Source organism: Haematobacter genomosp. 1, assembly GCF_002196855.1.
Taxonomy (GTDB): domain Bacteria; phylum Pseudomonadota; class Alphaproteobacteria; order Rhodobacterales; family Rhodobacteraceae; genus Haematobacter.
The window spans coordinates 1-111879 of sequence record NZ_NIPW01000004.1 but is presented as its reverse complement, the minus strand read 5'-3'; the positions used below and the strand labels follow the sequence as shown (position 1 = coordinate 111879).

112 protein-coding genes, 1 tRNA gene and 2 pseudogenes (1 of these 115 only partly in view) are annotated in these 111879 nt (G+C 64.3%); 58 read left to right on the top strand and 57 right to left on the bottom strand.

Features of this window, described 5'->3' with window-relative positions; all coding sequences use genetic code 11:
* Both CDV49_RS01385 and CDV49_RS01380 read right to left on the bottom strand, forming a co-directional pair.
* A protein-coding gene (locus CDV49_RS01385) for an HD domain-containing protein (RefSeq protein WP_088213787.1) crosses the window boundary here: on the bottom strand, positions 1-199 show its 5' portion. 410 nt of this gene lie to the left of the window's left edge; the window shows 199 of its 609 coding nt (coding positions 1-199); its start codon is at positions 197-199; its stop codon lies beyond the left edge, outside the window.
* Positions 200-262: 63 nt separating this feature from the next.
* A complete protein-coding gene (locus tag CDV49_RS01380; RefSeq protein WP_088213786.1) occupies positions 263-916 on the bottom strand; it encodes an alpha/beta hydrolase in 654 nt (217 codons plus the stop codon).
* 163 nt (positions 917-1079) lie between these two features.
* On the opposite strand from CDV49_RS01380, the gene CDV49_RS01375 reads away from it, so the two are divergent.
* Genes CDV49_RS01375 through CDV49_RS01340 form a run of 8 tightly spaced genes read left to right on the top strand, consistent with a single transcriptional unit; the run spans position 1080 to position 8639 of the window.
* Positions 1080-1589, top strand: coding sequence for an Rrf2 family transcriptional regulator (locus CDV49_RS01375; RefSeq protein WP_088213785.1), 510 nt, complete (start codon positions 1080-1082; stop codon positions 1587-1589).
* Complete coding sequence (locus tag CDV49_RS01370) at positions 1586-2641, top strand: cysteine desulfurase family protein (RefSeq protein WP_088213784.1); 1056 nt, start codon at positions 1586-1588, stop codon at positions 2639-2641. Before CDV49_RS01375 ends, CDV49_RS01370 begins: the two co-directional genes overlap by 4 nt.
* A 49-nt stretch (positions 2642-2690) precedes the next feature.
* Positions 2691-4241 carry a Fe-S cluster assembly protein SufB gene (sufB, locus tag CDV49_RS01365; protein WP_088213928.1) on the top strand — a complete coding sequence of 517 codons (1551 nt, stop codon included), beginning with the start codon at positions 2691-2693 and terminating at the stop codon, positions 4239-4241.
* A 45-nt stretch (positions 4242-4286) separates the two neighbouring features.
* Positions 4287-5042 carry a Fe-S cluster assembly ATPase SufC gene (gene sufC, locus CDV49_RS01360; RefSeq protein ID WP_088213783.1) on the top strand — a complete coding sequence of 252 codons (756 nt, stop codon included), beginning with the start codon at positions 4287-4289 and terminating at the stop codon, positions 5040-5042.
* Positions 5042-6328, top strand: coding sequence for a SufB/SufD family protein (locus CDV49_RS01355; protein ID WP_088213782.1), 1287 nt, complete (start codon positions 5042-5044; stop codon positions 6326-6328). Before sufC ends, CDV49_RS01355 begins: the two co-directional genes overlap by 1 nt.
* A 6-nt stretch (positions 6329-6334) precedes the next feature.
* The gene (locus tag CDV49_RS01350) at positions 6335-6832 is read left to right on the top strand and encodes a YIP1 family protein (protein WP_088213781.1); all 498 of its coding nucleotides are present in this window, start codon (positions 6335-6337) and stop codon (positions 6830-6832) included.
* A 6-nt stretch (positions 6833-6838) separates the two neighbouring features.
* Positions 6839-7417, top strand: a complete 579-nt coding sequence (locus CDV49_RS01345) for a Yip1 family protein (RefSeq protein ID WP_088213780.1) — start codon at positions 6839-6841, stop codon at positions 7415-7417.
* A 1-nt stretch (position 7418) separates the two neighbouring features.
* Positions 7419-8639 (top strand): cysteine desulfurase, encoded by a 1221-nt coding sequence (locus CDV49_RS01340; protein ID WP_088213779.1) that lies wholly within the window; start codon positions 7419-7421, stop codon positions 8637-8639.
* 6 nt (positions 8640-8645) lie between these two features.
* On the opposite strand, the gene CDV49_RS01335 is transcribed toward CDV49_RS01340, so the two are convergent.
* Positions 8646-9938, bottom strand: coding sequence for a malonyl-CoA decarboxylase domain-containing protein (locus CDV49_RS01335; protein ID WP_088213778.1), 1293 nt, complete (start codon positions 9936-9938; stop codon positions 8646-8648).
* Positions 9939-10046: 108 nt separating this feature from the next.
* Between CDV49_RS01335 and CDV49_RS01330 the strand changes: the two genes are divergently transcribed.
* The 5 genes from CDV49_RS01330 (at position 10047) to CDV49_RS20765 (ending at position 17069) form a co-directional block, all read left to right on the top strand.
* Positions 10047-11501, top strand: coding sequence for a cobyric acid synthase (locus CDV49_RS01330; RefSeq protein ID WP_088213777.1), 1455 nt, complete (start codon positions 10047-10049; stop codon positions 11499-11501).
* Positions 11498-12268 carry a squalene/phytoene synthase family protein gene (locus CDV49_RS01325; protein WP_088213776.1) on the top strand — a complete coding sequence of 257 codons (771 nt, stop codon included), beginning with the start codon at positions 11498-11500 and terminating at the stop codon, positions 12266-12268. Before CDV49_RS01330 ends, CDV49_RS01325 begins: the two co-directional genes overlap by 4 nt.
* An 80-nt stretch (positions 12269-12348) precedes the next feature.
* Entirely contained in the window at positions 12349-14601 is a 2253-nt protein-coding gene (ligA, locus tag CDV49_RS01320) for an NAD-dependent DNA ligase LigA (RefSeq protein ID WP_088213775.1), read from the top strand.
* Entirely contained in the window at positions 14601-16688 is a 2088-nt protein-coding gene (recG, locus tag CDV49_RS01315) for an ATP-dependent DNA helicase RecG (protein ID WP_088213774.1), read from the top strand. The genes ligA and recG overlap by 1 nt, the downstream gene beginning before the upstream one ends.
* 258 nt (positions 16689-16946) lie before the next feature.
* The gene (locus CDV49_RS20765; protein WP_088213773.1) at positions 16947-17069 is read left to right on the top strand and encodes a hypothetical protein; all 123 of its coding nucleotides are present in this window, start codon (positions 16947-16949) and stop codon (positions 17067-17069) included.
* Between the two features lie 92 nt (positions 17070-17161).
* Here the strand turns inward: CDV49_RS20765 and CDV49_RS01305 are convergent, their stop codons facing one another.
* Positions 17162-17626 (bottom strand): iron-sulfur cluster assembly scaffold protein, encoded by a 465-nt coding sequence (locus CDV49_RS01305; RefSeq protein ID WP_088213772.1) that lies wholly within the window; start codon positions 17624-17626, stop codon positions 17162-17164.
* Between the two features lie 36 nt (positions 17627-17662).
* On the opposite strand from CDV49_RS01305, the gene hisI reads away from it, so the two are divergent.
* Positions 17663-18019, top strand: coding sequence for a phosphoribosyl-AMP cyclohydrolase (gene hisI, locus CDV49_RS01300; RefSeq protein WP_088213771.1), 357 nt, complete (start codon positions 17663-17665; stop codon positions 18017-18019).
* Positions 18020-18022: 3 nt separating this feature from the next.
* On the opposite strand, the gene gluQRS is transcribed toward hisI, so the two are convergent.
* The 6 genes from gluQRS to CDV49_RS01270 all read right to left on the bottom strand — a co-directional run bounded on the left by gluQRS (position 18023) and on the right by CDV49_RS01270 (position 25661).
* Positions 18023-18946, bottom strand: a complete 924-nt coding sequence (gluQRS, locus tag CDV49_RS01295; protein ID WP_088213770.1) for a tRNA glutamyl-Q(34) synthetase GluQRS — start codon at positions 18944-18946, stop codon at positions 18023-18025.
* A complete protein-coding gene (gene trmFO / locus CDV49_RS01290) occupies positions 18927-20297 on the bottom strand; it encodes a methylenetetrahydrofolate--tRNA-(uracil(54)-C(5))-methyltransferase (FADH(2)-oxidizing) TrmFO (protein WP_088213769.1) in 1371 nt (456 codons plus the stop codon). Before trmFO ends, gluQRS begins: the two co-directional genes overlap by 20 nt.
* A 372-nt stretch (positions 20298-20669) precedes the next feature.
* Positions 20670-23393 carry a DNA gyrase subunit A gene (gene gyrA / locus CDV49_RS01285; protein ID WP_088213768.1) on the bottom strand — a complete coding sequence of 908 codons (2724 nt, stop codon included), beginning with the start codon at positions 23391-23393 and terminating at the stop codon, positions 20670-20672.
* Between the two features lie 83 nt (positions 23394-23476).
* The gene (locus tag CDV49_RS01280) at positions 23477-23965 is read right to left on the bottom strand and encodes a CinA family protein (protein WP_088213767.1); all 489 of its coding nucleotides are present in this window, start codon (positions 23963-23965) and stop codon (positions 23477-23479) included.
* Positions 23962-24462 (bottom strand): phosphatidylglycerophosphatase A family protein, encoded by a 501-nt coding sequence (locus CDV49_RS01275; protein WP_088213766.1) that lies wholly within the window; start codon positions 24460-24462, stop codon positions 23962-23964. The genes CDV49_RS01280 and CDV49_RS01275 overlap by 4 nt, the downstream gene beginning before the upstream one ends.
* Positions 24459-25661, bottom strand: a complete 1203-nt coding sequence (locus tag CDV49_RS01270) for a bifunctional 2-C-methyl-D-erythritol 4-phosphate cytidylyltransferase/2-C-methyl-D-erythritol 2,4-cyclodiphosphate synthase (protein WP_256947191.1) — start codon at positions 25659-25661, stop codon at positions 24459-24461. Before CDV49_RS01270 ends, CDV49_RS01275 begins: the two co-directional genes overlap by 4 nt.
* Positions 25662-25858: 197 nt before the next feature.
* On the opposite strand from CDV49_RS01270, the gene dusB reads away from it, so the two are divergent.
* From dusB to hflX, 9 genes and pseudogenes are all read left to right on the top strand, one after another.
* Positions 25859-26848 carry a tRNA dihydrouridine synthase DusB gene (gene dusB / locus CDV49_RS01265; protein ID WP_088213765.1) on the top strand — a complete coding sequence of 330 codons (990 nt, stop codon included), beginning with the start codon at positions 25859-25861 and terminating at the stop codon, positions 26846-26848.
* Positions 26845-27951: a two-component system sensor histidine kinase NtrB gene (locus CDV49_RS01260; protein ID WP_088213764.1), complete on the top strand. Its 1107-nt coding sequence runs from the start codon at positions 26845-26847 to the stop codon at positions 27949-27951. Before dusB ends, CDV49_RS01260 begins: the two co-directional genes overlap by 4 nt.
* A 3-nt stretch (positions 27952-27954) precedes the next feature.
* Complete coding sequence (locus CDV49_RS01255) at positions 27955-29319, top strand: response regulator (RefSeq protein WP_088213763.1); 1365 nt, start codon at positions 27955-27957, stop codon at positions 29317-29319.
* 93 nt (positions 29320-29412) lie between these two features.
* Positions 29413-31697, top strand: a pseudogene (locus CDV49_RS01250) (ATP-binding protein).
* A 14-nt stretch (positions 31698-31711) separates the two neighbouring features.
* Complete coding sequence (ntrX, locus tag CDV49_RS01245) at positions 31712-33127, top strand: nitrogen assimilation response regulator NtrX (RefSeq protein ID WP_088213762.1); 1416 nt, start codon at positions 31712-31714, stop codon at positions 33125-33127.
* Between the two features lie 104 nt (positions 33128-33231).
* Complete coding sequence (gene trkA, locus CDV49_RS01240) at positions 33232-34608, top strand: Trk system potassium transporter TrkA (RefSeq protein WP_088213761.1); 1377 nt, start codon at positions 33232-33234, stop codon at positions 34606-34608.
* A complete protein-coding gene (locus CDV49_RS01235) occupies positions 34608-36122 on the top strand; it encodes a potassium transporter TrkG (RefSeq protein WP_088213760.1) in 1515 nt (504 codons plus the stop codon). The genes trkA and CDV49_RS01235 overlap by 1 nt, the downstream gene beginning before the upstream one ends.
* Positions 36123-36232: 110 nt before the next feature.
* A complete protein-coding gene (gene hfq / locus CDV49_RS01230; RefSeq protein WP_035705913.1) occupies positions 36233-36466 on the top strand; it encodes an RNA chaperone Hfq in 234 nt (77 codons plus the stop codon).
* Positions 36466-37764, top strand: coding sequence for a GTPase HflX (gene hflX / locus CDV49_RS01225; protein WP_088213759.1), 1299 nt, complete (start codon positions 36466-36468; stop codon positions 37762-37764). The genes hfq and hflX overlap by 1 nt, the downstream gene beginning before the upstream one ends.
* A gap of 939 nt (positions 37765-38703) precedes the next feature.
* On the opposite strand, the gene CDV49_RS01220 is transcribed toward hflX, so the two are convergent.
* Positions 38704-39294, bottom strand: a complete 591-nt coding sequence (locus CDV49_RS01220) for a histidine phosphotransferase family protein (RefSeq protein WP_088213758.1) — start codon at positions 39292-39294, stop codon at positions 38704-38706.
* A gap of 38 nt (positions 39295-39332) precedes the next feature.
* Between CDV49_RS01220 and CDV49_RS01215 the strand changes: the two genes are divergently transcribed.
* The 4 genes from CDV49_RS01215 (at position 39333) to CDV49_RS01200 (ending at position 41934) form a co-directional block, all read left to right on the top strand.
* On the top strand, positions 39333-39512 hold the full coding sequence (locus tag CDV49_RS01215; protein WP_088213757.1) for a DUF3553 domain-containing protein: 180 nt from the start codon (positions 39333-39335) through the stop codon (positions 39510-39512).
* A 128-nt stretch (positions 39513-39640) separates the two neighbouring features.
* Positions 39641-40426, top strand: coding sequence for a GNAT family N-acetyltransferase (locus CDV49_RS01210; RefSeq protein WP_088213756.1), 786 nt, complete (start codon positions 39641-39643; stop codon positions 40424-40426).
* Positions 40423-41250, top strand: a complete 828-nt coding sequence (locus CDV49_RS01205) for a lysophospholipid acyltransferase family protein (RefSeq protein WP_256947190.1) — start codon at positions 40423-40425, stop codon at positions 41248-41250. The genes CDV49_RS01210 and CDV49_RS01205 overlap by 4 nt, the downstream gene beginning before the upstream one ends.
* 57 nt (positions 41251-41307) lie before the next feature.
* Positions 41308-41934 (top strand): thiamine phosphate synthase, encoded by a 627-nt coding sequence (locus tag CDV49_RS01200; protein WP_088213755.1) that lies wholly within the window; start codon positions 41308-41310, stop codon positions 41932-41934.
* Here CDV49_RS01200 and CDV49_RS01195 read toward each other — a convergent pair whose 3' ends face one another.
* Positions 41935-42267, bottom strand: a complete 333-nt coding sequence (locus CDV49_RS01195) for a TfoX/Sxy family protein (protein ID WP_179209087.1) — start codon at positions 42265-42267, stop codon at positions 41935-41937.
* A gap of 63 nt (positions 42268-42330) precedes the next feature.
* On the opposite strand from CDV49_RS01195, the gene CDV49_RS01190 reads away from it, so the two are divergent.
* Positions 42331-43056: an RNA methyltransferase gene (locus CDV49_RS01190; RefSeq protein ID WP_088213753.1), complete on the top strand. Its 726-nt coding sequence runs from the start codon at positions 42331-42333 to the stop codon at positions 43054-43056.
* Between the two features lie 32 nt (positions 43057-43088).
* Here CDV49_RS01190 and CDV49_RS01185 read toward each other — a convergent pair whose 3' ends face one another.
* Entirely contained in the window at positions 43089-44459 is a 1371-nt protein-coding gene (locus CDV49_RS01185; protein WP_088213752.1) for an aspartate aminotransferase family protein, read from the bottom strand.
* Positions 44460-44800: 341 nt separating this feature from the next.
* Complete coding sequence (parE, locus tag CDV49_RS01180) at positions 44801-46765, bottom strand: DNA topoisomerase IV subunit B (protein WP_088213925.1); 1965 nt, start codon at positions 46763-46765, stop codon at positions 44801-44803.
* A gap of 157 nt (positions 46766-46922) precedes the next feature.
* Here parE and CDV49_RS01175 point away from each other — a divergent pair, with 157 nt between their 5' ends.
* Positions 46923-47480 carry a superoxide dismutase family protein gene (locus tag CDV49_RS01175; protein WP_088213751.1) on the top strand — a complete coding sequence of 186 codons (558 nt, stop codon included), beginning with the start codon at positions 46923-46925 and terminating at the stop codon, positions 47478-47480.
* Here CDV49_RS01175 and CDV49_RS01170 read toward each other — a convergent pair.
* Positions 47477-47692, bottom strand: a complete 216-nt coding sequence (locus CDV49_RS01170; RefSeq protein ID WP_088213750.1) for a hypothetical protein — start codon at positions 47690-47692, stop codon at positions 47477-47479. The genes CDV49_RS01175 and CDV49_RS01170 overlap by 4 nt on opposite strands.
* Positions 47693-47818: 126 nt before the next feature.
* On the opposite strand from CDV49_RS01170, the gene CDV49_RS01165 reads away from it, so the two are divergent.
* Complete coding sequence (locus CDV49_RS01165; protein ID WP_035705883.1) at positions 47819-48076, top strand: DUF2312 domain-containing protein; 258 nt, start codon at positions 47819-47821, stop codon at positions 48074-48076.
* 157 nt (positions 48077-48233) lie between these two features.
* Here the strand turns inward: CDV49_RS01165 and CDV49_RS01160 are convergent, their stop codons facing one another.
* The 3 genes from CDV49_RS01160 to CDV49_RS01150 all read right to left on the bottom strand — a co-directional run bounded on the left by CDV49_RS01160 (position 48234) and on the right by CDV49_RS01150 (position 51725).
* The gene (locus CDV49_RS01160; RefSeq protein ID WP_143413102.1) at positions 48234-49082 is read right to left on the bottom strand and encodes a hypothetical protein; all 849 of its coding nucleotides are present in this window, start codon (positions 49080-49082) and stop codon (positions 48234-48236) included.
* Between the two features lie 643 nt (positions 49083-49725).
* Positions 49726-51291 (bottom strand): glutamine-hydrolyzing GMP synthase, encoded by a 1566-nt coding sequence (guaA, locus tag CDV49_RS01155; protein WP_088213748.1) that lies wholly within the window; start codon positions 51289-51291, stop codon positions 49726-49728.
* Positions 51292-51341: 50 nt separating this feature from the next.
* Positions 51342-51725: a DUF6477 family protein gene (locus CDV49_RS01150; protein WP_179209086.1), complete on the bottom strand. Its 384-nt coding sequence runs from the start codon at positions 51723-51725 to the stop codon at positions 51342-51344.
* Positions 51726-51934: 209 nt separating this feature from the next.
* Here CDV49_RS01150 and CDV49_RS01145 point away from each other — a divergent pair, with 209 nt between their 5' ends.
* Positions 51935-53056 carry a DUF6456 domain-containing protein gene (locus tag CDV49_RS01145; RefSeq protein ID WP_088213747.1) on the top strand — a complete coding sequence of 374 codons (1122 nt, stop codon included), beginning with the start codon at positions 51935-51937 and terminating at the stop codon, positions 53054-53056.
* Positions 53057-53144: 88 nt separating this feature from the next.
* Complete coding sequence (lipA, locus tag CDV49_RS01140; protein ID WP_088213746.1) at positions 53145-54095, top strand: lipoyl synthase; 951 nt, start codon at positions 53145-53147, stop codon at positions 54093-54095.
* Positions 54096-54906: 811 nt separating this feature from the next.
* On the opposite strand, the gene CDV49_RS01135 is transcribed toward lipA, so the two are convergent.
* Both CDV49_RS01135 and hpt read right to left on the bottom strand, forming a co-directional pair.
* A complete protein-coding gene (locus tag CDV49_RS01135) occupies positions 54907-55803 on the bottom strand; it encodes a cytochrome c (RefSeq protein WP_179209085.1) in 897 nt (298 codons plus the stop codon).
* A 60-nt stretch (positions 55804-55863) separates the two neighbouring features.
* Positions 55864-56409 (bottom strand): hypoxanthine phosphoribosyltransferase, encoded by a 546-nt coding sequence (hpt, locus tag CDV49_RS01130; RefSeq protein WP_088213744.1) that lies wholly within the window; start codon positions 56407-56409, stop codon positions 55864-55866.
* A 78-nt stretch (positions 56410-56487) separates the two neighbouring features.
* On the opposite strand from hpt, the gene CDV49_RS01125 reads away from it, so the two are divergent.
* Both CDV49_RS01125 and CDV49_RS01120 read left to right on the top strand, forming a co-directional pair.
* Positions 56488-56949 carry a type II toxin-antitoxin system RatA family toxin gene (locus tag CDV49_RS01125; RefSeq protein WP_088213743.1) on the top strand — a complete coding sequence of 154 codons (462 nt, stop codon included), beginning with the start codon at positions 56488-56490 and terminating at the stop codon, positions 56947-56949.
* A gap of 75 nt (positions 56950-57024) precedes the next feature.
* Positions 57025-57294: an usg protein gene (locus CDV49_RS01120; protein WP_035741155.1), complete on the top strand. Its 270-nt coding sequence runs from the start codon at positions 57025-57027 to the stop codon at positions 57292-57294.
* On the opposite strand, the gene CDV49_RS01115 is transcribed toward CDV49_RS01120, so the two are convergent.
* Positions 57291-57758 carry a disulfide bond formation protein B gene (locus CDV49_RS01115; protein ID WP_088213742.1) on the bottom strand — a complete coding sequence of 156 codons (468 nt, stop codon included), beginning with the start codon at positions 57756-57758 and terminating at the stop codon, positions 57291-57293. The two genes, CDV49_RS01120 and CDV49_RS01115, sit on opposite strands and share 4 nt — an antisense overlap.
* A gap of 98 nt (positions 57759-57856) precedes the next feature.
* Here CDV49_RS01115 and ypfJ point away from each other — a divergent pair, with 98 nt between their 5' ends.
* On the top strand, positions 57857-58717 hold the full coding sequence (ypfJ, locus tag CDV49_RS01110; protein WP_088213741.1) for a KPN_02809 family neutral zinc metallopeptidase: 861 nt from the start codon (positions 57857-57859) through the stop codon (positions 58715-58717).
* 231 nt (positions 58718-58948) lie between these two features.
* On the opposite strand, the gene CDV49_RS01105 is transcribed toward ypfJ, so the two are convergent.
* The 6 genes from CDV49_RS01105 to CDV49_RS01080 form a co-directional block, all read right to left on the bottom strand.
* Positions 58949-59194: a helix-turn-helix domain-containing protein gene (locus CDV49_RS01105; protein WP_088213740.1), complete on the bottom strand. Its 246-nt coding sequence runs from the start codon at positions 59192-59194 to the stop codon at positions 58949-58951.
* Positions 59194-59829: a hypothetical protein gene (locus CDV49_RS01100; protein WP_088213739.1), complete on the bottom strand. Its 636-nt coding sequence runs from the start codon at positions 59827-59829 to the stop codon at positions 59194-59196. The genes CDV49_RS01105 and CDV49_RS01100 overlap by 1 nt, the downstream gene beginning before the upstream one ends.
* Positions 59829-60029 carry a hypothetical protein gene (locus CDV49_RS01095; RefSeq protein WP_143413101.1) on the bottom strand — a complete coding sequence of 67 codons (201 nt, stop codon included), beginning with the start codon at positions 60027-60029 and terminating at the stop codon, positions 59829-59831. Before CDV49_RS01095 ends, CDV49_RS01100 begins: the two co-directional genes overlap by 1 nt.
* A 62-nt stretch (positions 60030-60091) precedes the next feature.
* Positions 60092-60457: a hypothetical protein gene (locus CDV49_RS01090; protein WP_143413100.1), complete on the bottom strand. Its 366-nt coding sequence runs from the start codon at positions 60455-60457 to the stop codon at positions 60092-60094.
* Positions 60458-60474: 17 nt separating this feature from the next.
* Complete coding sequence (locus CDV49_RS01085) at positions 60475-60735, bottom strand: hypothetical protein (protein WP_088213736.1); 261 nt, start codon at positions 60733-60735, stop codon at positions 60475-60477.
* The gene (locus tag CDV49_RS01080) at positions 60732-62123 is read right to left on the bottom strand and encodes a hypothetical protein (RefSeq protein ID WP_143413099.1); all 1392 of its coding nucleotides are present in this window, start codon (positions 62121-62123) and stop codon (positions 60732-60734) included. Before CDV49_RS01080 ends, CDV49_RS01085 begins: the two co-directional genes overlap by 4 nt.
* Positions 62124-62318: 195 nt before the next feature.
* Between CDV49_RS01080 and CDV49_RS01075 the strand changes: the two genes are divergently transcribed.
* Both CDV49_RS01075 and CDV49_RS01070 read left to right on the top strand, forming a co-directional pair.
* Positions 62319-62507 (top strand): hypothetical protein, encoded by a 189-nt coding sequence (locus tag CDV49_RS01075; RefSeq protein ID WP_088213734.1) that lies wholly within the window; start codon positions 62319-62321, stop codon positions 62505-62507.
* Between the two features lies 1 nt (position 62508).
* A complete protein-coding gene (locus CDV49_RS01070) occupies positions 62509-64221 on the top strand; it encodes a hypothetical protein (protein ID WP_088213733.1) in 1713 nt (570 codons plus the stop codon).
* On the opposite strand, the gene CDV49_RS20050 is transcribed toward CDV49_RS01070, so the two are convergent.
* Positions 64200-64958 (bottom strand): hypothetical protein, encoded by a 759-nt coding sequence (locus CDV49_RS20050; protein ID WP_143413098.1) that lies wholly within the window; start codon positions 64956-64958, stop codon positions 64200-64202. The genes CDV49_RS01070 and CDV49_RS20050 overlap by 22 nt on opposite strands.
* A gap of 14 nt (positions 64959-64972) precedes the next feature.
* Positions 64973-65704 (bottom strand): hypothetical protein, encoded by a 732-nt coding sequence (locus CDV49_RS20045; RefSeq protein ID WP_143413097.1) that lies wholly within the window; start codon positions 65702-65704, stop codon positions 64973-64975.
* A gap of 187 nt (positions 65705-65891) precedes the next feature.
* Between CDV49_RS20045 and CDV49_RS01065 the strand changes: the two genes are divergently transcribed.
* From CDV49_RS01065 to CDV49_RS20040, 5 genes are read left to right on the top strand one after another with little or no spacing between them, the layout of a single operon-like run.
* Entirely contained in the window at positions 65892-66107 is a 216-nt protein-coding gene (locus CDV49_RS01065; RefSeq protein ID WP_143413096.1) for a hypothetical protein, read from the top strand.
* A gap of 27 nt (positions 66108-66134) precedes the next feature.
* Positions 66135-67088 (top strand): N-acetylmuramidase domain-containing protein, encoded by a 954-nt coding sequence (locus tag CDV49_RS01060; RefSeq protein ID WP_088213731.1) that lies wholly within the window; start codon positions 66135-66137, stop codon positions 67086-67088.
* The gene (locus tag CDV49_RS01055; protein ID WP_306424929.1) at positions 67088-67309 is read left to right on the top strand and encodes a glutaredoxin family protein; all 222 of its coding nucleotides are present in this window, start codon (positions 67088-67090) and stop codon (positions 67307-67309) included. Before CDV49_RS01060 ends, CDV49_RS01055 begins: the two co-directional genes overlap by 1 nt.
* Positions 67306-67536: a hypothetical protein gene (locus CDV49_RS01050; RefSeq protein WP_088213729.1), complete on the top strand. Its 231-nt coding sequence runs from the start codon at positions 67306-67308 to the stop codon at positions 67534-67536. The genes CDV49_RS01055 and CDV49_RS01050 overlap by 4 nt, the downstream gene beginning before the upstream one ends.
* Complete coding sequence (locus tag CDV49_RS20040) at positions 67469-67702, top strand: hypothetical protein (RefSeq protein ID WP_179209084.1); 234 nt, start codon at positions 67469-67471, stop codon at positions 67700-67702. The genes CDV49_RS01050 and CDV49_RS20040 overlap by 68 nt, the downstream gene beginning before the upstream one ends.
* A gap of 552 nt (positions 67703-68254) precedes the next feature.
* On the opposite strand, the gene CDV49_RS20035 is transcribed toward CDV49_RS20040, so the two are convergent.
* The 9 genes from CDV49_RS20035 to CDV49_RS01010 all read right to left on the bottom strand — a co-directional run bounded on the left by CDV49_RS20035 (position 68255) and on the right by CDV49_RS01010 (position 76492).
* Positions 68255-68629: a hypothetical protein gene (locus CDV49_RS20035; protein ID WP_143413094.1), complete on the bottom strand. Its 375-nt coding sequence runs from the start codon at positions 68627-68629 to the stop codon at positions 68255-68257.
* Between the two features lie 711 nt (positions 68630-69340).
* On the bottom strand, positions 69341-70306 hold the full coding sequence (locus tag CDV49_RS01045; RefSeq protein WP_088213728.1) for a tyrosine-type recombinase/integrase: 966 nt from the start codon (positions 70304-70306) through the stop codon (positions 69341-69343).
* Between the two features lie 150 nt (positions 70307-70456).
* Positions 70457-70540: transfer RNA gene (locus tag CDV49_RS01040), tRNA-Leu, on the bottom strand.
* Between the two features lie 379 nt (positions 70541-70919).
* The gene (locus CDV49_RS01035) at positions 70920-72224 is read right to left on the bottom strand and encodes a branched-chain amino acid ABC transporter permease (protein WP_088213727.1); all 1305 of its coding nucleotides are present in this window, start codon (positions 72222-72224) and stop codon (positions 70920-70922) included.
* A complete protein-coding gene (locus CDV49_RS01030) occupies positions 72221-73231 on the bottom strand; it encodes a branched-chain amino acid ABC transporter permease (RefSeq protein ID WP_088213726.1) in 1011 nt (336 codons plus the stop codon). The genes CDV49_RS01035 and CDV49_RS01030 overlap by 4 nt, the downstream gene beginning before the upstream one ends.
* Positions 73231-73692, bottom strand: coding sequence for a hypothetical protein (locus CDV49_RS01025; protein WP_088213725.1), 462 nt, complete (start codon positions 73690-73692; stop codon positions 73231-73233). Before CDV49_RS01025 ends, CDV49_RS01030 begins: the two co-directional genes overlap by 1 nt.
* Before the next feature lie 3 nt (positions 73693-73695).
* The gene (locus CDV49_RS01020) at positions 73696-74406 is read right to left on the bottom strand and encodes an ABC transporter ATP-binding protein (RefSeq protein ID WP_088213724.1); all 711 of its coding nucleotides are present in this window, start codon (positions 74404-74406) and stop codon (positions 73696-73698) included.
* A 31-nt stretch (positions 74407-74437) separates the two neighbouring features.
* Complete coding sequence (locus CDV49_RS01015) at positions 74438-75214, bottom strand: ABC transporter ATP-binding protein (RefSeq protein WP_088213723.1); 777 nt, start codon at positions 75212-75214, stop codon at positions 74438-74440.
* Positions 75215-75307: 93 nt separating this feature from the next.
* The gene (locus CDV49_RS01010; protein ID WP_088213722.1) at positions 75308-76492 is read right to left on the bottom strand and encodes an ABC transporter substrate-binding protein; all 1185 of its coding nucleotides are present in this window, start codon (positions 76490-76492) and stop codon (positions 75308-75310) included.
* A 162-nt stretch (positions 76493-76654) separates the two neighbouring features.
* On the opposite strand from CDV49_RS01010, the gene CDV49_RS01005 reads away from it, so the two are divergent.
* The 4 genes from CDV49_RS01005 to der all read left to right on the top strand — a co-directional run bounded on the left by CDV49_RS01005 (position 76655) and on the right by der (position 81404).
* The gene (locus tag CDV49_RS01005) at positions 76655-77782 is read left to right on the top strand and encodes a PQQ-dependent sugar dehydrogenase (protein ID WP_256947187.1); all 1128 of its coding nucleotides are present in this window, start codon (positions 76655-76657) and stop codon (positions 77780-77782) included.
* 75 nt (positions 77783-77857) lie between these two features.
* A complete protein-coding gene (locus CDV49_RS01000; protein ID WP_088213721.1) occupies positions 77858-78517 on the top strand; it encodes a tetratricopeptide repeat protein in 660 nt (219 codons plus the stop codon).
* A gap of 60 nt (positions 78518-78577) precedes the next feature.
* The gene (locus CDV49_RS00995) at positions 78578-79885 is read left to right on the top strand and encodes a PQQ-like beta-propeller repeat protein (protein WP_088213720.1); all 1308 of its coding nucleotides are present in this window, start codon (positions 78578-78580) and stop codon (positions 79883-79885) included.
* Between the two features lie 58 nt (positions 79886-79943).
* Positions 79944-81404: a ribosome biogenesis GTPase Der gene (der, locus tag CDV49_RS00990; RefSeq protein WP_088213719.1), complete on the top strand. Its 1461-nt coding sequence runs from the start codon at positions 79944-79946 to the stop codon at positions 81402-81404.
* 36 nt (positions 81405-81440) lie between these two features.
* On the opposite strand, the gene mutL is transcribed toward der, so the two are convergent.
* From mutL to CDV49_RS00975, 3 genes are read right to left on the bottom strand one after another with little or no spacing between them, the layout of a single operon-like run.
* The gene (gene mutL / locus CDV49_RS00985) at positions 81441-83285 is read right to left on the bottom strand and encodes a DNA mismatch repair endonuclease MutL (protein WP_088213718.1); all 1845 of its coding nucleotides are present in this window, start codon (positions 83283-83285) and stop codon (positions 81441-81443) included.
* 43 nt (positions 83286-83328) lie between these two features.
* A complete protein-coding gene (locus tag CDV49_RS00980) occupies positions 83329-84639 on the bottom strand; it encodes a M16 family metallopeptidase (RefSeq protein ID WP_088213717.1) in 1311 nt (436 codons plus the stop codon).
* A complete protein-coding gene (locus CDV49_RS00975; protein ID WP_088213716.1) occupies positions 84636-86045 on the bottom strand; it encodes a M16 family metallopeptidase in 1410 nt (469 codons plus the stop codon). The genes CDV49_RS00980 and CDV49_RS00975 overlap by 4 nt, the downstream gene beginning before the upstream one ends.
* Before the next feature lie 229 nt (positions 86046-86274).
* Between CDV49_RS00975 and CDV49_RS00970 the strand changes: the two genes are divergently transcribed.
* A complete protein-coding gene (locus CDV49_RS00970) occupies positions 86275-88995 on the top strand; it encodes an HAD-IC family P-type ATPase (protein WP_256947186.1) in 2721 nt (906 codons plus the stop codon).
* Here the strand turns inward: CDV49_RS00970 and CDV49_RS00965 are convergent.
* On the bottom strand, positions 88992-90785 hold the full coding sequence (locus tag CDV49_RS00965) for a sensor histidine kinase (RefSeq protein ID WP_088213715.1): 1794 nt from the start codon (positions 90783-90785) through the stop codon (positions 88992-88994). The genes CDV49_RS00970 and CDV49_RS00965 overlap by 4 nt on opposite strands.
* Positions 90786-90898: 113 nt before the next feature.
* On the opposite strand from CDV49_RS00965, the gene CDV49_RS00960 reads away from it, so the two are divergent.
* Positions 90899-91471: a histidine phosphatase family protein gene (locus CDV49_RS00960; protein WP_088213714.1), complete on the top strand. Its 573-nt coding sequence runs from the start codon at positions 90899-90901 to the stop codon at positions 91469-91471.
* Position 91472: 1 nt separating this feature from the next.
* Here the strand turns inward: CDV49_RS00960 and CDV49_RS00955 are convergent, their stop codons facing one another.
* From CDV49_RS00955 to CDV49_RS00930, 6 genes are read right to left on the bottom strand one after another with little or no spacing between them, the layout of a single operon-like run.
* The gene (locus tag CDV49_RS00955; RefSeq protein ID WP_088213713.1) at positions 91473-92375 is read right to left on the bottom strand and encodes a lysophospholipid acyltransferase family protein; all 903 of its coding nucleotides are present in this window, start codon (positions 92373-92375) and stop codon (positions 91473-91475) included.
* An 8-nt stretch (positions 92376-92383) separates the two neighbouring features.
* Positions 92384-93274 (bottom strand): DMT family transporter, encoded by an 891-nt coding sequence (locus CDV49_RS00950; RefSeq protein WP_088213712.1) that lies wholly within the window; start codon positions 93272-93274, stop codon positions 92384-92386.
* A gap of 3 nt (positions 93275-93277) precedes the next feature.
* Positions 93278-94519, bottom strand: a complete 1242-nt coding sequence (locus tag CDV49_RS00945) for a multidrug effflux MFS transporter (protein ID WP_088213711.1) — start codon at positions 94517-94519, stop codon at positions 93278-93280.
* 32 nt (positions 94520-94551) lie between these two features.
* Entirely contained in the window at positions 94552-95187 is a 636-nt protein-coding gene (locus CDV49_RS00940) for a DsbA family oxidoreductase (protein WP_088213710.1), read from the bottom strand.
* Positions 95188-95244: 57 nt separating this feature from the next.
* Positions 95245-95358 carry an entericidin EcnA/B family protein gene (locus CDV49_RS00935; RefSeq protein ID WP_084683926.1) on the bottom strand — a complete coding sequence of 38 codons (114 nt, stop codon included), beginning with the start codon at positions 95356-95358 and terminating at the stop codon, positions 95245-95247.
* 20 nt (positions 95359-95378) lie between these two features.
* The gene (locus tag CDV49_RS00930; RefSeq protein ID WP_373447776.1) at positions 95379-97217 is read right to left on the bottom strand and encodes an extracellular solute-binding protein; all 1839 of its coding nucleotides are present in this window, start codon (positions 97215-97217) and stop codon (positions 95379-95381) included.
* Between the two features lie 274 nt (positions 97218-97491).
* Here CDV49_RS00930 and CDV49_RS00925 point away from each other — a divergent pair, with 274 nt between their 5' ends.
* Positions 97492-98265 (top strand): 3-hydroxybutyrate dehydrogenase, encoded by a 774-nt coding sequence (locus CDV49_RS00925; RefSeq protein WP_088213708.1) that lies wholly within the window; start codon positions 97492-97494, stop codon positions 98263-98265.
* A 4-nt stretch (positions 98266-98269) separates the two neighbouring features.
* The gene (locus CDV49_RS00920; RefSeq protein WP_088213707.1) at positions 98270-99328 is read left to right on the top strand and encodes a patatin-like phospholipase family protein; all 1059 of its coding nucleotides are present in this window, start codon (positions 98270-98272) and stop codon (positions 99326-99328) included.
* A gap of 158 nt (positions 99329-99486) precedes the next feature.
* Here the strand turns inward: CDV49_RS00920 and CDV49_RS00915 are convergent, their stop codons facing one another.
* Positions 99487-100401 (bottom strand): pseudouridine-5'-phosphate glycosidase, encoded by a 915-nt coding sequence (locus CDV49_RS00915; RefSeq protein WP_373447777.1) that lies wholly within the window; start codon positions 100399-100401, stop codon positions 99487-99489.
* A gap of 5 nt (positions 100402-100406) precedes the next feature.
* Positions 100407-101303: a PfkB family carbohydrate kinase gene (locus CDV49_RS00910; protein WP_088213705.1), complete on the bottom strand. Its 897-nt coding sequence runs from the start codon at positions 101301-101303 to the stop codon at positions 100407-100409.
* A 196-nt stretch (positions 101304-101499) separates the two neighbouring features.
* On the opposite strand from CDV49_RS00910, the gene rpsB reads away from it, so the two are divergent.
* Positions 101500-102264 carry a 30S ribosomal protein S2 gene (rpsB, locus tag CDV49_RS00905; protein ID WP_088213704.1) on the top strand — a complete coding sequence of 255 codons (765 nt, stop codon included), beginning with the start codon at positions 101500-101502 and terminating at the stop codon, positions 102262-102264.
* A 93-nt stretch (positions 102265-102357) separates the two neighbouring features.
* Complete coding sequence (tsf, locus tag CDV49_RS00900; protein WP_088213703.1) at positions 102358-103245, top strand: translation elongation factor Ts; 888 nt, start codon at positions 102358-102360, stop codon at positions 103243-103245.
* Positions 103246-103520: 275 nt separating this feature from the next.
* Here the strand turns inward: tsf and CDV49_RS00895 are convergent, their stop codons facing one another.
* Both CDV49_RS00895 and rpe read right to left on the bottom strand, forming a co-directional pair.
* The gene (locus tag CDV49_RS00895; RefSeq protein WP_179209083.1) at positions 103521-104336 is read right to left on the bottom strand and encodes a helix-turn-helix transcriptional regulator; all 816 of its coding nucleotides are present in this window, start codon (positions 104334-104336) and stop codon (positions 103521-103523) included.
* A 131-nt stretch (positions 104337-104467) separates the two neighbouring features.
* On the bottom strand, positions 104468-105160 hold the full coding sequence (rpe, locus tag CDV49_RS00890; protein ID WP_088213701.1) for a ribulose-phosphate 3-epimerase: 693 nt from the start codon (positions 105158-105160) through the stop codon (positions 104468-104470).
* A 252-nt stretch (positions 105161-105412) separates the two neighbouring features.
* Between rpe and CDV49_RS20760 the strand changes: the two genes are divergently transcribed.
* The 5 genes from CDV49_RS20760 (at position 105413) to rutD (ending at position 108681) form a co-directional block, all read left to right on the top strand.
* Positions 105413-105541: a hypothetical protein gene (locus tag CDV49_RS20760; RefSeq protein ID WP_256947180.1), complete on the top strand. Its 129-nt coding sequence runs from the start codon at positions 105413-105415 to the stop codon at positions 105539-105541.
* Positions 105542-105684: 143 nt separating this feature from the next.
* Positions 105685-106770, top strand: a complete 1086-nt coding sequence (gene rutA / locus CDV49_RS00885) for a pyrimidine utilization protein A (protein ID WP_088213700.1) — start codon at positions 105685-105687, stop codon at positions 106768-106770.
* Positions 106767-107507, top strand: coding sequence for a pyrimidine utilization protein B (gene rutB / locus CDV49_RS00880; RefSeq protein WP_088213699.1), 741 nt, complete (start codon positions 106767-106769; stop codon positions 107505-107507). Before rutA ends, rutB begins: the two co-directional genes overlap by 4 nt.
* 12 nt (positions 107508-107519) lie before the next feature.
* The gene (rutC, locus tag CDV49_RS00875) at positions 107520-107906 is read left to right on the top strand and encodes a pyrimidine utilization protein C (RefSeq protein ID WP_088213698.1); all 387 of its coding nucleotides are present in this window, start codon (positions 107520-107522) and stop codon (positions 107904-107906) included.
* 1 nt (position 107907) lies between these two features.
* Positions 107908-108681 carry a pyrimidine utilization protein D gene (rutD, locus tag CDV49_RS00870; RefSeq protein WP_088213697.1) on the top strand — a complete coding sequence of 258 codons (774 nt, stop codon included), beginning with the start codon at positions 107908-107910 and terminating at the stop codon, positions 108679-108681.
* Here the strand turns inward: rutD and CDV49_RS00865 are convergent, their stop codons facing one another.
* The 3 genes from CDV49_RS00865 to CDV49_RS00855 are packed head-to-tail and all read right to left on the bottom strand — an operon-like array spanning position 108682 to position 110099.
* Positions 108682-109155: a periplasmic heavy metal sensor gene (locus tag CDV49_RS00865; RefSeq protein WP_088213696.1), complete on the bottom strand. Its 474-nt coding sequence runs from the start codon at positions 109153-109155 to the stop codon at positions 108682-108684. It abuts the gene before it with no gap.
* 1 nt (position 109156) lies between these two features.
* Positions 109157-109540 carry a dihydroorotate dehydrogenase gene (locus CDV49_RS00860; protein WP_088213695.1) on the bottom strand — a complete coding sequence of 128 codons (384 nt, stop codon included), beginning with the start codon at positions 109538-109540 and terminating at the stop codon, positions 109157-109159.
* Positions 109533-110099 (bottom strand): RNA polymerase sigma factor, encoded by a 567-nt coding sequence (locus CDV49_RS00855; RefSeq protein WP_088213694.1) that lies wholly within the window; start codon positions 110097-110099, stop codon positions 109533-109535. Before CDV49_RS00855 ends, CDV49_RS00860 begins: the two co-directional genes overlap by 8 nt.
* Between CDV49_RS00855 and CDV49_RS00850 the strand changes: the two are divergent.
* Positions 110092-110319, top strand: a pseudogene (locus tag CDV49_RS00850) (IS5/IS1182 family transposase); the annotation flags it as partial. The gene CDV49_RS00855 and the pseudogene CDV49_RS00850 overlap by 8 nt on opposite strands.
* Before the next feature lie 109 nt (positions 110320-110428).
* Here CDV49_RS00850 and CDV49_RS00845 read toward each other — a convergent pair.
* Positions 110429-111283, bottom strand: a complete 855-nt coding sequence (locus CDV49_RS00845; protein WP_035715284.1) for a YsnF/AvaK domain-containing protein — start codon at positions 111281-111283, stop codon at positions 110429-110431.
* Between the two features lie 36 nt (positions 111284-111319).
* Positions 111320-111703, bottom strand: coding sequence for a DUF2382 domain-containing protein (locus CDV49_RS00840; RefSeq protein ID WP_051911503.1), 384 nt, complete (start codon positions 111701-111703; stop codon positions 111320-111322).
* Positions 111704-111879: the final 176 nt, after the last annotated feature.

The following is a 111879-nucleotide window of genomic DNA, read 5'->3' as shown; positions in this document are numbered from 1 at the left end:
CTATGCTGACATCCGGGCCTGCCTGATCGGCGAGGATCAGCGCGTAAAGCGCCACGTGCCACGAATGCTCGCCGGAGTTCTCCCGCCGGGAATCATCGGTCAGGCGGCTGGCCCGAAGCACGGTCTTCAGCCGGTCGGCCTCCTGAAGGAAGGCAAGCTGCCGCTCCAGATTTGAGGGGGTATGCGCGCTGTCGGCCATTGAGGGTGTCTCCGTCCGGATCGCCGGAAGAAAACGGCCGCCGGAGGGGGCGGCCGTCGGATGTCAGCGTGTCGTTTCCGTCAGCCGGCGCTTCACATAGCCGGTGACCGTGTCGATCATCGGCTCCATATGCGGGTCTTCGAAGAAGTGCCCGGCGCCATCGACCTGCTCATGGGTGATCGTGATACCCTTCTGCTCGCGCAGCTTGCCCACCAGCGTGGACGTATCCTTCGGCGGAGCGACGCGGTCCGCGCTGCCGTTGATGATGAGTCCGGAGGACGGGCAGGGCGCGAGGAAGGAGAAGTCGTAGAGGTTCGCCTGCGGCGCCACCGACACGAATCCCGTGATCTCCGGCCGCCGCATGAGGAGCTGCATGCCGATCCACGCGCCGAAGGAGAAGCCCGCCACCCAGCAATGCTTGGAGTTCTGGTTCATCGACTGGAGGTAATCGAGCGCGGAGGCCGCGTCCGACAGCTCGCCGATGCCCTGATCGTATTCGCCCTGGCTGCGCCCGACACCGCGGAAATTGAACCGCAGCACCGTGAAGCCCATGTTGTAAAAGGCATAATGCAGGTTGTAGACGACGCGGTTGTTCATCGTCCCGCCGAACTGCGGGTGCGGATGCAGGACGATGGCGATCGGTGCGTCACGCTCTTTTTGGGGATGATAGCGACCTTCGAGCCGGCCGTCCGGCCCCTGGAAAATGACTTCGGGCATCCTGCCGCCTGTATCCTCGCTTCACTGTGACCTACCGTCCGGCGGACGGGGCGAACTTGACCGCGGGCTTCACAGCACTTAGAATAATTCCAAGTTTCCGGACGCCGGTGGACGGATGGCAATTAAGCAGCCTTCCGGCCCGCGTCAATGCTTTGGGGGTATCATGAAGCTCTCGACCAAGGGGCGCTACGCGATGGTGGCGCTTGCCGATCTTGCGATGGCGGAAGGCGACGGGATGGTTTCGCTGGCCGAAATCGCCCGCCGGCAGGATCTGTCGCTGCCCTATCTGGAGCAGCTTTTCGTCAAGCTCCGCCGCGCGGGGCTGGTTGAATCCGTGCGTGGCCCCGGTGGCGGCTACAGGCTGGCGCGCCCCGCCTCCGACATCCGGGTGTCAGATATTCTGGAAGCCGTCGATGAAACGGTGAGCGCCATGCACACCGGGGCGGGGGCGACGGGCGGGGTTTCCGGCACGCGGGCGCAGTCGCTGACCAACCGGCTCTGGGAAGGCCTCTCCGCCCATGTCTATGTCTTTCTGCATCAGACGCGGCTGTCGGAAGTCATCGGCAACCAGCTTCGCCCCTGTCCCGCGGTTCCCTCGATCTTTCGCATCGTGGATGAGGAGGAGGCTTCCGCGCCGCTGAACGCGGCGCCCGCTCCGGCGGCGGTGAAATGAACGGCGATACTGCGCGGGTCTATCTGGACTGGAATGCCACGACCCCGCTCCGGCCCGATGCGCGCCAGGCGATGATCGCGGCAATGGAGGCGGTGGGCAACCCGTCCTCCGTCCATGCCGAGGGACGCGCGGCCAAGGCCATCGTCGAAAGGGCGCGCGCGCAGATCGCCGCGGCGCTCGGGGCGGACGGGGCGGATATCGTCTTTACCTCGGGGGCGACGGAGGCAGCGGCGCTGACGCTCGGGGGCCGTGATTTTGCCGGGGCGGAGATCGAGCATGACGCGGTGGGCGCCTGGATCAGCCCTGTTCTGACGACCGGCCGGAACGGGCAGGTCAGCGTCCCGGACCCCGCGCATTCCACGCTGCAACTCGCCAACAGCGAAACGGGTATCCTTCAGACCCTGCCGGAAGGGCTTGCGGTCTCCGATCTCACGCAGGGGTTCGGCAAGGTGCCTTTTGCCTTCAACTGGCTCGGTCTCGACATGGGGCTGGTATCGGCACACAAGCTCGGCGGTCCCAAGGGGATCGGCGCCGTGGTCCTGCGGCGCGGGCTGGACCTTGCCGCCCAGATACGCGGCGGCGGTCAGGAGATGGGGCGCCGGTCGGGAACGGAGAACATCGTCGGGATCGCCGGATTCGGGGCAGCCGCAGAAGCGGCGGCGCGGGATTTGGCAGAGGGCGTCTGGGATCGCGTCGCGGAACTTAGAAATAGTCTAGAACTAAACTTGGCATCCGCCGCTGAAGGGACTATTTTTGTCGGGAAAGACGGTCCGCGGCTGCCAAACACCTCCTGCATCGTGACGCCCGGCTGGAAGGGCGAGACGCAGGTGATGCAGCTTGATCTGGCCGGTTTCGCGGTTTCGGCCGGTTCTGCCTGCTCCAGCGGCAAGGTCAGGGCAAGCCGGACGCTCCGTGCGATGGGCTTTGATGACATCGCGGCCGCATCGGCGATCCGGGTGTCGATCGGGCCCGGAACGCGGGAAGAGGATTTGTCGCGCTTCGCCGAAGCGTGGCTCTCGCGGCGCGCGAAGGCGCGGCTGCGGGTCGCTTGAATGGCCGGTAACCGCCGGCGGAAGGATGAGGAAGATGGCAGCACGCGAGATGAGCGAAGCCGAACGGCTGGAACTCGCCGCAGCAGATGCGGTGACCGAGGTCCGTGACGGCGTCGACCGCGAGACGGTCGAAACCGTCCAGGCGATGGCCGGCAAGTATAAATACGGCTGGGAAACCGAGATCGAGACCGAATACGCGCCGAAGGGTCTGAACGAGGACATCGTGCGCCTGATCTCTGAAAAGAACGGCGAACCGGAGTGGATGCTGGACTGGCGTCTGGCCGCGTATCGCCGCTGGGTGAAAATGGAGGAGCCCCGCTGGGCCATGCTCCACTACCCAGAGATCGCCTATCAGGACCAGTACTACTACGCCAAACCGAAGAGCATGACGGAGAAGCCGAAGTCGCTTGACGACGTGGATCCGGCCCTGCTCGCGACCTATGCAAAGCTCGGTATCCCGCTGAAGGAACAGATGATCCTCGCGGGCGTCGAGGGCGCAGGCGACACTCCGGCGGAGGCCCGCAAGGTCGCCGTCGATGCGGTGTTCGACAGCGTCTCCGTCGGCACGACCTTCAAGGAAGAGCTGGCGAAGGCGGGCGTGATCTTCTGCTCCATCTCCGAAGCGGTCCGGGAACATCCCGAACTGGTGAAGAAATACCTGGGCTCGGTCGTGCCGCAATCCGACAACTTCTTCGCCACGCTGAACTCCGCCGTGTTCTCCGACGGATCCTTCGTCTACGTGCCGCCGGGCGTGCGCTGCCCGATGGAACTGTCGACCTATTTCCGCATCAACGCGGAGAACACCGGGCAGTTCGAACGCACCCTGATCATCGCTGACAAGGGCGCCTACGTCAGCTACCTCGAAGGCTGCACCGCGCCGAAACGCGAGACGCACCAGCTTCACGCCGCCGTGGTGGAAATCGTGCTGCTCGACGATGCGGAGGTGAAATACTCCACCGTCCAGAACTGGTATCCGGGCGACGAGGAAGGCCGGGGCGGCATCTACAACTTCGTCACCAAGCGGGCGGACTGCCGCGGGGCGCGCTCCAAGGTCATGTGGACGCAGGTGGAAACCGGATCGGCGATCACCTGGAAATACCCGTCCTGCATCCTGCGGGGTGATGACAGCCAGGGCGAGTTCTACTCGATCGCCATCGCCAACAACATGCAGCAAGCTGACACCGGCACCAAGATGATCCACCTCGGCCGGAACACCAAGTCCCGGATCGTGTCGAAGGGCATCTCGGCGGGCAAGGCGCAGAATACCTATCGCGGGCTGGTTTCCATGCATCCGCGCGCGCAGAACAGCCGCAACTACACGCAGTGCGACAGCCTGCTGATCGGCGATCAGTGCGGGGCGCATACCGTGCCCTACATCGAGATCCGCAACAACTCGAGCCGGACGGAGCATGAGGCCACCACCTCCAAGGTCGATGACGATCAGCTCTTCTACTGCCGCCAGCGCGGCATGGATGAGGAGGAGGCCGTGGCGCTTGTGGTGAACGGTTTCTGCCGGGAGGTGCTTCAGGCGCTGCCGATGGAATTCGCCATGGAAGCGCAGCAGCTTGTCGCCATTTCGCTGGAAGGCTCGGTCGGCTGAGCCGCCGCCAATTATCAGGGACGGCGCCACGGCGTCGGAATAAACATGTTGAACATCAAGAACCTGCACGTCAAACTTGAAGAAGAGGACAAGCAAATCCTCAAGGGCGTCGATCTGACGGTCGAAGCCGGCAAGGTGCATGCGATCATGGGGCCGAACGGCTCGGGCAAATCGACCCTCTCCTATGTGCTCTCGGGCCGCGACGGCTACGAAGTCACCGAAGGTTCCGCCACGCTGGATGGCGAGGAGCTCTTGGAGATGGAGCCGGAGGAGCGTGCCGCCGCCGGCCTGTTCCTTGCCTTCCAGTATCCGGTGGAAATTCCCGGCGTCGGCAACATGACCTTCCTGCGCACCGCCGTGAATGCACAGCGCAAGGCGCGGGGCGAGGAGGAGATGTCCTCCACCGAATTCCTGAAGGTCGTGCGGGAAAAGGCCAAGGCGCTGAAGATCGACGCGGACATGCTGAAGCGTCCTGTCAACGTGGGCTTCTCCGGCGGGGAGAAAAAGCGTAACGAAATCCTCCAGATGGCCATGCTGGAGCCGCGGATGTGCATTCTGGACGAGACGGATTCCGGTCTCGACGTCGATGCGATGAAGCTGGTGGCCGACGGGGTGAATGCGCTCCGTTCGCCGGATCGTTCCTTCCTTGTGATCACCCACTACCAGCGCCTGCTGGACCATATCAAACCCGATGTGGTGCATATCATGGCGAACGGCCGGATCGTGAAGACCGGCGGGCCGGAACTGGCGCTGGAGGTCGAGAACAACGGTTACGCCGATATCCTGGGGGAGACGGCCTGATGGCGATCCCGCAAGCGAAGATCGACGTGACGGAGGCGCGGCTTTCCGCGCTGACCGCCCCGGAAGGGAGCGGCTGGGGAGAGGGCGCGCGCGCCAGGGCGCTCCAGCGTCTGCGCGACATGGGCCTGCCCACCCGCCGCGACGAATACTGGAAGTATACCGATCCTGCATCTCTGACGCAGGCGGAGGCGCCTGCCGCCGCGCTTAATTCCCACGCGGAGGAGGCTTTTGCCGATATCGACCGCGTGAAGATCGTCTTTACGGACGGGCGCTTCGACAGCGCGGCGTCGGACGATCTCGGTCTCTCCGGGATCGAGGTGGAGCAGCTGGCCGATGCGCTGGCGCGTGACATCCACTGGGGGCGTGAGATTTACGGTGTGCTGGAGGCCGCGGGCCAGAATCCGGTGCAGCGCTCGCTGGCAACGCTGAACACGGCCTATGCCGAAGCGGGTGTCATGATCCGCGTCAAGGGCGCTGTCGCCAGGCCCGTTCATCTGATTTATCGTTCTGGATCAGAGAATAATGACGTTATTCTTCACCATTGCGTAAAGATGGAAGAAGGCTCCGATCTTACGCTGCTGGAGAGCGGTACGGCGGCGGGGCGTCTGAACAGCGTGCTGGAGGTCGATGTCGCCGATGGCGCGCGCTTTCACCACGTTCGCATTCAGGGCCGCGATCATGAGCGCCGGGTGAACACGCATGTCTTTGCCCGTATCGGCGAGGAAAGCCTGTTCAAGAGCTTCACGCTTGCCATGAACGGCGTGCTGACGCGCAATGAAGTGGTGATGGATATCGTCGGGCACAGCGCGAATGCGCATGTCGCCGGTGCCTGCGTTGGCGACGGCACGGATTTCCACCACGACGACACGGTGTTCATCACCCATGCCGGCGTGGGCTGCGAAAGCCGTCAGGTGTTCAAGAAGGTGCTCCGCAACGGCGCGACCGGCGTTTTCCAGGGCAAGATCCTTGTCAAGCAGAGCGCGCAGAAAACGGATGGCTATCAGATCAGCCAATCGCTTCTGCTCGATGGCGACAGTCAGTTCCTGACGAAGCCGGAGCTTGAGATCTACGCCGACGATGTGAAATGCTCCCACGGCTCCACCTCCGGTGCCATCGATGAGGAGGCGCTGTTCTACCTGCGCTCCCGCGGGGTGGATCTCCACACGGCGCAGACGCTGCTCGTGCTCTCCTTCCTCGCCGATGCTGTGGCGGAGATCGAGGATGAGGGCATCGCGGGCGATATCCTGACCCGGCTTGAGGGCTGGCTTGTCCGTCACCGGCACTGAAGCGGCATGGCGATCACGACCGAGATCCTGCGCAGCTATCGCACGCCGGGGGCGGTCGTGCGCCGTCGCTTGTCGGATGGGGTGAGAGAGGACAGGGCGCTTGCGGTTCTGATGGCGGCCTGTCTGGTGATCTTCGTGGCTCAATGGCCCCGGCTGGCACGGGAGGCGCATCTTGACCCGACCGTCCCGCTTGACGCACGGCTGGGGGGTGCGCTGCTCGGCTGGCTGTTTCTGGCGCCGCTGTTCTTTTATCTGCTGGCGGGCCTGTCTCATCTTGTCGCACGGGTTCTGGGCGGGCGAGGCAGCTATCATACCGCACGTGTTGCGCTTTTCTGGTCTTTGCTGGCCTCGGCGCCGCTTTTTCTGCTCAATGGGCTGGTCGCCGGTCTGGTCGGCCCGTCCCCCGCGGCGACCGTCACGGGCATCGTGGTGCTTGCGGTCTTTCTGACGATCTGGTTTCTCTCGCTTGCCGAAGCGGAGCGGCCGCAGCCGGCGACGCCGTGAGGACATATGGCCATCTTCAGTCTCCGTGAGCTGATCCTGACACCGCGCGCTGCCCTGCGCCGTATTCTGGATCTCAACCTGCCCATGTCAGCACGCTGGCAGGTTTTCCTGATCGTGGCGGTGGCGAGCGCGCTTTTCTCCCACCTGTTCCTGTGGCTCGTCGGAGGCACGGCCTTGATGGGGGCGAGCCTCAGCCCGATTCTGACCGGCGCGATCCAAGCGCTGCTTTTGCTGATTGTTGTGGGGGCGGTGCAGCTTTTCGGGCGCGCGTTCGGGGGAACGGCACGGTTTGCCGATACGCTGCTTGGCGTCTCCGTTCTGCAGGGGGTGATGGTCATTGCGCAATGCGCGCAGCTTCTTCTCTATTTCGCCCTTCCCGTTCTGGGCGAGGTCGCCGGTTTCGCCGCCGTCATCCTGTTCTTCTGGTTGCTGACCAACTTCGTCACGGAGTTGCATGGCTTCCGCAGCCGGATGCGGGTGTTTCTGGGGGTGATCTTTGCCGTGTTCTGCGTGGCTTCGGTTCTTGCCCTGCTGTTTGGCAGCCTTGCCACGATGCCGCCCGGGCTGACCCCGGCTGGAGGCTGACATGTACGATGTCGAAAAAATCCGCCGCGACTTTCCCATCCTCTCGCGGGAGGTGAACGGGAAGCCGCTGGTCTATCTCGATAACGGTGCCTCTGCGCAGAAGCCGCAGGTGGTGATCGATGCGGTGACCCGCGCCTATTCCCACGAATATGCCAATGTCCATCGGGGTTTGCACTACCTCTCCAACCTTGCCACCGACCATTATGAGGCGGTGCGGGGCAAGATCGCCCGTTTTCTGAACGCCCCGTCGGAGGAGGAGATCGTCTTTACCTCCGGGACGACGGAGGGGATAAACCTCGTCTCCTACGCCTGGGCCGCGCCACGGCTGGAAGCCGGGGATGAGATCGTCCTGACGGTCATGGAGCACCATGCCAATATCGTCCCGTGGCACTTCCTGCGGGAGCGTCAGGGGGTGGTGCTGAAATGGATTGCGCCCGAGGCAGACGGCTCGCTCGACCCCCAGAAGGTAATCGCGGCGATCGGTCCGCGCACGCGTCTGGTCGCGGTGACGCAGATGTCCAATGTCCTTGGGACGCGTGTGGATGTGGGGGCCATCTGTTCCGCCGCGCGTGCCAAGGGCGTGCCGGTGCTCGTCGATGGGTCGCAGGCGGCCGTTCACGGGCCGGTGGACGTTGACGAGATGGGCTGCGATTTTTACGCCATAACCGGGCATAAGCTATACGGGCCAAGCGGTTCTGGCGCAATCTTCATGCGTCGCGAGAGGATGGCCGAGATGCGGCCCTTCCTCGGCGGTGGGGACATGATCCGCACCGTCACGCAGGATGCCGTTACCTATGCCGATCCACCGATGAAGTTCGAGGCCGGAACGCCCGGTATCGTCCAGCAGATCGGTTTGGGTGCGGCGCTCGATTATCTGATGGACCTCGGCATGGAGAATGTCGCGGCGCATGAGCGGGATTTGCGCGATTATGCGCGCCAGCGGCTCTCCGGTCTCAACTGGTTGCAGGTGCAGGGGGACGCGCCGGACAAGGGGGCGATCTTCTCGTTCACGCTTTCCGGCGGTGCTCATCCCCATGACATCTCCACCGTGCTGGACAAGAAAGGCGTCGCGGTCCGGGCCGGCCATCATTGCGCGCAGCCGTTGATGTCCCATCTCGGGCTGACGGCGACCTGCCGCGCCTCCTTCGGGCTTTACAACACGGAGGCGGAGGTCGATGCGCTGGTGGAAGCGCTGGAGCTGTGCCACGAGTTGTTCGGCTGACGGCGGTCACCGCCGGGGCTTTGCCTTCGGCTTCAGCAGGGCGCGCATTGGCTTGGACGCGACGACGACGCGGCGAGAGGCGAAACTCTCGTGGTTCTCCTCCACCGTGTCGCGTTCGTAAAGATAGTTGACCATCACCCCGCAGGACTGGGCGAGACCGTTCCGCGCGGTATCTGCCAGCGCATGCACGTCATGCACCAGTGCTCCGTTGCCCAGATGGAACCGGGCGACCGGGTCCAGCGGCAATCCGTCGGCCCGCCGCGCCTCCAGCAGATAGACCGCGGCGAAATGTCGAAGATCGTCGCCCGCCTCTGCCAGAGCGGCAAGGTCTCCCGCCTCCGCCGCTTCCAGTGCCGCTGCGGCTTCCGGCCTGTCGCGGAGCCAGCGGGCAAGGCCGGGGATGGGAGAGAGGGTGACGAAATGCTGAAGATGGGGCAGTTCGTGGCTCAACTCCTCCACCACCTGCTTGATGAGCGAGTTGCCGAAGGAAATCCCGCGAAGTCCCTGCTGACAGTTGGAGATGGAATAGAAGACGGCCGTGTTGGCCTGTGCCGGATCCATCGGCGCGCGGTCGGCGGAGAGAAGCGCCTGGATGGAGCCAGGGATTCCCGCCGCCAGCGCCACTTCGACGAAGATCAGCGGCTCCTCCGGCATGGCGGGGTGAAAGAAGGCGAAGCAGCGCCGGTCGGGCGGTTCCAGCCTGCGGCGGAGATCGCCCCAGCCGTGGATCGCATGGACCGCCTCATAGTCGATGATCTTTTCCAGCACATTCGCGGGGCTGCGCCAGTTGATCGGGCGGAGGACGAGAAACCCGCGATTGAACCATGTCTCGAAAAGTTTCACGAAGTCCAGATCGGCGCGGGCGATCTCTGGCGCGGCGGGTGTCAGGGTCAGCAGGTCGAGCCGCATCTTCACCAGCGCGTTCGTGGCATCGGGCGCCTGATTGATCCTGCGGAGCAACTCCCGTCGCCGGGGTTCCGCGGCATGGGTGACAGCAGCGAGCGTGGCCGGCGTCGGCTCGCGGCCATAAGCCGCGACCGCCTGCGCCAGCACCGTCGTGTCGAGATCCATGTCCTCCGTCAGCCAGCGGAAGAAGTCGAGCCGCTCGGCCTCCGTCATGATGCGGTAGCGGGCGAGCACTTCCTTGGCCAGCCGGACCCCGGAGACCTCGCCCCGACTCGACATCAGCGCGCCGCAAAGTTCCCGGATCGGACGGCGCACGACGCGCGCATCGGCGCTCTGCGAGCGGTCGAGCAGGGTGGACAGAAGGCCTGAGAGAAATTCGGTCGGCTGGAACATGGCGCCTCCGCGATCTGCAGGGAAGGATAGCGCGCCCCGCACCATTTTCCCTAGTTCCTTTTGCGCCCGGCCTCGCCTTCCGCTGCGGTATTGCGTAGAGAGCGGGGCATGACGCGCGCCTTGATGATCCAGGGAACCGGTTCCAACGTGGGGAAGTCCCTTCTCGTGGCAGGGCTATGCCGCGCGGCGCTTCGGCGCGGGCTTTCAGTCGCGCCTTTCAAGCCGCAGAACATGTCCAACAACGCCGCCGTGACACGCGATGGCGGCGAAATCGGTCGCGCGCAGGCTCTGCAGGCGCTGGCGGCCGGGCGGGAGCCTGTCTGCGACATGAATCCCGTTCTCCTGAAGCCCGAAACGGATCGCCGTGCCCAGGTGGTGGTGCAGGGACAGGCGCGCGCGACACTCCCTGCTGCCGGTTACGGAGCCCTAAAGGGGACGTTGCTGCCCGCCGTTCTTGAGAGCTTTCAGCGCCTGTCGCGTGACGCCGATCTGATCGTCGTGGAGGGGGCTGGCAGTCCCGCAGAGGTAAACCTGCGGGCGCGCGATATCGCGAATATGGGCTTTGCCCGTGCGGCTGGCGTTCCGGTCATTCTCGCGGGAGACATCGACCGGGGGGGCGTCATCGCCCAGCTCGTCGGCACCGCGGAAATTCTGGACCCCGCCGACCGCGCGATGATTCGCGGCTTTCTGGTCAATCGCTTCCGCGGTGATCCGCGGCTGTTCGACGACGGGTACTCCCTGGTTGCGGAGCGGACGGGCTGGCAGGGCTACGGCGTTCTTCCCTGGTTCGCCGGTGCCGCGAGATTGCCCGCCGAGGACAGTCTTGACCTTGCACCCGGTGGGCTTCAGGGCACATTCCGCATCGTCTGCCCCGCGCTCTCGCGTATCGCGAATTTCGACGATCTCGATCCGCTGAAGCTTGAGCCGTCCATCCGGCTCGACATAGTGCCGCCTGGGCGCGCCTTGCCGGGGGATGCAGATCTCGTGCTGCTGCCGGGAACCAAATCGACGCGCGGCGACCTTGCCTTCCTGCGCGCGCAGGGCTGGGACATCGACATCCAAGCCCATGTACGACGGGGCGGCGCGGTGCTGGGGATTTGCGGCGGGTATCAGATGCTGGGCAGGCAGGTCGCCGATCCAGACGGCATTGACGGCGAGCCGGGTGTATCGGAGGGGCTTGGCCTTCTGGATGTGGAGACGGTGATGGCTCCGGAGAAGCGGCTTGCCCAGATGGAGGCGCGGGATGACCTGACCGGGGAGCGTCTCTCCGGTTATGAGATCCACGCAGGCCGGACCGAGGGGCCGGATCGCATGCGGCCCTTCGTGCGGCCCGGCGGGCGGGACGAGGGCGCACGCTCCGCGGATGGGCGGATCGCCGGAACCTATCTCCACGGTCTGTTCGCCGCCGACGGGTTCCGCCGCGCCTGGCTTGCCCAGCGGGGCCTGACCAGCGGGCTGAGTTACGGAGGAGAGGTGGAGCGCGTGTTGAACGACCTCGCCGATCACATGGAGGCACATCTGGACGTGGACGGTATCCTCGGCGTGGCGGAGACGGTGGCATGAGCCTCGACGCCTGCGCGAGACTGGTGGAGAAGGGCGACCCGGACAGGTTTCTGGCCACCATGTCGGCCAGCCCGGCGGCGCGTGACAGGCTCTGGCCGCTCTACGCCTATAATCTGGAGATCGCCCGCGCCCCTTGGGCCAGCCGGGAGCCGATGATCGCGGAGATGCGCCTTCAATGGTGGGTCGATACGCTGGACGCCATCGCCGCGGGCAAGACGCACCAGGCGCATGAGGTTGCAGGCCCGCTCTCCACGCTCATCCAGGAGCACGGACTGGACACAGGGGCGCTCCGCGCCATGGCGGAGGCACGGTTCTGGGATGTCTGGCAGGAGCCTTTCGCCGATACCCCGGCGCTCGTCGCCTATCTCGATGCCACCTCCGGCAATCTCATGATGGAGGCTGCGAGGGCTTTGGGCGCCGATGGGGCGGGCGAGCCGGCGATCCGTGATCTGGCGCTTGCCTCGGGGATCGCGTCATGGCTTCGGGCGGTACCGGTGCTCGTGGCGCGGGGGCGGTATCCGCTTCCTGCCGACAGCGAGCCCGTGGACCTTGCCCGGCGCGGCATGGAGGCTCTGGCCCGTGCGCGTCAGGGGCGTGCGACTGTACCCCGTGCCGCCGCACCGGCAATGCTCGCCGCGTGGCAAGCGGGCCCGACGCTCCGCGCGGCGCTCCACGCGCCGGAAAAGGTCTGGACGGGGCTGCCCGTGCCAGCGGAATTCACCCGCCGCGGCGCCTTGGTGCTGCGCAGCATGACCGGCCTCTGGTGATGCTGGACGCGCGATGCCCCGCGTCCTATTCAGGGCCAACCTGACAGGGGCGGCCCGGCCCGATCGTGACGGATACTCACATGCCCGATTTCAAACCCGTCGAGACACTGACCCCCGGAGAGGCCGCGCAGGAGCTGGCGTCGCTGTCCGATGCGCTCGCCCGCGCCAACCGTGCCTACCATACGGAGGACGCGCCCGAGATCAGCGATGCTGAATACGACGCGCTGAAGCGGCGCAACGCGGATATCGAGGACCATTTTCCCGACCTCAAGCGGCCCGACAGCCCCTCCGAACAGGTCGGCGGTGCGCTGGCGGAGGGTTTCTCCAAGGTCCGTCACGAAATCCGCATGCTGTCCCTTGAGAATGCCTTTTCGGACAGCGAGTTGCGCGATTTCGACGACCGGGTGCGGCGGTATCTCGGCCTGACCTCTGGCGCATCGCTGCTTTACACGGCGGAGCCGAAGATCGACGGGCTGTCGCTGTCGCTCCGCTATGAAAACGGCGTTCTGGTTCAGGCCGCGACGCGCGGCGACGGCGCGGTGGGCGAGAATGTCACCCAGAACGCGATGACGGTCGCAGATATTCCCCGCACATTGAGCGGCGCGCCGGAGGTGCTGGAGATCCGGGGCGAGGTCTATATGAGCCACGCCGATTTCGCCGCGCTGAACGAGCGGCAGGCCGCGGCGGGGGATCGCGTCTTTGCCAACCCCCGCAACGCCGCCGCCGGATCGCTCCGCCAGCTTGACGCGACGATCACGCGCTCCCGCCCGCTCCGGTTCTTTGCCTATGCCTGGGGCGTGGTGAGCGAGCCGCTGGCCGCCACACAGTTCGAGGCCATCGCCCGGATCGCGGCGCTTGGCTTTCAGACCAATCCGCTCACCCGCCTGTGCAACGGGCCGCAGGAGATGCTGGCCACCTACCGGGACATAGAGGAAAACCGGGCGCGGCTCGGATATGACATCGACGGGGTGGTCTATAAGGTCAACGATCTGGACTACCAGCGGCGTCTTGGTTTCCGGTCCACCACGCCCCGGTGGGCGCTGGCACACAAGTTCCCGGCGGAGCTTGCCTGGACGATGCTGGAAGCCATCGACATCCAGGTGGGACGAACGGGCGCTCTTTCCCCCGTCGCGCGGCTGACGCCGGTGACGGTGGGCGGCGTCGTCGTCTCCAATGCCACGCTGCACAACGAGGATTACATCGCCGGACTGGATTCCGCGGGCAACCCGATCCGGGACGGCAAGGACATCCGCATCGGCGATACGGTGCAGGTCTATCGCGCGGGCGACGTGATCCCCAAGGTGGCGGACGTGGACCTTGCCCGCCGCCCGGAAGGCACGGAACCCTATCGCTTCCCGGAAACCTGCCCGCAATGCGGCAGCCCCGCCATCCGCGAGCCGGGGGATTCGGTGCGCCGCTGCACGGGCGGGCTGATCTGCCCCGCGCAGGCGACGGAAAAGCTGAAGCATTTCGTCAGCCGGGGCGCTTTCGACATAGAGGGGCTGGGCGTCAAGCAGATCGAGATGTTCTTTGCCGACGGCATGTTGCCGGTAAAGACCCCTGCCGACATCTTCACGCTGGAGGCGCGTGACAAGGCCCAGATCGCCAAGCTCGCCAATCGCGACGGCTTCGGAAAGCGCAGTGCGGAGAAGCTGTTCTCAGCCATCGACGAACGGCGGGTGATCCCGTTCGAGCGGTTTCTGTTCGCCCTGGGCATCCGGCATCTGGGGGAGGTGGCGGCAAAGGATCTTGCCCACCACTATCACGGCTGGCCCGCGCTGCGCGCCGCGATAGATGCCGCGCAGCCGGCCGCCATCGCAAGCATCGCGGCCGATGAGGCCGAGGCGGAGGAGCGTGCCGCCGCCGCGCAGGCGGGGCGGCGCGCCGAGATCTCGCGGGCCCGTGCGGCCGCGCGGGAGAGTGTTCCCCCAGAGGCGGAGGCGGCCTGGCAGGAACTCCTCTCCATCGACGGGGTGGGGACGACGCTTGCCACCTCCGTCGTCACGACGCTGGCGGAGGGCGGGCATGAGCGGGCGGCGGTGGACGATCTCGTCGCGCAGCTGCGCGAGATCGTGCCCCCCGAAAGCCGCGCCACGGAAAGCCCGGTTGTCGGTCTGACGGTCGTCTTCACCGGCTCGCTGGAGAAGATGACCCGGGCGGAGGCCAAGGCGCGGGCGGAATCGCTGGGTGCCAAGGTCGCGGGCTCCGTCTCTGCCAAAACCGACCTGCTGGTGGCGGGGCCGGGCGCAGGGTCAAAGGCCACGAAGGCCGCGGAACTCGGCATCCGGGTGATCGACGAGGACGGCTGGCTCGACCTCATCGGCGGGGCGTGATGGCGGATCGTCCGTCCCTCCTGCTGCCGCTCTTCGCCCAACTCGACACGCTGGAAGGCGTCGGCCCGAAGACGGCGAAGCATTTCGCGGGGCTGGCGGTGGAGCGCCCCCGTGACCTGCTGTTCACGCTGCCGCATTCGGTCATCGACCGGCGGCGGCGGGAGACGATCCGGGACGCGCAACTGCCCGGCGTCGTCACGGCGGAGGTGGAGGTGCTGGGGCACAGCGCGCCTGTCGCCCGCGGCCGCCCGCATCGGGTGACGGTGCGGGACGCGGCGGTGGAGTTCCAGCTCGTCTTCTTTCACGCCAAGGGCGATTATCTCCAGCGGCAGTTGCCGGTCGGCGCACGCCGCATCGTGTCGGGCCGGGTCGAACTGTTCGACGGCATGGCCCAGATGGTCCACCCCGACCACATCCTGATGCCGGAGGAGGCGCAGCGCCTGCCGGAGTTCGAGCCGGTCTATCCGCTGACGGCGGGGTTGGGGCAGCGGACTGTCTTCCGCGCGGCGGAAGGTGCGCTCGCCCGTGCGCCCGATCTGCCGGAATGGATCGACCCCGCGCTGTGTGCCCGCGAAGGCTGGCCCTCCTGGCGGGAAGCGCTGAGCGCGGCCCATGCCCCGGACGGGCCGGATGCCGTTTCGCCCAACCATCCCGCGCGGCGGCGGCTCGCCTATGACGAATTCTTCGCGCATCAGTTGACGCTTGCCCTGTCCCGTGCGCGGGCGCGGCGGCAGCGGGGGCGGGAGACGACCGGAAACGGCGTTCTGCAAGGGCGCGTCCTCTCCGCGCTGCCCTATCAACCCACGGGGGCGCAGAGACGGGCGGTGACGGAGATCGCCGCCGACATGGCGCTTCCCCAACGGATGAGCCGGCTGCTGCAGGGTGATGTCGGCTCCGGCAAGACGCTGGTGGCGTTCCTCGCCCTTACCATAGCGGTGGAGGCAGGCGGGCAGGGTGTGCTGATGGCGCCGACGGAGATCCTCGCGCGCCAGCATCTCGACAGCCTTCGCCCGCTGGCGGAGAGCGCGGGAATAGCGCTGGAGTTACTGACCGGGCGCGACAAGGGGGCGGAGCGCGCCGCCAAGCTCGCCCGGCTTGCCTCCGGGGAGACGCGGATCCTTGTCGGCACCCATGCGGTCTTTCAGCAGGATGTGGTTTTTCATGATCTGCGGCTCGCGGTCGTGGATGAGCAGCATCGCTTCGGCGTCGCGCAGCGGATGGAGCTGGGGGCCAAGGGGCAGGCGGTCGATGTGCTGGTGATGACGGCCACGCCGATCCCGCGGAGCCTCGCGCGCGCGCAATACGGCGACATGGACCTTTCGGTGCTGGACGAAAAGCCGCCGGGCCGGACGCCCGTCCGCACCGCGCTGGTGTCCGCCGCGCGGCGGGAGGAAGTCATCGCCCATCTGGGCCGCGCGCTCCATGAAGGCAGGCAGGCCTACTGGGTCTGCCCGCTGGTGGAGGAAAGCGAGACATCGGACCTTACCGCCGCAACGGAGCGGTTCAGGGAACTGCGCGCCCTGTTCGGGGAGCACGTCGCGCTGGTCCACGGCCAGCTTCCCCCGGCGGAGAAGGACGCTGCCATGGCCCGCTTTGCCGGGGGGGAGGCGCGTATCCTTGTCGCGACCACGGTGATCGAGGTCGGCGTGAACGTGCCCAACGCGTCGATCATGGTGATCGAACGGGCGGAGACCTTCGGCCTCGCGCAGCTTCATCAGCTTCGCGGCAGGGTCGGGCGCGGGGCCGCTGTCTCCACCTGCCTGCTGCTTTACCAGCAGCCGCTGGGAGAGACGGCGGAACGGCGGCTGAAGCTGCTCCGCGATACGGAGGACGGCTTCCGCATTGCGGAGGAGGATCTGGCGATCCGTGGCGCGGGCGATGTCATCGGAACGGCGCAATCCGGCCTGCCGAAGTTCCGCGTTGCCGACCTGGAGCGGCAGGGCGCGCTGATGGCTCTGGCCCAATCGGATGCACGCGCACTCCTCACGATGGATCCAGAACTGACCTCGCCGCGGGGAGAGGCCGCGCGCCTGCTGCTGTGGCTGATGGAGAAGGACCGCTCCATCCGTCTGGGGCGCATCGGTTAACAGGCTACTGAAAGAGGTCTCCAGTTCCGCGCCAGAGCGGAACTGGGTCGCAATCCGAAAAATCCGCGCGGAAATCTGCATATGTCGGGTCAGTCGGGGGTCAGATTTCCTGATTTACACAGCGCATCGGCCCATACTTCCAAGCTTTTCAGCAGCAGGTCAGAGGGCGAATCCCACAGGCTGACAGAATGTTCCTAAAAAGTTCTTTACAGAATGCAGAGAATCAGGAACAAATAGGGAACGCAACGGAGGTTCAAGATGCTGACCCAACTGAAGTCCGTCGTTTCCCGTCACGCCGATACGCTGGTGGAAGATATGCTTGGCATGGCGGCGATCACGCTGCTGTTCGTCGTGCTGCTTCACCTGCCGATCCTGCTCTGAGTCTGCCTGCCGCCTGCGGCCCTGTCCCTCCGCAGACGTGCCACTGGCGCCGCCATCCGCAGGGATGTGCGGCGTCTTTTTCATCGGCGGGATCAGGTTTTCGCGGCGATTTCCTCAAGCGCTGCGACGGTCGCGTCGAGCGACAGCAGGATGGAGGCATGGCGATTGGGAAAGTCGCGCGCCGCCATCAGCGCTTCCAGCCCCTCAAAGGGTGCCGCCGGGATCGGCCCGCCGGCGGCAAGCATCGCGCGAAGCTCATCGCGGGCGCGGCGGACCTCGGGTTCGGACCGCCCGAGGATGACCTGACCGACCACGGATGCGGCAGCCTGACCCAGCGCACAGGCCCGGACGTCCTGCCGGAACTCCGCGATCCTGCCGTCCTTTGTCGTCACATCCACCGTCACCTGCGAGCCGCAGAGCGGGGACCGGCGCATGACGCTTGCCTCCGGGGCGGCAAGCCGTCCGGTGAGTGGAATGTCGGCAGCCAGTGCCAGCAGCCGCGCGGAGTAGAGCCTGACGAGATCGTCCACGGGTTTCCTCTTTCGCTTCCACCCCATATATGCGGCGCGATGCCCGATGAACAGGAGCCTGTCATGTTCGACCCCTCGACCCTTCGCTACGACGACCGCGGCCTCATCCCCGCCGTGGCGCAGGACCATCGCACGGGCGAGGTGCTGATGGTCGCGTGGATGACGCAGGCTGCGGTGGAGCGGACGTTGGCAACCGGGGAGGTGACCTACTGGTCACGCTCCCGGCAGGAGTTATGGATCAAGGGCGCGACGTCCGGCCACGTGCAGAAGCTGGTCGATTTCCGTTTCGACTGCGACAGGGATTGCGTGCTCGTGCTCATCGAACAGACGGGACCGGCCTGCCACACCAACCGGCGGAGCTGCTTCTATACCGCTGTCCGGAAGGGGGACGAAGTGGAGCTGATGCAGCCCGAAGGCTGAGCTTCACTTCTCCAGCATCGCCCGGATGTCGTCCGGCGTGGCACCCGCCGCCCGATAATGGCGGATCGCGCGGTCATCGTCCCGCTTGGCGAGCCGTTTGCCGTTTTCATCACGGATGAGGCGGTGGTGGTGGTAGTCGGGCGTGGGCAGGTCCAGCAGCAGTTGCAGCAGGCGGTGAATGAAGGTCGCCTCGAACAGATCCTCTCCGCGCACGACCTCGGTGATCTGCTGAAACGCATCGTCCACCACGACGGCGAGGTGATAGGCCACGCCGATATCTCCCCGTGCCAGTACGATGTCGCCGATAGTGCGAAGCATCGTCTCGGCGTCCAGCAGATGCAGGCCGGGATGCTCCGGGCCGGTTTCCAGAAAACCGGTGCCGGGCGGGATCAGCGTCACGGCCCGCTGCATGTCGAGGCGGATGGCGTCTCCCGGCCCGGCCTCGGCGATCGTGCGCGCCCGGCAGGTGCCGGGATACACAGGACCGTCCGGCTCGATCAGCGGCATGCCCTCCTGCGGGGCGGACAGGGCCGCGCGGATGTCGGCCCGCGTGCAGCGGCAGGGATAGAGAAGATCCATCTCTGCCAGCCGGGCAAGAGCGGTGTCATAGGCGTCGCGCCGCTCCGATTGCCGGAGCGTCGGTTCCGGCCAGGAAAGGCCCAGCCAGTGCAGGTCTTCCTTCAGGGCCGTTTCGTAGTCGGGGCGGGAGCGGGCGGTGTCGATATCCTCGATCCTGAGCAGGAACTGCCCCGGGGTCGCACGGGCGCTGGCCGTCAGCGCGGAGAAGGCATGCCCGAGGTGGAGCAGCCCCGTGGGCGAGGGCGCGAACCGGGTGCGGCGTGTCGGGGGGAGCGCACTCCCCCCGATCCCCCCGGCCCGAGGGGCAGCGCCCCCCGGAGCCCCCCGCTCAGACAGCGGTTCCGGCATGGGCTGACACGGAGGAGGCATCTTGAAGCCAGTGCGAGAAGGCCTCTTTCGCCCGGTCGGTATAGGCTTTGTAGCGGTCCTTCCGTCCGCGCCGGCCACCATTTGCGTCGATGGGCGGGAACAGGCCGAAGTTCACATTCATCGGCTGGAAGGTCGCGGCTTCCGCATCGCCGGTGATATGGGCGATGAGCGCGCCCATTGCGGTTTCCCGCGGCGGCGGCGACACGTTGCGGCCCAGAAGCTCCGCCGCAGCGAGGCGTCCGGCGACCAGCCCCATGGCGGCGGATTCCACATAGCCCTCCACCCCCGTCACCTGACCCGCAAAGCGGATATTGGGCCGCGAGAGCAAACGCATCCGCGGATCGAGCAGGGTGGGTGAGTTCAGGAAGGTATTGCGATGAATACCGCCCAGCCGGGCGAAGCGCGCGTCCTGAAGGCCGGGGATCAGGCGGAACACCTCCGTCTGCGCGGCGTATTTCATCTTCGTCTGGAAACCCACGATATTGTAGAGCGTGCCGAGCGCGTTGTCTCGGCGGAGCTGCACCACGGCATAGGGCTTCACGGCGGGATCATGGGCGTTGGTCAGGCCCACGGGTTTCATCGGGCCGAAGCGCAGCGTCTCCCGCCCGCGTTCGGCCATCACCTCGATGGGCAGACAGCCATCGAAATATTTCGCTGTCTCCCCCTCCCGGAACTCCGTCTTGTCGGCGGCGATCAGGGCGTCGATGAAGGTCTCATACTGCTCCCGCGTCATGGGGCAGTTGATATAGGCGGTCCGCTCCTCCTCCGTCTCGCCCTTGTCGTAGCGGGACTGGCGCCATGCCATGTGCATATCGATCGTCTCGGCATAGACGATGGGGGCGATGGCGTCGAAGAAGGCAAGCGCGTCCGCCCCCGTTTCCGCCCGGATGGCCTCGGCCAGTGCGCCGGAGGTGAGCGGGCCGGTCGCGATGATCCAGTGGCCTTCCCGCGGCAGCTCGGTGATCTCTCCGGCAACCGTTTCGATCAGCGGATGGGCGCGGAGCCGCGCCGTCACATCGGCGGAGAAGGCATCCCTGTCCACCGCCAGCGCGCCACCCGCAGGCAGGGAGTGCCGGTCGGCGGTGGTCATGATGAGCCCGCCCGCCGCCCGCATCTCCCAGTGCAGCAGGCCCACGGCGTTCTGCTCGTCGTCATCCGAGCGGAACGAGTTGGAACAGACCATCTCGGCGAAGTCGCCGGTGCGATGGGCGAAGGTGCCCACCTGGGGGCGCATCTCGTGCAGGACGACGGGAACCCCGGCCTCGGCCGCCTGCCAGGCGGCTTCCGATCCGGCCATGCCGCCGCCGATGATATGGAGCTTTTCGGTCATGCGCCGCACTTAATCCCGTAAAGCGCATTTGGGAAGGGCCGAGACAGCGGCAGGACTCGCGCGCCCCGGTCGCATCAGGAAATGACTTCTGCCGGTCGGGCGGTTTCGCCGCCTTCCGGCAGCGGTATCCCGCATATTGTGACCTGTGGGGCGGAAGTCATTCCCTATACGAAGCGCAGGGGAACTTCTTCAGGCAGCCGCGACGGGTCTGGAGTCCCGCGCGAAACCCGTCACGAAGCGGCCTGCAGCGCGCAAAGCTCGATGCTGTTGATATATTTCCGCCCGGCATACATCGCGACCCAACCGCTTCCTGCACCCCTACGTGCCTCCGCCGTCAAATGAAAAGGGCCGGCATTTCGCCAGCCCCTTCGCTCATTCCTCGCCGTCTTCCGCCTGTTCGGCGATCCGGGCGACGGAGACGACCTGCTCATCCCCGCCCGTATCGAAGATGCGCACGCCCCCGGCGCTGCGCGAGCGGAAGGAAATGCCATCGACCGGGCAGCGGATCGACTGGCCTGTGGAGGTGGCCAGCATGATCTGATCCTCCATCGCGACGGGGAAGGAGGCGACGAGCCGCCCGCCGCGCATGCCCTTGTCCATCGCCATGACACCCTGGCCGCCCCGTCCGCGCACCGGATAGTCGTGGGAGGAGGAGAGCTTGCCGGTGCCGGAGGCCGTGACCGTCAGGATCAGGTCCTCGATGGCGGACATCTCCGCATAACGTTCGGTGGAGAGCTGCCCCCCCTCCACGGCGTCCTCATCCTCGTCGGCCTCCACCTCCTCCGTCGCCCCCGCGACGAGGCGGCGCTGCTTGAGGTAGGCGGTGCGCTCCTCCGGCGATGCCTCGAAATGCCGGATGACGGACATGGAGACGACCTCGTCCTCCTCCGCCAGACGGATGCCGCGCACGCCGGTGGAATCGCGGCCCTTGAACACGCGCACATCCGTCGTCGGGAAGCGGATCGCCCGCCCGAGCGCGGTGACGAGCATCATGTCGTCCTGCTCGTTGGCGATGCGGACACCGACGAGGCTGACGCCCTCGGGCAACTTCATCGCGATCTTGCCGTTCGACTTCACGTTGGTGAAATCGGAAAGGGCGTTGCGCCGCACGTCACCGTCGGAGGTGGCGAAGACGATCTGCAGCATATCCCATTCCACCTCCGGCTCGTCGATGGCCATGATCGCGGCGATGGAGACACCGGCCCCGATCGGCAGGATGTTGACGATGGCCTTGCCGCGGGCATTTCGGCCCGCCAGCGGCAGGCGCCATGTCTTGAGCTTGTAGACCATGCCGTCGGTGGTGAAGAACAGCAGCTGCGTATGGGTGTTGGCGACGAAGAGCGTCGTCACCACATCGTCCTCCTTGGTGGACATGGAGGACAGGCCCTTGCCGCCCCGCCGCTGGGAACGGAATTCCGCCAGGGGGGTGCGCTTGATGTAGCCGCCGGAGGTCACGGTCACGACCATGTCCTCCCGTTCGATCAGATCCTCGTCCTCCATGTCGCCGGACCAGTCGGCGATCTCCGTGCGGCGGGGAACCGCAAAGGCGTCGCGCACCTCGCGCAGTTCGGTGGAGATGATGGACATGATCCGCTCCCGCGAGCGCAGGATGTCGAGATAGTCGCGGATCTTCGCGGCCAGTTCCTGCAGCTCGTCGGTGATCTCCTTCACCCCCATCGCGGTGAGGCGCTGAAGGCGGAGGTCGAGGATCGCGCGAGCCTGAAGCTCCGACAGGTTGTAGGTTCCGTCGTCGTTGATCGTATGGCTCGGATCGTCGATCAGGCGGATGTATTCGGCGATGTCCATGGCGGGCCAGCGGCGCGACATCAGCCGCTCCCGCGCCTCTGCCGGATCGGCGGAGGACCGGATCGTGGCCACCACCTCATCGACGTTGGAGACGGCGACGGCCAGACCGCAGAGCAGGTGGCTCCGCTCCCGCGCCTTGCGGAGTTCAAAGGCGGTGCGCCGGGCGACGACCTCCTCCCGGAAGGAGAGGAAGGCGGTCAGGAAGTCGCGCAGCGCCAGTTGTTCCGGCCGCCCGCCGTTCAGCGCGAGCATGTTGCACCCGAAGGACACCTGCATCGGCGTGAAACGGAAGAGCTGGTTCAGCACCACCTCAGGCGTCGCGTCGCGCTTCAGTTCGACGACGACGCGCACACCGATGCGGTCGCTTTCGTCCTGCACGTGGGCGATGCCTTCGATGCGCTTCTCGCGGGCCATTTCGGCGATCCGCTCGATCATCGTGGCCTTGTTGACCTGATAGGGGATCTCGTCCACCACGATGGCGTAGCGGTCCTTGCGGATTTCCTCCACCCGCGTCTTGGCCCGGATGATGACCGATCCGCGGCCCTCCAGATAGGCCTTGCGCGCGCCGGACCGCCCGAGGATCACGCCGCCCGTCGGAAAGTCGGGGGCGGGGATGTATTCCATCAGCCGTTCGGTGGAGAGGTCTGGTTCCTCGATCAGCGCCAGCGTCGCGTCGATCACTTCGCCAAGGTTGTGCGGCGGAATGTTGGTCGCCATGCCGACCGCGATACCGCCCGCGCCGTTAACCAGCATGTTCGGGAAGCGCGCCGGCAGCACCACCGGCTCCCGGTCCTTGCCGTCGTAGTTGTCCTGAAAGTCCACTGTCTCCTTGTCGATATCGGCAAGGAGGAAGGCGGCCGGCTTGTCCATCCTGACTTCGGTATAGCGCATGGCGGCGGCAGAATCCCCGTCCATGGAGCCGAAGTTGCCCTGACCGTCCAGCAGCGGCAGCGACATGGAGAAGGGCTGCGCCAGACGGACGAGCGCGTCATAGATCGCGCTGTCGCCATGGGGGTGGTATTTCCCCATCACGTCGCCCACGGGGCGGGCGGACTTGCGGTAGGGCTTGTCGTGGGTGTTGCCGGTTTCGTGCATCGCGTAGAGGATCCGCCGGTGCACGGGCTTCAGCCCGTCGCGCAGATCGGGGATCGCGCGCGCGACGATCACGCTCATCGCATAGTCGAGGTAGGAGGATTTCATCTCCTCCGCGATGGAGACGGTCGGGCCGGCGTAGGACGGGCGGTCGGGGCCGTTTTCCTCGTCCTCGGGCAATTCAGGGGTATCGTTCACGGTCTTCCGATCTCTTTCTGGCAAGCCGCGCGCAGCGCCCCGCGACTATAGTCCGGGGAGGGGGCAGGCGCAATGCAAGGGGGTCAACGAAGCGCGGCGATCAGGAGGGAAAGCGCGTGTTCTACGGTCGCGCGCCGCACGTTGGAACGCCCGATCGCGCCGAATTCCACGGTTTGCGTCCGCGTGACCCCATCGCCCGCCAACCCGAAGCAGACCCGCCCCTCCGGCTTGTGCTCGCTTCCGCCCGGTCCCGCGATGCCGGTGACGGAGACGGCGAGGGTGGCGTTGGAGCGGGCAAGCGCGCCCTCCGCCATTTCCGCCGCAATCTCCTCCGACACAGCGCCATGTGCGGCGAGCGTTTCGGGGCGGATGCCCAGCATCTCCACCTTGGCGGCGTTGGAATAGGTGATGAAGCCGCGGTCAAAGATATCGGAGGAGCCGGGCACTTCGGTGATGGCGCCGCCGATCAACCCGCCGGTGCAGCTTTCCGCCGTGGCCACGACCGCCCCCCGCGCGCGTGCTGCCGCCAGAAGCCCGGCGGCCGCTGCGGGAATGGCGTCTTCGCCGCTCATCGCATCAGAACTCCGTGCGCCAGCGCGGCGAGGATCATCACCAGAATGCCCGCGAAGATCCCGGCGAGCAGGTCGTCCAGCAGCACGCCCCATGCATCTCCCCGCCGGTCCGCGCGCCCGATCAGCCAGGGCTTCCAGATATCGAACAGCCGGAATGCAAGGAACGCTCCCAGCCAGCCGGGGTAGGGGAAGCGCCAGCTGTCGAGCCCCATCATCCAGAACCCGAAGGAAGGCGCGAGCAGGGCCAGCCATTGCCCCGCCACCTCGTCGATCACGATCTCGGACGGATCGCCGCCGCCCATCTCCGGCAAGGCGGCGCTGATGGACCACCATGCCACCGCGATAACGGCAAGGGTGGCCAGCAGCAGAAGCGGGAAGCTGCCCAACCCGTGGATCAGCACCCCCACCGCGACGGCGGCAAGCGAGGCCCATGTGCCCGGCGCCAAGGGAATGTATCCCAGCCCGAACCCGGTGGCGACGAGGCGCGCCGCGCTCATGCCTTCACCAGCGTTGCTGTGGCGAGCGCCGCGATCCCTTCGCCCCGGCCGGTGAAACCCAGCCGTTCCGAGGTGGTGGCCTTGATGCTGACCCGCTCCGCCTCCAGCCCCATGATCCGGGCCATTTCCGCCTGCATCCGCGGGGCATGAGGGCCGATCTTCGGCGCCTCGCAGACGATGGTCACGTCCGTATGGGTGAGCGCGAATCCCCGCTCCCGCGCCAAGGCGGCGGCATGGGCCAGAAAGATTTCCGAGGCCGCGCCTTTCCACTGCGGGTCGGTTGGCGGGAAGTGGCGGCCGATATCGCCCTCCGCCAGCGCGCCGTAGATCGCATCCGTCACCGCATGCATCGCCACATCGGCATCGGAGTGACCCTCCAGCGCCTGATCGAAGGGAATGCGGATACCGCAGAGGACCACGCCGTCGCCGTCGCGGAAGCGGTGGACATCGTAGCCGTTGCCGGTGCGGATGTCGGGAAAGGGTGCGGGATGTGTCACGCCTGCTGTCTCCCTCTGCGCCAGAAGGCGCGCGGCACGGGCGAAGTCGCCCGGATGGGTGATCTTGATATTGTCCTCATCGCCTTCGACGATCATCACGTCAAGGCCCGCGGCCCGCGCCACCTCCACATCATCGGCGGCGCCGCCCGGATGACGGTCATGGGCGGCACGGATCGCGGCGAAGTCGAAGGCCTGGGGGGTCTGCGCCCGGTAAAGGCCTGCCCGCGGCACCGCCTCCGCCACCCGGCCCTCCACCCCGCGCCAGAGCGCATCCGTGACGGCAAGGCCCGGCGCGGCAGCCCGCGCGCCGCTTTCCAGAGCGGCAATCAGCCGGGAGACAAGGTCAGGAGAAATCAGCGGCCGCGCCCCGTCATGGATCAGCACATGGTGCGGCGGCCGCTCCGCCAGCAGCGCCAGCCCGGCCCGGACGGAGGCGTCACGGCTCTCACCGCCCTCTACCATGGTTACCCCATCGCGGAGCAGGGTCTCGGCCAACGCCATGTCATCGCGGTGAATGACCAGCACGATCCGCGCAATTCCCGCCCGCCTGAACGCTTCCACCGTGTGCGAAAGCACCGGACGACCGTCGAGAGGCTGCCACTGTTTCGGCATCTCACCGCCTGCGCGGGTGCCGCGACCCGCCGCCACGATCAAGGCCGCGACATCTTCTCCAGCGCCTGTTGCAGCCGCATTTGCCAGCACGTTACGCCTCCATTCACTCCTCTTTGCTTACGGTGAAGGCCGTCGGGTGGCAACGGCGCGGCGTGATCGGGCAGTTAGCTTAAAAATTGTGCATAATCTCGCATTCGGCACCTCCCTCCCCAAGGTCGTTGCGGGGTGCGATTGCAAAGCGGGAAGGCGCGCTATACCTGCAAGCTTGACGCACAAGGATTAGGCAGTTGACGATTCAGGCAGCGACTCTGACGCTCCACCCCCCGGTCTTTCTGGCGCCGCTCGCCGGGATCACCGACCTGCCGTTCCGCCGAATCGTTCAGGGGTTCGGCGCGGGTCTGGTGGTATCCGAAATGGTGGCTTCGCAGGAGGTCGTGCAGGCCAAACCCTCCGCGCGTGCAAGGGCGCGGGCGGAACTGGGGATCGGCGACGGCGTGACTTCCGTGCAGCTTGCGGGGCGGGATGCCTACTGGATGGCGGAGGCCGCGCGCTACGTGGAGGACTGCGGCGCCGCGATCATCGACATCAACATGGGCTGTCCGGCGAAGCGGGTGGTGAACGGCTGGTCGGGGTCCGCGCTCATGCGCGACCCGGATCATGCGCTCCGGCTGATCGAAGCGGTGGTCGGCGCGGTGAAGGTGCCGGTGACGCTGAAAACCCGGCTCGGCTGGGATGATGCGCTGCTGAACGCACCCGATATCGCGCGGCGGGCGGAAGCCGCAGGCATCCGCATGATCACCATCCACGGTCGGACCCGATGCCAGTTCTACAAGGGGCAGGCGGACTGGGCCGCCATCCGCCGCGTGAAGGAGGCCGTTTCGATCCCGGTGATCGCGAACGGCGATATCGTGGATACGGCGACCGCTGCCGAGGCGCTGAAGCTGTCGGGGGCGGATGGCGTGATGGTCGGGCGGGGCGCGCAGGGGCGGCCCTGGCGGCTGGCGCAAATCGCTGCCGCGCGCTTCGGCACGGCGGCACCGGTTGTGCCCTGCGGGGCAGCGCTGGCCGATCTGGTCGCGGAGCATCATGAGGCCATGCTGTCGTTCTACGGCACCGAACTGGGTCTGCGCGTCGCGCGGAAGCATCTGGCCTGGTATCTGGACGAGGCCGGCGCCCCCGCTGCCCTCCGCCGCGAAATCCTGACGGCGGAGGAGGCAGGGCGCATTCCCGCGCTGCTGCGGCTCGCCTTTGTGGAGCAGGGCAGGCAGGCCGCATGATACCTGAATCGACCATTTCCCCGCCCGCCGGCCTTTGGGCCGCACTACCCATTCCCGGTCTGGTCATCGATCAGGATGACCGCATCTGCGACATGAACCCCGCAGCGGAGGAGTTTCTGAACCTCTCTGCCCGGAACAGCCGCGGCCAGCCGCTGTTCGAGCGCGTTTCCATCGACGCGCCCATGGAGGAGGCCTTCCGCCGGGTCCGGGGCGGGGAGGTCGCGATGACGCTGAACACCGTCGATGTCGGCACGGGAGAGCGTGCGCCGGTTTCGACCACGCTCTACCTCTCCGCGCTGCCCGAAGCGGGGGCGGATGCCATTCTGCTGCTGCTCTCCCCCCGTGAACTGGCTGACAGGCTGGGTCGTGCGCAATCGGTGAAGTCGGCGGCGAAATCGGCGATCGGGATGTCGGAGATGCTGGCCCATGAGATCAAGAACCCGCTCGCAGGCATCACCGGCGCGGCGCAGCTTCTATCCATGAACCTCTCGCCCGAGGATCAGGAACTGACGGACCTGATCGTGGAGGAAAGCAAGCGCATCGTGAAGCTTCTGGAGCAGGTGGAGCAGTTCGGCAACCTCCGCCCGCCGGAGCTTCAGGCCGTCAATATCCACGACCTGCTGGACCGCGCGCGGAAATCCGCGCTGGTCGGCTATGCCGCGCATATGATGATCGAGGAGGATTACGACCCCTCGCTCCCCGATACCTATGCCGATGGCGACCAGCTTCTTCAGGTATTTCTCAACCTGCTGAAGAACGCCGCCGAAGCCTCCGGCAGCCGCGCGGGCAGGATCAGGCTGCGCACCTTCTACGACGCCGCGCTGCGGATCCGCCGTGCAGACGGCACGCCCCGTCGCCTGCCATTGCAGGTGGAGATCATCGACGACGGTCCCGGTCTGCCGCCCGCCATCGCGCAGGACATCTTCGAGCCGTTCGTGAGCGGGAAGGAGAACGGCACCGGCCTTGGTCTCGCGCTCGTTTCAAAGATCGTTTCCGATCATGACGGCTGGATCGCCGTCGATTCGGTTCCCGGTCGCACCGTATTTCGCATCTCGCTTCCCATCGCGCCCCCCACCGCGCCGAAGCACCCGGAGGATGAATAACCCATGGATGGTACCGTTCTTGTCGCCGACGACGACCGCACGATCCGCACAGTCCTGACGCAGGCGCTGACGCGGGCGGGCTGCAAGGTCCACGCCACATCCTCCCTCATGACGCTGATGCGCTGGGTGGAGGAGGGGAAGGGTGATCTGGTGATCTCCGATGTCATCATGCCCGACGGCAACGGGCTGGAGGCGCTGCCGAAGATCTCAAAGGAGCGTCCCGGCCTCCCGGTCATCGTCATCTCCGCCCAGAACACCATCATGACGGCGATCCAGGCGGCGGAGGCGGAGGCGTATGACTATCTGCCGAAGCCCTTCGACCTGCCGGATCTGATGAAACGCGCCGCCCGGGCGCTGGAGACGAAACGGCGCGCCCCCGCCCGCAAGGCGGAGGAGCGGGAGCAGTCCGACGATCTGCCACTGGTCGGGCGGACGGCGGTGATGCAGGCGCTCTACCGGCTGGTGGCGCGCGTGATGAATACCGATCTGCCGGTGCTCATCACGGGTGAATCGGGCACGGGCAAGTCGCTCATCGCGCGGGCCATCCACGACTTCTCCGACCGGCGGATGCTGCCCTTCGTGGTGGCCGGGGCCGCCGAACTCGGCTCGCCGGAAGGGCCGGCCTCGATCCTCGCCCGCGCCCGCGGCGGTTCCATCGTCTTCGACGAGGTATCCGACTATGACGACGAGGCGCAGGGGCGGATCGTGCGGATGCTGGACAGTCTTGGCGAGAACGCCCCCCGCATCATGGCGACCAGCCAGGCGGACCTGATGCAGCGCATGGAGTCGGGAGCGTTCAGGCAGGATCTCTACTACCGGCTCGGCGGTGTGACGATCAACGTGCCCGCTCTGCGCGAGCGGGTGGACGACATTCCGTTGCTGGCGGAACACTTCCTGAGCCGGGGGGAGCGGGACACCGGCGCGCTGCGCCGTTTCTCTCCCGACGCCATGGAGGTGATTCGCACCTACTCATGGCCGGGTAACGTGCGGCAGCTCGAAAACACCATCCGGCGTCTGGTCGTCACCAGCACGGAGGAGGAGATCGCGCGGGGGGAGGTCGATGCCGTATTGGGTAACCAACCCTCCATGGAGCCGCTACGCGCCGGAGGTGAGGGGGAGCGGCTCTCCGCCTCCGTGGGCAAGCATCTGAAGCGGTATTTCGACCTGCACGGCGGGACGCTGCCGCCGCCCGGCCTCTATCAGCGCATCCTCAAGGAAGTCGAAATCCCGCTGATCGAGATCGCGCTCGACGCAACTGCCGGAAATCAGGCGAAATGTGCCGACCTGCTGGGCATTAACCGCAATACCTTGCGCAAGAAGATCACCGACCTTGATATTCGCGTGACACGGAGGCGGAAGCTGATGTAAAACGGCAACATAATGTGGCCCGCCGGTTTCACGCCGGGAGAAGGCCACTCATGTTGGCGGATCCGCGAGAGCGGCGAATACCGAGGGGGAACCGTGCAACGCACGGCTCGTAGCAGCGCGTCCTGGGCGGCAAGGCTTGCCCATCTGCGCCGGCAGCGCCGGGTGCAGAACCTCGCCACTCTTGGATTGGTGATCCTCGGGCCCGTGCTGGCCTGGCTCACGCTTTTTGCGTTGGGACCATTGGAGCAAGGCACGGGATCGACCGGGCTGCGGCTCGTCCTGCTCGCCGATCTTGTCTATACGCTCGTCGTGGCGGCGCTGGTCGCGCAACGCGTGGCCCAGATGGTGGCGGCGCGGCGGGCCCATTCTGCCGGGTCGCGGCTGCACCTGCGACTCACCGGCGTTTTCGTCGTCGTGGCGCTGGTCCCGACCGTGCTCGTCGCGGTCTTTGCCATGCTGACGGTCAACGTGGGGCTTGAAGGGTGGTTCTCCGACCGGGTGCGGAACGTTCTTTCCACCTCCCTCGCCGCAGCCGAAGCCTATGAAGACGAACATCGCCGCGACCTTGTGGAGGATGTGGAGGCGCTGGCGGGCTACCTGAACGATTTCCGCCGCCGGACCCTTCTTCCCTCCGACGGGACGCTCCGCGAGGTACTGACACAGGGTCAGGGCCAGATCCAGCGGGGCATCCGCGAGGCATATGTCATCGACGGTGGCGGAGAGCTGAAGGCGCGGGGCGAACGCTCCTACCTGTTCGACTATGAAAAACCCACCGACGATCAGCTGCGCCGCGCCTCGGAAGGTGAAACGGTCGTCATCGAAGACTGGAACAACAACGAATTCCGCACTCTGATCGCGCTGGACCAATACGTGGACCGCTATCTTTACGTTTCGCGGTCGGTGGACGGGCAGATCCTCAGCCTGCTCGACGATACGAAGCAGACCGTCGGCCTCTACCAGCAGCTCGAGCGGGACAGGGGGCGGCTGCTGTTCGAGTTCGGCCTGCTCTACGTGGGGTTCGCCGTCATCCTGCTGCTCGCGGCCATCTGGCTCGGGCTGTGGTTCGCGGAACGTCTGTCACGGCCGGTCGGGCGGCTGGCCGGGGCTGCGCAGCGCGTCGGGAGCGGGGATCTCGACATTCATGTGCAGGAAGAACCCGGGGACGACGAAATCGCCATGCTGGGCCGGGTGTTCAACCAGATGACCCGCCAGCTCAAGGTTCAGCGCGAGGCGCTTCTGGATGCCCACCGCAGCACCGAGGAGCAGCGGCGCCTTTTCGACTCCGTGCTCCGCTCGGTGACGCCGGGCGTGATCGGCATGGATGCGGAGGGGCGGGTGCTGTTTCTGAACCGTTCCGGTCAGCGGCTTCTGGAGCTTTCCTCCGCCCCGGAAGGGCAGGAACTCGCCCTTTCCGTGCCGGAGTTCGGCACCCTGCTGGACAGGCTGCAACAGGGCGGGGCGGAGACCGTGCAGGAGCAGATCCCCGTCAGCCGCTCCGGGCGCCTGTTCCAGCTTCTGGTCCGCATCGCGATCCGGCGGAACTCGGACGGTGCGCTCGAAGGCTATGTGGTGGCTTTCGACGATGTCTCGGATCTCGTCTCCGCGCAGCGGATGGCGGCCTGGGGGATGTCGCCCGCCGCATCGCGCATGAGATCAAGAACCCGCTCACCCCCATCCAGCTTTCCGCCGAGCGCATCCGCCGCCGCTTCGGACGGCAGATGGAGGAGGAGGATGCGGCCACGCTCACCCAATACACCGAAGTCATCATCCGGCAGACCGGAGACCTGCGGCGGATCGTGGACGAGTTCTCCAAATTCGCCCGCATGCCGGAGCCGGATCGGCGGGAGCAGGACCTGACGAAGCTCGTGCGCGACGCGGTGGTTCTGCAACAGAACGGCCAGCCCGGCGTGAACATCTCCGCGACGTTGCCCGATCATCCGGTGGCGATGGATGTGGACGCGACCATGCTCTCGCAGGCGCTTACCAATCTCATCAAGAACGCGGGCGAGGCGATAGAGACACTGGTGGAGGCGGGCGCGCCGGAGGGGTATCGGCCGGAAATCCGCGTCTCGCTTGAAGATACGGCGGAGGGCGCGGTCATCCGCATCGCCGATAACGGCGCGGGTCTGCCGGAGGACCGGGGCAGGCTCTTTGAGCCTTACGTGACGACGCGGGACAAGGGCACGGGGCTCGGCCTTCCCATCGTCAAGAAAATCGTCGAGGAGCATGGCGGCACGCTCGCCCTTCTCGACGCGCAACCCTTCTCGGAAGGGGCGCATCGCGGCGCGCTGGCGGAAATCCGGCTGCCGCGGCTCGTACGGACGGACAGCGTCCGCAGCACTCTCGTAAAAACCAAAGAACGGGCCGCAAACGGCTGAAAAGGGGTAGGACGATGGGCGACATACTTGTTGTGGACGACGAAAGGGACATCCGCGAACTGGTCGGCGACATCCTGCGGGACGATGGGTTCACCGTTCGGCTCGCCTCCAATTCGGATGAATGCATGGCGGAGCTGAACCGGGAGGCACCGGCGCTCATGATCCTCGACATCTGGCTGAAGGACAGCGGGATGGACGGGATCGACATCCTGAAGACGGTGAAGCGCAACAACCCCGACATTCCCGTCATCATCATCTCCGGTCACGGCAATATAGAGATCGCGGTGGCTGCGATCCGGCAGGGCGCCTACGACTTCATCGAGAAGCCCTTCAACATCGACCAGCTCATGGTGGTGGTGCAGCGCGGGATGGAGGCGTCGCGCCTGCGGCGGGAGAACGCGGACCTGCGGCGAAAGGAGGTGACGGGCGGTGAGATGCTGGGAAGCTCCGCCGCCTTCCGGGGGCTGAAATCGCAGCTCGACAAGGTGACGAAGTCGAATGGGCGCGTGATGCTGAGCGGCCCCGCCGGCTGCGGCAAGGAGGCGGCGGCGCGTTTCATCCATACCGGCTCGAACCGTGCCTCGGCCCCGTTCGTCACCGTATCCTCTGCCGGGATCGAACCGGAACGCATGGAGGAAGTGCTTTTCGGGCGCGAGACGGAGCGGGGAGTGGAAACCGGGCTGCTCGAACAGGCCCATGGCGGCGTGATCTATTTCGACGAAGTTGCTGACATGCCCGTCGGGACACAGTCGAAGATCCTCCGCGTGCTGACGGAGCAGCAGTTCACCCGGGTCGGCGGCGCGGCGAAGGTGCGGGTCGATCTCCGCGTCATCTCCTCCACCACGCGGAACCTGAAGGGAGAGATCGGGGCCGGGCGCTTCCGGCAGGAGCTTTTCGACCGGCTGAACGTGGTACCGATCGTCGTGCCCTCGCTGGAGGAGCGGCGCGAGGATATCCCCGAACTCGCCGCCTATTTCCTGGGCCAGCTTCACAAGACCCAAGGCCTGCCGAACCGTCCGCTGTCGGAAGATGCCGCCGCGCTGCTCCAGACGATGCCGTGGCCGGGCAACGTCCGGCAGCTGCGGAACGTGCTGGAGCGGATCCTCATCCTCTCCGAAGGCTCGGGCCCCATCGAGGCGCGCGAGGTGCCGTCGCGCAACGAGGGGCAGGGCGGTGAGGGACGTGTCGCGCTCTCCGGCGCGCTGGCCACGCTGCCGCTCCGCGAGGCGCGGGAGCTGTTCGAGCGGGAATACCTGCTGACCCAGATCAACCGCTTCGGCGGCAATATCAGCCGCACGGCCAATTTCGTGGGCATGGAGCGGTCGGCGCTGCACCGCAAGTTGAAGTCGCTCGGCGTCGTCAACACCAAGGGCGGCGGTCGCGGGGCCGATGAGGATGAGGACGATGAGGTTCTGAACGCGGCGGAGTAGCTGCGCCACGCTCTGCGACGCGGGGCGGGGCGAAAGCCTCTGCCCGGTTGACGGGCGCGGCAGGCTCTGCAACCTAGCCAATGGAATGAGCGGGAGCCAGCGCGATGAAGGTCATCATCTGCGGAGCCGGGCAGGTGGGCTGGCAGATCGCGCGGCAGCTTGCCGGTGAGCGCAACGACGTGACGGTGGTGGACAGTAACCCCCAGCTCATCGCGCGCATTTCCGACACGCTGGAAGTGCGGGGGCTGGTGGGCTACGCAAGCTATCCCGATGTGCTGGACCGCGCCGGGGCGCGCGATGCCGACATGGTGATCGCCGCGACCCATTCGGACGAGGTGAACATGGTTGCCTGCCAGGTGGCGCATTCCGTGTTCAATGTCCCGCGCAAGATCGCCCGTGTCCGGGCGCAGAGCTATCTCGACCCGGCCTATGCCGATCTCTACCGCCGTGACCAGTTGCCCATCGACGTGGTGATCTCGCCCGAGCGGGAGGTGGCGGAGGCCGCGCTACAACGGATCGCTGCGCCTTCCGCCTTCGACACCGAGAGCTTCTTCGGCGGCAAGGCTCAGCTTCTGGGCATCGCGATCAGCGAGGACTGCGCCGTGCTCAACACGCCGCTCCGCCAGCTTTCCGACCTGTTCCCGACGCTCGGTACCATCATCGTCGGGGTCCGGCGGGAGGATCGGCTCTTCGCCCCGGAGGCGGAGGATCAGCTTTTCCCCGGCGATCAGGTCTATGCCTTCACTGACACCAAGGATGTGGACCGCACGCTGGAGGTCTTCGGCAAGGTCGTCGCGCCGCAGGAACGCATCGTGATCCTCGGCGGCGGGGCTGTCGGGCTGACCGTGGCGCGCAAGCTGGAGGCGGGGGCCAACCGGGTGCGCGTCCGCATCATCGAACGGGACCGGGAGAAGGCGGAGACAGCCGCTGACATGCTGCAGCGGACAATCGTGCTGAACGGCGACGGGCTGGACGCAGAACTCATGCGCGAGGCGGGGGTGGACAAGGCCGATGCCATCGTCGCGGTGACGGATGATGACAAGACGAACCTTCTTGCCTGTGTGCGGGCGAAGGCGGAGGGCGCAAAGCTCGCCATCGCGCTCATCAACGATCCCAGCATGGCGCAGCTCATGCCCGCGCTGAACATCGACGCCTACATCAACCCGCGCGCCACCACCGTCTCCTCCATCCTGCGGCACATCCGTCACGGGCGGGTGCGGGCGCTCTATTCCATCGGCGACTCGGAGGCGGAGATCATAGAGGCGCAGGTGCTCTCCACCTCTCCGCTCGCAGGCAACATGATCCGGGAGATCGAGTTTCCGGAGGGCGTGCTGGTCGGCGGCATTCTGAGGGCCGGGCGCTACATCAAGCCCGACAGCAAGACCCGGCTGGAGGAGGGGGACGTGATCGCCATCTTTGCGCTGACCCCGGACATCCCGCAGGTGGAGCGGCTGCTCCAGGTGTCGATCGACTTCTTCTGATGGAACGGCTTTTCGCGCTGCCGCTGTTCGTCCCGCTCACGGCTTTCGGGGGGCTGGCGATGTATGTGCCCGCCGCTCACGCGCTGGCGTTTCGGAACCATGGGGTCGCGCGGGCCTTCTTCTACAGCGGCACGATGGTGCTGTTCGTTACGGGTCTGATTGCGCTGGCGCTTTCCGGGCGACGGTTCGGGACCGCGTCGCGGAGCCAGCTTCTCCAGCTTCTTCTGGCCTATACCGCCTTTCCGCTGATCCTCGCTCTGCCCTTCGTGGAGGCCGTGGGGAATACGAGTTACGCGAACGGCTGGTTTGAAATGGTGTCGAGCTTCACCACCACCGGCGCCACGCTCTATGACGCGGAGCGTCTGGCTCCCTCTCTCCATCTCTGGCGGGCGATGGTGGGCTGGATGGGCGGGTTCTTCGTCCTCGTCACGGCCTTTGCAGTGCTGGCGCCCATGAACCTTGGCGGGTTCGAGGTTCTCAACCCCGGATCGGTGGGATTTTCGGGCAAACAGGGACCGGCCGGCATCGCGGTGGCAGACCTGCCGGAGCGGCTCTTGCAGCAGATCAGACTGCTGCTCCCGGTCTATGTGGGGCTGACCGCGGCGCTCGGCCTTCTTCTGGCGGCGGCAGGGGATACGACGCTGGTCGCGATTTGCCATGCGATGTCCACCCTCTCGACCAGCGGCATCAGCCCGCTTCCCCCCGGTACGGCCACTCCCTCCGGTCGGTGGGGAGAGGCGGCGATCCTGCCGTTTCTTCTTTTCGCCCTGTCCCGCCGGACGATGCCGCTCGGCCGGGCGTCACGTCAATCCTTCCCCTTGTCGGCCGACCCGGAGTTCCGTCTCGGCGTGGCGGCAGCCATCATTGTTCCTCTGGTCATTCTGGGCGTACTCATCGCAGAGGCGGTCAGGCGGGATATGGTTCCGGGATTGGGAGAGGTTCTTTCCGCCTTATGGGGTGCCGGCTTTACCGGATTGTCCTTCCTCACCACCACCGGCTTTCGGAGCGCGGACTGGATCACGGGCCCGCTCTGGCAGGGGATGACCGCGCCCGGCTTGTTTCTCGTCGCGCTCTGCCTCATCGGCGGAGGAGTCGCCACGACAGCGGGCGGCGTGAAGATCCTGCGGATCTACGCGCTCTACCTCCACGGCCAGCGGGAGATGGAGCGGATCCTGCATCCCCATTCGCTTGGCGGCGGGGGCCCTTTCAAGCGGCATTTGCGGCGGGAGGGCGCCTTCATCGCGTGGCTGTTCTTCATGCTCGTCGCGCTCTCGCTCGCCGGGATGGTATTGATCCTGACGCTGACAGGTCTGGGGCTGGAGGAATCGATCATCTTCTCCATCGCTTCCATCACCACGACCGGCCCTTTGCTGGGGATGGGCACCCAGGCCCCGCTCAGCGTGGCGGCGGTGGATGGTTGGGCGCGGCTGGTGATGGCGGGGGGCATGGTGGCGGGCCGGATGGAGATTCTGGCTCTCATCGCGCTTGTCGCGCCGGGCACATGGCGGCAATAGTCGGAAATTGGGGCTGGAATCTCCCTCCGCCTGCCATCATAATCTTGTGAGGACGAGGGCCGGTTCCGCCGCAGGCCGCAAGACCAATAACAGAAAAACAGGGTTTACCCATGGCCGCCGATAAGCAGAACCTGCAGGACGCTTTCCTCAATCACGTCAGGAAGGCCAAGATCCCTGTGACGATCTTTCTGATCAACGGCGTGAAGTTGCAGGGCGTCATCACGTGGTTTGACAATTTCTGCGTGCTTCTGCGCCGGGACGGTCAATCGCAGCTCGTGTACAAACACGCGATTTCCACGATCATGCCCGGTCAGCCGATCAGCCTTTATGAGGGTGAGGACTGATTTCCGACGAGCAATCCACCCACAGCGCGCCAACGCGCGCCTATGTGGTTCATCCCGATATCAAGGGTTCCGCGAGCGGCCGTGAGGGCGGTGACCGGCTTCCCGAGCACAGGCTGGCGGAGGCCGTGGCACTCGCCGCGGCCCTGCCGGGACTTTATGTGGTCGGCGCGGACGTTGTCCGGCTGCCGAAGGTTGCCCCGGGCAAGCTTTTCGGCTCCGGCAAGGTCGAAGAGCTGGCCGAGTTGTTCAAGGCGGAGGAGATCGGCCTCGTCCTCATCGACGGGCCGGTCACGCCGGTGCAGCAGCGCAATCTCGAGAAGGCCTGGGGGGTAAAGCTCCTTGACCGGACGGGGCTGATTCTAGAAATCTTCGCCGATCGTGCCCGCACGCGGGAAGGGGTGTTGCAGGTCGAACTCGCCGCGCTCTCCTACCAACGCACCCGTCTGGTCCGCGCCTGGACCCACCTTGAGCGGCAACGCGGCGGGCTCGGATTCGTCGGCGGGCCGGGGGAGACGCAGATCGAGGCCGACCGCCGCGCCATCGACGAGGCCGTCACCCGCATTCGCCGCCAGCTCGCCAAGGTCGTCAAGACGCGCGAGCTCCACAGGGCCGCACGGCGCAAGGTGCCCTATCCCATCGTGGCGCTGGTAGGGTATACGAACGCAGGAAAATCCACCCTGTTCAACAGGATGACGGGCGCAGAGGTGTTGGCGAAGGACATGCTTTTCGCCACGCTGGATCCGACGATGCGGGGCGTGACGCTGCCATCCGGACGGGAGGTGATCCTTTCTGATACGGTCGGTTTCATCTCGGATTTGCCGACGCAGCTCGTCGCGGCTTTCCGTGCCACGCTGGAAGAGGTGCTGGAGGCCGATCTGATCCTCCATGTCCGCGATATTTCTCATCCCGAAACGGAGGCGCAAAAGGCCGATGTGGAAGGGATCCTCGCGGAACTCGGTGTGCGGGAGGAGGTTCCCATGCTGGAGGTCTGGAACAAGATCGACCAGCTTTCGCAGGAGCCGCGAGAAGTGGTGGAGGTGCTTGCGGCGCGCACGCCCGACGTCTTCGTTGCTTCCGCCCTGACGGGAGAGGGGCTTGGCCCGTTGCTTGCAGCCGTCTCCGAACGGTTGAGCGAGGAACGGACGGTGCGCGATCTCGTGCTTCCCTTCGAGGATGGCCGCCGCCGCGCCTGGCTTCATGAGCAGAACGTGGTGGAGAGCGAGGCGCCGGGAGAGGATGGCTGGCACGTGACAGTCCTCTGGACAGCCCGGCAGCGCGCCCGATACGACGCTCTCTGACAGGCGACCGGGACAACCGGTGGAGCGCGCTTCACGCTCCCCCACTTGCGCCATGCATGTGGCGCGGTGGCTGGTCTGGCTATCTACGTTGCCAGAACTCACCGGAGCCTGAGAGAAACGGGGCCTGACGAAAGGCCCGGCTGGTGGAAGCAGGATGACCCCTCGCTGCAGGAGCCGACCCGCCCGCGTGACCGAGCGGCGCGGTGACGTGCCAGCTACCTGCGCATATTACGATCCGATGAAGTCGCAACGGGAGGCCGGTTGGCCGTAAGGCAAATCGCCGGCGCAGAACTGGCGGGACAAGCGGTCGGCTCAGGCGGGACAAGCGGTCGGCTCAAGGGGGTGTAATGGTCAGGGGGAAGTCTGGGTATATGCCGATGTCCAACACATTGACCCTGATGCACATCAGTCGGGCGAATGTCATGTCGATAGGTCACCGCTATCTATGGATCGAGTTCGCGAGGAGGACCTTGTTGTCGCGTTTCCTCTCCTCGTTCGACAACCCCGGAGGTCTCTGGTCCCGGTTAACTTCTCAACCCCGTTGCGCCTTTGCAAGGGACCGCGCCGATTAGCAGGGTGCTGAAAGAGTATTCCGAGGCTGCTCCGGGGCGGAAATCTTACCTACATGGTTGAAGAACTGCCCGGAAACCGCAGGTTCTGGCTGGTAACCAGACCGATTTCCTGGTTTTCGCCGCGAGGCCGGGTAGACCCATGACTTTGTCAGCAGCCGATTAGATCAGCGCGCCGGGGCTGCTCACCGCGGCCCGTCTGGAGACGCCGGAACTTTCCCTTCGGGATGGCCGGATCATCTGACTGTTCATCCCATGCATATTCATCAGAACCATGCCTCACGTGACATCAGCCAGATCGACGCGCAGCCTCTGGTGCAGCGCAACCGGTGTCTTGTGAAAGCGGCGCACCCCAAAGGTAGCGATGCCGCTAGAAGCGGATCTCCAACCTGTCCCCAATGTCCACGCTGATACGCCGTTGCTGCCGGGCGGCTTCCAGCGGTGCGAGAAGGAACTGAACCTGCGCGGCGCCGAGTTCCGCGGTCTGGTCAGGATTTTGAAGGCAGACCCAGTGGCTCTCCTCTATCCGCATCCTGTCCCCTTCGGCGAGCAGAAGCCATTCTCCCTCCTGACGAACCTCGATCCGCCCGCCGCGCGGCAGGGCCGTCTCCAGGCATTGCAGGAGGAGGAGGGCAAGCTTTACTTCCTGCCGGGAGGTGCTTGCTGCCAGCCAGTCAACCTGAATGCGGCCCTGGCCCCACAGCCCCTCAACTATCTCGCGCAATTCGCCGGGGGCCACGCTCTGTTCCGCGCCCGCCATGCCATAGGCAATGCGGAAGAACCGGATCCGGGCGTTTGCGTGGGCGACACTGTCCCCGATGAGAGACATTTCCTCCCCCGCCGGATCACCGGTCATGCGCAGAAGCTCAAGCCCATTGCCGATCGCGCCCAGCGGACTGATAAGATCGTGACAGATGCGCGAGCCGATCAGCGCGCCAATATCGGGGGTGTCATGGGTCATGGTCTTTCCAATCGGCTTTGGGGGCGTCGATGAGCGGTATGGCAAGCCTTCTGGAGCCGGGCATGCTCGTCCGTCATCCGAATGCCCCGGAGTGGGGTCTGGGACAAGTGCAGTCGAATATCGGCGGCCGCGTCACCGTGAATTTCGAACATGCGGGCAAGGTTGTCATCGACGCGTCCCGTGTGGATCTCATTCCCGTATTCGACGGGGGGCACTGACGCCACTCTCCCCCATCTCCGTTAAGAAACGGTTACCGGATCGTGATTTGCAGACCATGGGCCCCTCCCTCGGACTTGTCACCTCGTGGGGCAGGCCATAGACAGTCATGAACAGGACGGAGACGCCCATGCAAAACGCGCCTCTCGCCAGGACGGGATCGCAATTCTCCGTCCGGCTGGCCAGCACGCCGCAGGATATCCGGGACGCGCAGCGGCTCCGATATGAAGTCTTCGTGGCAGAACTGGGTGCCACTGGGCCGCTGGTCGATCATGAGGACCGGCTGGAATGTGACCGCTACGATCCATTCTGCGATCACCTCCTGCTTTTCGACGATGCGAAGGGGCGCGTTGCGGCGGTCTATCGGCTACTCCCGGGGGAACGGGCGGAGCTGGCGGGCGGTTTCTACACGCAGAACGAGTATGACCTCGCGCCCCTGCTTGTCTCCGGGCGGAAGCTCCTGGAACTGGGCAGGTCCTGTGTCCATGCGGATTATCGCGGGAGCGCCGCGATGTTCGTCATGTGGAGCGCGCTTGCGGACTATGTCATGGAGCGGGGGATCGAAATTCTCTTCGGCACGGCCAGTTTCCACGGGACAGATGTGGACGCCCTCGCGCTTCCGCTCTCCTGGCTCCATGCCCATCACCTCGCACCCGAAGCCCTCCGCGTGCAGGCGTGGGGCACGCCGGCGCAGCCGATGGACCTGATCCCGGTGACGCCGGATGACAAGAACCGCGCGATTGCTGCGATGCCGCCCCTCATACGCGCCTACCTCCGGCTCGGCGGTGTTGTGGGCGAGGGCGCATGGCGGGATGCGGCCTTCAATACGACGGATGTCTGCCTCATCGTTGACACCACGCATATGTCTGCACAGCATCGCGGCTACTATACCCGCGGCCGGGGGCAGCCTGCGTGAGTCGAACCTGGCAGCCCGAGGAACCGCCGCCCGCGCTCAACCGCCCCGACATGCGCGGGTGGATCAGGGTGATCTGCCGTGTTGTGCCGATGGTAGCCATCACCTTTCCGGCGCTCTTGTTCATCCTGATGGTCCGGCTCGTGGAACGCCCCCTCGCCCGCGGGGGGCGTCCGGTGACCGCACGGATCAAGCAGGTCATCTGCCGTATCGATCTGGCGCTGCTGGGTATCTCCTTCACCCGCCGCGGACAGCCGATGACGGGTGCCGGGATCCTCGTTGCCAACCATTCCTCCTGGCTCGACATCCTCGTGCTGGGCGCGAGTGCGCCGGTGACCTTCGTCTCCAAGGATGACGTTGCGGACTGGCCCGGTATCGGCCTGCTCGCGCGGGGGACGGGCACGATGTTCATCACCCGCGATCCGAAGCTCGCCGCTCAGCAACGCGATGAGTTGGCGCATCGGCTGGCGGAGGGGGAGCTGATGCTTTTCTTCCCCGAAGGTACCAGTTCCGACGGGCGTCGCATCCTGCCCTTCAAGCCCGCGCTCTTCGAGTCGCTCTTTCTTCCCGGCCTGCGCGAGAAGTTGCAGGTGCAGCCGGTGTCGGTTCGCTACCACGCGCCGGGGGGCGAGGATCCGCGCTTTCATGCCTGGTTCGGCGACATGGATTTCGGCCCGCATGCGCTGAGCGTTCTGGCTGCTCCGCGCGGTGGCGGGGTGGAGGTGGTCCTCCATCCGCCGGTCCGGGTGCGGGATTTCGACGGGCGCAAGAGCATCGCCGCCTGGAGCGAAACCGCCGTGCGCGACGGCTCCCGCCAGCGGGCCTGAGGTGCTGGCAAAGAGCTGAAATCCCGGCTATAGCGGCTCACGTTTCAGGAGCCCGCGATGCAAGACCAAGATCAGGACCGGCCGCAGCTTTATCTCGTGACCCCCCCGGACTTCGAGGTGGAATCCTTCGGCCCGCGGCTCGCTGCCGTGCTGGACGGGGCGGAGGTCGCCTGTCTTCGGCTGGCCCTCGTCTCCCGCGACGAGGACCGCGTGGCCCGCGCGGCCGATGCGCTGCGCGAAATCGCACATGTGCGGGACGTTGCCTTGGTGGTGGACCGGCATGTCGGGCTGGTGGAGCGGCTCGGGCTTGACGGCGTGCACCTGACCGACGGGGCGCGGGGCGTGCGCAAGGCGCGCGAGACGCTGGGCGCGGACGCCATCGTCGGCGCCTTCTGCGGTGCGTCGAGGCATGACGGGATGACGGCGGGGGAGACGGGGGCGGATTACGTCGCGTTCGGCCCGGTCACTGCGGGCAGTCTTGGCGATGGCACCGTGGCGGAGCGGGAGCTTTTTGCCTGGTGGTCGGAGATGATCGAGGTTCCGGTCGTGGCGGAGGGTGGCCTGACGGTCGATCTGGTCCGCGATCTTTCCCCGGTGACCGACTTCTTTGCGGTGGGAGAGGAAATCTGGCGGGAAGAGGATGCGCTGGCGGCCCTCCGCCGTCTGCTGGCCCCCATCGGCTGATTATTTCGGCGGCAGGCTGTCCGTGAAGCGGATGGCCTGCGCCAGAAGATCCCCGCGGATCGGGTCATCCCCCGCCGCCTCATCCCCAAGCAGGACGATGCCGCCAAGCGCGCGCATCCTGCCCATCTGAAAGGGAGATACTCCGGGAAGAGCCATCGCCACTGGCGCTGCCGTCTTGCCGACGCGGTAGAAAATCCCGCGCGAGATCAGCCCTGCCACCATGTTGCCCTGCCGGAAGAATGCCAGCCCGCCGAACATCCGCCGCTCGCCGAAATGGCCGAACGGCTCCATGTCCTCGCGCAGCAACTCTTCCAGCCCCGCTTCCCACGCCATGGCCGATCCTTGCCATTCACCCATGTGAAGCGTATCAGGCCGCGTTCCCGAACGGAAAGGCCGATGACAGAAGCTCGCCCCGCATTCATCCTCGTGCGCCCGCAGATGGGTGAAAACATCGGCGCCGCGGCGCGTGCGATGCTGAACTTCGGTCTGGACCGCATGCGCCTTGTTGCGCCGCGCGATGGCTGGCCCAATCCCAAGGCTGTTGCGATGGCAAGCGGGGCGGGGCGGGTCCTGGACAATGCCACGGTATTCGACACGGTCGAGGCGGCGATCGCCGATTGCACCCATGTCTATGCCACCACGGCGCGGAGCCGCGAGCTCACCAAGCCGGTGCTGACGCCGGAGCAGGCGATGGCCGAGGCGCGCGCGATCACGGCGGCGGGCGGGCGCGTGGGCGTTCTCTTCGGGCCGGAGCGGGCGGGGCTGGAGAATGCCGATGTCGTTCATGCCAACGCGATCATCACCGTACCGGTCAACCCGGAGTTTCCGTCGCTGAACCTCGCGCAATGCGCGCTGCTGACCGGCTATGAATGGGCGCGGCACGGAGAAGCTCCCCCGCTGCGCGAAGCGATGGGCGAGCGCGCGACATCCGGGGATGTGGCGCGGCTTGGCGAGCATTTTGAAGAACGTCTGGATGCGGCGGGCTTCTTTTTCCCGGCGGACAAGGCCGCGCATATGCGGATGAACCTGCGCAACATGCTCTCCCGCCTGCCGCTCACACGGGCGGATGTGCAGACCTTCCACGGAATGCTGCGCCAGTTCGGTCGCAGGATGGGCGGGTAGGAGCGCGCCGCGAAAGGCACGCTCCCCCTTTGTCAGCCCTTCAGTTCGGCCGCGGTTTCGTCCAGCGATTTGGAGAAGCGGGCGATCATCTCATCCACCTGCGCCTCGGTGATGATGAGCGGCGGGCAGAAGCAGATCGAATCGCCGATGGCGCGGTTGATGAGGCCGTTCTCGGCGCTCTTGCGGGTGTAGATCGCGCCCGCCTTGCCCACCGGATCGAACTTCGCCTTGGTCGCTTTGTCGGCCACCAGTTCCACTGCGGCAATCAGCCCTACGCCACGCACCTCGCCGACCAGCGGGTGATCCGCGAACTCCCGCAGACGCTTCTGCATATAGGCGCCGACCTTTTCCGCATTGGCGACGAGACCGCGCTCCTCGATGATCTTCAGGTTCTCGATGGCGACCGCCATGGCGACCGGATGGCCGGACGCGGTATAGCCATGCCCGAAGGCGCCGTTCTTCTGCGAGCCGTCCGCGATGGCCTGATAGATCGCATCCGTCAGCATGATCGCCGCCAGCGGCTGGTAGGAGGAGGTGATCTGCTTGGACAGGACGAGGAAGTCCGGCTTGATCCCGTAGTATTCGCAGGCGAATGTCTTGCCGGAGCGACCGAAGCCCATGATGACCTCATCGGCCACCAGCAGGATGTCATATTTCTTCAGGACCTTCTGGACCTTCTCCCAGTAGCCCTTCGGCGGAACCAGAACACCGCCCGCGCCGATCACCGGCTCGCCGATGAAGGCGGCAACCGTTTCCGGCCCTTCCGCGAGGATCATGTCCTCGATCTCCTGCGCCAGCCGGTCGGAGAACTGCTCCTCGGTCTCGCCTTCCTCGCCGAAGCGGTAGAAATGGGGGGTCGTCACATGCTTCATCTGCGGCAGCGGCAGGTCGAAGTCCTTGTGGTTGATCGGCAACCCGGTGAGCGAGGCGGAGGCCACGGTGATCCCGTGGTAGCCGTTCTTGCGGGCGATGATCTTCTTCTTCTCCGGGCGGCCCAGCACGTTGTTGTAATACCAGATCATCTTGACAACGGTGTCGTTCGCCTCGGACCCGGAGTTGGTGTAGAACACCCGCGTCAGGTGCTCCGGCGTCATCTTCACCAGCGTTTCGGCAAGGTCGATGGCCGGCTCGTGCGACTTGGAGGAGAAGATGTGGTAATAGGGCAGAGTGGTCATCTGCCGTTGTGCGGCCTCCACCAGACGTTTTTCGCCAAAGCCCACAGCGACGGACCACAGCCCGGCCAGCGCCTCGATATATTCCTTGCCCGCGTCGTCATAGACATGGATGCCGTCGCCACGCGAAATCACCATCGGGCCGTTCTGCTCGTGCATCCGGGCGTTGGTGTTCGGATGGAGGAGGTATTTGACATCGCGCGCGGCGAGAGAATTCGGAAGCGTGTCCATGATGCGGAACCCTGTCTATGACTCACCCGCGCCGGTTGACGTGGGCTCGGCGCGAAGCGTAGCGACTTCCAGACGATCTTGCACCCCCGAAGCTCGGCGGAGGGCTGGAAAGCGGCATCGCATGTCGGGAATCCACGCCAGCTGCCGCCGCTCCGGGCCAACTGCTCCGATTGAGGCAGCGCGTGAAGATCCAGCATGCGCGCCGACCCATGCCGCCCTGCTTCAGCAGAAACCCCGGCCCGATCCCGGGCATGCGCGTCAGGCACCTGCTCCCTTGCGAGCTTCTGCGGGAGACCATCGCGCAGACAATCAGGCCGCATCCGCAGGCAGCCAGACCAGTTTCAGACGTCCAGCTCTTCCACGAAACGCGCGTTTTCCTGAATATACTGGAAGCGCATCTCCGGGCGTTTGCCCATCAACCGCTCCACCAGGTCGCCGGTCTCTCCCGGCTCGTCCTCGTCGATGGAGACGCGGATGAGCTTGCGCGTGGCCGGGTTCATCGTCGTGTCCTTCAGATCCTTGGCGTCCATCTCGCCCAGACCCTTGAAGCGCTGCACGTCGATCTTGCCCTTGCCGCCGAGCCCCTTGGCCAGCATCCGCTCTTTCTCCGCATCGTCGGCGACGTAGATGCGGTTCGCCCCCTGCGTCAGCCGGTAGAGCGGCGGGCAGGCGAGGTAGAGATGCCCCTGGTCGATCAGCGGGCGCATATGGGTGAAGAAGAACGTCATCAGCAGCGATGCGATATGCGCGCCGTCCACGTCGGCATCGGTCATGATGATGATCTTGTCGTAGCGCAGCTCGTCCACGCGGAACTTCGTGCCCATGCCGGCGCCGAGCGCCTGGCAGAGATCGTTGATCTCCTGGTTCTGCGCGAGTTTGCCCGAGGCCGCGCCCAACACGTTCAGGATCTTGCCCCGGAGCGGCAGAAGCGCCTGCATCGTGCGATCCCGCGCCATCTTGGCCGAGCCGCCCGCGCTGTCGCCCTCGACGATGAACAGTTCCGTGCCCTCGCGGTTCGTGGCGGAGCAATCCACCAGCTTGCCGGGCAGGCGGAGCCGCTTGGTCGCGGATTTACGCGCCGTTTCCTTTTCGGAACGGCGGCGGATCCGCTCCTCGGCCTTCAGCACAAGGTAGTCGAGAATGGCGCCCGCCGTCTTGGTATCGGCGGCAAGCCAATTGTCGAAATGGTCGCGCACGCCGACTTCGACCAGCCGCGCGGCCTCGACCGTTGCCAGACGGTCCTTGGTCTGACCCACGAACTCCGGGTCGCGGATGAAGCAGGACACCAGCGCCACGCCGCCCGATTGCAGATCCTCCCGCTGGATCTGTTGCGCCTTGCGGTTGCCCGCCAGCTCTCCATAGGCCCGGATCCCCTTCAGAACCGCGGCCCAGAAACCCTGCTCATGCGTGCCGCCTTCCGGTGTGGGGACCGTGTTGCAGTAGGACTGGATGGCCCCATCCCGCGCGGGAGACCAGTTGATCGCCCATTCCACAGAGCCTGGAACCCCGAATTTCTCCTGAAACCCGACCTTTCCCGCAAAGGGCCGGTCGGCATAGGTGGCGGTGCCGGACAACTGCTCCATCAGGTAATCCGCCAGCCCGCCGGGGAAATGGAACGTCGCTTCCTTCGGCGTCTCGCCATCGTCGATCACCGTTTTCCAGCGGATTTCGACGCCCGAGAACAGATAGGCCTTGGACCGCGCCATACGGAAGAGCCGCGCCGGCTTGAACCGCTGATGGCCGAAGATCTCCGCATCTGCATGGAAGATCACCGTGGTCCCGCGCCGGTTCGGGGCGGGACCCACCTTCTCCACCGGACCGAGCGGTTTTCCGCGCGAAAACTCCTGCGCGTAGAGTTCGCGGTTCCGCGCAACCTCCACCCGCATCCGGTCCGACAGCGCATTGACGACGGAGGAGCCGACCCCGTTCAACCCGCCCGAGGTCTGATAGGCCTTGCCGGAGAACTTGCCCCCCGCATGAAGCGTGCAGAGGATCACCTCCAGCGCCGATTTGCCGGGAAACTTCGGATGCGGATCGACGGGGATGCCGCGGCCGTTGTCACGGATGACGACGGTGTAGTCCTCCGTCAGCTCGACCTCGATCCGGTTGGCGAAGCCGGCGACGGCCTCGTCCATCGCATTGTCGAGGATCTCGGCCACCATGTGGTGCAGCGCCCGCTCATCCGTGCCGCCGATATACATGCCGGGACGTTTGCGGACGGGTTCCAGCCCTTCCAGCACCTCGATGGAAGAGGCGTCATAGCTTTGCGACACACTGTCGCCGGAGAGGAGATCTTCGGGAGGCATCAGGCTCATCTGGTAGGTCAGGGGTTCCGGGGCAGTAGAACATGTGTGGAGGGCGGGAACAAGCCCGCCGCAGTCCGCGTCGGTCTGATGCGCCGCAGGAACGGTCGGGCCTGCTGGGGGTTCTGATGTGGGGGTTCTGATGGAAAGGGAGAAAATCATGACCAGAACTTTTGCAACATGCCTCGCCTTCGCGGCACTCGCGTTTCCGGGGGCCGTGAGCGCCCAGACAGCACCTTCGCCGGCGCCGGCCCAGCAGACGGCAACCCAACAAGCGGCGACCACGGGCGAAACCGCCACCGCGGCCTTCGTGGATGGTTCGGGCAATCCCGCGGGGAAAGCCGAACTGCGTCAGACACCGGCAGGCGTTCTGATCCACCTGAACGTCACCGGCCTGCCGGCGGATCACTGGGTAGCGTTCCATATTCATGAAACCGGCACATGTGATGCGGCGACCCATCACGAAAGCGCTGGCGGCCACTTCAATCCGACCGGCGCGAGCCATGGCTATCTGGCGGAAGGCGGCCCCCATGCCGGTGACATGCCCAACCAGATGACCCGCGCGGATGGCACGATCGAGGCGGAGGTGCTGAATCCTTCCGTCACGTTGGCGTCCATCGTGGGCAGGTCGCTCATGATTCACGCGGGGCAGGATGATTACCGCAGCCAGCCGTCGGGTGCGGCGGGGGACAGGCTTGCCTGCGCGCCCATCCGTTAACGCAGCAGAATACCGGCGACGACCAGCGCAAGCCCAACAGCGGAAAGCCCGAGTGCTGCAAAATTGAGAAGCATGGCCTTGCGCAGCCGGGACTGCATTTCCGCCTCGTCCAGACCGCCCTTGCGGGCAGACATTGCCTGCCGGATGCAAAGGCCGAGGCCTGCGACACCGGCGAGCGTCATCACCGCGCCGATCCAGATCAATGCTTCCATGTCATCCTCCTCGCGCAGCCTGACCCGGCCCTAAAGCAGCAGGCAGTCTTCCGCAAGCGCGCGTCTCCGGGGCCTTGCGTGGGGAGGAGGCGGCGCGCTAGGAGGTTCTCCAAAAGGAGACCGCCCATGAACGCCGTTACCGACGACGCCTATAACGTCACAGCCGAGGAGCTGCGCCAGTTCATCGAACGCTACGAGCAGCTCGAAGCGGAGAAGAAGGACATCGCGGAGCAGCAGAAGGAAGTGATGGCCGAGGCCAAGGGGCGCGGCTACGACACGAAGGTTCTCCGCAAGATCGTCGCCCTGCGCAAGCGGGACAAGGACGACGTGGCGGAGGAAGAAGCCATTCTGGAGGTTTACAAATCCGCCTTGGGCATGGGGTGAGCCGTTAACAGGGTGCTGAGAAAATATTCCGAGGTTGCTTTGCGGCGGAGATCTTCCCTGAATGGTTGAAGATCTCCCCGGAAACCGCAGATTTCGGCGCGTGACCGGACCGATTTCAACGCAAGGCCGGGTAGCCCCCGACTTTTTCAGCAGCCTGTCAAGGCTGGATAAGCTCCACGTTCTCCATGGCCGCGATCCGCTCCACATCCGCGTCATAGGCGTCGGAGATCGCGGCCACGGATTCCGGCGTCCAGCCGGGCAGGTCCAGTTCCATCTCGATCGCCTCGGGCCTGCCGAACCGGGTGAGGAAGGAGGAGACGATCATGCGGCGCTGCTCCGCGTCTCTTGGCGGGTGGCTTGAGAGATAGAGCCGTAGTCGCTCCAGTCCGTCTTCCGTCAGCAATGGCGATAACCGGTCCAGAAAGCCGCTGTCGCCCGTGCCGCTGATCCCGGCCACGCGCTCCACCACCTCCGGCCAGATGAGCGGCATATCCTCGTCACACCATACGACCACCAGCGCGCGCGGTGCGGCCTGGCGGAGACGCCGGATGACATCCGCCCAGCTCAACCCGGCCATCGCACCGGGATCCCCTGCAAGCGCGGTTGCGGCAGGATCGCCTTGGCAGATCAGCGTGGGAAGCAAGGTGGCGGGGGACCGGACGGCCACGTGGAACTCGATCTCCACATCCTCCGGGAACAGCATGGCCAGCATTTCCGCCTGGGGGCCTGCCAGCGGATAGAGAAGGCCATCACCAAGGGGCTGCGAGGAAAATCCGGGTAGTTCCTGCGAACAGTTCTCGCAAACAAGAACCCGGCGCACTCCCTCGTCCCGGAACCTGCGGAGGACGCGCCCCTCCGTCACAGGCGTTCCGGCGGCTCTCAACGGCTCGCCGGGGTCTGCAATGGCAACGCTGTGGCTGGCGAGTATCTCGCGGCTCCGCTGCAGCGAGGCATAAAGCGCGTCCTGGCCGGAACAAGGGGCGCCAAGGTGAAATGCAACTTGCATCGGACTCCGGTATGCTGGCCGACGTTCCCGTGGGGAGGGAGAGGCGGGCGGAGAATTTTCACGACGAAAAGTTAACAATCTGTTGATGATCCGTCAAAGCGGTTTCGCTGCACTATGACGAAAGGAGGAGACAAGAGCGCAGCGTCACACGCTAAAATACTCGATCGTTGCCGCACTGCGGAAATCATTGTGAAGAATACGCAGTGGCCCCGCTAGCCCGACCGGCGGCCGAGGCTCTTACTGCGAAACCATTGCAAGGTTGTGTCATGTCGCGCACGCAGGTGCCCGATGTCATGCCCAAGGCCGGTGAACTGCATCAAGCCGATGGGCAATAGCTCTGTCTGCAAGACGTGACATCGGTCAAAATGGTCGGGTCGGGTATCCCCGTCGAAGAGACCTGCCCGGCAAGCCTCTGCATTTCCTCTGTGGCATAATGACAGAAAGCAGAGTGCCAACCTGCGATGAGCAGGCACCGACGGTCAGCAATGGCGTCGGATGCCGAACGTGGCATCTGTTGATATCCTGCCAAAGCCAAGGGAAGGTCTGGAAGGTAAAAATTTGCCGGAGGGGGCGTGAAAAAAGCCCGCAGTCACGTGGGCTTCACTGTTTCCAAGGCATTCTGCCGCTGTCTATGACCGCGAGATCATTCCCACTCGATCGTGCCCGGAGGCTTCGAGGTGATGTCGTAGGTCACGCGGTTGATGCCCTTCACCTCGTTGATGATCCGCGTCGCGGTCTCACCGAGGAAGGCATGGCTGAACGGATAGTAATCCGCCGTCATCCCGTCCACGCTGGTCACGGCGCGGAGCGCGCAGGCGAAGTCGTAGGTGCGCCCGTCGCCCATCACGCCCACGGTGCGGACCGGCAGAATGGCCACGAAAGCCTGCCAGATGTCGTCGTAAAGGCCATGGCGGCGGATCTGGTCGATATAGACCGCATCGGCGCGGCGCAGGATCTCCAGCTTCTCGCGCGTGATCTCTCCGGGGCAGCGGATGGCGAGACCGGGGCCGGGGAAGGGATGGCGGCCGATGAACTTGTCCGGCAGGCCGAGTTCGCGGCCAAGCGCCCTTACCTCGTCCTTGAACAGTTCACGGAGCGGCTCCACCAGCTTCAGCCCCATCTTTTCCGGCAGGCCGCCCACATTGTGGTGCGACTTGATGGTGACCGAGGGTCCGCCAGCGAAAGAAACCGATTCGATCACATCGGGATAGAGCGTCCCCTGTGCCAGAAACTTCGCACCGCCCACGGCGGCGGCGTGCTTCTGGAACACGTCAATGAAGAGCTTGCCGATGGTCTTGCGCTTCACCTCCGGGTCGGAGACCCCCTCCAGCGCGGAGAGGAACAGCTCCGATTCGTCGGCATGGACCAGCGGGATATTGTAGGTGTCCCGGAACATGGAGACGACTTCCTCCGCCTCCCCCTGCCGCAGCAGGCCGTGGTCCACGAAGACGCAGGTGAGCTGGTCGCCGATCGCCTCATGGATCAGGACGGCGGCGACGGAGCTGTCCACCCCGCCGGAGAGGCCGCAGATGACCTTTTCCTCGCCAACCTGCTCACGGATCTTGCGGATCGCCTCGTCGCGGTAGGCGCCCATGGTCCAGTCGCCGGTGAACCCTGCGAGACGCACGAAGTTCTCCAGCAGGCGCTTGCCGTTCGGGGTATGGTGCACTTCCGGGTGGAACTGCACGGCGTAGAACTGCCGCTCCGCATCACCGACGATGGCATAGGGTGCATTGGGCGACGTGCCGATCACGGTAAAGCCGGGCGCAAGCCGGGTGACACGATCACCGTGGCTCATCCAGACTTCCTCGCGCCCGCTGTCGAACAGGCCGGAGAAGATGCCCTCCCTGCCATGGCCCTCCGCTGGCTCCACATAGGCGCGGCCGAATTCGCGGTGATGGCCGCTTTCCACCTTGCCGCCCAACTGTTCCATCATCGTCTGCTGGCCGTAGCAGATGCCGAGCACGGGAATACCCATGTCGAACAGCGCCTGCGGCGCCCGGGGGCTGCCCGTCTCCGTCACGCTGGCCGGTCCCCCGGAAAGGATGACGGCCTGCGGCGCCATCGCGCGCAGGGTTTCGTCCGTCACCTTGTTGAAGGGCAGGATTTCGCTGAAGACATTCAGTTCACGAAGGCGGCGCGCGATGAGCTGCGTCACCTGGCTGCCGAAATCGATGATGAGAAGGCGTTGGTGCTCGGGCTGGGTCATGGTTCCCTCTAGGCATCCCTGCGTTTCCGCGCAAGGGGGACTGCCGCCACTTAGGCATTCGCGGCTTCGCGCTCAAGCCCCGATACGGGCACACGGGCGGCAGTGACGCGGGTGTCGGTGGCAGGGGCGGCGGTGACGCGGGTGGCGGGCGTTACGGGCGGGGGTATCAGCCGCGCCTCCGCGATGAGGGCGATCAGCACATCGATATGCCGCGCGAGGCTGTAACCCGCTTCCTCATTGCGGCGGCTGATGTCGAGACGTTCCTCCTCCTCCATCAATGTAGCGAGCGCGCGTTCGGGAGAGGGCACGGTTGTTTGCCGCGTCACGCGCGGCAGGTCGCGATCCCGGCGATAGTCGGAGAGCCCGAAATGCGCGGCGCGAATCAGCAGTCGGGGGCGGCGCATCGCGGCGAGGTTCGGCATGGCATCATACATTCTTGCTCTCCTTCAAAAAGCGGGAGGCCAAGAATACTCAACCTAAACGTGTGTTGCGCTTTCCGGCGATCCGGCGCGCGCTGCTTTCAGGGAGGTTTAGGAATTCCCGACAATTATGGGAATTCGCGCGGTTATTAACGGACAGGTAATAAATGTCACTGAAGTCTGAACCTCGAACGAAAGCGGATCTGAGGGACTGCGGCGGCATCATGAGAGCGGCAAGAACGGCGGTATCTCCGGCACCCTCGAAACTGCCGGACTGGCTGCCGGATGCGGCGCGTCTCTACCTTCTGCATACCGAGGCCGGACTGTCGCTCCGCGCGCTGGCCCGAGACAGGGGCGTGCATGCCTCGACCGTGATGAGGCTGGTCAGGCGCTATGAGAATCGCCGCGACGATCCCCTGATCGACGGCGCCCTCGCGGGGCTTGGCCGCCGCAGCGCCGCATCGACCCCCGAAACCGAGAGCGAGGATCCCCCCATGACCGCACCGACTCCGCAAGCCTGCTTCGTTCCCGACGAGGCGCTCATCCAGCGGGAGGCGCTCCGTATACTACGCCGTCTATGCGAAACCGGTTCGGTGCTCGTCGTCTCCACCGGGATGGAGCGGGCCGTGGTGCTCAGAACCGCCCCGTGCGGCGAGCAGGAACGAACGGCGGTGGTCGAACGCCAGGTCGCAGAGGCCTTTGCGCTGAAAAGCTGGATCACCTGCCGCCCGCGGGAAAATTCCTCCGAAACCCGCGCACCGCTTTCCGTATATGAAATCACACAAGGCGGTCGCTCAGCCCTGAAATCCATGCTTCGCGGCATTCCCGACCCACAGGGGTTTCGGGAGGCGCCGACCGCCTTCCGTTGGGCGGAGAGTGCGGAAGACCGGGAAACAACACGAAGAACCCGATGTAACATGGCGGAATCTCCGGTAATTGTTCTCGGCCGAAGACGTGACAAGGATGGCAGACCCTTCCTGTCACGCGAGTTGATCGCCGCGGCCGAGCGCCTGCGGGAGGATTTCGAGCTTGCACAGATGGGGCCACGTGTCGCGCAGAACTGGGATCGGTTCCTTACCGGCGGGGAGCGGAGCACAGCCGGTGCGGGTGATCCTGACAGTGCCCCCGCCCGCGCGCGGGAGCGGGTCGCGGTGGCGCTCCGCGACCTTGGTCCGGGGCTGGGGGATATGGTCCTCAGGTGCTGCTGTTATCTGGAAGGGCTGGAAACGGCGGAGCAGCGGATGGGCTGGTCGGCCCGCTCGGGCAAGATCGTCCTGCGGATCGCGTTGCAGCGGCTGAAGCGGCATTACGATGAAACCGGGCGCGGCGCCGTTCTGGTCGGGTGAGCAACGCAGGGCGGGAATGCAGGCACTGCCGTTGCTTATCCGCGCCCATCGGGCTATCTGAAAGAACCAGTATCCCGAGGGGTTTTCCGTGCGCGATCTTAAAATTCCCGCAGAGCGCCATCCCGAAAAGGCACATCGCCCCGACAGCGAGCAGCCGCGCAAACCGTCCTGGATCCGGGTGAAGGCGCCCACGTCCGAAGGCTACCGCAAGACGCGGGAGATCATGCGCGAGAACCGCCTCGTCACCGTGTGCGAGGAGGCAGGCTGCCCCAATGTCGGCGAGTGCTGGAGCCAGGGTCACGCCACCATGATGATCATGGGCGAGATCTGCACGCGGGGATGCACCTTCTGCAACGTGGCGACCGGACGGCCCGATGCGCTCGACGTGTTCGAGCCGGGACGCGTGGCGCATGCGGTGCAGAAGCTCGGGCTGAAGCATGTGGTCATCACCTCCGTGGACCGTGACGATTTGGAGGATGGCGGGGCGGATCACTTTGCCCAAACCATCCGCGCTGTCCGGCATCGCAGCCCGGAGACGACCATCGAAATCCTGACGCCCGACTTCCTGAAATGCGCGCCCTCCGTGCTGGAAAAGGTCGTTGAGGCGCGTCCCGACGTGTTCAACCACAATCTGGAGACGGTTCCGGGCCTTTATCACGAAGTGCGCCCCGGCGCGCGGTACTTCCACTCCCTGCGCCTGTTGCAACGGGTGAAGGAGCTGGATCCGACGATGTTCACCAAATCGGGCATCATGGTGGGTCTGGGTGAGGAGCGCCCGCAGGTGCTTCAGGTGATGGACGACATGCGATCTGCCGATATCGACTTCCTGACGATCGGCCAGTATCTGCAACCCACGCCGAAACATCACCGCGTGGCGGATTTCGTGACGCCCGATCAGTTCAAGGCCTATGAGAAAGCCGCCTGGGGCAAGGGTTTCCTGATGGTCTCCGCCACGCCGCTGACACGCTCCTCCTACCATGCGGGGGATGATTTCGCGCGGCTCCGGGCCGCACGGCTGGAAAAGTTCGGCAGGGCCTGACGGTTCGCGCGCGGCCCGGAAAGAGGTCTTGTACTCTCGCCTTCGCGCCGTAGCCCTTTTCAGAAGGCGGCGCGTGGGCGGGAGATTACCTCGACCGTTGGCCGGAAAGCCGCTTTTTCTCCGTACCGTTGAAAGCCGGTAACTCAGCGGGCCGCAAGATTTGCGGTTTCAGACGGGCGGCCGGATATTCCGCGCAACTGGGTGCTGAAAAGATCGGCGTTGAAGCGAGATCGTTCGCCATCTGACGAAATCCAGCCGGAAATTACCTGCCGCGGGTCTTTCCGGGGCTGGTTTTCGAAGCACCGGCATGAACCTTCAGGATTTTTTCAGCAACTTGCCAAGTCACTGACCGGCCTCTCAAAAGTCGATCATTGGCCCGGGGGTTGCGCTGACAGCCGGGAATCGGTCCGGTCGAGAGCCAAAACTAGCGGTTTTCAGGAGATTTCCCAGCAAGGGGGAACATCTCGGCCTCAGGCCAGCGCCGAGGGTACTTTTCAGCAGCCTGCTAACAGGCTGCTGAAAAAGTCCTGAAGTGTCATGCCTCTGCGCCGGAAATCGGAAGATCGGCCCGGAAACGCCCGGAAGTCTATGGATTTCCGGCTGGAATTCGTCAGATGGTGAACGATTTCCGCTCCAACACAGGCCAAAAGGCCTTTTTTAGCAGCCTGTTAGGGGCGCCAACCCGGACGGCGAAACAGTTGCAGCTTGGAGCCGGAATGTCAGGATAACCTGCCGTAACCGTTGTCTGGAAACCGTTTCCGAGAGTACGCCTCCGGTCGCAGGCGTCGCGGTTCGGCACTGGTCCCTGTGCTCATTCGACGGCCGGCACTTTCTTCAGATAGGCCGCGATCGCCAGCCGGTCCGAGGCGGGCAGCCGGGCCATCTCCTCCACGACCTGCGCCATCTCTCCCCCCGCGATGTCGAAATCCGGTGTGAAGCCGCTTTGCAGATAGTCGGCGATCTCCTCCACGCTCCAGGTGAGCTTGGCCGGGGTGATGTTGGGGATGCGCCGGTTCGGATTGGCCGGATCCGGGCCGCCGGACAGCCAGGCGTCGCGCTGCATCTGGCCCATCTCGCCGCGCGGTGTATGGCACTCGCCGCAGTGTCCGAGCGCCTCCACCAGATAACGGCCGCGCTCCTCCTCCGGGGTGAGCGCGCCCGACACCACCCAGCCCCGATCGAAGAACAACAGCTTCCACCCCCCGATCAACCAGCGCTGGGAGAAGGGGAAGTCGATGTCATGCGGCAGACTGGGCGTGGAGGAGGGCGGCAGTGTCATCATGTAGGCATGAAGGTCGGCCACGTCCTGCGGCCGCATGTGGACGTAGCTGGTATAAGGCAGCGCGGGATACAGATTCTCCCGCCCCGGCCCGATCCCCCGTTGAATGGCATTGGCGAAATCCGTCAGGCTCCAGTCACCGATGCCCTGTTGCGGATCGGGCGAGATGTTCGGCGCGTGGAAGGTGCCGAAGGGCGAGGCAAAGGCCTTGCCGCCGGAAAGGATCAGCTTGTCCTCGCCCGCAGCGCCCTCCGCTGCATGACAGGAGGCGCAGCCCGCGGCGTGGAACACCAGTTCTCCCGCAACCGGATCGCCGGTGAGCGCGACCAGCGGAGCCTCCTCCACGGGCGAGGGCCGGGTGATGACCCAGAATGCCGCGCCTCCTGCCAGAGCTGCGACGACAACAAGGGGCAGAATCCGCCGGGCCATGAAATTCCCCATGCTGGCTAGGTGCTTGCCTTTCCTAGGCTAGCGTCTTTGCCGCAGGGATCAACCCGCAGGGTCTGTAAACCGGACCTTGCCGATGTAGGGGAGGTTGCGATTCCGCTGGGCGTAGTCGATGCCGTAGCCCACCACGAATTCATCGGGGATGGAAAATCCCGTCCACGTGGCGCGCACGTCCACCTCCCGCCGGGTCGGCTTGTCGAGCAGGGCACAGACCTCCAGCCGCCGGGGCTTGCGGCTTTTCAGCAGGGCGATCACGTGCGAGAGGGTGAAGCCCGTGTCGATGATATCCTCCACCACCAGCACGTCGCGGCCCTCTATGGGCGCACGGAGATCCTTCAGGATTCGCACCTCCCGCGAGCTCTCCATGCCGTCTCCGTAGCTGGAGGCCTCAAGGAAATCGACCTCCAGCGGCAGGTCTATCTCCCGCACCAGATCGGCGATGAAGACGAAGGAACCCCGCAGCAGACCGACGACGACGAGCTTTTCCGTGTCGCGAAAGCTCTCGGTGATCTCGGCGGCGAGCGCCTCCACCCGCGCGGCAATGGCTTTGGCGGAGATGAGCTGGTCGATCACGTAGGGTTTCTGCATGGTTCCGTCCGGTTGCGCCTTCTTTTCCGTGCCAGCCTATGAAAGAACGGCGCCGAGCGACAGAGCGAACGGAAGAGAATGCCCTCCCATTCGGAAACGCGCGTCATGCCCTACACGGCGCAGCAGATGTATGACCTCGTGGCCGACGTCGGCCGCTACCCGGAGTTCCTGCCCTGGAACACCGCTGCCCGGATCCGCTCCCGGACACCTGTTGAGGGTGGGGGTGAGCTGATGGAGGCCGATCTGGTCATCTCCTTCAAGGTGTTCCGCGAGCGCTTCGGGAGCCGTGTCACCCTCTGGCCTGAGCAGAAGAAGATCGACACCGAGTACTTGGACGGCCCGTTCAAATACATGCGGAGCTGGTGGAAATTCCGGGACCGCCCCGAGGGCGGCTCCGAGGTCGAGTTCTTCGTGGATTTCGAATTCAAGAACGCGATTCTCCAGGGGATCATCGGCGTGGTCTTCAATGAGGCGATGCACCGTATCGTGCGCGCCTTCGAGAAGCGGGCGGACCAGCTTTACGGCAGCCACCCGGCCTGAGTGCCAACAGATTGTGATCGTTGATTTTTGCCGCGCGTGTGAGACGATGGAACTCTCCCACAGCGCGAGGCGGACATGGAGCGACGCGAGACCGATCTGATGCTCAAGGGCTACGGCCTGACCACTGCCGAGTTCTTCTACCGGATGCCCGATTATCGTCACGTCCTGAACACGTTCACATGGCAGGACTATGACATCGCGCCGGATTATCCTCGACTGTTTCGTTTCATCGAGTTCTGGCAGGAGGAGATAGAGGGCCCGCTCCACTCCGTCCGTTTCACCCACCGCAAGCTGATCTCTCCCGGCGAGTGGCGGAATGTCGTGGGGGAATTCCGCATCAACTAGTCCCGCTTCACCAGCGCCGCGGCCCAGATCAGAGCCAGCAGGAACGACAGGATGGCGTTCCAGCTGGCCATGGAGAGGCCCGCGAACTGCCATGCCACCGCGTCGCAGCGCACGACGGGGGAGGAGAGAATCTGGTCCAGAAGCTGGCCGGTGCTCATGCCCGACAGATCGCCGCCGCCGGTGCAGGTGGTCGGCCCCTGCCACCATCCACGCTCCACGCCCGTATGAAACACGCCGAGACCGGAGGCCGTCAGCGCGGCGACAAGGCCCAGAAACCGCCAGAATCGCACGGCAGGCATCGCAAGAGCCAGCGCTCCCGCCGCTATCGCGGCAGCATGGGGCCAGCGTTGCCACAGACAGAGATGGCAGGGCGCCAAACCACCGATATATTGAAAGGCGAAAGCGCCGAGCAGCAGGGCGACGGACCCGAGAGTGGCGAGTATGGTCAGAGTTCTGGATGTCATGGTTCTTTCTCCCGAGACGGCTCCTTGCAGCACGCGGCACAAGCGGGGTCAAGGCTACGGGCGAGGGCGGGCGGTAAGGCTTAGGTGAGGAGACGGCGATGGAATGGCGCGGGCGCAGGGGCAGCAGCAATATCGAGGATCGCCGGTCGGCAGGCGGTGGCAGGGGCTATGCACGGGTGGGCGGGATCGGTGGCTTCGGCCTGATCGCGCTGGTGTTGATCGGCTGGCTGTTCGGAGTGGATTTGTCGCCCGTGCTGAACGAGGGCGGCGGATATATACAGCAGAGCGGTCCCGTCGAACTGACGCAGGAGGATCAGGATGCCGCGCAGTTCGTCTCCGTCACGCTCGCGGATACGGAGGAGGTCTGGGATCGGGTCTTCCGCGAGCAGGTCGGGCGGCAGTACAGGCCACCGACCCTGGTGCTGTTCAAGGGCATGACGTCCTCCGCCTGCGGCGGCGCTTCGGAAGCGATGGGGCCCTTCTATTGCCCGGCGGACCAGAAGGTCTATCTGGACACCAGTTTCTTCACCACGCTTAGCCGGCAACTCGGCGCCAAGGGCGATTTCGCTGCCGCCTATGTGGTGGCCCATGAGGTCGGCCATCACGTGCAGGATGAACTGGGGATTCTGGGACAGGTCAACGATCTTCGCCAGCGGGTGAGCGAGGTGGACAGCAACCAGCTTTCCGTGCTCATCGAACTTCAGGCCGATTGTCTGTCGGGCATCTGGGCACGACAGGCGGACACCCAGTTCGGAACGCTCGATCCCGGCGATATCGACGAGGCGATGGATGCCGCCGCGCGCATCGGCGACGATACGTTGCAACGGGCCGCCGGCCGCCGCCCCGTGCCCGAGACCTTCACCCATGGAAGTTCGGCGCAACGACAGCACTGGTTCGCGCAGGGGTATAACTCCGGCCAGATCAAGGATTGCGACACCTTCGCGGGCCTGCGCCGCTGAGGTCACCCGCTCATGGCTCGAACGCCGGGGGCCCGGCCCCGAGCATCATCGCCTGCGTCATGTGACGGACGGTTGGAGCCGAGGACAAATTGAGCGTCGGTCTGGCGCCAAGTTGCCAATTTTCAATGAGGTACGTTCCGCAAGGAAAATTGTGGTGCCGGGAAGGGGACTAGAAACGACTTAATTTTCAACGCACTAGAGTTTTGAAGCGTAAAAAATGCGAGCGCCGATTCACTGGCCGGCGCGTACCATGGTGATTGCACCCTCGCGCCGCGTCTCTATCTTGCCATCACGAATCCAGTTTCGCACGGTCTTTCTCGTGCGTCCGATCTGGTCGGCATACTCCGCGATGGTAAGCCAGTTCGGCGGGGGAGTAATGCGGGAGCCTTCGATGGCGCGGCGCATCGCGGCCATTTCCTCACGCAGAGCGGCAAGCTCGCCCGCGTCCACGGCGATCATCATGCTAGGCTCACCCATCACCCATTCCCCAGCTTGTCGAGGGCGGCACGGGCGGCTTTGATGGCGTCATCCGCACCCAAATCACCCGCCTTGATTATCCAAGGGTCATAACTACTCGGCTCATCGCCGAACCAAGACAAAAGGTCCGATAGCGCCTCCTCCAGCGCCTTGATCTGCGCGCGGGCCGCGGTGAGTTCGGCGCTCTCCGCCTCTGCGTGGGCTGCGGAAGTGGCTAGCCATTTTCGTGCGGCATTGATTGCTCGCTGCGCGTCATTGCGGATCGTGTCCTCGCAATAGCGCATAGCATCTTCGCGTGTGGCGAAGCCTGCCTTCCCCTTGTAATTGCTGACGCCACTCCAAAGACCGATACCCGCTGCCGGGTCAAAGCCGGGATCGTAGGGGATTACGACATAGGCTGAGTAATCGTCGTGATGTAGCTCCATCACGCTGGGGTTCGGGCTGGCCTTTGACTTCCACCGGAAGTCAAACGGCTTCATGGTCAGCGCCACCGGCTTCTGCACCTGCGCCTGAGCGGCGGGGAGGGCGCGGATGGCTGCGGCGACAGGCCCCTTAAGCCCATCACCAAACCAAGCGTCATGCCACTCCGCTGCAACTTCAATCGCCGCTGCCCGGCTGATCAGATCGCCGGTCATCACAAAATCCTGTTGATAAAATCGTCGTCTTCCTCACGCGGCGGAAAAGGCGGCAGGCCAATCTCCCCACGCAGGTGCTTGGGCCAGCCATCCGCGAGATACGGGCGCTGCTGCACGATCCGAATATGCTCGTCCGTGAGGGGGACGCCGGGTGCGAGGCACACCTCATCGCTGCGGCTGTCGTATTCGATCTTGCCCATCTCAAGCTCGCGGAGAAGGCGGAGGTGTGTCTGCCAGCGGGAGTAAAGGCGGCGTATCCATTTCATCGGGTCATCCTCCAAACAGCGGCGGCGGAAATCAGGGCACCGAGCAGCGACAGCAGGGCCGATGGCACGGGCACGGGCGACGGGGGCGGGCGTGGCGGCTCGGGCCGGTGATGGTCTGTGCCGCCCGGCGCGGTCGGGATGACGATCGGCGGGAAAGTCTCATGCCGCGCCGGCGCATAGACGAACGTGGATTTCGGCTGCATCAGGCCGTAGATGCCGGTGCCCTCTTCAAGGCGCAGAGAGGTGCCGCACTCTGTGTCTGGGGGCAGATAGACGACCTTGAAGTCGCCCGGACCGGCAGTGTCCGCATATGCACAGGGTGCGAGCATCAAGCCCGCCAAAGCGAGTGTTAAAAATTTCATGGCGTGATCCTGTTAGATCAGGGGTTCTGGGTCGCGCCGGGCCGATCCTTCTCGGCGCGGGACAGATATTCGCGGAGCATGGCCAGCATGCTGCTCCGGTCGCCGTTGCTGATGTAGTTTACCCGGCCGTCCTCAATTCGGTTGAACTCGGATATCAGCAGGGCGAACCCGATCCGGCGCGGGACGCCCGGTTGAAAGGGGCCGTTAAGCGCTTCGTCGATGAGGTGCGCGAGGGTGTTCATCAGCGTCCGGTGTTCGGGCTGGATCGGATCGCTCATGCCGCTTCCTCCTGCGCGTCAGCCTGGTCCGATGGCGCCGGCCACTCCATTTCGGCAAGCACCCAGGCATCGATACGCTTGCAATCGTCCTTCGACAGGAACAGCGCGGACCGGAAATCGGGGTTGCGGAACAGGCGGTCGAGGTCTTTGGCCTTGAGTGCCTTTTTCATGGACAGCCAGCCGTCACCGTCCGGCCCGCCATCCGGGACCAGCTCCGCCCAGATCCTGTCCAGCCGCGCGACGGGGAGGCGGGCGAAATAGTTCTCGGCCGTCGGTGTCCAGACCTTGCGGATATCGGCGCCGGCGAGGCGGGCGACGGAGGCGGTAAAGTCGCCGGTGACCGGGGTAAAGAGGCGGGCCAGCGCGGCGGTGAGCCGCGCGTTGCGGTCCTTCTTCGGCATAGCCTGAATGTCGGTCAGATGGGTCAGAGACAGGTCTCTCCCGGTCATAGCCTTACCGTCATTGACGGCATCGGTCAGGCGCTCGTCGATCACAGTGGCGTCCGCCTTCTCCGGCGCAATCGGATTCAGCGAAGGGTCAATCGACAGCGGGCGCTGCCAGTTCCAGATCGGCGCCGTCAGCGCGACGGTCAGCAGGTCGAGCACCAGCTCGGGCTTGCCGAGCAGAGCGGTCTGGATGGCCAGACGCTGGGTGCGCCGCATGTCCTCTGTCAGGGACTGGGGCAGCGTCTCGACTTTGGCCGTCTCGACCTCGTCGCTCCCGGATGCCTGCGGCTTCTCCCGCCACGGGCCGCTGGTCTTCAGCTCGCCGTGCCTGTCCACGTGGAGGAAGATGCCGGCGACGGCCCGATCTTCGTCCGAGATGTCGCCTGCAGCGCGATCCTCGAGCTTTTCCAGGCGCGCGTATTCCTCCTCCGTCAGGTCATCGGCTTCGGTGAGGGTCTCCAGCTCCGCGGCATCGGCCTCCGGCAGTTCGACGGGGACGAGATCGACGCGAGCGAGCTTTTCGATGAGATCAAAGGGGATCCACGCATCCTTCGTGTGGATCTTCACCCAAGCATAGCCTTTGCCCCGGTTGAGCTCCGCGCATTCCTCCAGCCGATCGGTGAAGAGCTTGTCGAGCAATGCCTCGTCGAGAATACGGGTGTCGTCGGTGAACAGGTCCTCCTGAATGACGCCGCCCGCATTGCGGTAGGCTGCCAGCCCGAGCCATTTGACGCGCCGGTCGTCGAGCGAGATGCCGCGAGGCAGCAGGTTTTGCCGGATGTTAGCGGCAGAAACGCCCCACGTGCTGGTAAGAACGCGGCGCAGCTCGGCGAGCAGAGCCTCCTCCGACTGCGCGGAGGTCAGCGCGCCCGCCTGGTCAAGGGTGATCTGGTCAGTGCGCAGCGCGTCGAGCGCAGCGACCGGCAGGGTGGCCAGCGTCATCCGCTGGCGGACATGTCGCTCCGTCACCGCGAAGGCCTTGGCGATCATGGCCGGCTGCGCGCCCGAAGCGGCCATCCGCAAACGGTGCCAGCCGATGCGTGGCGATCAATTCTCCCTACCGCAATCAGGGCGTTGGCGGCGACTTCATGCTTTTTGCTCAGGCGCTGGGGATCATGCAGCCGGGGTGAGGAAGAGATGAAATCCTATGTCGTGCGCACGACGGATGGGACATACCCGGTCAACGGCGACCCCTATCCCCACATGTTTGAAGGTGCGGGTTTTGCCGAATCCAACGACGATGATCCGGCCACCACGTGGGGGCTGCGCATTTTCAACACGCTTTGGGACGACGTTCTGTCCCTCATTCCGCAGCCGGGAGCCTGACATGGCACTTATTCGCTATTACCGCGAGGCTCTGGGCGACTCTGATAGCCGCTTGACCGCCTCCACGGCGCTCGCATCCCTGCTGGCTGGAATGGACTATGTGGCAATCCCTCTGCATCCCCTTTCGGGTGAGCATGTCTCTCCGGGAGGTATCACCCCGGGTATGCTAGACCACGATCCTTATCCGTCGATCAGGGACGGCGTGCCCAATGTCGCTATGGATGGATGGGTCTATGGGCTGGTCGGGGATACGCAGATCGCCAGCAAGGCAAGGCCGGTGACATTCTCCGGCCCGGCTCACCCCACCCTTGAGGGCATGGCGGTAGAGTTCCGGCTTGTCGGCGAGGGCGGCGAGGCCGTTACCGGCTGGGTGCCCGCTGGCACGATCAGCGGCGGGGCGTGGAGCGTGACGCGGACGATCCCGGCGACGGAACACTGGTGCTGGCGCGAAGTGCGGCTGACCGCCAACCCGGGCGTCGTGGCGCGCAGCATCGGGCGCTGTGCTGTCAGCTTCAAATACATGGCGCTAGGGCCATCGAGCTTGTCTATCGCGGTAGACCTTTGGCCCAACGGCAAGGGAAATATTTACAATCCAAGCTGGCCACTGACTGCGGCGGAAAACCAGATGGCTGTGTGCGTCAATAACTTGCTCACAGGTAACGGCGGCGCTGGAGTCGGGCCTCTTCGGTATGGTCTGGTCAACAGCGCCGATAATACGCGGACTGCTTCCGACGCCGCTCAAAACCGCGCTGTATCCGGTGCGGGAGCCAGGGCAGCCATAAACCAGCTTGCCCAATTCGGTGGATATCGGTGGTGTTATATCTCCGTGGCTAAGTCAGGCCGAAACGCCAGGCTGATTTTCACTGTGCAGGAAGAATGGGATGATCTGTGCACAAAAGTGGACCTCGCGGGAAATGACGTATCCCTGTGCGTATTCAACGAGATGTCAACGACGCTGAGCTACAGTCAGGTCATGAGTGATGGGGGGCTTTCTGGTCAGCTCGGCACTCTAGACGACATTCTGTCCCCGGGCTATCGGATTGCATCGCAAAACTACGTGCGCCTGCAATTTGCTGTGCCGCAGTGCACTCAGCAGGCTCAGGCAATGTATGATCTGGGCGGCACCATGACCCCGCCCGTCGTCGGGCTCACGACGCAGGGCGGGAGAGGAGGGCCTCACCCGCGACACCTCTTTGACTCGTCCCGCTATAATACTCAATCTGGCATCACGAAAGGCGCTGTTCACGAAGCATCAGTGATGGCCCTCGGTGTGGCAAAGGCAATGGGCCTGACCTCCGTCCAGTATCCCTACTATTCCGATGTGGCCATAAGCCCGGATCGCATGGCTGTGACTCTGCATGTAAACGCGGCAAACGGCGGGGCAATATACAGCGATCAGCCCGCCGATCTGCACTGCTTCCGCATCATGACCGGCACCACTCAGATCCCGTATAGCGCAGTCCTTTCCGGCACTTCCATAACAGTGACCCGCCGTGACGGGCTACCGTGGCAGAATCCACTGACATTTACCGGACAGGCACGAAGCACCACGGCGGGATTGACGGAAGAGGAGGCATACGCCGAGGACGAGGCGATTGCCGATGGCGTGGTCAAAGAAGCCTACGCCGCTGAAACCTTTTCAGGCGGGCTGCAGGTGGCGGGCTATCGCGATGGTGAGGGCAGGTGGTGGCCTCACCTGTCGGTCACCCTCTGACGCCTACGGCTGATTGCCCAAAGCGCTGCCGTCCCGGCCAGAAGGAGCGGGGCGGCAGCGGGAAGAGGGACAGGCGCAGGGGCGATGATGGTCACCTTTTCGGGTATGATCTTCATGTGGGATATGTAATTTACCGCCCCTATGCGGGCTTCTCCCTCAAACAGATAGTGCATCTCTTGCATTAATAGGTCACCCCACCCAGGTGCTGAACTATATAGTGTTGCATTTGAAAGTAAGTCAGTCGGCCAGCGGGATTCGTTGTATCTCATAGAGGTGGTAAAAAAGAACTCTCCTGACACTTTCCCATTATACAGTGAATACAAAACGCCAGACTCATTTCTAGAATAGTAGCCATTGTATAAGGAGTCTGCTACGATCTCTTGAATGGTATTGTAGTTGTCTGGTATCATCTCTCGTGAGATGAAAACCTCGTTTCCTATTAAGAATTCCCAGTTTAGGAATCCGTTGATTGCTGAAACTTCTCCGTATTCAAAGGCTTCTTCAAACGTATATTCTTCGACATCTGAGCTTCTGTCGTAATAGATCAGGATTGAAAAATTGCGCCCGGAATATCCGTTGATGGGAAGGGTTTCACTATTAGTTGTATCGCCTACAATGGTTTCAACTGTTCTGTTATAGCTTGCGATAATACCGTCGATCTTCATCGTGACAATCGCCGCCTCAGCCTGACCAGCCATCCCAAGGCAAGCCGCAGCCCCCAGCGCAAACGCTTTCATCTCAAATCCCCCAATTAACTAACGGCTTCACGGTCGCGTAAGGGCGACGATTCGGGCAAGAGGAAAGATTGAGTTACCCTCTGACGCCTGCGGGCGATTGCCCAAAGAGATGCCGTCCCGGCCAGCAGGAGCGGGGCGGCAGCGGGGAGGGGAACTGGGGAGGGGATAGATTTCTGCCAAATCAGTCCATCTTGGCTCTTATAGTCAAAATCATACGATATAACTTCTGAATAATAGGCCATCGGATACAATTCGGAGAAATACTCCTCTCCTGATCCATACTGATCAAAGAATGCGTGAGACCGCGCCTCGCCAACATATGATCGCATAGCTATTTCTGGGAGTCCCATGCTTTCGTCGGTGTAGTAGTTCAGATCAAAATAATGGAAATCCCATGCCGAAATATTCAGTTCCGAGTCAAATTGTAACCCACCCCATAGGAACACGACGCGTGGGTAAACCTCTCCACCGTTTAGGGACACAATTACGTCTTCGATATTTTCATCGTCAACGGAATATGTTTTCTCGGGGACAATTTTGGATTGATCAACCCCCAGGGAAATTACGATAGGCTTTGTTAGCGGAGCTTCTCCGATTTTATAGCCTATTTCGCCGTTTTCATCATAATACCAAGGTTCAGATACAGCCGATACATTCACCGCCGTCGCCGTATACGTCACAATCGCCGCCTCAGCCTGCCCAGCCATCCCAAGGGACGCCGCAGCCGCTAGCGCAAACGCTCTCATCCTTAAATCCCCCGATTAACCAACGGCTTCACGGTGCCGTGAGGGCGACGATTCGGGCAAGCGTAAACTTCAATAAGATTAGGGAGACAGGTCATGTCCGGTCTGAAGTTTGGACGGAGGTATCTCCGTTGGAAACATTATCTCATGGCTGGTTGTGATTGTCGGAGTCGGCACGGCGTGGGGTGCGATGACGGTGCGTACCGACGAGACGCGGACCGACGTACTGGATATCCGCTCCGAGCTGATCGCTGTGCGTACCGCGGTCAACAAGCTGGAGATCAGCGACGCGCGCAATGGTGAGCGGTATGAGAGCCTGTCCAAGTCCATGACCGACGTGAAAAACGAGCAGCGCGAAACGAACGCGCTGCTCCGGCAATTCATCCAGCCCCGGCCGCAAAAGTAAACGCGGGCACCACCACAGGACATCATCATGACAGACCCTTGGAAGGGCGCCCCGCATCGCGCGAGCACCGACGATTTCTTGCGTGCGGCCGAGCGGATCGGCTGCGAGCTGGCGGCGATCCGCGCTGTCTGGCAGGCGGAGGCGGCAGGAGGGCCATTCCGTGCCGACGGTACGCTCGAGCGCCGCTTTGAACCGCACAAGTTGCGCGTCCCGATCGGCGACTATCGCGCGAGCCTGAAGCTGTCGGCAGCGGGCCGGGAGAGGCTCTTCCGCACCGCTTATGCCCGCGATCCTGAGGATGCGCTGCAGGCAACCAGCTGGGGCGCGCCGCAGATCATGGGCTTCAACGCGCGTGAGGCGGGCTACATCACCGCGCTCGGCATGGTGCGTGCGATGGCGGAGAGCGAGGCGGAGCAGATCGCGGCCTTCGTGACGCTGATCCTGGCCTGGGGCCTTGATGCCGCGCTGCGGGCTCATGACTGGCGGGCCTTCGCGGCGCGTTACAATGGATCGGGCAATGTCGCTGAGTACGCCGCGCGGATCGAGACCGCCTACCAGCAGCTGTCTGGCCGGGCCTCGCCGGTGGTGCTGCGCGCCGGTGCGCGGGGAGAGGCCGTCCGTCGGCTGCAAGTGGCGCTTGGGCTGGATCCCGATGGCGCATTCGGGCCGGAGACCGAGGCGGTGGTCCGCCGCTTCCAGGCGCAGTCCGGTTTGCCGATCGACGGGGTCGTAGGCGCGCGGACATGGGCGGAACTGGAGCGTCGGCGCGATGCGTCGCCGATCCGGCAGCCCGCGCGCGAGGATCGCGTGGCGCAGATCACCAAGGTAAGCGCTGCCGCAGGCGGGCTGGCGTCGGCTGTCGCCGCGATCGGCGACGCGCTGCCCGAGTCGACGCTCAACATCCTCATCGGTGGCGGGATGCTGCTGGCGCTGATCGGTGTCGCCGTCTGGGCATTTCAGAAGAGCAGGGGGGTCGCGTGATGGTGGTGATCTACGCGACGCCGGGCTGTCAGCCCTGCCGGGCCACCAAGCGGGCCCTCCAGCAGCGCGGTATTGCCTATGGGGAGATCGACCTCACACAGGACGCCGCTGCGTTGGAGCTGGTGCGCTCCTGGGGCTACCAGTCCGCGCCGGTGGTCTACCTCGGTCCCGATCACCACTGGCACGGCTATCGCCCCGACCTGATCGCGGGGCTGACATGACATGGCTGCTCTCCACTCGCATCGATCGGGCGCTCGCCGCGTTCGGCGGGCTTATCGTGGCGCTGCTGGTCGCTTTTGCCGTCGGCAAGCGGGAGGGTCGCCGTGACGCGCGCGCCGGCCGGCTGCAGGACTATCAGGACACACGCAGGAGGATCGACGATGCGGACGTATCTCGCGGCGATGCTGATGACGATCTGCGCTGGCTGCGCGACCGGTCGCAGCGGTGAGGCGGTCTGCGACGGCACGGAGGCGTCCCGGACGGCGCTTGCTGCCGCGCTGGTGGCGGACGGCGGGCCACAGAGCCGCGCGGCCGGGCGGGATTTGATCGCGCAGGTGGATGCGGGTTGTGGATACTATCGTTACTCGCCCGACTTTAGAATTGGCACGCCGTAGTTGTAGGTCGTATTTTTATCGAACATGATGAATCCGCATGCTGGGCAGATCACTTTTTCTCGCTCCGGCGCGGGCACGCGGGTCCAAGGAAGAGTGCTCTCACTCGCGCATTGCGCGCAAATTATTATGTGCTCTCCTTTAGACCAGGTTTTCGCCATATGGTTTCCTCAAGCGTCAAAGTAAGAAAATAGATTGAATATCCAGTCACAGTTTAAATGGAATGCATTATGTCGACCAACTCTAGCCGTTGTTAATTCATTAAATGTTGGCGGCGCGAGCCATACTTTTCATCCGACCAGATAGGTTGGCGCGTTCGCATGGAGACATTATAGGTTCAGAGTCCTAGCATCCAGCGCCGGATAAAAAGTAGTGATCCAAGCGCGGCGAGGAGAGAGCCTGCGGTTGCAGGCAGGGGGATTGGTGAAAGCGAGATTTCTCTGACCTGCATGTAAGTTAGATGGCATCCGTAAATGCAAGAATAGCTGTCAGGTTTGATCGTCGATGAATTCTCTGAGATAAAGTGGCTAACGAGGAAGAACGTATCAGGAAGATTTATTTTGAACTCCAGTTTGTCGACGTATTTTTTTTTTCGACAAAAACGGAATTTTCATCAACCGATTTTAGGTTAATCGAGAGTACCATATTTTCGTCCCTATAACCGTTAATTTGATAGAATGGAAAATTTAATTCACCTTCTTCTATCCAGTCAAGGTAGTCATAAGCCATTTCAGCGGTTGCTTCGCTATGTGGTATATGAGCAATTGGATTTGGTCTCGATCCAGATTTAATTATCTCGAGGCGACCATAAAGCGAAACGTTATCTACTAGAAACAATCCACCACTTTTACGATTTATTACGACCGTAGTCGGTAAGCTCCACTCCATAACAGAAGCCGCAGGAATTCCAAGTGAATTGGTGTCCTTCACTACGTAATCCGAGTGTCCCAAAGTTAGCGCGTTGACCGATCCAGAAAAAACTGATGAAAAAATCAGAAATAACGTCTTGAAAGATGTATGATTTCTGGAAATTTTACTTTTGTAAATTTTTTTGATCATGGAGAAGAACCCTAGGGATGTAGTTATCAATTTTATAAGTTTATATCTATGACAGCCGTTGTTCTCAGGTGTGTAGTGTCTCCGTAATTCAGCAGTCGTGAGATCCCTAATATACTATGCACCGAATACATCTAGTATCTAGTTTGGCAAGAGAAAAATTGTAACTTCCGGTTTATGCTCGGCCGGGTTCAAAACTACCACTCAAGATACTTCGTTGAGCGCTGCTTCGGCAGCGCACTCTTCGGGGAGATATATGGCCGAATGGCGATGATAATCTACCGCAGGTTATGGTTGTCTCCGCAAAACTTAAGGCCACGCGCGGCTTCCGGCACACTGGGACAAGTCGTTGGTAGTGATCGGGGTCTGCGACTTCGCAGAGCACTAACCTGCATCCCTTGCCACAGGCAGGAGTGCTTCAGCGACCGTTGCCCCATGTCTCACTGGTGATCGATGAGCATCCGTTCTGACTTGGACGAAAAGCCATGCGGTATCCAGCACGCAAAAAATGCGGTACACTTACGCTAGCAGATTAAGGGCGTTTTTACAGGTCTCGGTATTCCAGGGTCGCCCCATTTCTCGGGCTCAATCTAGCCGCTTCGCAAGTTCCTCTGCCGACTCGTTGTAGTAGACGGTGAGCATCTTGATGTTGGTATGGCTCACCATGCGCGCGAGGGCGAGCACGTCCAGCTTCTTCGACAGCCTGGTGATAGCCATGTGTCGGCTGTCATGGAACGTCAGCCCGTCGACTGCGGCCTTGTCCCTGATCTTCCGCCAGAGCACGTCCAGCTGTTGAGATGTCAGGCCGAACACAGGGTCCGCCTTGGGCAAATCTTCAAGAAGGCGGATTGCCTCACTGGACAGGGGTACGTCCCGCGGCCTTCCGTTCTTGGTCTGCAGCAGCTTTACCACGCGCTGCTTGGTATCGATCCTGTCGCTGGTCAGCCCGACGATTTCCCCGGCGCGCATCGCAGTCTCCACAGCGAACAGGAAAGCGTGGTAGGCCCGGGCGGTCGCATATTGCAGGTCCGTCCCGGCCGCGTGCTGTAGCCGATCCATCTCGTCAGCAGTGGCTAGCCTGTCGCGCGGCGGCGGGGCCGCTGGCCTGCGTACGTCCTCCATGGGGTTGCTCTTGATCAGGCCCCATTCCTTGCGCGCGACGTTGAGGGCCGCAGAGAGGATGTGCATCTCACGATTGACGGATGCGGGAGCGACCTCTGCCAACCGCCTGTCTCGCCAATCCGCGAGATCAGAGGCCTTGAGTGCGACTAGCTGCACCTGCGCCAGCTTGTCCTTTCTAATCTTCTCGATCCGGATCGTCTCCCATCGTGAGCCGCGCTTCTTGTCCGACACCTCGCGGCTGTAACGGTCGAGCAGGTCTCCGAAAGTCCCGGATGGCACTTCCTCGCCCCGTTCAGCGATCAGGTACTCCTGACGAGCCGCCCAATCCTTTGCCGCCATCTTGGTCGGAAAGACCTTCGAGATTCTCTTTCCTGCCCTCGCGACCTCGGCCCTGTAGCTGCCAGATGGGAGCTTCCGAATGTATGCCACGTGACCCCTCGTGCGTAATGCGTGCGGAATCCGTGCGTAAATGGTCTGGCGATTCGGGGCTACAGGTAAGGCTAAAAGAGGAACACTGTCGGGAAGTCTTTGGTTAATTTCCCTATTTTTCTGCCGCTTACGGCAAAACAGGGAAATCCGTGGTGCCGGGAAGGGGACTCGAACCCCTACACCTTGCGGCCGCGGTGTTTGAGACCGCTGCGTCTACCATTCCGCCATCCCGGCACGGATTGCGGTCTCTCAATGCGCTGTCTGGAGAGGTTTTGCAAGTCCGGTGACGGGAAAGTCGGGCCTTTGCCAAGTCCTGATATTTCGAAACAAATTGGAAGATATTCTTTTGTATATTTGGGCTGGTCGCAGGGGGCGCCTTGGCATATATCTAAGTAATCCCGATAAGGGACGTGGTCATGGGGGTGATCACGGGCGCCTGGCGCGCTGCGAGAAGAGCCAACTCATACGCTTGCTGAAGGTCCTGCGGGAAGTCTTCAGCAAGCGTTTTTATTGGCGAGGCGTGGAGAGCGACATCTCGCCAAACAGGCCGATGCGGCCTTCCTCCCTTATCGGCATTTGATCTAATTCCGGGCAGCGTGGAGCCGAAGCGGTATTACCGCTCCGGTATCAGGCCTCGGGGACTGAAACGCAGCACGAGAAGCAGGATGATCCCCATGGTCATCAACCGCATATGCTGGGCGCTGTCCTGAAGGTGGCCGCGCAGCCATGAGTTGTCCGCCATGAAATAGGTCAGCCCCTGCATGAGCAGGATCCCCAGAGGTTCCACCTGCACCCAGAAGAACCAGATCAGAAAACCGCCCAGCACCGCGCCCCAGTTGCTGCCGGACCCCCCGACGATCACCATCACCCAGACAAGGAATGTGTAGCGCAGGGGATTGTAGGTGGTGGGCGTGAGCTGGCCGTCCAGCGTGGTCATCATCGCCCCCGCAAGACCGATGACCGCGGAGCCGAGAACGAAGATTTGCAGATGGCGGCGGCGGACATCCTTGCCCATTGCCTCCGCCGCGATTTCATTGTCGCGAATTGCGCGCATCATCCTGCCCCACGGGGATTTCAGGGCGAGTTCGAGCAGCACCAGCAGCACGATGAGCACCGCGAGGAACAACCCGGCATAGCAGATGCGCACCCAGAGCGTGGAGGCCGTCACCGGGTCCAGTCCGAACGAAGCGGCCTGAGCCACGAAACCCGCGTCGTTCTGAAGGTTGATCTCATAGGGAACGGGGCGCGGGATTCCGACGACGTTCTTGACACCCCGGGCAAGCCAGTCCTCGTTCTTCATCACCGCGACGATGATCTCGGCAACCCCGAGCGTCGCGATGGCAAGATAGTCCGAACGCAGGCCCAGGGCGACCTTACCGATGCCCCAGGCGGCAGCCCCCGCCAGCGCCCCCCCAACCGGCCAGGCAAGCAGAACCGGCAGGCCAAGACCGCCGAGGTTGCCTGCAGAGGCGGGATTCACGGCCTCGATCGCGGTGACAGCCGGATCGAACAGCCAGCGATAGGCGAAGAAGCCGACGATCAGCACGCAGAGCATGGCGAGCGTCCGGCCTGCGCCGGAATGCATCCGCCGCCAGAGTTGCACGGCGAGCGTTATCGTTGCCGCGCCCATCAGCAGGGCGGCGACCAGTCGCCATCCGCCCGCCGCCCAGGCGCCCGGATTGGCAGGCATGGCGATCAGCACCGCTGCCAGTCCGCCAAGCGCGGTGAAGCCCATGATGCCGATGTTGAACAGCCCGGCATAGCCCCATTGCATGTTCGCGCCGAGCGCCATGATCGCGGACAGGATCCCCATGTTGAAGATGGTAAGAGCCAGCGTCCAGCTTTGCAGAAAGCCGGTGGAGACATACAAAAGCGCGACCAGAGCAAAGAGCAGGAAGGTGCGGAGAGGCGGGCTCATACCGATTTCCCCTTGAAAAGTCCGGTGGGCCTGAACAGCAGCACGATGATGAGGATCGTGAAGGAGACGGCGAATTTGTAGTCGGTGGACAGCAGTTGCAGCAGCCCGTCAGGCGCGAGGCCGTCGGGCAGCAGGTAGGTTGCGACCTTCTTGAACGCGTAGGTGAAGGTCACCTCCGAAAACGCGATGACGAAACCACCTGCGATGGCGCCCAGCGGATTACCGAGCCCGCCGACCACGGCAGAGGCAAAGATCGGGAGCAGAAGCTGAAAATAGGTGAAGGCCTTGAAGGACTTGTCCAGCCCGTAAAGAACGCCAGCGATGGTTGCCAGCACCGCGGTGATGGCCCATGTCACGATCACCACCCGCTCCGGATTGATGCCGGAGAGCAGGGCCAGATCCTCATTGTCCGAAAAGGCGCGCATGGATTTGCCCGTCCGCGTCCGGTAGAGGAACCAGAACAGAACGCCGACGGTGATGACAGCCGTGACCACGGTCAGCGCCTGGCTGGAGCGGATGACCACACCTTCATCGAGCCCCGTCATGTCGCGGAACTGCCGCGCCGTCATGAGAAAGCGTTCGCCGTCATCGAAACTGATTTCGTCCACGCCGATCAGGAAGCGGGTGATGCCGTTCATGATGAACATGACGCCCATGGAGACGATGACGAGGATCACCGGCGCCGCCCGCTGTCTTCGGTAGAAGCGATAGACGACCCTGTCCGTGCCAAGCAGCAGCGCGATCGTCACGGCGATGCCGACGGGAAGGGCGATGAGCGCCGTGGGCAGGGGATGGATCGCCACCCCGATGGACTGAAGATACCATGTCATCAGGATGGTCACGGCGGTGCCGAAGGCCATCGTGTCGCCATGAGCGAAGTTGGAGAAGCGCAGTATCCCGTAGATCAACGTGACCCCGAGCGCGCCGAGCGCGAGCTGGCTGCCATAGGCAAGCGCGGGGATGATGACGAAATTCGCGAGCGTGGCGAGGGCGTTCAGCAGATCCACTAGAAGTTCCTCGTCGTGCACGTTCCGGTGTATCGGGTGAGCCAGGAAATGCCGGGGCGGCCTTGCCGGAGCGATGTCACCTCCGCCTGACCATCTGCGGCGACGGAAAGGCTGTTCCCGCCGACGGCCACCTCCACGCTGCCGGTTGCGGGATCGTAGCTTTCGATCCGGCCGACGGCATAGGCATAGGTCCCAGGCTTGAACTCGAAACTCCCGAACACGCTCGACATGGCCGGGATTTCGCGTTCGCTGATCTCCATGCCCTGCATGAGCCGTTCGTTGCCCAATACGAAGACGGTCGGTTTGGCGGGGTTCGGCGTCCTGACGAAAACGACGCGCATCGCTGCGGGTTCGGAGGAGAGGCAGACGCCGCTCATACAGCGGTGGTCAAGCTTGCACTCAAGCCCGTTCGCGGTGGCGCCCAGAAGCGGGATGGCGGCAAGAAGGACAGCAGGCAACATTGCTCAGCCTCCCAGAAATGTGCGGCGGACTTCGGGATCGGCGAGAAGCTCCGCCCCGGTTCCGGTGAAACGGTTGGCACCTTGGACGAGGACGTAGCCCTTGTCGGCAATCTCCAGCGCTTGCCGGGCATTCTGCTCGACCATCAGGATGGAAATCCCCGTTCGCGCGACTTCGATGATCCGGTCGAACAGCTCATCCATGACGATGGGAGAGACACCCGCGGTGGGTTCGTCCAGCATCAGCACCTTGGGCCGGGTCATCAGCGCGCGGCCGACGGCCACCTGCTGTCGCTGCCCGCCCGAAAGCTCGCCCGCGGGCTGGCGGCGCTTTTCCCGCAGGATGGGGAACAGATCATAGACCTGCTCCATCGTCGGACGGATATCGTCGCGGCGCAGGAAGGCGCCCATCTCCAGGTTCTCCTCCACCGTCATGGAGGTGAAGATGTTATGGGTCTGGGGGACGAAGGCCATGCCCTTCGCGACACGGTCCTGCGGCGAAAGGGCGGTGATCTCCTCCCCCTCCAGCAGCACCTTGCCCCCGCGGAGCGGCAGCATGCCGAAGACCGCCTTCATCGCGGTCGACTTGCCCGCGCCGTTGGGGCCGACGATTACCGCGATACTCCCCCGCTCCACCGCGATGGTGCAGCCGTGGAGGATGTCGGCCGCGCCGTAGCCGCCGGTCATCGCATCACCGATAAGGAAGGGAGCGCTCACACGATGCTCCCGAGTGTTTCTGCGCAGATACTCACGCCGTCACCTTGTTCTTCAGACCGGTGCCGAGATAGGCCTCGATCACCGCTTCGTTCTTCATGATGTCGTCTGCCGTGCCCTGCGCGAGCACCTTGCCCTCCGCCATGACGATCACCGGATTGCAGAGCCGCCCAATGAAATCCATGTCGTGTTCGATGACGCAGAAGGTATAGCCGCGCTCCCGGTTCAGACGCACGATCGCATCGCCGATGGTATTGAGCAGGGTACGGTTCACGCCGGCGCCCACCTCGTCCAGAAAGACGATCTTGGCGTCCACCATCATGGTACGACCGAGTTCGAGCAGTTTCTTCTGCCCCCCGGAGAGATTGCCCGCTTTCTCCTCCGCCAGATGGGAGATGGTGAGAAAGTCGAGCACCTCATCGGCCTTGCGGGCAAGGGCGCGCTCCTCCTCGGCGATGCGGCCACGGGCGAACCACGTGTTCCAAAGCGTTTCGCCCTGCTGGTTGGCGGGCACCATCTTCAGATTGTCGCGCACCGTGAGGGAGGAGAACTCCTGCGCGATCTGAAACGTGCGCAAAAGGCCGCGATGAAAGAGCGTGTGCGGGGGCAGGCCGGTAATGTCCTGCCCATCCATTTCCACTCGCCCGGATGATGGCGGCAGCACGCCCGCGATCACGTTGAACAGGGTGGATTTTCCGGCGCCGTTGGGGCCGATGAGACCGGTAATGGAGCCGGTTTCGATGCGCAGCGAGACGCCGTCCACTGCGTGGAAGCCGCCGAAACGCTTCGTCAGGTCGTGGACGACAATCATCCGCGAACATGTCCTTACATGGGGAGGAAGGGTCCGCGCCGAGATGACAGCGCGAACCCGGAAGATCAGAGGCTGAGCCCTCGCGGGCGGGGGTCAGCGGTAGCCGACCACTTCCAGCTTGCCGTCGGTGAACTGCACTTCGCGGTAGGAGCCAGCGCTTTCACCCGGAGGCACCAGTTCGACGGCCGTCGCGCCGACGTAGTCCACATCCTGACCGGCCTTGATGAGTTCGAGCCCCTTGGCAAGTTCGCCCGGATAGATCTTCTCACCCGGCGCATTGGCCACTTCCATGACCTTCGTCTTCCACTGGGCCGGATCGGAGGATTTCGCCGCCTCCATGGCGAAGGCCATCAGCGCCACGGCGTCATAGGATTCCGCGGAGAAGGCGGAAGTGCCATCGAAGCCGTGTTCCTTTCCCATGGCCACATACTTGTCGCGCCCTTCGCCCGCCGCAGCGGGGTTCTGCCCGAAGGAGCCGTTTATCTCCTTGCCGAACCTGTCCTCCAGCGTCTGGCTGACCATGCCGTCGGGGAATTCGAAGGTGTCGAAGGCGCCCGAGTCGATCGCCGCGCGGAGCACGCCGCCGCCGCCCTGGTCGATATAGCCCGCGATGACCAGCACCTCTCCACCCGCAGCGGCGAGTGCGCCGACTTCGGCGGAGTAGTCGGCCTTGCCGTCTTCATGCGCGGCGACGATTGTCACGTCGCCGCCCGCTGCCTTGAACGCCGCGACGAAGCTGTCGGCAAGACCCTTGCCGTAGTCGTTGTTGGTATAGGTCACGGCGACCTTCTTGATCCCGCGCGCTGCCATGATCTCTGACATCACCTGACCCTGACGGGCGTCGGAGGGAGAGGTGCGGAAGAACAGCCCGTTGCTTTCCATGGTCGAAAGGGCCGGAGAGGTCGCGGACGGGGAGATCATCACGATGCCGTTCGGCATGGCGACGTTCTGCAGCGTAGCGATCGTCTCGCCAGAGCACATGCCGCCCATGATCGCCTTGACGCGGTCAGACGTGACGATCCGCTCGGCTGCGGCGGTTGCGGCGGCGGCGTCGATGCAGGTGGAATCGGCCCGCACCGGAACCAGCGTCGATCCCTCCAGCAGCTTGCCGGAGTCGCTGACTTCCTTCATCGCCAGTTCCGCCCCGGCTGCCATCGCGGGCGCGAGAGATTCAAGCGGGCCGGTGAAGCCGATGGAGATGCCGATCTTGACTTCTTCCGCGCTGGCGGCACCCGTCAGAATTGCCATCGCCGCAGAGGCGAGAAGCATCCGTTTCATCGTGTTACTCCCTGTAACTTAGTTTTTTCTAAGGTGAGCCTAGACCGGCTCATTTCGAAAAGAAAGCGTCCTTTGCCTGCGTCATCACGTCCCCCGCCGCGCCGGGATCGAATGTGCTGCGTGATCGTTGACAGGGAGCCACATTTGAAAAGAGGAGCGCAGATGACCCGCCTGAACCGCCCGTTTGCCATGATCGCCGCCGGCCTCGCGCTTGCGGCGGCCCCCGCTGCCATGGCGGCAACGATGCAGACTTCCGCCGGTCCTGTCAGCGTCACGGCGGTGGCGACCGGTCTCGAAGAACCATGGGGATTCGCCTTCCTGCCCGACGGTTCGTTTCTGGTGACGGAGCGGAGCGGCAGATTGACGCTCCATGACGGAAAGGGAGCGACCACCGTTGTCCGGGGAGGGCCTGACGTCGTGGCGCGGGGGCAGGGCGGACTTCTGGATGTCATGATCCCGCGCGACTTCGCCGAGAGCCGCGAGGTCTTTCTGACCTATGCGGGACGTGAAGGTTCCGGGGCCGGCACCGCGCTTGCCGCGGGTACGCTTGCAGCTGACGGAACACGGCTGGAAAACCTGCGCGTGCTGTTCCAGGCGCCGGGTGTGGACGGGAACGGTCACTTCGGCTCCCGCATGGTGGAAGCGCCGGACGGATATCTTTTTCTGACAACCGGCGACCGGCAGAAGTTCGATCCCGCGCAGGACATGTCGCGGATCGAGGGCAAGGTGCTCAGGCTCAACCGTGACGGCTCGGTGCCCGCTGACAACCCTTTCGTGGACGAGGAGGGCGCACGGCCCGAGATCTGGTCGCTGGGCCATCGCAACATCCAGGGGGCGGCGATTGATGCATCGGGGCAGCTCTGGGTCAATGAGCACGGCGCGAAAGGCGGGGATGAGGTCAACCGGGTCGAGCGCGGCGGGAACTATGGCTGGCCGGTGATCTCCTACGGCGTTCACTATGATGGGTCCAGTATCGGCGAGGGCACCAGGCAGCAGGGAATGGAGCAGCCGGTGCTGTTCTGGGATCCCTCCATGGCGCCCTCCGGCTATGCCATCCATACGGGCGAGATGTTCTCCGACTGGGAGGGGGATCACTTCATCGGTAGTCTGAAGTTCGACTATATCGCACGTCTGGACCCGCAGAACGGTTTCACCGAGGAACGTCTGAAATCCCCGGAAACCGCACGGGTGCGCGCCGTTGAGGTCGCACCCGACGGGTCGATCTGGTTCGCGTCCGTCGGGGATGGCGCGATCTATCGGATGGCCCCGCAGGGCGCGGACAGCCAGTAAGTCGGGGCGGGCGGGGTTGGCAAGCCCGCCCGCTATCGGCTAAGAGGACCTCGGTTCCGGCTGGAGGCGCCTCGAGTGAGCAATCCCGATCATTTCTTCGACGAAGTCAACGAGGAGGTGCGCCGCGAGCGCCTGAAGGGCGCCGCCTTGCGCTATGGCTGGGTGGCGGCGCTTGCCGTTCTGCTCGTCGTCGGCGGGGCGGGCGTGTGGGAATGGCGCAAGCATCAGGCGCGGGAATCGGCGGAAGCCTTCGGCGACGAGATGATCGCGGCCCTTCAGGCAGAGGATGCCACGGCGCGTCACGGCACGCTTGAAGCGATCGCCGCGCGGGAAACCGGCGGGCGCCGGGCGCTGGCGGCGATGCTGGCGGCGGATGCGGCCACGGCGGCTGGAGAACCCGCTTCGGCAGCCAATACCCTTGCTGCCGTCGCGGGGGACAGCTCGCTTGCTCCCGCATGGCGCGAGCTGGCGCGGCTTCGTCAGGTGATCGCAGCGGGCGATACCATGCCGGAAGCCGACCGCCGCGCGGCGCTTGACGAACTGTCCCGCCCGGGCGCGCCCTATAGGGCGCTGGCGCTTGAGCAGGTGGCCCTTCTGGAAATCGCCTCCGGCGACCGGGAGACGGCAATGACGACACTTCGCGCGCTCCTTCAGGAGCCGGATGTCACGCCGGGCTTGCGTCGCCGTGCAAGCCAGTTGATTGTCGCCCTCGGCGGCACGCTGGATGCGGGCTGACACATCGGCGCGGACTTCGGAACGCGACGCAAGACAGGATAAAGGGACAGGGCGCGCGACATGCTGAAACGGAGCATCGGGATACTTGCGCTGGCGGCTTTGGCGACGGCCTGCTCCAAGCCCGAGGAACGCCTTCCCGGCGAGCGGATCGACATTCGCGATACCATCTCCGGCTATCACAACCCCCGGCCGGGCAACGAATCCCGGCCCGCCTCGCTTCCTGCGCAGACGGCGAATGCGGAATGGACGCAACCCGGCGGCAATGCCGCGCACCGGCTGGCCAACCCGGCGCTGGGGCGCACGCTGACGCCGATCTGGTCGGCATCCATCGGGCAGGGCGACAGCGAGCGGCGACGCATCACCGCGGAGCCTGTGATCGCGGGTGGCCGCATCTACACGCTCGACGCCGCGATGCAGGTCGTGGCGACCTCCACCTCCGGTCAGACGCTCTGGAGCAAGAGCGTTCTGCCGCGGTCCGGCGCTGCGGGCACACGCTCCGGCGGGGGACTTGCGACGGCGGATGGCCGGCTCTACGTGACCACGGCCTACGGTGACCTCGTTGCGCTGGACGCGGCTTCGGGGGCGGAACTCTGGCGGCAGCGGTTCGATGCGCCCGCGATGGGCGCGCCAGCGGTCGCGGGAAACCGCATCTACGTCGTCGCGCGGGATTCGAGCGCCTGGGCGCTGGACACCTCGGGCAAGGTGCTCTGGACGCTGCCCGGCACGCCCTCCGTCTCCGGCGTGATGGGCGGATCGGCCCCGGCGGTGGGCGAGGGGATGGTGATCTTCCCCTTCGCCTCGGGCAACCTCATTTCGGTCACGCAAGGTTCGGGCGCGTCGCTCTGGGAGGCGGCGGTCGCGGGCAAGCGGGTGGGCCGCGCCTGGTCCGGCTTCACCGACATCACCAGCGATCCGGTGATCGTGGGCGACACGGTCTATGCGGGGAACCAGAGCGGCGGCACAGTCGCACTCGACGCCCGCACGGGAGACGCGCGGTGGACGGCACGGGAGGGATCCTATGGCCCCGTCGCCGTCAGCGGCAACGCGGTCTATCTCGTCAATGACGAGGCGAAGCTCGTCCGGCTCGACAGCGCCACCGGCGCGCCGGTCTGGGTGCGCGACCTGCCGTTCTTCGTGCCCCAGAAGGAAAAGCGGCGGGCGGAGATCTTTGTCCATTACGGGCCGCTTCTGGCGGGCGGGCGGCTCCTGCTCGTCTCCTCCGACGGGGTGATCCGCAGCTTCGACCCGGCCTCCGGCGCGCTGATCGGCTCGCAGGAACTGCCCGATGGCGCGGCTGCCGCCCCGGCCATTGCGGGCGGAACGCTCTACGTCGTCACGCGGGATGGGCAACTCCGCGCTTTCCGCTGAGCCAAAGCACGTGTAAGGAAGCCCCTCGCCGCCCCTTTGGCGGAACCGGAGTCATGTCATGTCCTTCACCCTCGCCATCGTCGGGCGGCCCAATGTCGGCAAGTCCACGCTGTTCAACCGGCTCGTCGGCAAGCGGCTCGCCCTTGTCGATGACCAGCCGGGCGTGACCCGCGACCTGCGCGAAGGCGAGGCGCGGCTGGGCGATCTCCGCTTCACCGTGATCGACACGGCGGGGCTTGAGGAGGCGACGGACGACAGTCTCCAGGGCCGGATGCGCCGCCTGACGGAGCGTGCGGTGGAAATGGCGGACATCTGCCTGTTCCTTGTCGATGGACGCGCGGGGATCACGGCGGCGGATCAGGGCTTTGCCGACATTCTGCGCCGCAAGAACGCCCATGTCATTCTCGGCGTGAACAAGGCCGAGGGGCGTGCGGGCGAAGATGGCGCGCTGGAGGCGTGGTCGCTGGGCCTTGGCGAGCCGCTGCGCCTTTCGGCCGAGCATGGCGAGGGGATGGACGATCTCTACCGCGTCCTCGTGCCGCTGTCGGACGAGTTCGAGGCACGCGCCTCCGACTATGCTCCCGTCACGGATGTCGATGTGACCGAGGGGGAGACGGACGAGGATGCCGTTCCCGTTCCCACGCGCGCAAAGCCGCTTCAGATCGCCGTCATCGGGCGGCCCAATGCCGGGAAATCGACGCTCATCAACCGGATCATCGGCGAGGATCGTCTGCTGACCGGGCCCGAGGCAGGCATCACGCGCGACGCGATCTCCGTCGCGGCCGACTGGCAGGGCACGCCCATCCGCATCTTCGATACGGCCGGGATGCGCAAGCGGGCCAAGGTGGTGGACAAGCTGGAGAAGCTCTCCGTCTCCGACGGTCTTCGCGCCGTGCGGTTCGCCGAAGTGGTGGTCGTGCTGCTCGATGTGGAAATCCCGTTCGAGCAGCAGGATCTGCGCATCGCCGACTTCGCGGAGACCGAAGGGCGCGCGGTCGTCATCGCCGTCAACAAATGGGATCTGGTGGAAGATCGGCAGGATAAGCTCCGCGAGTTGAAGGAGCAGTTCGACCGCTCCCTCCCGCAGCTTCGGGGCGCGCCGCTTGTCACCGTTTCCGCGGCGACGGGGCGCGGGCTGGACCGGCTGCATGACGCGATCATCTCCGCCTATCAGGTCTGGAACCGCCGCATCACGACCGCGAAGCTGAACCAGTGGCTCGGCGCCATGACGGAGGCGCATCCGCCGCCCGCTCCGGGGGGCCGGCGTATCCGTCTGCGCTACATGACGCAGGTCAAGACACGGCCCCCGGGCTTTGTCCTGATGTGCTCCCACCCCGATCAGTTGCCGGAGAGCTATCGCCGCTATCTGGTGAACGGGCTGCGTGATTCCTTCGACATGCCCGGAACGCCGATCCGGCTGACGCTGCGCAGCCAGTCGGACAAGAACCCCTACCGGGCAAAGAAGAAATCCACCCCCTCGCGTCTGCGCAAACACGTGGGCAAGCCGATCAAGAGCTGACGGCGGCCCGCGCTTCCGCGTTGCAGCCGATACCGGTCAGCGGCGGCCGAACAGCCGTTCGATGTCGGAAAGCTTTAGTTCCACATAGGTCGGGCGGCCATGGTTGCACTGGCCGGAGTGGGGCGTCGCTTCCATCTCCCGCAGGAGGGCGTTCATCTCCTCCGCCCGCATCCATCGCCCCGAGCGCACCGACCCGTGGCAGGCCATGCGGGAGAGCACGGCGTCCAGGCGTCCGCGGAGCGTGCGGCTCTCGCCCATATCCGCGAGTTCGTCCAGGATGTCGCGGAGGAGCGGTGCGGCCTCTGCCGTGCCCAGAAGCGCGGGAACCTCGCGCACGGCGACGGCTCCCGCCCCGAACGGCTCGATGATGAGCCCGAGGTCCGCCAGCTCCGCGGCGTTGTCCAGGAGCCGCCCCGCATCGGTGGTCGAGAGTTCCACGACCTCCGGGATCAGCAGCGCCTGCCGGGCAATGCCGTGCTCCGCCATCTGCCGCTTCAGACGCTCATAGACCAGCCGTTCATGCGCCGCATGCTGATCGACGATGACGATGCCGTCCTGTGTCTGGGCGATGATGTAGTTCTCATGCACCTGTGCCCGCGCGGCGCCGAGCGGGTGGCTGGCCTCCGGCATATCGGAAGGCGCTTCGCTGCGGGCGGAAACCGGGGCCGCTGGGCCCTCCGCAAAGCCGGGAGCCTGCGCCGCATAGGCCATGCCCAACGCTTGCGGTGAGGGGCGGAAGGGACGGCTCGGCAGGTCCATCTGGTAGATGCGCGGCTGCGCCGCGGCTTCCTCCGGACGGAAGGCGGCCAGCGTTTCCGCTCCAACGGTGGAGGAGGCACGATGCCCCGCCTCCGCCAGCGCATGACGAAGCGCCGTGACGATCAGGCTGCGGGCGAGGGCGGGTTCGCGGAATCGCACCTCCGCCTTGGCGGGATGGACATTCACATCCACCCGGTGCGGGTCGCAGTCCAGAAACAGCACGGCAGCGGGATGGCGGTCACGGCTCAGGAAATCGGCATAGGCGCCCCGAAGCGCCCCGATCAGCAGACGGTCCGCCACCGGACGTCCGTTCACGAACAGATACTGCGCCACCGCCGACCCGCGGGAATAGGTGGGGAGTGCTGCGTAACCGGAAAGCCGCAGCCCTTCCCGTTCCGCCTCTATGGGCAGGGCGTTTTCGGCGAAGTCATTGCCGATGATCCGGGCCAGCCTGCGGTGCAGCGCGTCGAACAGATCGCCCTGTTCCGCCTCCAGCCGCAGGATGATGCGATCCGCCGTCTCGTCGCGGAGGGTGAAGGCGACGGACGGCTCCGCCATGGCGAGGCGGCGGACGACCTCTCCGATCGCCTGAACCTCCGCCCGGTCCGAGCGCAGGAACTTCAGCCGCGCCGGTGTTGCATAGAACAGATCGCGGAGTTCGACGACCGTTCCGCCGCCGAGAGCCGCAGGCCGCACCCCCTCCGGCACGCCGCCCGCGACCCGAAGGGAGCCGGCCTCCTCCCCCTTTGCGCGGGAGGTGACGGTCAGCCGGCCCACCGCGCCAAGGGAGGGCAGCGCCTCTCCCCGGAAGCCGAAGGAATGGATGGCAAGCAGGTCGGACCCGTCGATCTTGGACGTTGCGTGGCGGGACAGGGCGAGCGGCAGATCCGCAGGCCGCATTCCACATCCGTCGTCCGTGACACGGATGAGCGTCTTGCCCCCGTCCGCATAGGCGATGTCGATGCGCCGCGCGCCCGCGTCCAGCGCGTTTTCCACCAGTTCCTTAACGGCGGAGGCGGGCCGCTCCACCACTTCACCTGCGGCGATCCGGTTGATGACGGAGTCGTCAAGCTGCCGGATTACCGGCGCGTCGGTCGATATGTTGTGGCGAGCGGCTTGCATGGCCCATGGTGTAGCATGCCGCCCGACGCGACTCAAAGCCCAATCAGTTCGCCGTCACGCCCTCGGGATGGCCGACCACGACGAAATGCAGCTTCTCCGGGGCTAGCCGCTTTGCCGCCACGCGCTTCACGTCCTCCAGCGTCACGGCCTCGATGAAGTCGTTGCGCCTGGTGATGTAGTCGGGGCCGTAGCCCTGTGCCTGCATGCCGACAAGGATCCGCGCGATGGTCGCGTTGCCGTCGAAACGCAGCGGGTAGGCGCCGATCAGGTAGGTCTTGGTCGCGTCCAGCTCCTCCTGCGTGATGCCGTCCGCCTGCGCCTTGGCCCATTCGTCACGGATGACGGAGAGCGTCTCACCCGCGCGCGCATTCACCGTCGCAACCGACCCCACGATATAGGAGGCGCGGTCGTAGTTGGCGATGGAGGTGTAGATGCCGTAGGTCAGGCCGCGCTTCTCCCGCACCTCCTTCATCAGCCGCGCGGTGAAACGTCCGCCGCCCAGCACCTCGTTCAGCACGAAGGCCGGGAAGAAATCGGGATCGTCGCGGTCGATCCCCGGCTGGCCGAACAGGATCACCGACTGCGGCGTATCGAAATCCACCACCGTCGTTCCGCCCGCCAGATCATAGGAGACGGCAGGCGGCATGTCCGCCCCCGTCGCGGGAAGAGGCCCGAGGATTTCATCGAGGATGCGCCCCAGTTCCCCCGCGTCGATGTCACCCACGGCGGAGACAACCACCCGGTCGCGGGCCATGACACGATCCTTCGCGGCGATCAGGTCGTCCCGGGTGAGCGCGCTGACGCTCTCCTCCGTTCCGTCGATGGCGGTTCCATAAGGGTCATCGGGGAAGGCGAGATGGGCGAAGGTATGCGCCGCGATGGCGTTCGGATCACGCGCGTCGGAAGCGATGGAGGCCAGAACCTGCCCACGGACCCTGTCTATGGCATCCTCGTCGAAGCGCGGTTCGGTAACCGCCATGCGGATCAGGTCCACCGCCTTCGCCCGGTTTTCCGTCAGGAAGCGGGCGGAGACGGAAACCGCATCGTCCGAGGCGTTGAACCGGATGCTGGCCGCCAGATCCTCCCGCGCGGCGGAGAAGGCGCGCGAATCCAGATCGCCCGCGCCTTCGTCCAGCAGGCCGGACATCAGATTGATCGCGCCGCGCTTGCCCTCGGCGTCAAGGCTGGCGCCGCCCTTGAAGCGGATCTCCAGCGCGGTGAAGGGGATGGAGTGCTCCTCCACCAGCCACGCCTTGATCCCTCCGGGAGAGGTCACTTCCTGAATATCCACCGCGGCGAGGGCAGGGAATGCGAAGGCGATGCCCGTGGCAAGGGTAAAGGCGAAGCGGATCATTGGGCGATGTCTCCCTCGGCGGGGCCGGCGATTGGGGCGTTGGGGGGCGGCTCGGGCGCATCGGCGGGGCGGGTCAGCCAGCCGGTGACGGAGCGGCGGAGGTCAAAGACATCATGTGCCGCCGCCATCACGTCGTCGGCCGTCACCGCGCGGAGCGCGTCGGGCCACGCCTGCACATCCTCCACCGTCAGCCCGACGGACAGGGCCTCTCCGTAGCGGCGGGCGATACGGTCCACGTTGTCCAGTTCATAGATGTCGGAGGCGCGGAGCTGTGTCTTGATCCGCTCAAGCTGCTGGGCATTCACCCCCTCCGTCATGAACTCCGCCAGAGCCTTGTCGAGCGCGGCTTCCGCGTCCGCCAGCCCCTCGTTCGCCGCGGGCACGATATAAAGGCCGAAGGTCGTGGGATCGACCGCCACGCCATCGTAGAATGCGCCCGTGGAAAGCGCCGCCTGCGTTTCGAACTGGAGCTTCTGCCCCAGCACGGAGGTCGCGGGGTCGCCGCCCAGCAGTTCCGCCAGCACGGTCAGCGCGGCGGCTTCCTTCTGATCCCCGGTATTCCGCTCGGGCGCGAGATAGGTGCGCATGACATAGGGACGGGCGACGCGGCCGTCTTCCAGCGTGACGCGGCGGGCGGCGATCTGCGGCGGCTCCTGCGGGCGGATGCGGGGGGGGAGGTTCTCGGACGGTTTCAGCGGGCCGTAGTTTTCCTCCGCCAGCCGTTTCACCTCTGCCGGGTCCACATCGCCGGAAACGACGAGGATCGCGTTGTTGGGCGCGTAATAGGTCCGGTAGAAGGCCAGCGCATCCTGCTGGTCGAGCTTTTCCATCTCGTGCCGCCAGCCGATCACCGGAATGCCGTAACGGTGGTTGAGATACTGCGCCGCGCGCTGCTGTTCGTTCAGCAGGGAGCCCGGATCGTTCTCCACCCGCTGGTTGCGTTCCTCCAGGATCACGGCGCGTTCGGTGGTGACCTCCTCCTCCGTCAGGTGGAGGTTCCGCATCCGGTCCGCTTCCATCTGCATCATCAGGTCGAGCCGGTTGGCGGCCACCCGCTGAAAGTAGCCGGTATAGTCATAGGAGGTGAAGGCATTGTCGTTGCCGCCCTGCGCCTCCACCACTCTGGAGAACTCGCCCGACGCCATCTTGTCCGTGCCTTTGAACATGAGGTGCTCAAGGAAATGCGCGATGCCGGAGGTGCCGGGTTTCTCGTCGGCGGACCCCACCTTGTACCAGACCATATGCACCACGACGGGCGCGCGGTGATCCTCCACCACGATGGCCTGCATGCCGTTGGGAAGGGAAAAGGTGGTGACCGCCTCTGCGGCCATCGCGGGCCGGACGAGCGGTATCGCCGCAGGGAGCGCGACAAGGGCGAGAACGAAAAGGCCGGTCAGGCGCGGCATGAAAACCTCCGCAGATTTCCGCTGGATGGCGCCCGGAAAGGCGCTTGCCCCGCGGAACCTAACGGCAGCGTGCGCCAGATCAAGACCGTATCACCTGCGGCACCTCCGGCTGACGGGGAAGTGACGGGCGGACCGGTCCCGCCCCTTCCGCCTGCTTGCCCGATATTTGTCGTTTGTTCATGCGGATCCTGCGCCTACCTTAGCTGTGAGGGATCGCAGGAGACAGCACGTGCAAGTCCAGACCTCCAAACCCGTTACGTCCGTGGATCTGACCGATGCTTCCGGTGATCCGTGGCATGCCCTGACAGCGGAGGCCGCTGCAGATCGATTGAGTGCCGGCCCGGAGGGGCTGTCCTCAATCGAAGCGGCGGAGCGGCTGACCCGCTACGGGCCCAACGACCTGCCGGAACAGGCCGCACGGCCCGCAATCGTCCGGCTGCTCGCGCAGTTCAACAACGTGCTGATCTATTTTCTCATCGCGGCTGCAGCTGCGGCCCTGTTGCTTGGCCATCCGATTGATGCGGGTGTCATCCTTGCCGTGGTGCTGGCCAATGCCATCGTGGGCTTCGTGCAGGAGGGAAAGGCGGAACAGGCGCTTTCCGCCATCCGGGAGCTGATCGCGCCCCATGCCATCGCCTTGCGGGATGGCGAGAGGGTGGAGGTCGACACGCGCGATCTTGTCCCGGGGGATGTGGTGCTGCTGGAGGCGGGGGATCAGGTGCCCGCCGATCTCCGCCTGCTGCGCGCGCGGCATCTGGTGATCGACGAGTCCATCCTGACCGGCGAGTCCGTTCCCGTGCAGAAGGACACCCGGCCCGTTGCTGCCGCTGCCGCGATCGGCGACCGCTCCGACATGGCATTCTCCGGCACGCTGGTCGCGACGGGGCAGGCGCAGGGGCTGGTGGTCGGCACCGGCCCGCGGGCCGAGATCGGGCGGATCAGCGTGATGATCGGCGAGGTGGAGACCGGAACGACACCGCTCCTCCAGAAGATCAACCGCTTCGGACGACAGTTTACGCTGGTCGCGCTTGTCGGTGCGGTGGCCGTGTTCCTTTATGCCCATTTCGTCGATGCCTATGGCTGGGAGGAGGCGCTGCTGATCTCGGTCGCGCTGGCCGTCGGAGTGATCCCGGAGGGCCTGCCCGCCGTCATCACCATCACGCTGGCCATCGGGGTGCGGCGGATGGCTGCGCGCCACGCCATCATCCGCAAGCTTCCGGCGGTGGAGACGCTGGGCGCGACGCGCACGATCTGCTCCGACAAGACCGGCACGCTCACCCTGAACGAGATGATGGTTGCGCGCATCATAACGCCTGAGGGTGATTGGCAGGTGGAGGGCGCAGGCTATACGCCCGAGGGCCGGTTCCTCCGCAACGGGCAGGAGGTCTCTGCGGAGGGCGCCGTGCGCCTGCTTCGCGCGGGGATGCTCGCGAACGATGGCAAGCTCATCCAGCGGGAGGGAACCTGGCGCGTTGCAGGCGACCCGATGGATGGTGCGCTGCTCGCCGTGGCCGCCAAGGCCGGGATGGGAGAGGTCGAGCGGGAAACGGAGCCGGTGCTGGACGGAATTCCGTTCGATGCGGAATACCGCTTCCTCGCGGTGCTGACCGGCGGCCCCGAGGGGCGGATGATCCGGGTGAAGGGCGCACCGGAGGCGGTGCTTGCCATGTGCGACAGCGACAGCGCCGGGCCGCTCGACGCAGCGCTCTGGCAGCAGCGGATCAACGCGCTGGCGGAGGCGGGCCAGCGGGTGCTTGGCTTTGCCGAGCGTCCGGCGGAGCGCGATGACCTGACGATGACGGATATGGAACGCGGGTTCACCTTCCTCGGTATCGCCGGGTTCATCGATCCTCCCCGGCCGGAGGCGACGGAGGCGGTCGCCCTATGCCGCTCGGCGGGGATCGGGGTGAAGATGATCACGGGGGATCACGTGCTTACCGCCCGGGCGATTGCCGGGCAGCTTGGCATGGCGGAGAACCCGCTGGCGACAACCGGCGCGGAGGTCGAGGCACTGACCGATGCCGATCTTGCCGATGTGGCGGAACGCACGACGGTTTTCGCGCGCACCAGCCCCGAGCACAAGCTGCGCATCGTGCGTGCCCTGCAATCACGGGGAGAGGTTGTCGCCATGACGGGTGACGGGGTGAACGATGCACCCGCGCTCAAGCAGGCGGATGTCGGTATCGCGATGGGCCGGAAGGGGACGGAAGCCGCGCGTCAGGCAGCCGAGATGGTGCTGACCGATGACAACTTCGCCACCATCGTCGCGGCCGTGAAAGAGGGAAGGACCGTTTTCGACAACATTCGCAAGGTCATCTCCTGGACGCTGCCGACCAACGGCGGCGAGGCGGTAGCGGTGATCGTCGCGTTGCTGCTGGCCTGGCCGGTGCCCATGTCGGCGGTGCAGATCCTGTGGATCAACCTGATCCTGTCGGCGACGCTGGGCCTGGTCTTGGCCTTTGAGCCGCCGGAACCGGATGTGATGGAACGCAAGCCACGCCCTGCCGGGGCGCAACTCCTGACCCCCTTCATGCTCTGGCGCGTGGTTCTGGTGTCCTTGCTGTTCGCCATCGGCGTATTCGGGATATCGGCCTATGGTGCCGCCCGGGGCTATGATCTGGCCGGGCAGCGGACGCTTGCCGTGAACGCCGTGGTGGTGATGGAGATTTTCTACCTCTTCAACGTCCGCTATATGCATGTCCGCTCCCTCCGGGCGGTTGGCTTCAAGGGGACGCCGGCGGTGCTGGGTGCTGTGGCGGTGGTCGTGGTGGCGCAGCTTCTGTTCACCTATCTGCCGGTCATGCAGCAGTTGTTCGATACCCGCCCGCTGACGCTGCTGGACGGGGCGGTGGTGATCCTCTTCGGTCTGGCGGTGTTCGTAATCTGCGAGCTGGAGAAACAGATATTCCTGCGCACCGGCCTGATGGCGCGGATGGAAGACGGCGTCTAGCCCGCCAGTTCGGAAAGCGGGGCGGACAGGCGGCAGTAGAAGCCCTCCGGGCGATACTGGATGTCCGCCGCCGCCTGTCCGCCGCCTGTCAGCCCGGAGGCAATGAGCCGCGTGCCGAAGCTGGAGCGGGCGGGCGGGGCAACGCGGGGACCGCCGCTCTCCCGCCATTCCATGACGGCGTCCTGATCCTTGATCGACCAATGGATCGCGATACGGCCTGCGTCAGAGGAGAGGGCGCCGTATTTCACCGCATTGGTGACCAGTTCATGCAGCACCAGCGCCAGATGGAGCGCAGACCGCTGACCAACCCGAAGTTCCGGCCCCGAGGCGCAGATGCGCTCGGGCTCGAACTCGCCGAAGGCGAGCGCGCCCAGCACCACATCCTCGAACCGCGCGCCGTTGGTATCACCAAGCAGGAGATGCTCATGCGCCGCGCCGAGCGCCCGGATGCGTGACAGAAGCGCGGTCCGGGCGCCCTCGATGTCGCGGGAGGTACGGAAGGTCTGGTTGACCAGCCCGAGCACCAGCGTCACCGTATTCTTCAGCCGATGGCCAAGCTCCTGATGCAGCAGACGGTCCCGCTCCTCGCGCTCCACCCTTGAGGTGATGTCGCGGGCGGCACCGATCAGCCATGCGGGACGCCCGTCGTGCCGCGTCATGCGGACACCGCTGAGCATGACATGGCGCATGATGCCGTCGTCGATTCCCTTCACCCGGATGGGGAAGCTCACTCCCTCCCGGTTTTCGGTGAGGAGGAGGGCCGCGGCTTCCCTCCGGGCGCGGCGGCGATCCTCGTTGGGGATGGCGCGGAGCACCTGGGCAAAACCGATGGGACGCGCGCCGATCACGCCGAACATGCCCCGAAGGTTGTCATCCACCGTCACATCGCCCGTCGCCGGGTCAAAGTCCCAGACGCCCAGCTCCGCCAGACGGTTGGCCAGCCGTCGCCGCTCCTCCTGCTCCACGAGCCGTTGAAAGAGCCGCCGCCGTTCGCTCACTTCCGTCACGAGCAGCAACAGCCGGTCGTCCGCCAGCCGCCGGAAGCGGGCTTCGAACCATTCCTTTCCGCCGCGCGGCCCCGGAAGCTCCAGCCGCTGCATAGGCGCATCGGGCATGAGCGTTGCTGCGGCGGCGAGAATCACGGTCGCATCGGGCCAGAGCGCCAAAAGACGGTCCGACACGTCATTGTTCACAAAGACCCGAAAGGCCTTGTTTGCATTTTCGATGAGCAGATCGCTCGCCTCGCCAGTATCGTCGGTGAGGAAGCGACCGATCAGCAGGCCGGAATCGGCCTGCTCGAATACCGTCTGGGCTGCAACCGCGTCCAGCATGTTGCGCATCCTGAGCCTGATCAGCCGGGCGAAACGTTCCAGATGAGCGATCTCTGCCTCGGCCCAGCCCGCCGGCCCCTCGCGCCGCAGGATCAGGAGACCGCGCCGGTCCAGGTCCACGAAAAGCGGAAAGGCCAGATAGCTGCCGGAAGTCTCGGTCGAGAGGATGCGGCGGATGTCCGTCGGAAGATGCGCCGCAGGCAGCGTGACCGCCCTGCAGGAAGGGAACATGCGTTCATAGACGCTTGCGGTGACGGGGACATAGCCTTCCGGGTGGCGGAGCAGGCCACGCCCGGCGAAAACCCTCGCGCCGAGAGGGCAGAAGGCAAGCACGGCCGCCACCTGCGACTGTGCCGCATCCGCAGCCAGCGCGAGGATCTCCTCCAATTCCGCATCCACAGGAGTTCTCTCGAGTGAAGGTGGACAAGCGGGGAGAGTGAGCGGATTGTCGATCCTCATGCCATCTCCTCTTTCGAACACATTTGTTTTAAAAGATGCTAATCGCCTTTGGCGTGTAGACGCAAGCGCTAGCTCAGGGTAACTCGACTTCAACCTGTACTTTTGACGGTTTCATGACAGAGCTGCTGATCCTTCGCCACGGCGAAACGTTTTGGAACCGGGAGCGGCGGATGCAGGGTCGGCAGGATTCCGCACTCACACCGGTGGGGAAAGCACAGGCTGTGGCGATTCACCGCCTGCTGCAAGCGAATCGGCGCGATTGGCGGGGGTGGCGATTCCTTTCCAGCCCGCTGGGCCGGGCACTGGATACGGCCGAAATCGCACTTGCCCCGCTTGGCCCCGTGGAGGTGGAGCCGGACCTGCGGGAAATCGGCATGGGGGCGTGGGAGGGGTTGACGCTGGAGGAGATTGCGCATCGCTGGCCCGCTTCCGCCACATTGTCCAACCCGCTCGCGTGGTATGCCGCAGCGCCGGGAGGAGAGCCGCTTGCCCATCTGCGCGCGCGGGCAGAGGCGGTTCTGGCGCGGCTTGACGGCCCAGCCGTTCTGGTCACGCACGGGTTCTTCTCCCGCTATCTGCGCGGGGCCGCCCTTGGTCTGGCGGAGGAGGAACTGCCCTATCTGGAGGACCGGCAGGGCGTGGTATGGCGCATTCAGGCAGGACGCATGGAGACCCTGACCGCCTGAGCTATGTCCGCTGACGCGCCTGTTTCCAGCGGCGATGGATCCAGAACCACTGGTCCATATGCTCCCTGACCTGCGCCTCCAGGCTGTCGTTCAGCGCCTGTGTCATCGTCATGGGATCGGTATGATCCAGCGGCGCCTCGATCCACATGTCGAAGTCCAGACCGTTGTCCTTGCGGATGACATAGCCGGGCGCGATCACCGCATCGTAACGCAGCGCGAGTTCCGCGGCGGAAAGCGAGGTATGCGCCGGATGACCGAAGAAGGTCAGCGCGGGCTCCCCCGTCATCGCCTGATCGATCAATATCGCCACCAGCCCGCCGGAGCGCAGGAAGCGCAGCATCTCCGCCATGCCTCGCCGGGAGCGGGGGAACAGCGGCTTGGACAGCGATTCCATCGCGGCGACATAGCTGTCGTGAAAGAGGGGATTGTCCATCGGCCGGTAGAGCGCGCCTACCTTGTAACCCTTCGCCGCCAGAACCGGGCGGGCCGCGTTGAAATTGCCGAAGTGACCCGACACGATAATTACCGGACGCCCCGCAGCCTGTGCCGCAGCGACCGCATCCACACCGGGACCACGAACCGGAGTGCCGGAGACGCGGGCCAGAAACTCCTCTCCAGAGAACAGTTCGACAAGGCTGCGGCCGACATTGTCGGGAACGTCGCGGCAAAGGCGCCGCACCTCGGCCGGATCCATGTCGGGAAAGATGAGCGCGAGATTTTCCCGTATGCGCTTGCGATAGCCCGCGACCGGGGCCACGAGCCGGGAAAAGACCCATCCGGCCAGCGGGATGCGCCGCTCGTAAGGGATCAGCCGCAGCCCACCCATCAGGATGCGGCCGACGATGTCGGTGATCCGGTCCTTTGCGCGGATACGTGTCCCTTCTGCGGCGTCTTCCTGCGGCATGCCACCCTCTAGTCTGCGGCGACCTGCTCCTGCCGCGCCCGCGTTTCGCGGTGCCACACATAAAGTCCTGCTCCGACGATCACAAGCGCGCCCACGCCCACCCAGATATCGGGAATCTCTCCGAAGAAGACATAGCCCCATACGGTAGCAAACAGGATGCCGATGTAGCCGAAGGGCGCGATCACACCCGCATCGGCCAGCGCGAAGGCGCGGATCATGAAAAGCTGCGCCAGCGTTCCGGCGATGCCCACACCTGCAAACAGCAACAGGCTTCCCGCGGCCGGTGTCACCCATTGCCACGGGAGGAGAAGGCTTGTCAGCAGGGTCGCGATGGCGCCGGACCAGAACATCGCCGTCCAGACATTCTCGCTCCGTCCCACCTTGCGGGTGGCGAGCGCGAAAGAGGTGTAGCAGACGGCACCGATGAGGGGCAGGAAGGCGGCAGGGGTGAACATGGAGCTTCCCGGCCGGATGATGATGAGCGCGCCAAGCAGCGCCAACACGATGCCCACGATCCGCCGCGGGCCGAGCTTCTCACCGAAGATCAGCGCCGCGCCGAGCGTGATGAGCACCGGGTTCAGGTCCATGATCGCCGTCGCCTCCGCCAGCCCGATGTAGCCGAGGCTCAGGAAGAAGAACGCCGCCGCGCCAAGCTGACTCACCGCACGAAGGCTGTGCAGACCAAGATGGCGGGTCCGTGCGATAGCGGGAATTGCCGTACGGAAGATGAGCAGCACGATCAGGAACTGCCCGGCGTTCCGCGCCCAGACGATCTGCCCCACAGGATGCCCGGCAAGCCGAAGCGCCTTGCCCATCGCGTCCAGCACGGAAAAGCAGAGCATCGCCGCCAGAATATAGGCGATGCCCGTCGCGGTGGCGGACAGGGGGCCTCTTGCCATTCCTCAACCGTGCCTGCGGCTGTAGAGCATGAGCAGGTAGCCCGCACAGGCACAGCAGGTGATGCCGAAGATCAGCGGCACCGGCGTCCCGTCGAAGGCCAGACCGATCGGCACCGCGATCAGCACCGCGATCACCGTGGAAACCGCGCCGATGACGGAGGCCGCGATACCGGCGATGTGGCCCAGATGCTCCAGCGACAGGGCGTTCAGGTTGCCGAAGATGAAACCGTTCAGGAAGAACACGGAGGCGGCCCAGCAGAAGAAGGCGGGGAAGGGGTGGCTTTCGAATACGCCGATCCGCCAGAGCGTGAACATCACGACCGAAAGCACCGCCTGTATCAGAAACGCGGTGGAAGCCATCCGCCGCATGCCGAAGCGCATCACCAGCGTCGCGTTCAGCGGTCCCGCCGTGCCTGCGATCAGCGCCTGCGCCGCGAACCAGAGCGCGAAGCTTTCGCCCATGCCGAAGCTCACGTCATAGATCTGCTGGACGGAGGAGATGAAGCCGAACAGCGGCCCGAAGCCAAGGCTCAGCGCCATCAGATAGACGAGCACCAGCCGGTTGCCGAAAATCTCCCGCATCGCGCTGCCGATGGCGCGGAAGGAGAAGGGGCGGCGGTGGCTGACCTCCAGCGTCTCCGGTTGGCGGGAGAGCAACCACAGCGCCATCACCACGCCTGCGAACACCAGAACGAGGAAGATGGAACGCCATCCCGCAAGGTGGATCACGAAGGTGCCGAACAGCGGCGCGATGGCGGGCACGAGGATGAACAGCGTCATGACGAAGGACATCACCCGCGCCATCATCCGCCCCTCATACCTGTCCCGCACAATGGCCACGCCGACGATCCGGGGCGCGGAGGCTCCGATGCCCTGAAGGAAGCGCGCGACCAGCAGCACTTCGAACGTGTGGGAGAGATAGGCCGTGAGCGAGCCTATGATGTAGATCGCCACGCCGATCACGATGATCCGGCGGCGGCCGAAACTGTCTGACAGCGGCCCCGCGAAAAGCTGACCCAGACCGATCCCGGCCATGAAGACCGTGATGATGATCTGCGCCCGATTCGGGTTGGCGAGATCCAGATCACGTGCAATCTGCGGCAGCGCGGGCAGCATCGCATCAATGGAAAGCGCGATGGTCGCGAACATCATCGCGATCAGCGCAACGAACTCGCCGAAGGGCGGCTGCGTCCGCGGATTGAAAAGTCCGCCACGCCGTTGGGTGGAGAGGAGCGAGCCAGCCATCGGGGGCGCTTTCCGGTTTGCGCCCCTCGCCGTTAGGTGAGTTGGGCCTTGATCTGCTTAATCACGTCCGCCCACACTTCCACCGGCTGAGCACCGGTGAGAACATGGGTGTCCGCGATGACGAAGGTCGGAACTCCTTGCACCCCGCGATCACGGGCGTGCTGAATTCTTCCCCGAATCTCCTCCCGATCCGCGTCGCTGTCAAGCAGACGGAGAATCATTTTGCGATCGAGCCCGGTTTCGCCCGCGATGTCGGCCAGAACGTCATGTGACCCGATGTCGCGGCCCTCCCGCCAATGGGCGCGGAACAGGGCAGAGACGACGGGCGTCTGCCGCCCCTCCAGCCCGGCCCAATGGATCAGCCGGTGCGCATCAAGCGTGTTGGGCTCCCGCGTGATGGCCACGTAGTCGATGAGGGCGCCCGCCGCCTTCGCCGCCTCCGTGACCTTTACCAGCACTTGGCTGGCCCGCTCGGGAGCACCGAACTTCAACCGGAGGAAATCGGCATAGGGGATCCCGCCTGCAGGGATCTCCGGGTTCAGCTGGTAGGGATGCCAGGCGACGGTGAAAGGCTGCGAGGCATCTGATTCGAGCGCCCGGTCGAGCAGCGTCTTGCCGATGTAGCACCACGGGCAGACCAGATCCGAAATGATGTCGAGCGTAACCATCGCATCCTCCTGAGTTCAGACGGGGTTACGGTATGAGACCGGCCCGCGCAAGTCGCATCAGAACCAGCCCTGAACCCAACGTGCACCGCCCGAGATGTCATCGCCCACACCGGCCACCGTGTTGCATCCGCCAAGCGCAAGAAGCGCCGCGACAAGAAGGTAACGTGTCATCTGCCTGCCCGTTCTGCCGTTTATTGTTTTGTTTCGAACCACCAGACATCCGGCTGGAAGCCCGGCCAGTCGCCATAGACCGGCAGGGTCCGTGGATGCCTCAACCCCTCGACATGCGCAACCCGCGAGCGGTCGGCGAACCACAGGGGAATCACGTAACGGCCAGTGGTAAGCGCCCGGTCGAGCGCTTGAACGGCGGTTCGGAAATCCTCCGTCGTCCGTGCGGCGAGCAAGGTGGAGATCATGTCGTCCACCGCGCGCGAACGGATCCCCATGATGTTGCGGCTCCCCTGCATCAGTGCCTCTTCCGAGCCCCAGTAAAGCCGCTGCTCATTGCCGGGTGAAAGGGAGAGCGCGCGCGTTACCGGCGTCATCGCAAAGTCGAAGCGGTTCGTGCGCTCCGTATACTGGGCGCTGTCAACTTGGGTGACGCGCATGTTTATTCCAATCCGTGCAAGAGCTTGCCGGTAAATGGTGACAGCCGACATGAGGTCACCGGACCCAAGCGGCATCAGAAGCTCGAATGAGAAGGGCTCGCCCGCAGCGTTGCGAAGTGTCCCGCCGCCATCCACTTCCCAGCCTGCTGCGGAAAGCTGTTGCATGGCGCGGCGGAGATTGAGCCGGTTCGCCGCCGTGCCGTCCGCGACCGGAAGGGCATAGGCATCCAGTGCATCCGGTGTCAGCTCCGTCACATAGGGGCGGAGCAACTCCGCCACGCGCCCCTCCGCCGGGCCATGATCCATTGCCAAAGGTGAGTTGGAAAAGTAAGATGTGATGCGGGGTTCCGTGCCGCCGTTGACAGTCTGGTTTATGAATTCGAAGTTGAAGGCTTGGATCAGCGCGTCCCGCACACGCCAGTCCGCGAAAAGCGGATCGCGCGTGTTGAACGCCAGCCCGTAGATACCGGATGGACGATGATGCGGAATTTCCTCGCGCACCATGCTGCCATTTCTCATGGCGGGGAAGTCGTAGGCGCGCTGCCAGCGGGCGGGATTCTGCTCCCGGTAGCTGGTCAGCACGCCCGCCTTGAAGGCTTCGAACATCGCGCCGCCGTCACCGAAATATTCCACCCGCACTTCATCCAGATTGTGAAGTCCACGGTTGAAGGGCAGGTCTTTTCCCCACCAATCCGGGTTCCGCCGGAAGGCGATGGATCGTCCCGGCTCAAAACCCGCAACGACGTAGGGGCCGGAGCCGATCGGCACGACGGAAAGCCCTGATGTGGCGAAGTCCCGACCCTCCCACTGCGCCTTCTTGAGCACCGGGCGCAGGCCCAGAAGCAACGGCAACTCCCGGTCCGGCGCCGAGAAGGTAAACCGCACGGAGCGCGGTCCTGACTGCTCCGCCATGGCGATCCGGTCCGCTGCGACGCGATAACGGGGATGACCCTGTTCGGAGAGGGTGTTGAAGGACCACAGCACATCCTCCGGCGTCACCGGGGAGCCGTCGGAAAACCGCGCGCCCTCCCGAAGCGTGAATTCGACCCAGGAGCGGTCGTCATCCGTTTCAATCGATTCGGCAAGCAGACCGTAAAGCGTGAAGGGTTCATCGATGCTCCGCGCCATCAGGGTTTCCACGGTAAGTGGCGACAATTGGAATGGAGCACGGCCTTTCAAGATAAACGGATTGAGCGAGTCGAATCCGCCCACTTCGCCGGTAACGATTCGTCCACCTTTAGGTGCAAGGGGATTGGCATAGGGCAGGGCCGAAAAATCCGGGGGCAGTGCAGGTTCGCCATACATCGCAATTCCATGCCGTGGTTCCGCCCCCGCATGACAAGCCCATGTCGCGATTGCCAAAACCGCAATCAAACTACGCAATTTCTGGCCTGATTGCCGGTATCGTCCGCTGAAGTGCATCTGCCCATGTCTTTATTGTTTGACGTGACGCTACCTTCCGGCGGCTGTCTTTTCAAACTTTTACCTTGGACAGCGAATGCAGAGGGCGTATAACAACCTCACTGCTCGATAGGTTTCTTGCCTGTATGAAACCTGCCTCATACTACGCCCGCCTTGTGCGGGCGTTTTTTTTGCGCTCGCGCTCTGCGGTGCGACAATCCGGGCGCAACGTCATCTGGCCTTTGCGTCGCCGGGGCCTATTCTGCTCCCTGCGTGGAACATCTGGGAGAGACGCATGACGCTCAAGGGTAAGACGGCCATCGTGACGGGTTCGACCTCCGGCATCGGGCTGGCCATCGCGCAGGAACTCGCGCGGCAGGGTGCCGACGTGGTGCTGAATTCCTTCACCGACCGCGAGGAGGACCATGAGATCGCCCGGCGCATCGCGGAAGAAACGGGGGTCGCCGCCCGCTATGTGAAGGCGGACATGTCCAAGGCCGCGGATTGCCGGGGGCTGATCGAGACCGTGGGGGCCTGCGATATCCTCGTCAACAACGCGGGCATCCAGTATGTCGCGCCGGTCGATGAATTCCCGGTCGAGAAATGGGACGCGATCATCGCGATCAACCTCACATCCGCGTTTCACACGACGGCAGCGGCGCTTCCCCTGATGCGGGCGGCCGGCTGGGGGCGGATCGTCAACATCGCCTCCGCACACGGGCTGCGGGCCTCGCCCTACAAATCGGCCTATGTCGCGGCGAAGCATGGTGTTGTCGGCTTCACCAAGACGGTAGCATTGGAAACCGCGCGGGAGAGGATCACCTGCAACGCCATCTGTCCGGGTTACGTCCTGACCCCGCTGGTGGAGGCGCAGATCCCCGACCAGATGAAGACCCACAAGATGGACCGCGAAACCGTCATCAAGAATGTGATGCTGGAGCGCCAGCCCTCCCGCGAATTCGTCACCGTGGACGAGATCGCCGGCACGGCGGCCTTCCTGTGCAGCGACCATGCAGCCCAGATCACCGGTACGACCATATCGGTCGACGGGGGATGGACAGCGGAGTAATCTAATGCGCGACACCTCCCACGAACGGCCGCGCCGCAAGCGCATCAACCTTGCCCTGCAGGGCGGAGGCGCGCATGGCGCGTTCACCTGGGGGGTGCTCACCCGCCTTCTGGAGGAGGATGAGATCGAGATCGCCGCCATCTCCGGCACGTCGGCGGGCGCCCTGAACGGGGCCGCGCTGAAAGCCGGGCTGGCGGGCGGGGGCCGGGCGGAAGCGCAGGAGCATCTCGACTGGCTCTGGGCCCAGATGGGTGCTGTCACCGACATGCGCCTGACCAACTGGATGACCGCGCTCTGGCCCGCCGCGCCTCTGATCGCCCGCATGGCGGAGGTCTGGCTGAGCGTCGGGACGGTGGACTATCTGAGCCAGATCGTCAGCCCCTATTCCTACGGGCCAGCCTACATGAACCCGCTGGAACGCGTGGTGAAACGGCTGCATTTCGAGAAGGTCCGGGCTGACAAGGGGCCGCGGCTTTACGTTTCGGCGACCAATGTCCGCACCGGCAAGATCCGTATCTTCGACAGTTGCGAGATTACCACGGAGGTCATCCTTGCCTCCGCCTGCCTGCCGACGATCTTTCAGGCGGTGGAGATCGATGACCCGCAGACCGGGCGGCGCGAGGCCTACTGGGATGGCGGCTATGTCGGAAACCCGGCGCTCTTTCCGCTCTACGATCCGGCTCTGCCCGATGACATCGTCATCGTGAACATCAACCCCATGACGCGGGAGGCGCTGCCCATCACCCCGCTCGACATCGAGAACCGGGTGAACGAGATCAGCTTCAACGCATCCCTGCTGCGCGACCTGAGGGCGATCGCCTTCGTGAAGGAGCTTATCGCGGAGGGGAAGGTCGCGCGCGGGGCGATGAAGGATGTGAACGTCCACATGATCTCTGACGACGCGCTGATGAACGACCTCTCGGCCACGACGAAGCTTCTGCCCACGCCGTTCTTCCTCAATGGTCTGCGGCAGGCGGGTTGGGCGGCGGCCGACCGGTTTCTGGCTGAGCACATGGAGGATCTCAACCAGCGATCGACCGCCGATATAAGCGCAATGCTCTAAGGCTTGCTGAAAAAGTCGCGGGTTTACCTAGCCTTGCGTTGAGCACCGGAAGATCGGTCCGGTCACGCGCCAAAACCTGCGGTTTCCGGGAAGTTCTTCAACCGTGTAGGGAAGATCTCCGCCCCGGAGCAACCTCGGAATACTCTTTCAGCGCCCTGCTAGCCCTGCGGGGAGAGGGCGCGGGAGATCGCCGCGGCAAGGCGCGCATTGGAGAGAACGAGCTGGATATTCGTGGCGAGCGAGCGTCCCTCCGTGAGATCGAAGATGCGGGAGAGGAGGAAGGGCGTCACTTCCTTGGCGGCGATGCGCTGCGCCTCCGCTTCCGTCAGGGCCTGTTCTATGGCGGGGATCATCTCCTCCCGCGGGATTTCGTATTCCGCAGGCACCGGATTGGCGATGAGCTGCCCTCCGCCGAGCCCCAGTCCCGTGCGCATGGCATGGGCGGCCGCGATCTCCTCCGCCGTGTCCATGCGGAGCGGCGAGGGCAGGCCGGAGGAGCGCGACCAGAAGGCCGGGAAGTCATCCTGTCCGAAGGTGATGACCGGGACGCCTTCCGTCTCAAGAACCTCCAGCGTTTTCGGCAGGTCGAGGATGGCCTTGGCACCGGCAGCGACCACGGTCACGGGTGTGCGGGCCAGTTCCTTCAGGTCGGCGGAGATGTCGAAGCTGGTTTCGGCCCGACGATGGACGCCACCGATGCCCCCCGTGGCAAAGACTGCGATGTCCGCCATATGAGCCGCGATCATCGTTGCGGCAACGGTGGTTGCGCCAGTGCGGCGCTGTGCGAGACAGGCCGCGAAATCGGCGCGGGAAACCTTCATGACGTCCTCCGCGTGCCCAAGCGCTTCCAGCTCCGCCTCCGTCAATCCGATGTGGATCATGCCGTCGAGCAGGGCGATGGTGGCGGGAACGGCCCCTGCGGCCCGCACTTCCGCCTCCACCGCGCGCGCGGCTTCGACATTCTCGGGATAGGGCATGCCATGAGTGATGATCGTCGATTCGAGCGCGACGACAGGAAGGCCACGCGCCTTCGCGTCGGCGACTTCGGGGGCATAGATCAGGGGCAGGTCCAGGGGGATCATGGCGTCTCTCCGGTTGCGGCGGCGGGCGCCGAGATGTGATGGGCCGCGGCAGAGAGGGCGGCGGCAAGTGCCGCTTCCACAGGCAGGCCCCGAAGCTCAGCCGCCATATGGGCGGCCACGAATGTGTCGCCTGCGCCGGTCACGCGCGCAACCCGAACCTGCGGGGGAAGGGCGCTGTACTCGCCCTCCCGGCTTGCGGCGGCGACTGTGCGGGGGCCGTCCGTCACCACGACACGACATGCGCCCGCCGCGCGAAGGGCGCGGGCCGCATCCGCCGCATCCTTCAGCGGACGCGACACGATCTCCTCCGCTTCCGCGCGGTTGAGATAGACCGTCGCGCGGGGATGGCCGAGCAGGGGCAGGAGGCGCCGGGCCTTGCCTGGCCCGGCGGGCAGCAGGCGCAGATCCATGCGCACCAGCGCAGGCACGGCAGAAAGCGCCGTGAGCGTGGCGGCGGGCAGGTTGCTTTCCACCAGAAGGGCCTCGGGCGGATCCGAGAGGCAGGCAACCGCTGTGGTGAGGAGGGCGGTTCCCGCGGCTTCCAGCGTACGGCTGTCAGCCACGGCGGCGACGAGGCCCGTTTCATCCTCAATGGCAAGATAGCGGTCCGCCGCATCGTCAGGCCGACGGAGGACATGGTCCACCCCGACACCCGCCCGCCGCGCTTCGGCAATCAGCGCGTCCCCCTCCGAGCCGCTGCCCGTGGCCGAGATCAGGCTCGCCCGCAGGCCTTGGCGGACAAGGGCGCGGGCGACATTGAACGCGACACCCCCCGGCAGGCGCGAGATACGCCCCGGCACGTCACCTCCCCGTGTGAGCGGGCGCACCGCATGGGCAATGACATCCCAGTGAAGCGCGCCAAGACAGAGGATGAAAGGAGTACCGCCGGTCATGCCTCTTCAATGGCAGGGAGGCGGCGCGCGGACAAGGGAGCAGGAGAACCTCTCTTGCAAATGTCCCGCACAGGTCTTATATGCGCGCTCACTTCACAGGCGAGGCTCGGGCCCTCGGGGGAGACATCCCCGAAAGGTCCACCGGTTGGGGAAACCCTATTGGCTTCGCCGCGGCGTAAACCGGAAAGGAAAAGACATGGCGCTTCCTGATTTCTCCATGCGTCAGCTCCTCGAAGCTGGCGTTCACTTTGGTCACCAGACCCAACGCTGGAACCCGCGCATGGCGCCGTATATCTACGGCGACCGGAACGGCATCCACATCATCGACCTGACGCAGACCGTTCCCATGCTGGACGCGGCGCTGAACGTCATCCGTGAGACCGTCGCCAAAGGCGGCCGCGTGCTGTTCGTTGGCACGAAGCGCCAGGCCTCCGGCGCGATCGCGGAAGCTGCTGAAAAATCGGCGCAATACTACATGAACCACCGCTGGCTGGGCGGCACGCTGACCAACTGGAAAACCGTTTCCCAGTCGATCCAGCGTCTGAAGCAGCTCGACGAAGTGCTCTCCACCGGCGCTGAAGGTCTGACGAAGAAAGAGCGTCTCCACATGGAGCGCGAGCAGTCGAAACTTCAGGCCTCCCTCGGCGGTATCCGCGAGATGGGCGGCGTGCCGGACCTGCTGTTCGTCATCGACGTGAACAAGGAAGACCTCGCCATCGCGGAAGCCCAGAAGCTCGGCATCCCGGTCGTGGCCGTGGTCGACACCAACTGCTCGCCGAAGGGCGTGGACTACGTGATCCCGGGCAACGACGACGCGGCCCGCGCGATCGCTCTCTACTGCGACCTTGCGGCGCGTGCGGCTCTGGACGGCATGTCCGCCCAGCTCGGCGCTGCCGGCGTTGACCTGGGCGCGCTGGAGGATGCTCCGGCCGAAGAGCTCGACGAGACGCAGGACGCCTGATTTCGGTCCGGCTCCCGCCGGATCGTCATACCTTTGTTGCCGGGAGGGCTCATCAGCCTTTCCCGGCATTTTCGAGACAGAAGGAGAGCCCCGATGGCGATCACCGCCCAGATGGTTAAGGAACTGCGCGAATCCACCGGCGCAGGCATGATGGACGCCAAGAAAGCCCTGACCGAAACCGATGGCGACATGGAAGCGGCCGTTGACTGGCTGCGCACCAAGGGCCTCGCAAAAGCGGCGAAGAAATCGGGGCGCGTGGCTGCCGAAGGTCTCGTCAGCGTCGCCGTTGACGGCGGTCGCGGCGTTGCGATCGAGGTGAACTCGGAGACGGACTTCGTCGCGAAGAACGCCGACTTCCAACAGCTCGTACGCGAGATCACCAAGGTTGCGCTCGAAACCGGTGAGTCGGTCGAGGTCGTCAAGGCCGCCGATCTGAACGGCAAGACGGTGGACGAGGTGCTTACCGAGGCGATCGCCCGCATCGGCGAGAACATGACTCTCCGTCGGCTGCACGTTCTGGAAGGCGACACGGTCGTCTCCTATGTGCACAACGCCGCGACCGACGGCATGGGCAAGATCGGCGTGCTCGTCGCGCTGAACGGACCGGCCGAGAAGGCGCAGGAGATTGGCAAGCAGATCGCCATGCACGTCGCCGCGACCAACCCGGCGTCGCTCTCCGACAAGGACATCGACCCGGCGCTTGTTGAGCGCGAGAAGCATGTCCTGAGCGAGCAGGCCCGTGAATCCGGCAAACCGGAAGCGGTGATCGAGAAGATGATCGAGGGCCGGATGAAGAAGTTCTTTGAGGAAGTCACGCTCCTCGGTCAGAAATTCGTCATCAATCCCGATGTGACCGTTGCCGAAGCGGCCAAGGAAGCTGGCGTCGAAGTGACCGGTTTCGTCCGCGTCATGGTGGGCGAGGGCGTCGAGAAGAAAGAAGAGGACTTTGCTGCCGAGGTCGCCAAGACTCTCGCTGGCTGAAGTCGGCTCCATATCTTGTCTAGTGCGCGGTGCAGCCTGAAAAGGCTGCACCGCTGGCATTTCGGCCCCTTGGGAAGACCGATTTACCAGACGAAATGACGCCATGAAAACGACGCCCTTCCGCCTTGGAGAGGATGGTCCTGAAATACCCAGTTTCCCCGCCCCACCGTGTCCCACGGCCAAAGCCGCCACTCTCGGAACTGCTACAGGTTGGCAGGTCGGACGGGAAACTAAAGTGGGGGAATCCATACCCTTCGCTATGTTGCAGCGAAAAGTTAGTCCGCTTCCCACGGCTTGAGCGTATTCTCCGCGTATGCATGATTATTAGGCAAAAGGGCAGGCGGCCCTGACTGGATAAGTTGAGAAGAGAGCGCTCGCGCCACCGCTTGCGCCGTCGTTTCGGCGCCCAGCATCTCTCGCGCAAGCCTAAGGTGCTTCTCCGCCGTGGCTCTGCTGATCCCGAGGAGAGCTGCGATATCCTGAACCGATTTTCCCGCCGCAGCCCATTCCAGAACTTCCCGCTGGCGCCTGGTCAACACCGCAGTCACAACCGACGGCACCGTCAACGCCTTCAGGTGGAAGACGCGGGTAAGCAGCAGAAGGAAGTCCGCTTTCTCTGCCCAAATCCGTTCCATATCGGCTTGGGTAGCCGTATCGCGGCACGTCATCAGGTCGATTGCGGCACGTCTACGGCTGCCAGTTTCGCCTAAGGCGATCGTAATTCCACCACGAATTCCATAGCTTTTCTGCAGGTCGAGCATCTTCTGCTCTTCGGACGACAGCTCGCCCCGATTGCGTCTGCGATAGATCTCGGACCACAGCAGAACACCCGAATTATTGGCGACCCATCTTACGATGGGGGAGCAGAAAAAATTTTTTCCGCCGTACGCCTGGCAAAAGCTCTTGTCGAGGTTGCTGATGAGCATCGTGCCCGCCGGTGAGGCGCGGAGAGGATACCCCGGTGCAGGCCTTGCCTGGCCAAAAAGAATGGCATCAAACCCCTCTGCCACCAGTAGTCTGGTGTAAATCTCCCAGAGATCTTCAAAGTTTGAGGAATCGAGAAGTGAGTTAATCTTGTCGAAGTCTATCATTAGAATTTTGAAAAGTGGAAAGCCGGACTCCATCTTTACGACGGCACCGGCTTCTTCAAGAGTTTGCTTAAAAATAGGTAAACTACACTAAGAAAATTCAATAGCTGCGTCGAAAGCGCCAGACTTAGGGGTCAATCCAAGGCGGCCTCGGCTGCGGAGCGGAGTGCCGAAATATTGCGGCCATAAACGTCCGGCTGCTCTACCGAGCCACCCCGGAAGGCGGCGGAGCCGGCAACGAGGACATCCGCGCCAGCGGCCGCGACAAGTGGTGCTGTCTGCGGATCGATTCCCCCGTCAACTTGCAGATGGATAGGCCGGTCACCGATCATCTTCCGCGCGTCGCGCACTTTGTCCACCAGCGCGGGAAGGAACTTTTGGCCGCCGAATCCAGGATTGATCGTCATGACGAGGATAAGGTCGATTGCGTCGAGGATATGCTCCAGTCCAGCAAGAGGCGTCGTGACGTTCAACGCAACGCCGGCCTTTTTGCCCTGTGCACGAACGGCCTGAAGCGAGCGATGAAGATGCGGCCCGGCTTCCGCGTGGATGGTCAGAAGATCGGCGCCAGCCTTTGCAAAGGCTTCGATATAAGGGTCTGCGGGGGAGATCATCAGGTGAACATCCATGAACGTCGTCACATGGGGCCGGATCGCCGCCACGACATTCGGTCCGATGGTCAGGTTGGGCACGAAGTGGCCGTCCATGGGATCGACGTGGATCCAGTCGGCGCCCTGAGCCTCGATCGCGCGTATTTCCGCTCCGAGGTTGGCGAAGTCCGCCGAGAGGATGGAAGGCGCGATTTTGATCGAACGGTTGAAGGTCATGGTGAGCTCCTCTGCAGCGAGTCCGCAAAGTCCATGCCAGATACCGAGCGGCAACGGAAGTTGAACCTGCATATATTACATAATCAATGCTATTGTATCTCTGTATAACAAGACGGGACGCGCTACCCTGAACTGCGACTTTTGATCTGTGACAGGATGTTGGAAACCGAAAGGACATCCTGAATGAAGCGACGCTACAGCCATTTGACGCTTGCCGACAGACGGCAGATCGAACGCTAACGGCTGATGAAGATGAGCGGCGAGGAAATCGCGCGCAAGCTCGACCGTCACCGCTCGACGGTGTTCTGCGAGCTGCGCCGCAATCGGCATCACGATGCCGAGATCCCCGAATTGACCGGCACCATCGAAGATCGCCCATGAACGGGACATGCGGGCAGTGAAGTAGCCCAAACTGTAGGCAGGAAGAAGAAAAGCACCGCCTCACGGCATGAATCGAAAGAAAATGTCTTTTCAGTGAGAAATTTTACCATACAGTCAAAATATCCGAACAGGGAGAAACCGAAATGGAAGTGGGTGTCTTCATTCCAATCGGCAACAACGGGTGGCTGATCTCCGAGACAGCGCCGCAGTACAAGCCGACATTCGAGTTGAACAAGCAGATCACGCTCGCTGCTGAGCGGCACGGTTTCGACTTTGCCCTGTCGATGATCAAGCTGCGTGGCTTCGGCGGCAAGACGGAGTTCTGGGATTACAACCTGGAGAGCTTCACGCTGATGGCGGGCCTGGCGGCCGTCACCTCGCGGATCAAGCTGTTCGGCACAGCGGCGACGCTGGTGATGCCTCCTGCCATCGTTGCGCGCATGGCAACGACGATCGATTCAATATCCAACGGACGTTTCGGCATAAATCTTGTCACTGGCTGGCAGCGGCCGGAATACAGCCAGATGGGTCTGTGGCCCGGCGACGACTATTTCGGCGACCGGTATGAATATCTTGGGGAATATGCGACTATTCTCAAGGAATTACTGGAAACCGGCCAATCCGACATGAAAGGCCGCTATTTCCAGATGGAAGACTGTCATATGAAGCCGGTGCCGGAGGGAGAGGTGAAGATCATCTGCGCCGGCTCTTCGGATAAGGGCATGGCATTCTCCGCACAATATGCCGATTACAGTTTCTGTTTCGGCGTTGGCGTCAATACGCCCGCTGCTTTCGCCCCAACAAATCAGAGACTGCTCGCCGCGACCGAAAAGACCGGGCGCGACGTGCGTTCCTTTGTGCTGACGATGATCATTGCGGAGGAGACGGCAACAGAGGCCTGGGCCAAATGGGAGCTTTACAAATCCGGCGCGGATGAGGAGGCGATCAAATGGCTGGGGCTTCAGAGCGCCGCAGACACGAAATCCGGCGCTGATACCAACGTGCGGCATATGTCCAGCCCGGTGTCCGCCGTCAACATCAACATGGGCACGCTCGTCGGCTCCTATGAGGAGGTGGCGGCCATGCTGGACGAGATGGCGGAGGTTCCGGGAACGGGTGGCGTCATGCTCACCTTCGATGATTTCCTTGAGGGGGTGGAGAAGTTCGGCACGCGCGTCCAACCGCTGATGAAATCCCGCCGGCATATCCATGCAGAGGCGGCGGAATGAGCGCGCCTGTGGATACGCGCGCCGGTCGTGAAGCCGGGCGCAGCGTGACCCTGCCCTCCCGCCCCGAGGCGCTGATCGTCAATCCCGATGAGACGGCGGTCGTGGTTGTGGATATGCAGAATGCCTACTCCACTCCCGGCGGTTATGTGGATCGCGCAGGCTTCGACATTTCCGGTTCCCGCTCTGTGATCGATAATATCGCGCGGGTGGTGGAAGCCGCGCGGGCGGCGGCGATACCGGTCATCTATTTTCAGAACGGCTGGGATCCCGACTATGTCGAGGCAGGCGGCCCGGGCTCCCCGAACTATCACAAGTCCAACGCACTCAAATACATGCGGGCCAATCCTTCGGCAAAGGGTGAGCTTTTGTCAAAGGGCGGCTGGGATTACGCCATCGTGGATGAGCTGGTGCCGCAGGCAGGCGACATCGTGGTGCCGAAGACGCGTTATTCCGGCTTTTTCAATTCGACCATGGATTCCACGCTGCGTGCGCGGGGCATCCGCAATCTGGTGTTCGTTGGCATCGCCACGAATGTCTGCGTGGAATCGTCGCTCCGCGATGCGTTCCATCTGGAGTATTTCGGCGTGGTGCTGGAGGATGCGACCCATCATCTGGGGCCGAAGCTCATGCAGGATGCCGCGATCTACAATATCGAGACCTTCTTCGGCTGGGTCTCCACCACCGCCGACTTCTGCGGTGCGATCGGTCAGATCGCACCCAGCGATGCGACCGTCTGAGAGAGGATCATCATGCCCAAGGAAATCGTCGTCCCCGCCGGCAGCGGCAAGCCGCTCGCCCCCTATTCGCCCGGAACCAAGGCGGATGGGGTCGTCTATGTCTCCGGCACCCTGCCCTTCGACAAGGACAACAACGTCGTTCACGTGGGCGATGCAGCGGCCCAGACGCGGCATGTGCTGGAACTCATCAAGTCGGTGATCGAAACGGCGGGCGGCACGATGGAGGATGTGACGATGAACCACATCTTCCTGACGGACTGGTCCAATTATGGTGCCATCAACACGGTTTACGCGGAGTTCTTTCCGGGTGACAAACCGGCGCGTTACTGTGTGCAGACGGGTCTGGTGAAGCCCGACGCGCTGGTCGAGATCGCCACCGTCGCGCATATCGGCAAGTAGATTGCGCTTCGATATCCATGAGGGGCCGGAGGGGGCGGAGACAGTCGTCCTCTCCTCCGGTCTGGGCGGATCCGCGGGATACTGGTCGGCCAACCTGCCCGCGCTTACGGCGCGCCACCGTGTCGTGACCTACGATCATCGCGGCTGCGGGCGGACGGGCGGCTCCGTGCCGGAGGGCACGACGATCACCGATATGACTGATGATCTGGAGGAGGTGCTCGATGCCTCCGCCACGAAGCGCGCCCATATTGTGGGTCATGCCCTCGGCGGGCTGATCGGGCTGGACTTGGCCCTTCGCGCGCCGGAACGTGTGGCGAGCCTGACGCTCATCAACGCGTGGAGCCGGGTGGATGGCCAGTCGCTGCGCTGTTTCGAGACACGGCTTGCCCTGCTGGATCACGCGGGTGTGCCTGCATTCATCAAGGCGCAGCCGCTGTTTCTCTATCCTGGCGAGTGGATGGCTGCGCGCCCCGAACACATGGCGGCGGAGGAGGCGCATGGCATCGCGCATTTTCAGGGAGCAGAGAATGTGAGGCGCCGCATCGCCGCCCTTGCCGCCTTCGACCGCGACGACCGGTTGGGAGAGGTCGCCGTCCCGGTTCTGGTTCTGGCGACGCGGGACGATCTGCTTGTCCCGTGGAGCCGCTCCACCCGGCTGGCGGAGGGGATAGCGGGTGCGCGGTTCGTGCTGGAACCGGAGGGCGCGCATGCGGTGAACGTCACGCGGCCGGAGCGGTTCGACACCATTCTCGCGGACTTCCTGCGCGGTGTCTGACTACTTGCTTTCGCGGCGTTCGTCGCGAGAGCGTTTCGGGCCACTCTCCAGCCGCTCGGCAAAGGCGAAGCGGGCCTCCGGCGTCATCGCCGCGATCCGGTCGAGAAGCAGGCTCTGCCCCATCCGAAAGCTTTCGTCGGCCCGCTGTCGCTGCGCCTCGAACAGCTGCTGGACTGCCGCCCGGTCGAACGGTTCCACACGCAAGAGGCCAGAGAGGGCCTGCCGTTCCTCCTGCATCCGCCCGCGGAAATTCGTGTCGCGGCTTTGCGTGATGAAAGCGCGCCTGAGCGCTTCGCGATCCTCTTGGGCAAGCGCATAGGTATAGGGTCCAAAGCCGATTCCGCCCGGCGGAGGGCCTCTGTGAAAGAGGTAGGCCCCCACCAGAAAGCCCGCGACGATGAGGTTGAGCCCAAGCGAGGCCACGAGCACCAGGCGTGTCGTGCGGCTCATGCGGAGCGGGGTTTCGGTCGTCATCTCATTCCTCCGCCGCTGCCATGTCAAAGGGCGCGGCCATCAGATCAATGGTGGTGTTCTCGGCGGTGTCCGGCAGGGCCTGTGCAGCGAGGCCGCGCACGGCTTCCGGCATTGCGATGCCGAGCCAGAGCCCCGCGACGGTCGCCGTCGCCAGCCCCGTGACGCCCTGCCATCCGCCCAGCAGGGCGAACCACCTGCGCCGTGGGGGGGGCTCTGCCCTTGGCCGGGATGCCGTGGCGATATCCCTGTGCTCGCGCTCCGCATCCGCCAAGACCCGCGCGAGCAACTCTCCGTCGGGCGTGGGAGACGCCGCCCTGCCTGCCGCGAAGAAGACATCCAGTTCGGGAAAATCGTCCCCGCCGGTTTCCGTATTGCGATCAGCCATGTCGATACCCCAGTTCTTCACGCCGCCCGGCGAGCCGCGCCGCCAGCATACGTTTGCCCCTTGCCAGAAGGCTTTCCACCGCTTCCACCCCTATCTCCATCACCGCAGCGATCTCCGGGTTCGACAGGCCTTCCAGATGGCGCAGCACCACCGCCTGCCGTTGCCGCTCCGGCAGGAGGGCCAGCGCATCCTCCAGCGCGCGGGCCCTGTCGGCCTCCATCAACCCTTCGTCCGCGCCGGGCCGGTCGTCCTCAGGTTCCGCGATCTGGTCCAGGGCCACGCCGCGCCGCCGCCGGAGACGGTCGGTGCAGAGGTTGGAGGCCACGCGGTAGAGCCAGGTGGAGACTTGCGCCTCCCCTCCCCGCCACTCGGCGGCGATGCGCCAGAGCCGGAGCATCGCCTCCTGCGTGACATCCTCCGCCTCCGCCCGGTCGCCCAGCATGCGTGCCGCGAAGGAAAGGACGCGCGGCGTCAGCCGCAACGTCAGCACACGCGCAGCGGCGGCATCGCCGTTGGCGTAGAGGACGAGCAAGGTCTCGTCCGGCACGTCAGACGACATCCTGCAGGAGACGAGGCGCCTGGGACGGGCCAACTGGAAACGCTCGGTCGGTTACCATGTCCGAAGTCGGGTAGAGGCGCGGATGAATTGCCTCAAGGCATTTGGCGAGCGCATCGCCTCACGCGACCCGGATCGGCAGACCGCAGAAATCCAGATCCGCATCGCCATCATGAACAGATACAACACACTCGGCACAGCCGACATCACAGCCGTTGGCTGAGCGTAAAGCGGGAAAGGGTCAGTTCGGACTCCAACCGATTAACGCAACAACGCCCATTCATGCAAAAAAGGGGCAGGATTTCCTGCCCCTATAATGCTCTTCTTAACGATCAGCGATCTTTGCGCGGCAGGTCGCGATCGGTGCGGTCATCTTCCACCTCGACCTCCGTATGCCGGACGCTGTCAGAGATGGTTTCCCGGTGGGTGTCGCTGGTTTTGCGAAGGCCGATCTCTTCCACGACGCGGGCGTCTTTCGAGACAACGGCTTCCTCGCGATGCTCTTCAGCCTCGATCGTACGGTCCTGAAAAGCGTCGGTGGCGGTCACAGCGCGATCAACGGGCCGACGTTCAAGTTCGACGCGCTCTTCACGCAAATCGATGCTTTCGCTTACCGGCTCTTCGACAGTGTAGGCACGAACGCGTACATGCCCGCGGTTCGTGTCGCGCTTGCCCACGCGAAGCCGCTCCTCGACCACCGAAATTGTCTCATCGTCGCCCAGGCTGCCGGTGCCCACCGCCGCTGGAACCGCGCCGGCGCCTGCTCCCGTCGTCGCAGCATAGGGACTTGCTTCATAGCCACCCCAGCCCTCAGAGCGCCAGCTTTCCTCACGCTCGTTGATGTTGACCGTGCCCTCGTCATCGAGAATGGTCGATGCCATCTCATACTCGCCGGTCGTGAGCCCCGTCACGGTGACAAGATAGCCACCACGCGACAGACCTTCGGCGTAAGAGTAACGGTCTTCATCCGGAAAGAAGAAGTCGCCCAGCTTTTCGAAGAAACCCTTGTTTTCTTCAGGATCGACCGTCGTGCCTGTCGAGGACGAACCCTCGACGATCTGGATTTGCGATGCTTCGATGCCTGCTTCGCGCAGCCGGGCAGACGCGATGTCCGCCTCTGAGCGACTGTCGAACAGCGCAGAAATCGTAGTCGAACCGTTAGCTTCGATGTCAGGATTATAAGTCATGGTCTACTGTCCTTTCAGGATAGGTTCTGAGGATGCTCACGCGTCATCCGAAGGAATACGTTCGATGACGGCCGTTTGCTTTCGCGTCGTGACGGGCACCTCCACGGTCTCCCGCCGCTCGGTGCGCCGGATGTGGATCTCTTCCTTGAGATAAAGCTGCCGCGTGACGACAACGCGTTCTTCGACGACCGGAATGATCGTAAGATCGTCATCAACGATCACATCGGGCATATGGTCGATTGCGCGATTGATGGAGACACGCGTAACTTCGACGTCCAGCGCGGAGAGATCGAGCGGGACCAGGGAATCAATACTCGACGTTTCCGTAGTGACCCGCACGCGGCCGGTGATGCGCCGATCGGCCGTGACCGTGGCCGTCTCCGCTACAAGCGGAAGAAATTCTGTATGTTCATCGGTCACTGCATCATCCTCGTTCAGGAATAGGAAACGCGCTCGTACGCAGAGACGTTCCGTAAGCCGAAAGATTGCAAACAACGAAGGCGGCAATCCGCCGAGAGGAGACAGAGGTGGAAGCGATCGGAATATTAGGCTGAATGTCGTCGTCGTCGACACAGGAACCTGCATTCCCCAAGTGG

Excerpts from the sequence above, each read along its gene's own strand:
- rutB (WP_088213699.1), top strand. The coding sequence starts at position 106,767 with ATGAGCGCGCCTGTGGATACGCGCGCCGGTCGTGAAGCCGGGCGCAGC.
- CDV49_RS01255 (WP_088213763.1), top strand. The coding sequence starts at position 27,955 with ATGGATGGTACCGTTCTTGTCGCCGACGACGACCGCACGATCCGCACA.
- hisI (WP_088213771.1), top strand. The coding sequence starts at position 17,663 with ATGTTCGACCCCTCGACCCTTCGCTACGACGACCGCGGCCTCATCCCC.
- CDV49_RS00895 (WP_179209083.1), bottom strand. The coding sequence starts at position 104,336 with ATGATAGACTTCGACAAGATTAACTCACTTCTCGATTCCTCAAACTTT.
- CDV49_RS00975 (WP_088213716.1), bottom strand. The coding sequence starts at position 86,045 with ATGCCGCGCCTGACCGGCCTTTTCGTTCTCGCCCTTGTCGCGCTCCCT.
- CDV49_RS01100 (WP_088213739.1), bottom strand. The coding sequence starts at position 59,829 with ATGACCGGCGATCTGATCAGCCGGGCAGCGGCGATTGAAGTTGCAGCG.
- CDV49_RS00940 (WP_088213710.1), bottom strand. The coding sequence starts at position 95,187 with ATGGTTACGCTCGACATCATTTCGGATCTGGTCTGCCCGTGGTGCTAC.
- sufC (WP_088213783.1), top strand. The coding sequence starts at position 4,287 with ATGTTGAACATCAAGAACCTGCACGTCAAACTTGAAGAAGAGGACAAG.
- CDV49_RS01025 (WP_088213725.1), bottom strand. The coding sequence starts at position 73,692 with ATGTTGCCTGCTGTCCTTCTTGCCGCCATCCCGCTTCTGGGCGCCACC.
- CDV49_RS00930 (WP_373447776.1), bottom strand. The coding sequence starts at position 97,217 with ATGCACTTCAGCGGACGATACCGGCAATCAGGCCAGAAATTGCGTAGT.
- CDV49_RS01195 (WP_179209087.1), bottom strand. The coding sequence starts at position 42,267 with ATGGCGTGGGAAGCGGGGCTGGAAGAGTTGCTGCGCGAGGACATGGAG.
- CDV49_RS01075 (WP_088213734.1), top strand. The coding sequence starts at position 62,319 with ATGAAATCCTATGTCGTGCGCACGACGGATGGGACATACCCGGTCAAC.
- guaA (WP_088213748.1), bottom strand. The coding sequence starts at position 51,291 with ATGACCCAGCCCGAGCACCAACGCCTTCTCATCATCGATTTCGGCAGC.
- CDV49_RS01190 (WP_088213753.1), top strand. The coding sequence starts at position 42,331 with ATGACAGAAGCTCGCCCCGCATTCATCCTCGTGCGCCCGCAGATGGGT.
- CDV49_RS01305 (WP_088213772.1), bottom strand. The coding sequence starts at position 17,626 with ATGGGGTGGAAGCGAAAGAGGAAACCCGTGGACGATCTCGTCAGGCTC.
- CDV49_RS01070 (WP_088213733.1), top strand. The coding sequence starts at position 62,509 with ATGGCACTTATTCGCTATTACCGCGAGGCTCTGGGCGACTCTGATAGC.
- hpt (WP_088213744.1), bottom strand. The coding sequence starts at position 56,409 with ATGCAGAAACCCTACGTGATCGACCAGCTCATCTCCGCCAAAGCCATT.
- CDV49_RS01330 (WP_088213777.1), top strand. The coding sequence starts at position 10,047 with ATGACGCGCGCCTTGATGATCCAGGGAACCGGTTCCAACGTGGGGAAG.
- CDV49_RS01325 (WP_088213776.1), top strand. The coding sequence starts at position 11,498 with ATGAGCCTCGACGCCTGCGCGAGACTGGTGGAGAAGGGCGACCCGGAC.
- CDV49_RS01090 (WP_143413100.1), bottom strand. The coding sequence starts at position 60,457 with ATGAAATTTTTAACACTCGCTTTGGCGGGCTTGATGCTCGCACCCTGT.
- rutC (WP_088213698.1), top strand. The coding sequence starts at position 107,520 with ATGCCCAAGGAAATCGTCGTCCCCGCCGGCAGCGGCAAGCCGCTCGCC.
- CDV49_RS00935 (WP_084683926.1), bottom strand. The coding sequence starts at position 95,358 with ATGACACGTTACCTTCTTGTCGCGGCGCTTCTTGCGCTTGGCGGATGC.
- CDV49_RS00925 (WP_088213708.1), top strand. The coding sequence starts at position 97,492 with ATGACGCTCAAGGGTAAGACGGCCATCGTGACGGGTTCGACCTCCGGC.
- CDV49_RS00965 (WP_088213715.1), bottom strand. The coding sequence starts at position 90,785 with ATGAGGATCGACAATCCGCTCACTCTCCCCGCTTGTCCACCTTCACTC.
- CDV49_RS01010 (WP_088213722.1), bottom strand. The coding sequence starts at position 76,492 with ATGAAACGGATGCTTCTCGCCTCTGCGGCGATGGCAATTCTGACGGGT.
- CDV49_RS01150 (WP_179209086.1), bottom strand. The coding sequence starts at position 51,725 with ATGTATGATGCCATGCCGAACCTCGCCGCGATGCGCCGCCCCCGACTG.
- recG (WP_088213774.1), top strand. The coding sequence starts at position 14,601 with ATGGCGGATCGTCCGTCCCTCCTGCTGCCGCTCTTCGCCCAACTCGAC.
- parE (WP_088213925.1), bottom strand. The coding sequence starts at position 46,765 with ATGCCTCCCGAAGATCTCCTCTCCGGCGACAGTGTGTCGCAAAGCTAT.
- ntrX (WP_088213762.1), top strand. The coding sequence starts at position 31,712 with ATGGGCGACATACTTGTTGTGGACGACGAAAGGGACATCCGCGAACTG.
- CDV49_RS20040 (WP_179209084.1), top strand. The coding sequence starts at position 67,469 with ATGCGGACGTATCTCGCGGCGATGCTGATGACGATCTGCGCTGGCTGC.
- trmFO (WP_088213769.1), bottom strand. The coding sequence starts at position 20,297 with ATGACCGAAAAGCTCCATATCATCGGCGGCGGCATGGCCGGATCGGAA.
- CDV49_RS20045 (WP_143413097.1), bottom strand. The coding sequence starts at position 65,704 with ATGAGAGCGTTTGCGCTAGCGGCTGCGGCGTCCCTTGGGATGGCTGGG.
- mutL (WP_088213718.1), bottom strand. The coding sequence starts at position 83,285 with ATGCAAGCCGCTCGCCACAACATATCGACCGACGCGCCGGTAATCCGG.
- CDV49_RS01065 (WP_143413096.1), top strand. The coding sequence starts at position 65,892 with ATGACGGTGCGTACCGACGAGACGCGGACCGACGTACTGGATATCCGC.
- CDV49_RS01050 (WP_088213729.1), top strand. The coding sequence starts at position 67,306 with ATGACATGGCTGCTCTCCACTCGCATCGATCGGGCGCTCGCCGCGTTC.
- CDV49_RS00920 (WP_088213707.1), top strand. The coding sequence starts at position 98,270 with ATGCGCGACACCTCCCACGAACGGCCGCGCCGCAAGCGCATCAACCTT.
- CDV49_RS01120 (WP_035741155.1), top strand. The coding sequence starts at position 57,025 with ATGGAGCGACGCGAGACCGATCTGATGCTCAAGGGCTACGGCCTGACC.
- CDV49_RS00945 (WP_088213711.1), bottom strand. The coding sequence starts at position 94,519 with ATGGCTGGCTCGCTCCTCTCCACCCAACGGCGTGGCGGACTTTTCAAT.
- CDV49_RS00860 (WP_088213695.1), bottom strand. The coding sequence starts at position 109,540 with ATGGCTGATCGCAATACGGAAACCGGCGGGGACGATTTTCCCGAACTG.
- CDV49_RS01060 (WP_088213731.1), top strand. The coding sequence starts at position 66,135 with ATGACAGACCCTTGGAAGGGCGCCCCGCATCGCGCGAGCACCGACGAT.
- CDV49_RS01105 (WP_088213740.1), bottom strand. The coding sequence starts at position 59,194 with ATGGGTGAGCCTAGCATGATGATCGCCGTGGACGCGGGCGAGCTTGCC.
- CDV49_RS00910 (WP_088213705.1), bottom strand. The coding sequence starts at position 101,303 with ATGACCGGCGGTACTCCTTTCATCCTCTGTCTTGGCGCGCTTCACTGG.
- der (WP_088213719.1), top strand. The coding sequence starts at position 79,944 with ATGTCCTTCACCCTCGCCATCGTCGGGCGGCCCAATGTCGGCAAGTCC.
- CDV49_RS01080 (WP_143413099.1), bottom strand. The coding sequence starts at position 62,123 with ATGACGCTGGCCACCCTGCCGGTCGCTGCGCTCGACGCGCTGCGCACT.
- CDV49_RS01210 (WP_088213756.1), top strand. The coding sequence starts at position 39,641 with ATGCAAAACGCGCCTCTCGCCAGGACGGGATCGCAATTCTCCGTCCGG.
- CDV49_RS01275 (WP_088213766.1), bottom strand. The coding sequence starts at position 24,462 with ATGAGCGCGGCGCGCCTCGTCGCCACCGGGTTCGGGCTGGGATACATT.
- CDV49_RS00960 (WP_088213714.1), top strand. The coding sequence starts at position 90,899 with ATGACAGAGCTGCTGATCCTTCGCCACGGCGAAACGTTTTGGAACCGG.
- gluQRS (WP_088213770.1), bottom strand. The coding sequence starts at position 18,946 with ATGCCGGAACCGCTGTCTGAGCGGGGGGCTCCGGGGGGCGCTGCCCCT.
- CDV49_RS00980 (WP_088213717.1), bottom strand. The coding sequence starts at position 84,639 with ATGATCCGCTTCGCCTTTACCCTTGCCACGGGCATCGCCTTCGCATTC.
- CDV49_RS01380 (WP_088213786.1), bottom strand. The coding sequence starts at position 916 with ATGCCCGAAGTCATTTTCCAGGGGCCGGACGGCCGGCTCGAAGGTCGC.
- CDV49_RS01145 (WP_088213747.1), top strand. The coding sequence starts at position 51,935 with ATGAGAGCGGCAAGAACGGCGGTATCTCCGGCACCCTCGAAACTGCCG.
- CDV49_RS20050 (WP_143413098.1), bottom strand. The coding sequence starts at position 64,958 with ATGAAAGCGTTTGCGCTGGGGGCTGCGGCTTGCCTTGGGATGGCTGGT.
- CDV49_RS01335 (WP_088213778.1), bottom strand. The coding sequence starts at position 9,938 with ATGTTCCAGCCGACCGAATTTCTCTCAGGCCTTCTGTCCACCCTGCTC.
- trkA (WP_088213761.1), top strand. The coding sequence starts at position 33,232 with ATGAAGGTCATCATCTGCGGAGCCGGGCAGGTGGGCTGGCAGATCGCG.
- CDV49_RS01185 (WP_088213752.1), bottom strand. The coding sequence starts at position 44,459 with ATGGACACGCTTCCGAATTCTCTCGCCGCGCGCGATGTCAAATACCTC.
- CDV49_RS01345 (WP_088213780.1), top strand. The coding sequence starts at position 6,839 with ATGGCCATCTTCAGTCTCCGTGAGCTGATCCTGACACCGCGCGCTGCC.
- rpe (WP_088213701.1), bottom strand. The coding sequence starts at position 105,160 with ATGACCTTCAACCGTTCGATCAAAATCGCGCCTTCCATCCTCTCGGCG.
- sufB (WP_088213928.1), top strand. The coding sequence starts at position 2,691 with ATGAGCGAAGCCGAACGGCTGGAACTCGCCGCAGCAGATGCGGTGACC.
- rpsB (WP_088213704.1), top strand. The coding sequence starts at position 101,500 with ATGGCGCTTCCTGATTTCTCCATGCGTCAGCTCCTCGAAGCTGGCGTT.
- CDV49_RS01005 (WP_256947187.1), top strand. The coding sequence starts at position 76,655 with ATGACCCGCCTGAACCGCCCGTTTGCCATGATCGCCGCCGGCCTCGCG.
- CDV49_RS01370 (WP_088213784.1), top strand. The coding sequence starts at position 1,586 with ATGAACGGCGATACTGCGCGGGTCTATCTGGACTGGAATGCCACGACC.
- CDV49_RS01170 (WP_088213750.1), bottom strand. The coding sequence starts at position 47,692 with ATGGAAGCATTGATCTGGATCGGCGCGGTGATGACGCTCGCCGGTGTC.
- CDV49_RS01200 (WP_088213755.1), top strand. The coding sequence starts at position 41,308 with ATGCAAGACCAAGATCAGGACCGGCCGCAGCTTTATCTCGTGACCCCC.
- CDV49_RS01175 (WP_088213751.1), top strand. The coding sequence starts at position 46,923 with ATGACCAGAACTTTTGCAACATGCCTCGCCTTCGCGGCACTCGCGTTT.
- CDV49_RS01340 (WP_088213779.1), top strand. The coding sequence starts at position 7,419 with ATGTACGATGTCGAAAAAATCCGCCGCGACTTTCCCATCCTCTCGCGG.
- CDV49_RS01350 (WP_088213781.1), top strand. The coding sequence starts at position 6,335 with ATGGCGATCACGACCGAGATCCTGCGCAGCTATCGCACGCCGGGGGCG.
- CDV49_RS20765 (WP_088213773.1), top strand. The coding sequence starts at position 16,947 with ATGCTGACCCAACTGAAGTCCGTCGTTTCCCGTCACGCCGATACGCTG.
- CDV49_RS01135 (WP_179209085.1), bottom strand. The coding sequence starts at position 55,803 with ATGGCCCGGCGGATTCTGCCCCTTGTTGTCGTCGCAGCTCTGGCAGGA.
- CDV49_RS01125 (WP_088213743.1), top strand. The coding sequence starts at position 56,488 with ATGCCCTCCCATTCGGAAACGCGCGTCATGCCCTACACGGCGCAGCAG.
- ypfJ (WP_088213741.1), top strand. The coding sequence starts at position 57,857 with ATGGAATGGCGCGGGCGCAGGGGCAGCAGCAATATCGAGGATCGCCGG.
- CDV49_RS01115 (WP_088213742.1), bottom strand. The coding sequence starts at position 57,758 with ATGACATCCAGAACTCTGACCATACTCGCCACTCTCGGGTCCGTCGCC.
- CDV49_RS01215 (WP_088213757.1), top strand. The coding sequence starts at position 39,333 with ATGGCAAGCCTTCTGGAGCCGGGCATGCTCGTCCGTCATCCGAATGCC.
- CDV49_RS01235 (WP_088213760.1), top strand. The coding sequence starts at position 34,608 with ATGGAACGGCTTTTCGCGCTGCCGCTGTTCGTCCCGCTCACGGCTTTC.
- ligA (WP_088213775.1), top strand. The coding sequence starts at position 12,349 with ATGCCCGATTTCAAACCCGTCGAGACACTGACCCCCGGAGAGGCCGCG.
- CDV49_RS01085 (WP_088213736.1), bottom strand. The coding sequence starts at position 60,735 with ATGAGCGATCCGATCCAGCCCGAACACCGGACGCTGATGAACACCCTC.
- CDV49_RS00865 (WP_088213696.1), bottom strand. The coding sequence starts at position 109,155 with ATGACGACCGAAACCCCGCTCCGCATGAGCCGCACGACACGCCTGGTG.
- CDV49_RS20760 (WP_256947180.1), top strand. The coding sequence starts at position 105,413 with ATGAGCGGCGAGGAAATCGCGCGCAAGCTCGACCGTCACCGCTCGACG.
- CDV49_RS00955 (WP_088213713.1), bottom strand. The coding sequence starts at position 92,375 with ATGCCGCAGGAAGACGCCGCAGAAGGGACACGTATCCGCGCAAAGGAC.
- CDV49_RS00845 (WP_035715284.1), bottom strand. The coding sequence starts at position 111,283 with ATGACTTATAATCCTGACATCGAAGCTAACGGTTCGACTACGATTTCT.
- tsf (WP_088213703.1), top strand. The coding sequence starts at position 102,358 with ATGGCGATCACCGCCCAGATGGTTAAGGAACTGCGCGAATCCACCGGC.
- CDV49_RS01375 (WP_088213785.1), top strand. The coding sequence starts at position 1,080 with ATGAAGCTCTCGACCAAGGGGCGCTACGCGATGGTGGCGCTTGCCGAT.
- CDV49_RS00995 (WP_088213720.1), top strand. The coding sequence starts at position 78,578 with ATGCTGAAACGGAGCATCGGGATACTTGCGCTGGCGGCTTTGGCGACG.
- CDV49_RS01280 (WP_088213767.1), bottom strand. The coding sequence starts at position 23,965 with ATGAGCGGCGAAGACGCCATTCCCGCAGCGGCCGCCGGGCTTCTGGCG.
- rutA (WP_088213700.1), top strand. The coding sequence starts at position 105,685 with ATGGAAGTGGGTGTCTTCATTCCAATCGGCAACAACGGGTGGCTGATC.
- CDV49_RS01160 (WP_143413102.1), bottom strand. The coding sequence starts at position 49,082 with ATGCAAGTTGCATTTCACCTTGGCGCCCCTTGTTCCGGCCAGGACGCG.
- CDV49_RS01165 (WP_035705883.1), top strand. The coding sequence starts at position 47,819 with ATGAACGCCGTTACCGACGACGCCTATAACGTCACAGCCGAGGAGCTG.
- CDV49_RS00950 (WP_088213712.1), bottom strand. The coding sequence starts at position 93,274 with ATGGCAAGAGGCCCCCTGTCCGCCACCGCGACGGGCATCGCCTATATT.
- CDV49_RS01015 (WP_088213723.1), bottom strand. The coding sequence starts at position 75,214 with ATGATTGTCGTCCACGACCTGACGAAGCGTTTCGGCGGCTTCCACGCA.
- CDV49_RS01220 (WP_088213758.1), bottom strand. The coding sequence starts at position 39,294 with ATGACCCATGACACCCCCGATATTGGCGCGCTGATCGGCTCGCGCATC.
- CDV49_RS01035 (WP_088213727.1), bottom strand. The coding sequence starts at position 72,224 with ATGAGCCCGCCTCTCCGCACCTTCCTGCTCTTTGCTCTGGTCGCGCTT.
- CDV49_RS01355 (WP_088213782.1), top strand. The coding sequence starts at position 5,042 with ATGGCGATCCCGCAAGCGAAGATCGACGTGACGGAGGCGCGGCTTTCC.
- hfq (WP_035705913.1), top strand. The coding sequence starts at position 36,233 with ATGGCCGCCGATAAGCAGAACCTGCAGGACGCTTTCCTCAATCACGTC.
- CDV49_RS01055 (WP_306424929.1), top strand. The coding sequence starts at position 67,088 with ATGGTGGTGATCTACGCGACGCCGGGCTGTCAGCCCTGCCGGGCCACC.
- CDV49_RS00855 (WP_088213694.1), bottom strand. The coding sequence starts at position 110,099 with ATGTCGTCTGACGTGCCGGACGAGACCTTGCTCGTCCTCTACGCCAAC.
- CDV49_RS01260 (WP_088213764.1), top strand. The coding sequence starts at position 26,845 with ATGATACCTGAATCGACCATTTCCCCGCCCGCCGGCCTTTGGGCCGCA.
- CDV49_RS01095 (WP_143413101.1), bottom strand. The coding sequence starts at position 60,029 with ATGGGCAAGATCGAATACGACAGCCGCAGCGATGAGGTGTGCCTCGCA.